Origin of the sequence: Flavobacterium ponti, from assembly GCF_042652765.1 — a bacterium.
Classification (GTDB): Bacteria; Bacteroidota; Bacteroidia; order Flavobacteriales; family Flavobacteriaceae; genus Flavobacterium; species Flavobacterium ponti.
Genome location: NZ_JBHSGW010000001.1, coordinates 173,014 through 288,356, shown reverse-complemented (window position 1 = coordinate 288,356; position 115,343 = coordinate 173,014). Strand labels below are relative to the sequence as shown.

At 28.9% G+C, this 115,343-nt stretch carries 101 protein-coding genes, 1 tRNA gene and 1 pseudogene (2 of these 103 only partly in view); 58 read left to right on the top strand and 45 right to left on the bottom strand.

Translation table 11 applies throughout. The features are described from left to right. From panC to ACFO3U_RS01200, 9 genes are all read left to right on the top strand, one after another. Positions 1 to 228: the 3' end of a pantoate--beta-alanine ligase gene (gene panC, locus ACFO3U_RS01240; RefSeq protein WP_379737646.1), read on the top strand. Its footprint begins 621 nt before the window's first position; only the last 228 of its 849 coding nucleotides appear in the window; the start codon falls outside the window, past its left edge; its stop codon occupies positions 226 to 228. 13 nt (positions 229 to 241) lie between these two features. After that, the gene (panD, locus tag ACFO3U_RS01235) at positions 242 to 592 is read left to right on the top strand and encodes an aspartate 1-decarboxylase (RefSeq protein ID WP_379737645.1); all 351 of its coding nucleotides are present in this window, start codon (positions 242 to 244) and stop codon (positions 590 to 592) included. Positions 593 to 594: 2 nt separating this feature from the next. Then, complete coding sequence (locus tag ACFO3U_RS01230) at positions 595 to 1,557, top strand: lysylphosphatidylglycerol synthase transmembrane domain-containing protein (RefSeq protein ID WP_379737643.1); 963 nt, start codon at positions 595 to 597, stop codon at positions 1,555 to 1,557. Between the two features lie 36 nt (positions 1,558 to 1,593). Next, a complete protein-coding gene (locus ACFO3U_RS01225; protein ID WP_379737641.1) occupies positions 1,594 to 2,745 on the top strand; it encodes an alpha/beta hydrolase in 1,152 nt (383 codons plus the stop codon). Then, positions 2,745 to 4,106, top strand: a complete 1,362-nt coding sequence (gene radA / locus ACFO3U_RS01220) for a DNA repair protein RadA (protein WP_379737639.1) — start codon at positions 2,745 to 2,747, stop codon at positions 4,104 to 4,106. The genes ACFO3U_RS01225 and radA overlap by 1 nt, the downstream gene beginning before the upstream one ends. A gap of 102 nt (positions 4,107 to 4,208) precedes the next feature. Then, complete coding sequence (locus ACFO3U_RS01215) at positions 4,209 to 4,790, top strand: hypothetical protein (protein ID WP_379737637.1); 582 nt, start codon at positions 4,209 to 4,211, stop codon at positions 4,788 to 4,790. A 4-nt stretch (positions 4,791 to 4,794) separates the two neighbouring features. Further along, entirely contained in the window at positions 4,795 to 5,325 is a 531-nt protein-coding gene (locus tag ACFO3U_RS01210; RefSeq protein WP_379737635.1) for a hypothetical protein, read from the top strand. An 11-nt stretch (positions 5,326 to 5,336) separates the two neighbouring features. Beyond that, positions 5,337 to 6,950: a DUF4139 domain-containing protein gene (locus ACFO3U_RS01205; RefSeq protein WP_379737633.1), complete on the top strand. Its 1,614-nt coding sequence runs from the start codon at positions 5,337 to 5,339 to the stop codon at positions 6,948 to 6,950. Between the two features lie 92 nt (positions 6,951 to 7,042). Further along, complete coding sequence (locus tag ACFO3U_RS01200) at positions 7,043 to 8,416, top strand: PQQ-dependent sugar dehydrogenase (protein ID WP_379737631.1); 1,374 nt, start codon at positions 7,043 to 7,045, stop codon at positions 8,414 to 8,416. Between the two features lie 29 nt (positions 8,417 to 8,445). On the opposite strand, the gene ACFO3U_RS01195 is transcribed toward ACFO3U_RS01200, so the two are convergent. The 4 genes from ACFO3U_RS01195 to ACFO3U_RS01180 form a co-directional block, all read right to left on the bottom strand. Next, the gene (locus tag ACFO3U_RS01195) at positions 8,446 to 9,486 is read right to left on the bottom strand and encodes an aldo/keto reductase (RefSeq protein ID WP_379737629.1); all 1,041 of its coding nucleotides are present in this window, start codon (positions 9,484 to 9,486) and stop codon (positions 8,446 to 8,448) included. A gap of 90 nt (positions 9,487 to 9,576) precedes the next feature. Continuing rightward, a complete protein-coding gene (locus tag ACFO3U_RS01190) occupies positions 9,577 to 10,074 on the bottom strand; it encodes a MepB family protein (protein WP_379737627.1) in 498 nt (165 codons plus the stop codon). After that, a complete protein-coding gene (locus ACFO3U_RS01185; RefSeq protein WP_379737625.1) occupies positions 10,067 to 11,035 on the bottom strand; it encodes an OmpA family protein in 969 nt (322 codons plus the stop codon). Before ACFO3U_RS01185 ends, ACFO3U_RS01190 begins: the two co-directional genes overlap by 8 nt. Positions 11,036 to 11,071: 36 nt before the next feature. Continuing rightward, the gene (locus ACFO3U_RS01180) at positions 11,072 to 11,833 is read right to left on the bottom strand and encodes an exodeoxyribonuclease III (RefSeq protein WP_379737624.1); all 762 of its coding nucleotides are present in this window, start codon (positions 11,831 to 11,833) and stop codon (positions 11,072 to 11,074) included. Between the two features lie 188 nt (positions 11,834 to 12,021). Here ACFO3U_RS01180 and ACFO3U_RS01175 point away from each other — a divergent pair, with 188 nt between their 5' ends. Genes ACFO3U_RS01175 through ACFO3U_RS01165 form a run of 3 tightly spaced genes read left to right on the top strand, consistent with a single transcriptional unit; the run spans position 12,022 to position 14,840 of the window. Next, entirely contained in the window at positions 12,022 to 13,827 is a 1,806-nt protein-coding gene (locus ACFO3U_RS01175) for a GNAT family N-acyltransferase (protein WP_379737622.1), read from the top strand. 5 nt (positions 13,828 to 13,832) lie between these two features. Next, positions 13,833 to 14,165 (top strand): hypothetical protein, encoded by a 333-nt coding sequence (locus ACFO3U_RS01170; RefSeq protein WP_379737620.1) that lies wholly within the window; start codon positions 13,833 to 13,835, stop codon positions 14,163 to 14,165. A 51-nt stretch (positions 14,166 to 14,216) separates the two neighbouring features. Continuing rightward, on the top strand, positions 14,217 to 14,840 hold the full coding sequence (locus tag ACFO3U_RS01165) for a serpin family protein (RefSeq protein WP_379737618.1): 624 nt from the start codon (positions 14,217 to 14,219) through the stop codon (positions 14,838 to 14,840). Between the two features lies 1 nt (position 14,841). Here the strand turns inward: ACFO3U_RS01165 and ACFO3U_RS01160 are convergent, their stop codons facing one another. From ACFO3U_RS01160 to ACFO3U_RS01150, 3 genes and pseudogenes are all read right to left on the bottom strand, one after another. Further along, the gene (locus ACFO3U_RS01160) at positions 14,842 to 15,153 is read right to left on the bottom strand and encodes a DUF2752 domain-containing protein (RefSeq protein WP_379737616.1); all 312 of its coding nucleotides are present in this window, start codon (positions 15,151 to 15,153) and stop codon (positions 14,842 to 14,844) included. A 131-nt stretch (positions 15,154 to 15,284) separates the two neighbouring features. After that, positions 15,285 to 15,653 carry a DUF4234 domain-containing protein gene (locus ACFO3U_RS01155; protein ID WP_379737614.1) on the bottom strand — a complete coding sequence of 123 codons (369 nt, stop codon included), beginning with the start codon at positions 15,651 to 15,653 and terminating at the stop codon, positions 15,285 to 15,287. A gap of 444 nt (positions 15,654 to 16,097) precedes the next feature. Then, positions 16,098 to 17,045 (bottom strand): annotated as a pseudogene (locus ACFO3U_RS01150) (2-hydroxyacid dehydrogenase); the annotation flags it as partial. Positions 17,046 to 17,121: 76 nt separating this feature from the next. Between ACFO3U_RS01150 and ACFO3U_RS01145 the strand changes: the two are divergent. Then, positions 17,122 to 17,796 carry a hypothetical protein gene (locus tag ACFO3U_RS01145; RefSeq protein ID WP_379737612.1) on the top strand — a complete coding sequence of 225 codons (675 nt, stop codon included), beginning with the start codon at positions 17,122 to 17,124 and terminating at the stop codon, positions 17,794 to 17,796. Here the strand turns inward: ACFO3U_RS01145 and mgtE are convergent. The 5 genes from mgtE to serS all read right to left on the bottom strand — a co-directional run bounded on the left by mgtE (position 17,793) and on the right by serS (position 23,427). Next, positions 17,793 to 19,145, bottom strand: a complete 1,353-nt coding sequence (gene mgtE, locus ACFO3U_RS01140; RefSeq protein WP_379737610.1) for a magnesium transporter — start codon at positions 19,143 to 19,145, stop codon at positions 17,793 to 17,795. The two genes, ACFO3U_RS01145 and mgtE, sit on opposite strands and share 4 nt — an antisense overlap. Continuing rightward, positions 19,135 to 19,911, bottom strand: coding sequence for a 16S rRNA (adenine(1518)-N(6)/adenine(1519)-N(6))-dimethyltransferase RsmA (gene rsmA, locus ACFO3U_RS01135; RefSeq protein ID WP_379737609.1), 777 nt, complete (start codon positions 19,909 to 19,911; stop codon positions 19,135 to 19,137). Before rsmA ends, mgtE begins: the two co-directional genes overlap by 11 nt. Before the next feature lie 39 nt (positions 19,912 to 19,950). Continuing rightward, entirely contained in the window at positions 19,951 to 20,274 is a 324-nt protein-coding gene (locus ACFO3U_RS01130; RefSeq protein ID WP_338375931.1) for a DUF4286 family protein, read from the bottom strand. Positions 20,275 to 20,295: 21 nt separating this feature from the next. Next, entirely contained in the window at positions 20,296 to 22,071 is a 1,776-nt protein-coding gene (locus ACFO3U_RS01125; protein WP_379737608.1) for a tetratricopeptide repeat protein, read from the bottom strand. Between the two features lie 84 nt (positions 22,072 to 22,155). Then, on the bottom strand, positions 22,156 to 23,427 hold the full coding sequence (gene serS / locus ACFO3U_RS01120) for a serine--tRNA ligase (protein WP_379737607.1): 1,272 nt from the start codon (positions 23,425 to 23,427) through the stop codon (positions 22,156 to 22,158). Positions 23,428 to 23,584: 157 nt separating this feature from the next. On the opposite strand from serS, the gene ACFO3U_RS01115 reads away from it, so the two are divergent. The 7 genes from ACFO3U_RS01115 to ACFO3U_RS01085 all read left to right on the top strand — a co-directional run bounded on the left by ACFO3U_RS01115 (position 23,585) and on the right by ACFO3U_RS01085 (position 33,177). Further along, on the top strand, positions 23,585 to 25,525 hold the full coding sequence (locus ACFO3U_RS01115; protein WP_379737606.1) for a M1 family metallopeptidase: 1,941 nt from the start codon (positions 23,585 to 23,587) through the stop codon (positions 25,523 to 25,525). 73 nt (positions 25,526 to 25,598) lie between these two features. Continuing rightward, a complete protein-coding gene (rseP, locus tag ACFO3U_RS01110; protein ID WP_379737604.1) occupies positions 25,599 to 26,924 on the top strand; it encodes an RIP metalloprotease RseP in 1,326 nt (441 codons plus the stop codon). Between the two features lie 109 nt (positions 26,925 to 27,033). Beyond that, positions 27,034 to 27,107, top strand: a tRNA-Asn gene (locus ACFO3U_RS01105). A 211-nt stretch (positions 27,108 to 27,318) separates the two neighbouring features. Further along, entirely contained in the window at positions 27,319 to 28,533 is a 1,215-nt protein-coding gene (locus tag ACFO3U_RS01100; RefSeq protein ID WP_379737603.1) for a tyrosine-type recombinase/integrase, read from the top strand. A 63-nt stretch (positions 28,534 to 28,596) separates the two neighbouring features. Continuing rightward, positions 28,597 to 31,131, top strand: coding sequence for a DEAD/DEAH box helicase family protein (locus ACFO3U_RS01095; RefSeq protein WP_379737601.1), 2,535 nt, complete (start codon positions 28,597 to 28,599; stop codon positions 31,129 to 31,131). A gap of 161 nt (positions 31,132 to 31,292) precedes the next feature. Further along, positions 31,293 to 32,159, top strand: coding sequence for an AAA family ATPase (locus tag ACFO3U_RS01090; RefSeq protein ID WP_379737599.1), 867 nt, complete (start codon positions 31,293 to 31,295; stop codon positions 32,157 to 32,159). Further along, positions 32,140 to 33,177, top strand: a complete 1,038-nt coding sequence (locus ACFO3U_RS01085; protein ID WP_379737598.1) for a DUF3871 family protein — start codon at positions 32,140 to 32,142, stop codon at positions 33,175 to 33,177. Before ACFO3U_RS01090 ends, ACFO3U_RS01085 begins: the two co-directional genes overlap by 20 nt. 79 nt (positions 33,178 to 33,256) lie before the next feature. Here ACFO3U_RS01085 and ACFO3U_RS01080 read toward each other — a convergent pair whose 3' ends face one another. From ACFO3U_RS01080 to ACFO3U_RS01065, 4 genes are read right to left on the bottom strand one after another with little or no spacing between them, the layout of a single operon-like run. Beyond that, on the bottom strand, positions 33,257 to 33,700 hold the full coding sequence (locus ACFO3U_RS01080; RefSeq protein WP_379737596.1) for a hypothetical protein: 444 nt from the start codon (positions 33,698 to 33,700) through the stop codon (positions 33,257 to 33,259). Between the two features lie 7 nt (positions 33,701 to 33,707). After that, positions 33,708 to 34,910, bottom strand: coding sequence for a 5'-methylthioadenosine/S-adenosylhomocysteine nucleosidase family protein (locus ACFO3U_RS01075; RefSeq protein WP_379737594.1), 1,203 nt, complete (start codon positions 34,908 to 34,910; stop codon positions 33,708 to 33,710). After that, complete coding sequence (locus ACFO3U_RS01070) at positions 34,907 to 39,700, bottom strand: phosphoribosyltransferase (protein ID WP_379737593.1); 4,794 nt, start codon at positions 39,698 to 39,700, stop codon at positions 34,907 to 34,909. Before ACFO3U_RS01070 ends, ACFO3U_RS01075 begins: the two co-directional genes overlap by 4 nt. Positions 39,701 to 39,725: 25 nt before the next feature. Further along, a complete protein-coding gene (locus ACFO3U_RS01065; RefSeq protein ID WP_379737590.1) occupies positions 39,726 to 40,952 on the bottom strand; it encodes an ImmA/IrrE family metallo-endopeptidase in 1,227 nt (408 codons plus the stop codon). A gap of 207 nt (positions 40,953 to 41,159) precedes the next feature. Between ACFO3U_RS01065 and ACFO3U_RS01060 the strand changes: the two genes are divergently transcribed. Both ACFO3U_RS01060 and ACFO3U_RS01055 read left to right on the top strand, forming a co-directional pair. Then, a complete protein-coding gene (locus tag ACFO3U_RS01060; RefSeq protein ID WP_379737588.1) occupies positions 41,160 to 41,666 on the top strand; it encodes a hypothetical protein in 507 nt (168 codons plus the stop codon). Between the two features lie 232 nt (positions 41,667 to 41,898). After that, complete coding sequence (locus ACFO3U_RS01055; protein ID WP_379737586.1) at positions 41,899 to 42,258, top strand: JAB domain-containing protein; 360 nt, start codon at positions 41,899 to 41,901, stop codon at positions 42,256 to 42,258. Between the two features lie 111 nt (positions 42,259 to 42,369). Here ACFO3U_RS01055 and ACFO3U_RS01050 read toward each other — a convergent pair whose 3' ends face one another. Then, complete coding sequence (locus ACFO3U_RS01050) at positions 42,370 to 42,594, bottom strand: helix-turn-helix domain-containing protein (RefSeq protein WP_379737585.1); 225 nt, start codon at positions 42,592 to 42,594, stop codon at positions 42,370 to 42,372. Between the two features lie 96 nt (positions 42,595 to 42,690). On the opposite strand from ACFO3U_RS01050, the gene ACFO3U_RS01045 reads away from it, so the two are divergent. Next, positions 42,691 to 43,104: a hypothetical protein gene (locus tag ACFO3U_RS01045; protein WP_379737583.1), complete on the top strand. Its 414-nt coding sequence runs from the start codon at positions 42,691 to 42,693 to the stop codon at positions 43,102 to 43,104. A gap of 766 nt (positions 43,105 to 43,870) precedes the next feature. Here ACFO3U_RS01045 and ACFO3U_RS01040 read toward each other — a convergent pair. After that, complete coding sequence (locus ACFO3U_RS01040) at positions 43,871 to 44,938, bottom strand: HNH endonuclease domain-containing protein (RefSeq protein WP_379737581.1); 1,068 nt, start codon at positions 44,936 to 44,938, stop codon at positions 43,871 to 43,873. 539 nt (positions 44,939 to 45,477) lie between these two features. Between ACFO3U_RS01040 and ACFO3U_RS01035 the strand changes: the two genes are divergently transcribed. Then, a complete protein-coding gene (locus ACFO3U_RS01035; protein WP_379737579.1) occupies positions 45,478 to 46,668 on the top strand; it encodes a cytochrome-c peroxidase in 1,191 nt (396 codons plus the stop codon). A gap of 189 nt (positions 46,669 to 46,857) precedes the next feature. Further along, entirely contained in the window at positions 46,858 to 50,931 is a 4,074-nt protein-coding gene (locus ACFO3U_RS01030) for a T9SS type B sorting domain-containing protein (protein ID WP_379737577.1), read from the top strand. Here ACFO3U_RS01030 and ACFO3U_RS01025 read toward each other — a convergent pair. The 4 genes from ACFO3U_RS01025 to ACFO3U_RS01010 form a co-directional block, all read right to left on the bottom strand. Continuing rightward, positions 50,918 to 51,532, bottom strand: a complete 615-nt coding sequence (locus tag ACFO3U_RS01025; RefSeq protein ID WP_379737575.1) for a 2OG-Fe(II) oxygenase — start codon at positions 51,530 to 51,532, stop codon at positions 50,918 to 50,920. The two genes, ACFO3U_RS01030 and ACFO3U_RS01025, sit on opposite strands and share 14 nt — an antisense overlap. A 148-nt stretch (positions 51,533 to 51,680) precedes the next feature. Then, the gene (locus tag ACFO3U_RS01020) at positions 51,681 to 53,408 is read right to left on the bottom strand and encodes a T9SS type A sorting domain-containing protein (RefSeq protein WP_379737573.1); all 1,728 of its coding nucleotides are present in this window, start codon (positions 53,406 to 53,408) and stop codon (positions 51,681 to 51,683) included. 20 nt (positions 53,409 to 53,428) lie between these two features. Then, positions 53,429 to 54,127, bottom strand: a complete 699-nt coding sequence (locus ACFO3U_RS01015) for a response regulator transcription factor (protein ID WP_379737571.1) — start codon at positions 54,125 to 54,127, stop codon at positions 53,429 to 53,431. 5 nt (positions 54,128 to 54,132) lie between these two features. Continuing rightward, positions 54,133 to 55,503, bottom strand: coding sequence for a sensor histidine kinase (locus tag ACFO3U_RS01010; protein ID WP_379737569.1), 1,371 nt, complete (start codon positions 55,501 to 55,503; stop codon positions 54,133 to 54,135). Positions 55,504 to 55,811: 308 nt separating this feature from the next. On the opposite strand from ACFO3U_RS01010, the gene ACFO3U_RS01005 reads away from it, so the two are divergent. Next, positions 55,812 to 57,146: an ammonium transporter gene (locus ACFO3U_RS01005; protein WP_379737567.1), complete on the top strand. Its 1,335-nt coding sequence runs from the start codon at positions 55,812 to 55,814 to the stop codon at positions 57,144 to 57,146. A 55-nt stretch (positions 57,147 to 57,201) separates the two neighbouring features. Further along, positions 57,202 to 57,711: a nuclear transport factor 2 family protein gene (locus tag ACFO3U_RS01000; protein WP_379737565.1), complete on the top strand. Its 510-nt coding sequence runs from the start codon at positions 57,202 to 57,204 to the stop codon at positions 57,709 to 57,711. Between the two features lie 2 nt (positions 57,712 to 57,713). Here ACFO3U_RS01000 and ACFO3U_RS00995 read toward each other — a convergent pair whose 3' ends face one another. After that, complete coding sequence (locus ACFO3U_RS00995; protein ID WP_379737562.1) at positions 57,714 to 58,670, bottom strand: NAD-dependent epimerase/dehydratase family protein; 957 nt, start codon at positions 58,668 to 58,670, stop codon at positions 57,714 to 57,716. A gap of 249 nt (positions 58,671 to 58,919) precedes the next feature. On the opposite strand from ACFO3U_RS00995, the gene ACFO3U_RS00990 reads away from it, so the two are divergent. Both ACFO3U_RS00990 and mfd read left to right on the top strand, forming a co-directional pair. Then, on the top strand, positions 58,920 to 59,582 hold the full coding sequence (locus ACFO3U_RS00990; protein WP_379737560.1) for a hypothetical protein: 663 nt from the start codon (positions 58,920 to 58,922) through the stop codon (positions 59,580 to 59,582). Between the two features lie 45 nt (positions 59,583 to 59,627). Beyond that, the gene (mfd, locus tag ACFO3U_RS00985; RefSeq protein WP_379738151.1) at positions 59,628 to 62,945 is read left to right on the top strand and encodes a transcription-repair coupling factor; all 3,318 of its coding nucleotides are present in this window, start codon (positions 59,628 to 59,630) and stop codon (positions 62,943 to 62,945) included. Here mfd and ACFO3U_RS00980 read toward each other — a convergent pair. The 4 genes from ACFO3U_RS00980 to ACFO3U_RS00965 form a co-directional block, all read right to left on the bottom strand. Further along, positions 62,942 to 65,035: a M48 family metallopeptidase gene (locus tag ACFO3U_RS00980; protein WP_379737558.1), complete on the bottom strand. Its 2,094-nt coding sequence runs from the start codon at positions 65,033 to 65,035 to the stop codon at positions 62,942 to 62,944. The genes mfd and ACFO3U_RS00980 overlap by 4 nt on opposite strands. A 29-nt stretch (positions 65,036 to 65,064) precedes the next feature. Continuing rightward, positions 65,065 to 65,724: an aspartate kinase gene (locus tag ACFO3U_RS00975; RefSeq protein WP_379737556.1), complete on the bottom strand. Its 660-nt coding sequence runs from the start codon at positions 65,722 to 65,724 to the stop codon at positions 65,065 to 65,067. Positions 65,725 to 65,786: 62 nt separating this feature from the next. Next, positions 65,787 to 66,146 carry a YraN family protein gene (locus tag ACFO3U_RS00970; protein ID WP_379737554.1) on the bottom strand — a complete coding sequence of 120 codons (360 nt, stop codon included), beginning with the start codon at positions 66,144 to 66,146 and terminating at the stop codon, positions 65,787 to 65,789. Between the two features lie 166 nt (positions 66,147 to 66,312). Next, on the bottom strand, positions 66,313 to 67,212 hold the full coding sequence (locus ACFO3U_RS00965; RefSeq protein ID WP_379737552.1) for a S66 peptidase family protein: 900 nt from the start codon (positions 67,210 to 67,212) through the stop codon (positions 66,313 to 66,315). A gap of 187 nt (positions 67,213 to 67,399) precedes the next feature. On the opposite strand from ACFO3U_RS00965, the gene ACFO3U_RS00960 reads away from it, so the two are divergent. The 3 genes from ACFO3U_RS00960 (at position 67,400) to ACFO3U_RS00950 (ending at position 70,986) form a co-directional block, all read left to right on the top strand. Then, entirely contained in the window at positions 67,400 to 68,026 is a 627-nt protein-coding gene (locus tag ACFO3U_RS00960) for a metallophosphoesterase family protein (RefSeq protein WP_379737550.1), read from the top strand. A gap of 146 nt (positions 68,027 to 68,172) precedes the next feature. Then, entirely contained in the window at positions 68,173 to 70,227 is a 2,055-nt protein-coding gene (gene metG, locus ACFO3U_RS00955; RefSeq protein WP_379737548.1) for a methionine--tRNA ligase, read from the top strand. 66 nt (positions 70,228 to 70,293) lie between these two features. Beyond that, positions 70,294 to 70,986 carry an HAD family hydrolase gene (locus ACFO3U_RS00950; RefSeq protein ID WP_379737546.1) on the top strand — a complete coding sequence of 231 codons (693 nt, stop codon included), beginning with the start codon at positions 70,294 to 70,296 and terminating at the stop codon, positions 70,984 to 70,986. On the opposite strand, the gene ACFO3U_RS00945 is transcribed toward ACFO3U_RS00950, so the two are convergent. Both ACFO3U_RS00945 and ACFO3U_RS00940 read right to left on the bottom strand, forming a co-directional pair. Then, entirely contained in the window at positions 70,972 to 71,412 is a 441-nt protein-coding gene (locus tag ACFO3U_RS00945) for an HRDC domain-containing protein (RefSeq protein WP_379737544.1), read from the bottom strand. The two genes, ACFO3U_RS00950 and ACFO3U_RS00945, sit on opposite strands and share 15 nt — an antisense overlap. 74 nt (positions 71,413 to 71,486) lie before the next feature. After that, entirely contained in the window at positions 71,487 to 71,819 is a 333-nt protein-coding gene (locus ACFO3U_RS00940) for a single-stranded DNA-binding protein (protein WP_379737542.1), read from the bottom strand. 223 nt (positions 71,820 to 72,042) lie between these two features. Between ACFO3U_RS00940 and ACFO3U_RS00935 the strand changes: the two genes are divergently transcribed. Genes ACFO3U_RS00935 through ACFO3U_RS00915 form a run of 5 tightly spaced genes read left to right on the top strand, consistent with a single transcriptional unit; the run spans position 72,043 to position 76,708 of the window. After that, positions 72,043 to 73,569: a carbon-nitrogen hydrolase family protein gene (locus tag ACFO3U_RS00935; RefSeq protein WP_379737541.1), complete on the top strand. Its 1,527-nt coding sequence runs from the start codon at positions 72,043 to 72,045 to the stop codon at positions 73,567 to 73,569. Between the two features lie 41 nt (positions 73,570 to 73,610). Continuing rightward, positions 73,611 to 74,087 carry a DUF6265 family protein gene (locus ACFO3U_RS00930; protein ID WP_379737539.1) on the top strand — a complete coding sequence of 159 codons (477 nt, stop codon included), beginning with the start codon at positions 73,611 to 73,613 and terminating at the stop codon, positions 74,085 to 74,087. A gap of 3 nt (positions 74,088 to 74,090) precedes the next feature. Next, positions 74,091 to 74,441: a hypothetical protein gene (locus ACFO3U_RS00925; protein WP_379737537.1), complete on the top strand. Its 351-nt coding sequence runs from the start codon at positions 74,091 to 74,093 to the stop codon at positions 74,439 to 74,441. 13 nt (positions 74,442 to 74,454) lie between these two features. After that, the gene (locus ACFO3U_RS00920) at positions 74,455 to 75,894 is read left to right on the top strand and encodes a hypothetical protein (RefSeq protein WP_379737536.1); all 1,440 of its coding nucleotides are present in this window, start codon (positions 74,455 to 74,457) and stop codon (positions 75,892 to 75,894) included. Further along, positions 75,884 to 76,708 carry an NAD(P)-binding domain-containing protein gene (locus ACFO3U_RS00915; RefSeq protein ID WP_379737535.1) on the top strand — a complete coding sequence of 275 codons (825 nt, stop codon included), beginning with the start codon at positions 75,884 to 75,886 and terminating at the stop codon, positions 76,706 to 76,708. Before ACFO3U_RS00920 ends, ACFO3U_RS00915 begins: the two co-directional genes overlap by 11 nt. Before the next feature lie 48 nt (positions 76,709 to 76,756). Here the strand turns inward: ACFO3U_RS00915 and ACFO3U_RS00910 are convergent, their stop codons facing one another. From ACFO3U_RS00910 to ACFO3U_RS00900, 3 genes are read right to left on the bottom strand one after another with little or no spacing between them, the layout of a single operon-like run. After that, complete coding sequence (locus tag ACFO3U_RS00910) at positions 76,757 to 78,835, bottom strand: M13 family metallopeptidase (RefSeq protein WP_379737533.1); 2,079 nt, start codon at positions 78,833 to 78,835, stop codon at positions 76,757 to 76,759. Between the two features lie 3 nt (positions 78,836 to 78,838). Further along, the gene (locus ACFO3U_RS00905) at positions 78,839 to 81,664 is read right to left on the bottom strand and encodes a M4 family metallopeptidase (protein WP_379737532.1); all 2,826 of its coding nucleotides are present in this window, start codon (positions 81,662 to 81,664) and stop codon (positions 78,839 to 78,841) included. A 25-nt stretch (positions 81,665 to 81,689) separates the two neighbouring features. After that, positions 81,690 to 85,085, bottom strand: coding sequence for a T9SS type A sorting domain-containing protein (locus ACFO3U_RS00900; protein ID WP_379737530.1), 3,396 nt, complete (start codon positions 85,083 to 85,085; stop codon positions 81,690 to 81,692). 120 nt (positions 85,086 to 85,205) lie between these two features. Between ACFO3U_RS00900 and ACFO3U_RS00895 the strand changes: the two genes are divergently transcribed. The 4 genes from ACFO3U_RS00895 (at position 85,206) to ACFO3U_RS00880 (ending at position 88,457) form a co-directional block, all read left to right on the top strand. Next, positions 85,206 to 85,901: an SCO family protein gene (locus ACFO3U_RS00895; protein WP_379737528.1), complete on the top strand. Its 696-nt coding sequence runs from the start codon at positions 85,206 to 85,208 to the stop codon at positions 85,899 to 85,901. Between the two features lie 85 nt (positions 85,902 to 85,986). Further along, entirely contained in the window at positions 85,987 to 86,220 is a 234-nt protein-coding gene (locus ACFO3U_RS00890; protein WP_379737526.1) for a FeoA family protein, read from the top strand. A gap of 3 nt (positions 86,221 to 86,223) precedes the next feature. Next, positions 86,224 to 88,335 (top strand): ferrous iron transport protein B, encoded by a 2,112-nt coding sequence (feoB, locus tag ACFO3U_RS00885; protein WP_379737524.1) that lies wholly within the window; start codon positions 86,224 to 86,226, stop codon positions 88,333 to 88,335. Further along, positions 88,335 to 88,457, top strand: coding sequence for a FeoB-associated Cys-rich membrane protein (locus ACFO3U_RS00880; protein WP_379737522.1), 123 nt, complete (start codon positions 88,335 to 88,337; stop codon positions 88,455 to 88,457). The genes feoB and ACFO3U_RS00880 overlap by 1 nt, the downstream gene beginning before the upstream one ends. Before the next feature lie 4 nt (positions 88,458 to 88,461). Here ACFO3U_RS00880 and ACFO3U_RS00875 read toward each other — a convergent pair whose 3' ends face one another. Genes ACFO3U_RS00875 through ACFO3U_RS00860 form a run of 4 tightly spaced genes read right to left on the bottom strand, consistent with a single transcriptional unit; the run spans position 88,462 to position 91,027 of the window. Continuing rightward, positions 88,462 to 89,070: a porin family protein gene (locus ACFO3U_RS00875; protein WP_379737520.1), complete on the bottom strand. Its 609-nt coding sequence runs from the start codon at positions 89,068 to 89,070 to the stop codon at positions 88,462 to 88,464. Between the two features lie 33 nt (positions 89,071 to 89,103). Further along, positions 89,104 to 89,520: a hypothetical protein gene (locus ACFO3U_RS00870; RefSeq protein ID WP_379737518.1), complete on the bottom strand. Its 417-nt coding sequence runs from the start codon at positions 89,518 to 89,520 to the stop codon at positions 89,104 to 89,106. Between the two features lie 38 nt (positions 89,521 to 89,558). Beyond that, a complete protein-coding gene (locus ACFO3U_RS00865; RefSeq protein WP_379737516.1) occupies positions 89,559 to 90,377 on the bottom strand; it encodes a ZIP family metal transporter in 819 nt (272 codons plus the stop codon). Positions 90,378 to 90,379: 2 nt separating this feature from the next. Next, positions 90,380 to 91,027: a metal-dependent transcriptional regulator gene (locus tag ACFO3U_RS00860; protein WP_379737514.1), complete on the bottom strand. Its 648-nt coding sequence runs from the start codon at positions 91,025 to 91,027 to the stop codon at positions 90,380 to 90,382. Between the two features lie 82 nt (positions 91,028 to 91,109). On the opposite strand from ACFO3U_RS00860, the gene ACFO3U_RS00855 reads away from it, so the two are divergent. From ACFO3U_RS00855 to ACFO3U_RS00825, 7 genes are all read left to right on the top strand, one after another. Beyond that, the gene (locus tag ACFO3U_RS00855) at positions 91,110 to 93,362 is read left to right on the top strand and encodes a TonB-dependent receptor (protein ID WP_379737512.1); all 2,253 of its coding nucleotides are present in this window, start codon (positions 91,110 to 91,112) and stop codon (positions 93,360 to 93,362) included. 35 nt (positions 93,363 to 93,397) lie between these two features. Further along, complete coding sequence (locus ACFO3U_RS00850; RefSeq protein WP_379737510.1) at positions 93,398 to 94,537, top strand: lycopene cyclase family protein; 1,140 nt, start codon at positions 93,398 to 93,400, stop codon at positions 94,535 to 94,537. A gap of 102 nt (positions 94,538 to 94,639) precedes the next feature. Then, complete coding sequence (locus ACFO3U_RS00845; protein ID WP_338376004.1) at positions 94,640 to 95,050, top strand: BrxA/BrxB family bacilliredoxin; 411 nt, start codon at positions 94,640 to 94,642, stop codon at positions 95,048 to 95,050. 107 nt (positions 95,051 to 95,157) lie between these two features. Then, positions 95,158 to 95,604, top strand: coding sequence for a hypothetical protein (locus ACFO3U_RS00840; protein WP_379737508.1), 447 nt, complete (start codon positions 95,158 to 95,160; stop codon positions 95,602 to 95,604). Positions 95,605 to 95,702: 98 nt separating this feature from the next. Further along, positions 95,703 to 96,437, top strand: coding sequence for a lysophospholipid acyltransferase family protein (locus ACFO3U_RS00835; protein ID WP_379737506.1), 735 nt, complete (start codon positions 95,703 to 95,705; stop codon positions 96,435 to 96,437). Between the two features lie 4 nt (positions 96,438 to 96,441). Next, complete coding sequence (locus ACFO3U_RS00830; protein WP_379737504.1) at positions 96,442 to 97,431, top strand: acyl-ACP desaturase; 990 nt, start codon at positions 96,442 to 96,444, stop codon at positions 97,429 to 97,431. 69 nt (positions 97,432 to 97,500) lie between these two features. Continuing rightward, positions 97,501 to 98,145, top strand: coding sequence for an HD domain-containing protein (locus ACFO3U_RS00825; protein WP_379737502.1), 645 nt, complete (start codon positions 97,501 to 97,503; stop codon positions 98,143 to 98,145). A gap of 39 nt (positions 98,146 to 98,184) precedes the next feature. Here the strand turns inward: ACFO3U_RS00825 and ACFO3U_RS00820 are convergent, their stop codons facing one another. The 9 genes from ACFO3U_RS00820 to ACFO3U_RS00780 form a co-directional block, all read right to left on the bottom strand. Continuing rightward, positions 98,185 to 99,303, bottom strand: coding sequence for an ATP-binding protein (locus ACFO3U_RS00820; protein ID WP_379737500.1), 1,119 nt, complete (start codon positions 99,301 to 99,303; stop codon positions 98,185 to 98,187). A 157-nt stretch (positions 99,304 to 99,460) separates the two neighbouring features. Beyond that, positions 99,461 to 100,243 carry an enoyl-CoA hydratase/isomerase family protein gene (locus ACFO3U_RS00815; RefSeq protein WP_379738149.1) on the bottom strand — a complete coding sequence of 261 codons (783 nt, stop codon included), beginning with the start codon at positions 100,241 to 100,243 and terminating at the stop codon, positions 99,461 to 99,463. Positions 100,244 to 100,295: 52 nt separating this feature from the next. Continuing rightward, positions 100,296 to 101,708 carry a sensor histidine kinase gene (locus ACFO3U_RS00810; protein WP_379738147.1) on the bottom strand — a complete coding sequence of 471 codons (1,413 nt, stop codon included), beginning with the start codon at positions 101,706 to 101,708 and terminating at the stop codon, positions 100,296 to 100,298. A 75-nt stretch (positions 101,709 to 101,783) separates the two neighbouring features. Continuing rightward, on the bottom strand, positions 101,784 to 102,326 hold the full coding sequence (locus tag ACFO3U_RS00805; protein ID WP_379737498.1) for a CopD family protein: 543 nt from the start codon (positions 102,324 to 102,326) through the stop codon (positions 101,784 to 101,786). After that, positions 102,316 to 103,668 (bottom strand): MATE family efflux transporter, encoded by a 1,353-nt coding sequence (locus ACFO3U_RS00800; protein ID WP_379737496.1) that lies wholly within the window; start codon positions 103,666 to 103,668, stop codon positions 102,316 to 102,318. Before ACFO3U_RS00800 ends, ACFO3U_RS00805 begins: the two co-directional genes overlap by 11 nt. Then, positions 103,668 to 104,705, bottom strand: coding sequence for a ferrochelatase (hemH, locus tag ACFO3U_RS00795; protein WP_379737494.1), 1,038 nt, complete (start codon positions 104,703 to 104,705; stop codon positions 103,668 to 103,670). The genes ACFO3U_RS00800 and hemH overlap by 1 nt, the downstream gene beginning before the upstream one ends. Positions 104,706 to 104,749: 44 nt before the next feature. After that, a complete protein-coding gene (locus ACFO3U_RS00790) occupies positions 104,750 to 105,616 on the bottom strand; it encodes an AraC family transcriptional regulator (protein WP_379737492.1) in 867 nt (288 codons plus the stop codon). Between the two features lie 130 nt (positions 105,617 to 105,746). Further along, positions 105,747 to 106,289, bottom strand: coding sequence for a YceI family protein (locus ACFO3U_RS00785; RefSeq protein WP_379737491.1), 543 nt, complete (start codon positions 106,287 to 106,289; stop codon positions 105,747 to 105,749). A gap of 18 nt (positions 106,290 to 106,307) precedes the next feature. Beyond that, positions 106,308 to 106,673 (bottom strand): hypothetical protein, encoded by a 366-nt coding sequence (locus ACFO3U_RS00780; protein ID WP_379737489.1) that lies wholly within the window; start codon positions 106,671 to 106,673, stop codon positions 106,308 to 106,310. Positions 106,674 to 106,847: 174 nt separating this feature from the next. Here ACFO3U_RS00780 and ACFO3U_RS00775 point away from each other — a divergent pair, with 174 nt between their 5' ends. From ACFO3U_RS00775 to hemE, 10 genes are all read left to right on the top strand, one after another. Further along, the gene (locus ACFO3U_RS00775) at positions 106,848 to 107,237 is read left to right on the top strand and encodes an OB-fold protein (protein WP_379737488.1); all 390 of its coding nucleotides are present in this window, start codon (positions 106,848 to 106,850) and stop codon (positions 107,235 to 107,237) included. A 25-nt stretch (positions 107,238 to 107,262) separates the two neighbouring features. Next, positions 107,263 to 108,102 (top strand): DUF5777 family beta-barrel protein, encoded by an 840-nt coding sequence (locus tag ACFO3U_RS00770; protein ID WP_379737487.1) that lies wholly within the window; start codon positions 107,263 to 107,265, stop codon positions 108,100 to 108,102. Between the two features lie 107 nt (positions 108,103 to 108,209). After that, positions 108,210 to 108,644 carry a hypothetical protein gene (locus tag ACFO3U_RS00765; RefSeq protein WP_379737485.1) on the top strand — a complete coding sequence of 145 codons (435 nt, stop codon included), beginning with the start codon at positions 108,210 to 108,212 and terminating at the stop codon, positions 108,642 to 108,644. 17 nt (positions 108,645 to 108,661) lie between these two features. Continuing rightward, a complete protein-coding gene (locus ACFO3U_RS00760) occupies positions 108,662 to 109,267 on the top strand; it encodes a hypothetical protein (RefSeq protein ID WP_379737483.1) in 606 nt (201 codons plus the stop codon). 359 nt (positions 109,268 to 109,626) lie between these two features. Continuing rightward, positions 109,627 to 110,889: a glutamyl-tRNA reductase gene (hemA, locus tag ACFO3U_RS00755; protein ID WP_379737481.1), complete on the top strand. Its 1,263-nt coding sequence runs from the start codon at positions 109,627 to 109,629 to the stop codon at positions 110,887 to 110,889. A gap of 34 nt (positions 110,890 to 110,923) precedes the next feature. Next, the gene (gene hemC, locus ACFO3U_RS00750; protein WP_379737479.1) at positions 110,924 to 111,847 is read left to right on the top strand and encodes a hydroxymethylbilane synthase; all 924 of its coding nucleotides are present in this window, start codon (positions 110,924 to 110,926) and stop codon (positions 111,845 to 111,847) included. 11 nt (positions 111,848 to 111,858) lie between these two features. After that, positions 111,859 to 113,601: a TrkH family potassium uptake protein gene (locus ACFO3U_RS00745; protein ID WP_379737478.1), complete on the top strand. Its 1,743-nt coding sequence runs from the start codon at positions 111,859 to 111,861 to the stop codon at positions 113,599 to 113,601. Positions 113,602 to 113,612: 11 nt separating this feature from the next. Further along, on the top strand, positions 113,613 to 114,320 hold the full coding sequence (locus ACFO3U_RS00740; protein ID WP_379737476.1) for a potassium channel family protein: 708 nt from the start codon (positions 113,613 to 113,615) through the stop codon (positions 114,318 to 114,320). A gap of 3 nt (positions 114,321 to 114,323) precedes the next feature. Further along, positions 114,324 to 114,980: a uroporphyrinogen-III synthase gene (locus tag ACFO3U_RS00735; protein ID WP_379737474.1), complete on the top strand. Its 657-nt coding sequence runs from the start codon at positions 114,324 to 114,326 to the stop codon at positions 114,978 to 114,980. A 43-nt stretch (positions 114,981 to 115,023) separates the two neighbouring features. Next, positions 115,024 to 115,343, top strand: the start of a protein-coding gene (gene hemE, locus ACFO3U_RS00730) for a uroporphyrinogen decarboxylase (RefSeq protein ID WP_379737472.1). 706 nt of this gene lie beyond the right edge of the window; only the first 320 of its 1,026 coding nucleotides appear in the window; it begins with the start codon at positions 115,024 to 115,026; its stop codon lies beyond the right edge, outside the window.

Here is a 115,343-nt window from a genome sequence, read left to right as displayed (position 1 = left end):
TTAGTAACTGCCAAAGAAAAGTTTGGCACAAAAAGTGCTAAAGAAGTAACTAAATGGATAGAAAACTCATTTAAAAAAAATAAAAATATAACCTTGGAATATTTTGAAATCGCTGAAGAAACTACTTTAAAAACATGTAATAGAAAATCTAAAAACAAAAAATATAGAGCTTTCATTGCGGTTTTTATAGATAATATCAGATTAATAGATAATATTTCACTTAATTAATTATTTTTGCACCATGCAAATTCACGTAGTAAAATCTAAGATTCACAGAGTAACTGTAACTGGAGCCGATTTAAATTATATTGGAAGTATAACCATTGATGAAGATTTAATGGAAGCAGCTAATTTAATTGAAGGTGAAAAAGTTCAAATTGTAAACATCAATAATGGTGAGCGTTTTGAAACTTACACCATCAAAGGAAATCGTAAATCAGGAGAGATTACTTTAAATGGCCCAGCGGCAAGAAGGGTTCAAAAAGGTGATGTCATCATCATCATTGCATATGGAATTTTAGGTATTGAAGAAGCTAAAGTTTTTAAACCCGCACTTGTTTTCCCAAATGAGGAAAACAACTTACTAACCTAATTTTGGCCTCTCCATTTAAAAAAATTGCTAGTTTAACAATTCCTCTACTCATAGGAATTGGGCTAATTTATTACCAATATACAAGTTTAACACCAGAGCAATTAGAAAACATAAAGCTGTATTTTAAAAATGCAGACTACAGTTATGTTTTTTTATCGCTTTGTATAGCAATTGTTGGTTATTGGGCAAGAGCTTATAGATGGAAATATAGTTTAAATCACCTAGGTTACAATACAAAGGTCTACAATAACTTTTTTGCTGTTGGTGTGGCTTATCTAGTTAATTTAACAATTCCACGTTCAGGAGAAGTTACAAGAGCCGTTTTATTAAAAAAATACGAAAAAGTCCCTTTTGCTAAAGGATTTGGAACAATCGTAGCAGAAAGAGTTGTTGATTTAATCATATTTCTACTTTTTGTTTTCATTGCATTTGTTTTTCAATTTGATACAATTAGTGATTTTATTTTTAGAAACATTTCTCCTTCAAAATTAATTTTTATTGGTATAATCGCTTTTGTAATGGGTATTGTTTTTCTATTCATTTGGTTTCGTTCAAATTGGAAAATTGTCAATACTTTAAAAGAAAAATTTGCTGGGTTAATTGAAGGAATGACAAGTATTTTAATAATGAAAAACCGTTGGAAATACCTGTTTTTTTCATTTTTTATTTGGTTCTCTTATTTAATGATGTTTTATGTTTGTATTTTCGCTATCCAAGAAACTTCGGATATATCTTTCAGCATTGTTATAATGGGATTCATTTTTGGAAGTGTTGCTATTGGATTTACAAATGGTGGCATTGGAGCTTTTCCAATTTCAATTCAAACTGTTTTATTGCTTTATGGCATTAACAAAGGTGCTGGAGCTGCATTAGGATGGATTATTTGGACTTCTCAAACTCTACTTACCATTATATTGGGTCTTATCTCATATTTATTATTGCATTTTTTCAATAAGGACAAATAATTGGTTAAATTGCCATTCTTTTATAAGAAACATACTATGACAAAAAAATACTTTTTATTACTTTTTTTATTCTCTTTAAGTTCAATAGCTCAAAAGAAAACTGAAACATTAGATTCAAACAAATTAGGAAAATCAAGACAAATTTCCATTATTCTTCCTCCTTCATATGAGTTTGAATCTGACAAAAAATATCCTGTAATTTATCTTTTAGATGGTGAATATTTATTAGATCCTTTCAATGGTTCATTACAATATGGTTATTATTTTGATGATTTACCCGAAGTTATCTTAGTCGGAATTCATCAAGGCAAAAACAACGACAGAATGATTGATTCAAAAGGAGACGAAGATGGTTTACCAACTGAAAAAAGTGGTGCCTTTTATGAATTTATTGCTTCTGAAGTTATTCCTTATATCAACGACAACTATAGAACTGTTTCTTTTAAAGCAATTGCTGGTCATGATGTTACTGCTGGATTTTTAAACTTTTTCCTTTATAAAGACAATCCAATATTTGATGCTTATATTTCATTTTGTCCTGATTTAGCTTATGACATGGAAAACAGAATTGAAGATCGAATGAAAATGATGCCTAAACCAATCAGTTATTTTCAAGTTTCTTCTCCAACTGATGAAAAATCAATTTATGAAAAAGTGAAGTTACTAGATGAAAACCTTAAAACTGTTTTAAATAAAAATGTTTCTTATAAATATTTACAATTAGATGGTTTTTCTCACTATTCAATGGTTCCTGTTGCTGTTCCACAAGCTTTATATCATGTTTTTAAAGGATATCAGCCTATCAACAAACAAGAATACAAAGAGCTGCAAGACTCTTCAACAGGTGGGTTCTTAGATTTTCTTACTGAAAAATATAAAAAAATCAATGCACTTTATGGTGTTGATATGAAAATAAGATTAATTGATTTTATGGCTATTCAAAATCTTATTATGAAGAATGGAACAACTGACGAATTAAGAAATTTAGAAAAATTAGCAAGCAAAGAATACCCTAAAACAATGTTACCCTTTTTTATTGAAGCCTCATATCATGAAAAAGAAGGTGATTTTGACAAAGCAATAAAAGCTGTTGAAAAAGGATATGTTTCCAAAGATATTGGCATGTTTACCAAAGGATTTATGCTTGAAAAACTAGAAGATTTAAAAAGAAAAAGAGCAGGTCAATAATGAGTAAAGTAAAAACATCTTTTTTTTGTCAAAATTGTGGCACTCCTTTCTCTAAATGGCAAGGACAATGTCACAATTGTAAACAATGGAATACGATTGTAGAAGAAATCATTCAAAAAGAAGAAAAAAAAACTTGGAAAAGCGATTCTGGTTCAACTTCAAAAGCATCAAAACCTTTATTAATTAAAGAAATTGATTCGGCTCAAGAAATTCGATTAAATACAACAGACAACGAATTAAACAGAGTTCTTGGTGGTGGAATTGTTCCTGGTTCTTTGATCTTATTAGGTGGTGAACCTGGAATAGGAAAAAGTACGCTTTTACTTCAAATATCACTAAAGTTACCTTATAAAACGCTTTATGTTTCTGGTGAAGAAAGCCAAAAACAAATTAAAATGCGTGCCGAAAGAATTACACCAAATAGCGACAACTGCTATATTCTTACGGAAACTAAAACCCAAAACATTTTCAGACAAATTCAAGATATTGAACCTGAAATTGTGATTATAGATTCAATACAGACTTTATATACAGATTATATCGAATCTTCTGCTGGAAGTATTTCTCAAATTCGTGAATGTACCGCTGAGTTGATTAAATATGCCAAAGAATCGAATGTACCTGTTATTTTAATTGGACACATCACAAAAGATGGAACCATTGCTGGACCAAAAATATTAGAACATATGGTTGATACTGTACTTCAATTTGAAGGTGACAGAAATCATGTGTATAGAATTCTTCGTTCTTTAAAAAATCGTTTTGGTTCTACAGCCGAATTAGGAATTTATGAAATGCTAGGAAGTGGTTTACGCGAAGTGGATAACCCATCAGAAATATTAATTTCACACAAAGACGAACAACTTTCTGGAACTGCTATTGCTTGTACTTTAGAAGGAATGCGACCACTAATGATTGAAATTCAATCGTTGGTAAGTTCAGCAGTTTATGGAACACCTCAACGAAGCACAACTGGTTATAATGCCAAACGTTTAAACATGATTTTGGCTGTTTTAGAAAAGCGTGCTGGTTTCCGTTTAGGCACAAAAGATGTCTTTTTAAATATAACTGGTGGAATTAATGTAGATGACACAGCTATTGATTTAGCTGTTGTAGCTGCTATTTTATCTTCCAACGAAGACATTGCCATTGAAGAAGGATTTTGTTTTGCAGGTGAAGTGGGTTTATCTGGAGAAATTCGTCCAGTAAATAGAATTGACCAACGCATTCAAGAAGCTGAAAAATTAGGTTTCACAACCATTTTAGTTTCCAAACACAATAAAATTGCCTTAAAAAACACTAAAATCAAAGTGGTTTTAGTAGCCAAAATTGAAGATGTAGTTGGGGTTTTGTTTGGGTAAATTTTGCCAAAAAAACTTCAAAAATTAGACATAAAGAAAAAAATTTAATTGGCTTTCCAACCTTTTCATATAAATAGTGCTCTATACTAGAAAGAGCCTTTTATGAAACCAATTACTTTTTCATTTTTACTATTTTTTTCTTTAGGTTACTCTCGAATTCATCAACCCAAAGGTGAAAAAGATGCTTTTTATGTTTACAATAAGAAAAAAGATACTTTATTTTTTCCAAAAATAGATAGAGAAGGTTTTGGTTCTCTTTTTTTTAACGTTGAAGATTCAATTCAAATTGACAATAAAGAGAATAAAGAAATCATCCTAACTATTAATTTAGATTATGTGGTTAGTAATCATGGTGGTACTTTTGATATTTTAAAAAGAAAAAAATATCTTAAATATGAAATTTGGAATCTAGATACCAAAAAAAAAGTATTTGAATTCTATAAAACTTATGAGCACAATTACAATGAATTTGATGCATATAAAAAACCTGAAAAATCAAGAGGTTCACAAAACTTCTCTTGTGATTTTAAATTTCAGGGAGCAGAAATTATAATTTCAAATGCTAAATATTCAAGTGAAGGAGATTTGGTAAACAACTATTCTTTAAACGAAATAATAACTTCAGAAGGTTGCTATAAATACATTGACAATAAATACCAGAGATTGCCTAACTTTAAATTTTAAATTCATGCAAAAAATACTCAATGCAATGCTGTTTCTTATTGCGTTTATATCTCATTCGCAAAATCAAAGTGAAGAGAAATTCTTATTTGAACATAAACTGACAAAAGAAACTCAAAAGGATTCTTTAAAAAAACATTTTGAAATTATTAAAGAAATTTCGACAACTTCAAATATTGATTCCATTTCTGTGGATTCAAAATGGGAACTTTTGTATTTGCATGAAACGGGTTGGGTCGAAAGGCTACCAAATCTTTCAACAAACATTAATGAATTATATATTGGTAAAAAAAACAATAGTGTTTCATATGATGAGTTACTTTATATTTTTAAAATTTCAAATCAAAAAGAACTCGTTTTAGACCAATTTCCTTCTCAACTTGAAGTTGAACCTAGAGGTGCTTCAATGAATGGAAAATGGGCCATAATATTTTTAAAAAACAATTACATAACCCTACAATTTATTCATAGTTATCCAAATGGAAATCAAACCAGTTGGTTTAGAAAAACGAATTACTATCTAAAGAAAATAAATTAAATCAATACAAAATGAAAAAAATACTCTTAATTCTAACGCTTTTTACTTCAGTAATTGCATTGGCTCAAAAACCAATCTTTACATCAGCAAAAGTAAATGCAGCAACCGTTTATACCAATGGTGCTGAACTTTCGCAATCGACTTCATTAACTCTTCCAAAAGGAACCAGTGAAATTGTGATCAAAAATGTAGCGGATTATTTGAATGAAAATACGGTTCAAATTGGAGCTCCAAGTTCGCTGACTGTACTTTCGGTTCAGTTTACTCAAAATTATATTTCTGAATATGAAATTGACGAAAGCAATCCAACTATCAAAAAAGTAAGAGATAGTATTACTTTGGTAAAAAAAGAAATTGAAAAAGTTCAGATTGAAAAAATTTCTCATTCAAAAACTATAGAATTATTGGACAAAAACCAACAAGTTGCTGGACAAAATTCAGGTTTAAGTGTTACAGAATTGATGAAATTAGTCGATTATTACAAAGCAAAACGAACTGAATTGAATAACGCAATAACAGTTTTTCAAGAAAAAGAAAATAAGTTGAATGAGAAATTGGCTAAACTCAATTCAAAATTGGAAATCAATACCAAAAATGAAGAAAAAACTTCAAGAGGAAAATTAATTCTTCAAGTAATGAATGAAGTGGCTGGAAATGTGAATTTAGACATCAAGTATATGACCAACATCGCTTCTTGGCAACCATTTTATGATTTACGTGCTGAAAACATCAAAGAACCTATCAACATGATGTACAAAGCAAAAGTAATTCAAAACACAGGAATTGACTGGAAAAAAGTAAAACTGACTTTATCAAGTGGAAATCCAAATCAGAATAATGAAGCGCCAATTTTACAAGCCTGGTTTTTGAGATATGGAAATCCAATGGTTGCTTATGGTTATTCAAATCAAAATGCAACAATGAATAGAATACAAGGAAAAGTTTCTGGATTAAAAGTTCAAGCTGATGAAATGGAAGACTCAACCATTTCAAATTACACAACTGTAAATGAAAACCAACTAAACGTATCTTTTGACATAGACATTCCTTATGATATTTTATCGAATGGAAAAGCACATAGTGTTGCTCTGAAAGAAATAAAACTACCAGCTTCTTATAGATATTACGCTGTTCCAAGAGTAGAAAAAGAAGCTTTCTTATTGGCTCAAATTAATGATTATTCTAAATTCAATTTATTGCCTGGAGAAGCCAATATCATTTTTGAAGGCATGTATGTTGGAAAAACATTTATTAATCCAAATCAAACAGCAGATACGTTGAGTTTGTCTATGGGAAGAGACAAAAAGATTTCGATCAAACGTGAAAAAGTGACGGATAAATCGGGCACAAAATTCTTATCATCCTATAAAGAACAAACGTTTACTTATGATATTACGGTTAGAAATAACAAAAAAGAAGCTATAGAAATGCTTTTAAAAGATCAATATCCTATTAGTACTGATAAAGAAATTACCATAGAAGTTTTGGAAAAAGATAAAGCAAAAGTCAATGAAGAAACTGGTGTAATGACTTGGGAACTTAAACTCGCACCAAATGAAACCAAGAAAATCAGGATCAGTTACAAAGTTAGATATCCTAAAGATAAAATTATAGATAACTTATAATTTTTAAACTAAAAATTTTAAACGACTGAAAATTAGAACATTCAGTCGTTTTTTTATAGTTTTTTCTTTATATTTACAAGAAAAGAGAAACTATGAAAAATTTATTATTATTAATTGTAGCTTTTGCTTCTTCTGTTGTCTTTTCTCAAACCATAGCTATTCAATCTTTTGCAACAGGTTTTTCTGGAGCTGTTGAGATTACTCATGCTGGTGATAGCAGACTTTTTGTTGTGCAACAAGGTGGTTTAATTCGTGTTTTAAATGCAAATGGAACAATAAATTCAACTCCTTTTCTAAATCTAACAAGTTTAGTTGCTTCTGGTGGTGAAAGAGGATTATTAGGTTTAGCTTTTCACCCTGATTATACAACCAATGGTTATTTTTTTGTGAATTATACTAATACCTCAGGAAATACTGTAATTGCCCGATATTCTGTAAACTCATCAAATCCTGATATTGCAAATACTTCAGGTACAATATTAATGACTATATCACAACCTTATTCTAATCATAATGGAGGAAGTTTAAGATTTGGTTCAGATGGTTATTTATACATAGGAATGGGTGATGGTGGAAGTGGTGGTGATCCTGAAAACAGAGCACAAAATATTAATACCAATTTAGGTAAAATGCTTCGAGTTGATGTAAATACAACCATTGCTCCATTTTATACTTCTCCAGCTTCAAATCCTTATGTTGGGATTGCTGGTAATGATGAAATTTGGGCTATTGGACTAAGAAATCCATGGAAATTTTCGTTCAACAGATTAAACGGTGATTTATGGATTGCAGATGTAGGTCAAAATAATATTGAAGAAATTAATAAAGTATCAAATCCTTTAACAGCTGGGTTAAATTTTGGTTGGAGATGTTATGAAGGAAATGTTGCCTATAATACTTCTGGTTGTGCTCCTATTGGGACTATGACAATGCCACTTACACAATACACACATTCACAAGGATGTTCTATAACTGGTGGTTATGAGTATACTGGAACAGCCTATCCAAATTTTTTAAATAAATATTTCTTTGCTGATTATTGCGAAAACCGAATTGGTTATACAAATACTACAACTGGAGCAATAACTTACACACCTTACTTTTCTGGAAACAATAACTTCACTTCATTCGGAGAAGATATGAATGGTGAATTGTATATAACCAATTCAAATACCATTTTCAAAATAATTGACACCTCAACTGCTTCAACTACTAGTTTTGAAAAGGCTGGTTTTAGTTTGTATCCAAATCCAGTGAAAAATAGTTTTACACTTTTAAGTTCTACTAGCAGAATTGCTAAACAAATTCAGATTTTTGATGTTTCTGGAAAATTGCTTATTTCTAAAGAAGTTTCTCAAAGTGCTTCTAATACAATTGATGTAAGTTCACTTTCCAATGGAATTTATATTGTTAATGTATCGACAACTGATGGAAATGATTTTACTTCTAAATTAGTGAAGGAATAGAAAACTGCTAAAAAAACTGAACATTAATCTTAAGGAGCAGGATTTGGAATCAATTCCTGAATCTTTTCAATTTCAGATAAAACATCTTTAGATAAAACAATATCAAAAGCATCAATATTAGCTTTTAATTGTTCTAATGAAGTTGCTCCGATAATTGTTGATGTAACCAATTGTTGCTGATTTACATAAGCCAAAGCCATTTCGCTTGAAGTCATTTTATTAGCTTCAGCTAAATCTTTGTATAATTTTGTGGCTTTAAAGCAATTTCCATTGGTATATCTTGTAAACTGTGGAAAAACTTTCATTCTCGATTTTTCTGGATAACCTTCTAAATATTTTCCAGTTAAAAATCCAAAAGCTAAAGGTGAGTAAGCTAATAATCCCACATTTTCTCGCATACAAATTTCTGAAAGTCCCACTTCATACAATCGATTTAATAAAGAATATGGGTTTTGAATGGTTGCAATTTTTGGTAAATTGTGTTTTTCACTTTCCATCAAATAACGCATCACACCATAAGGATTTTCATTTGAAACTCCAATGTGTTTTATCTTTCCATCTTTAATCAAACCATCAAAAACATGAAGAATATCTAAAATAGAATATTGCCAATTTTCATCAATTTTTTGAATACCTCGTTGTCCAAACATATTCATAACACGTTCAGGCCAATGCATTTGATACAAATCTATATAATCCGTTTGTAGATTTTTTAAACTTAATTCAACAGCATCAATAATATTCTTTTTAGAAAAATCTAACGGTTGACGAATATATTCCATGCCCCGATTTGGTCCAGCTATTTTGGTCGCTATAACCAATTTTTCTCTTTCTGCTTGACCAATTTTATTGATCCATGTTCCAATATATCTTTCTGTACTTCCAAAAATTTGAGCATTTCCACCAATTGGATACATTTCGGCTGTATCTATAAAATTGATGCCTCTTTCAACAGCATAATCTAATTGTGAATGAGCTTCTGCTTCAGTATTTTGATTACCAAAAGTCATTGTGCCCAGACAAATTTTACTGATTTTTATATTCGTATTTGGAAGTGTAGTGTATTTCATTTTAATAAGTTTCAAAGTTGCTAAGATACAAAGTAACTAAGTTTTATAAAAAGAAAACCTACTTGTATTGCTACAAACAGGTTTTCTTATTTAATTTGAATATAATTTTTTTACAAAATTGAAATCTAAGTTGTCATTCATTTCAAAAAAATAATTCAATTGCCATTTTTGAGTTGAGATAGCTTGTTTGCTCATTGTTTTGTCCCAAATTGGATAAACTCTAAAACCTCTTTTGCCCTCTTTTTTTGAAGTTGAAATAATTCCCTTTTCAATCAAAACTGACTTTGGAAATATAAATTGTCCAACTTTATGCTCTGTTTGAACATTGATAACATAATAATCGAATGTATCCGTTTCAGAAAAAGATTCGGTTATTCCTTCTTTATTTCTTTTCCAGAAAGTTACAAATTGTCCAACTTTTTTTGGTGTGATTTTAGCACTTCTAAAAATAATATTTTTATCATTTAACTTAAAAGCACAGCCATCATATTCTTTACATTCTTTGTCTAAAAGAAGTTCAGAAACCTCAAAATCACATTTGTCAAAAATTGATGTTTTTATTTTTTCTATAACTGAACTTTTAATCATTCAAATCCTCTAACATCTTAGAAATCTCATCTAATTTTGGTGTTAATATAATTTCAATTCTTCTGTTTTTTGCTTTTCCTTCTGCAGTATCATTTGAAGCCATTGGAGCAAATTCTCCACGACCAGCTGCTGTTAAATTCTTTTTGTCGATTGTTTTATTTTCTGCTAAAATATTTACGATTGCTGTGGCTCTTTTTGTAGATAAATCCCAGTTGTTTTCCACAGAACCAATACTTCCAGAGAATTTATCATTATCTGTATGTCCTTCAATTAAAACAGAAATTTCAGGATTTTCACTTAGTACTTTTCCTAAAGCTACAACAGCTTTTTTACCTTCAGCTCCAACTGTCCAACTTCCTGATTCGAATAACAATTTGTTTTCCATAGAAACATATACTTTTCCGTTTCTTTGTTCCACTGTCAATCCTTTTCCTTCAAAAGCATTCAAAGCTTTAGACAAATTGTCTTTTAGTTTTTTCATTCCAGCATCTTTAGCTGCAATCATTTCTTCTAATTCGTTTAAACGTTTTGAACTGGCTTCTAAATCAGATTTTAATTTATTCAATCTGTCTTGCTCAGCATTTAAAACTTTTTGTTTGGCATCTAATTCTGCTAATAGTTCTCTATTTTTATTGATATTGGCTGCTAAAGCTTGGTTACTATCTTTTTCTAAAGCATCATAAGAAGCTTTTAAATTGTCATAGTTTTTCTTTGTAGCTGCATAATCTGTAGCTAATTTATCTCTTTCGTTTTTTGTTTTGTCTAACTGAGATTGCAAATCTTTAACCTGAATGTCGAGAGCATTTTTGTCTTTTGTTAAGGCTGTATTTTCATCATATAAATTATTGCGTTCTTTTTTCAAATCGGCAAATTTGTTTTCTAAATCATTGTAGATTTTTTTAGAAACACAAGAAGTTGTTAAACTAACAACTACTAAACTTAGGGCAAGTTTTTTTATCATTTTTGTTATTTATTTTAAAATTTGAACTTGAAAAATTTAATCTATTTCTACTAGAACGGGACAATGATCAGAATGTTTTGCTTCTGGTAAAATTAAAGCTCTTGTCAATCTATTTTGCATGGATTCATTTACCAAACAATAATCAATTCTCCAACCTTTGTTGTTACCTCTTGCTCCTGCTCTGTAACTCCACCAAGAATAATTATGAGGTTCTTTGTTAAAATGTCGGAATGAGTCAATAAATCCTGATTTCATGAATTTGTCTAACCAAGCTCTTTCTTCTGGCAAAAATCCTGAAACAGTTTTATTTCTAATAGGGTCATGAATATCAATAGCTTCATGGCAAATATTATAATCTCCACAAATAACTAAATATGGAAAAGTAACTTTTAATTGGTCAATATAATTTTGAAAATCATCCATAAACATAAATTTATGATCTAATCTATCAATATTTGTTCCTGAAGGTAAATACAAACTCATGACAGAAACATCATCAAAATCAGCACGAAGAATTCTTCCTTCAAAATCCATATGTTCTATTCCTGAACCATATTCAACATGTTTGGGTTTTGTTTTGCTTAAAATGGCTACACCACTATATCCTTTCTTCTGAGCTGAAAAATAATATTGATAAGGATAACCTGCTTTAGTTATTTCTTCTGTTGGAATTTGATCTTCGTTGGCTTTAATTTCTTGCAGACATATCACATCTGGATTTGCTTGTTGCAACCAGTCTATAAATCCTTTATTAATAGCTGCTCTAATGCCGTTTACATTATAAGAGATTATTTTCATGCTTTTATTTTATTTCTTTCAAAAGTAGTAAAAAGCTAATGGAATAGTAAACTCCTTTATATATTTATTAACATCGTTATTAGCAATTTTGAAGCGTTTCTTATTTGTTGATATCTACTTTTTTTAAAGGTTTTGATTTAATTTGTTTTGTTTATCTTTGTTTCTTGCACAAAAAACAAACAAAATAAATGGGATTAGTTTCTGCCAAAGAAGTAGCGAAAGCTATTAACTTAGACAAATATGGTTTTGTTGGGACTTTTTTAGGATGGTTGCTAATGAAGTTAACCAAAATATCTACTCTCAATAAAATATATAGTCGAAACAAACATCTAAGTGGAATTAATTTCCTAGATGGTTTATTAGATGATTTGGAAATTAAATTTGAAATCCCTGAAGAAGATTTAAAACGTATTCCAAAAGACGGCTCTTATATTACTATATCTAATCATCCTTTAGGTGGAATTGATGGTATTTTGTTGTTGAAACTTATGTTAGAAAGAGAGCCTGATTTTAAAATCGTAGCCAACTTTTTATTACATAGAATTGAACCAATGAAACCCTACATTATGCCAGTTAATCCTTTTGAAAATCATAAGGATGTTAAATCTAGTGTAGTTGGTTTAAAAGAAACTTTACGTCATTTAAGTGAAGGGAAGCCATTAGGGATTTTTCCTGCTGGAGAAGTTTCTACATATAGAGATGGCACTTTGATTGTTGATAAACCATGGGAGGAAGGTGCTTTAAAATTGATTAAAAAAGCAAAAGTACCTGTTGTTCCTATTTATTTTCATGCTAAAAACAGTACATTTTTTTATATACTATCAAAACTTAGCGGAACATTTAGAACAGCCAAATTACCTAGTGAAGTATTAACGCAAAAAAACAGGATAATTAAAGTTCGTATTGGGAAACCTATTTCGGTTAATGAACAAAACGAATTTGAAACTACTCAATCTTTTGGAGAATTTCTAAGAAGAAAAACTTATATGCTTTCTAATTCATTTGAAAAAGAAAGTTCGTTTTTAAAAGCTCCTAATTTAAATCTTTCAACACCAAAACCTCCAAAACAAATTGTTTTACCTGCTAATCATGAGCAAATTCTAGAAGAAATAGCTTATTGTCAGGAAAATGATTGCCGTTTGTTACAAAGTAAAAATTATGAAGTGTTTTTTATCACTGCTGATAAGATTCCAAATATTTTACATGAACTAGGTCGTCTCCGTGAAATTACATTTAGAGAAGTTGGAGAAGGTACAAATGAATCAATTGACTTAGATAGATATGATAAATACTATCATCATATGTTTTTGTGGGACAGTGAAACTCAATTAATTGCAGGAGCTTATCGAATGGGATTAGGTTCTCATATTTATCCAAAATATGGGATTGATGGTTTTTATTTGCAAGAATTATTTCGATTTGAACCTGAATTATTTGACATGATGCATAGTTCTATCGAAATGGGTAGAGCTTTCATTACAAAAGAATACCAACTAAAACCAATGCCTTTATTCTTGTTATGGAAAGGAATTGTTCACACAACGCTTCGTTATCCAGAACATAAATATTTAATTGGTGGTGTAAGTATTAGCAATCAATTTACTGATTTTTCTAAATCGTTAATGATTGAATTTATGAAATCACATTATTATGATCCTTATGTAGCGCAATATATTCATCCTAAAAAAGAATATAAAGTTAAACTTAAAGATGCTGATAAAGATTTTGTTTTTAATGAAACCGAATCTGATTTGAATAAATTTGATAAAATAATTGATGAAGTTGAACCAGGAAATCTTCGTTTGCCTGTTTTAATTAAGAAATATATCAAACAAAATGCTCGTGTAGTAGCTTTTAATGTAGATCCATTATTCAACAATGCTGTTGATGGTTTAATGTATATCCGAATTGCTGATTTACCTGAAAGCACTGTAAAACCAGTTATGGAAGAATTTCAAGCTGAATTAGAGAAAAAGGAGAAGAATTTTAAGTGATTGATATGAATGGTAAAATTATAATTATAACCTTGTTATTTTACTTTTCTATACTTTCTTGTAAAAAAGAAGGAAGGATTTTTGATGAAGTTAAAGACTTATCCGAATTTCCAAAAACTGAATTTTTACCAACTTTAGAAAATCATCTCTCAAATAATAAAAACGCGGTTTATTGTGCAACTCTTACTTTTGCTTGGAATGAAATTTTACAAGAAACGGGAAAACCCACGAAAATTAATAAAAACTATAGTGATTTAATACTCTTAAATAATTCAAAAACTTACATTGATGTTTTAAATAGAGATGAATATGAATCTTCTATCGAAATTGAAGACTAAACAATAAAAGCAAATGTGTTTTTTAAAAAGTCATTACCGTTTGAATTTAAATTGAATAGTTATGAAAAAAAATTAACATTTGATAAAACACCTGTTAAGTCGTTTGGTTTAAGTGGTTATGATGAATTTGAAATGATAAATTCTGTAAAAATTATTTATTATAAAAATGATGAAAATTTCATAATAAAATTACTCCCAAAAGATGAAAATCATGAAATAATTTTGTTTAAAAAAGAAGAAAAATTCGCTTCTTTTTTTGAAATGATTCAAGAGATTGATAATTTAACCGATTTAGCTAACATTCAAAAGCAGAACGTTAAACTTTATTGGAAATTTCAATTCAGAGAAGAAGATAAGTTAATCATTCCTAAAATCAATTTTAATATTAAAACTAATTTTCCAAAATTAGAAGGAAACATCTATAATGGATTTGATAGTCAATATACAATTGAATCAATCATACAAAGAACTGCTTTTATATTAGATGAAAGCGGAGCTGAAATTGAAAGTGAAGTAGAAGTTGCAGTTGAAGCTGCTGAAGAAATCATAGAAGAAAAACCTAAACCAAAACAATTAATTTTTGATAAGCCTTTTTTAATTTTGTTAAAAAGAAAGGATTCAAAAAACCCATATTTTGGACTATGGACTGTAAATTCTGAATTAATGATTAAATAATTTAAGACCAAATAGATTGCTCAACAATAGAATCCCAACTGTTTTCTTTTATAAAAAACACTAATCTAATCGTATGATAAACTATTAAAAAAGCACCCAAAGCATAAGCAAATTTTCTGTTTAAAAACCATTCTCTAAAATAAGTTTGTTTTGTTCTTATTTCTATTGAAAAAAGTACAATTATAAAAAGTGCAAAGAAAACTACTATTGGTCCAAGTAAATGATAGCTCAAGCTTGTTAAAATATCTCCTTCATACAAATAAACTATTGATTTTGTAATTCCACAAGAAGGACAAGGAAAACCAGTAAGCATTTTAAGTGGACAAAGCGATTGTTCCTTATCAAGTGAATGATTATGGTTTTGAAGTCCTAAAAAAAAAGGAATTATCAGTACTATAAGAGCACCAATAATTCCATAAATTCTATTTCTAATAAAGTTTTTGATTAGTATAATTTATTGATTTCTGATTGAACAATCATTGCAGTTATCATTGGAAAAAAGAATCCTAAAACTAACAATAATACCGAATCATCTTTTTGAGGTTGATTGGTTAGTTCATAAATTTTTGGCAAACCATCTCTTCCTACTAACCAATAAAAAAAGAAACTTAAACCACAAAAACTGGTTAAAATTGCTACAACAGGTGAAATTACTTCACGTTCATTTGCTGCATTAATAACTTCTGAAATTTTTAGATTCCAATAAATTAAATATAAACCACAAGTGAAAAATCCTAAAAGCAGAACTACTATTGGATCCACTTTAAAATAAGGAATATTGGGTTTGTTGTTAAAAGAGTTGATTACTTCCATTTCGGTTGATTTTTAGTGATTGATGATTAGTTTTTATAGAAAAGCTGAATCAATTGGCTCCCAAAGTTCAATTTTATTGTTTTCTGGGTCAATTATCCAAGCAAACTTTCCATACTCATAAGTCTGCATTTCATCTATAATTGTTACACCTTCTTGTGCTAATTTTTTTAAAAGGTTTTCTAAATCATTAACTCTAAAGTTCTGCATGAATTGTTTTTGTGAGGGTTCAAAGTAATTGGTATTGTTTTTAAATGGACTCCATTGTGTGGAACATTTATTGCCTTTTTCATCATTCCACCAAAAAGTACAACCATAATCATCCGTATTTAAACCCAAATGATTTTTGTACCAATCCTTTAATTCTTTAGGATTTTTAGTTTTAAAAAAGAAACCACCAATTCCGGTAACTCTTTTTTCTTCTACTTTAGAAATCTCTTCCTTAAAGTAAATTGCCTTGATTTTATCCACGATAGTTTGAGCTAATTTTTCGTGACTTTCAAAAGTCCAACCAGCAATATGTGGTGTTAACAAAACATTTTCCGCTTCACGCAAATAGTCAAAACTTTCATTTTTACTTTCCTCATCAAACAAATTTTCAAAGGACAATTTTTCGTATTCCAAAACATCTAAACCAGCTCCAAGAACTTTTTTAGATTTTAAAGCTTCCACTAAATCAGAAGTTACCACACTTTTTCCGCGAGCTGTATTGATTAACCAGAATGATTTTTGAAAAGAATTAATAAATTCGGCATTTACCATTTTATCTGTTTCTGGTGTCCAAGGAATGTGTAAACTTAATACATCTGCTTTTTCTTGCAGTTCTTGTAAACTGACTTGTTTTGCATTTGCATCTGCTACATTTTCTTGAATATCGTAGAATAAAACTTCTACATCAAAACCTTTTAATTTCTTAGCAAAAGCTTTTCCCATGTTCCCATATCCAATAATACCAACGGTTTTTCCATCTAATTCATGACCTCGATTAGCTTCTCTATTCCATTGTCCATTTTTGACTTCAGCATTGGCTTTATTTAAGTTATTGAAAAGAGAAAGTAACATACCCAAAGCATGTTCTCCTACAGCATTTCTATTTCCTTCAGGAGCAGCAATTAAATGAATGTTTTTAGAAGTTGCATACTCACAATCGATGCTTTCTAAACCAGCTCCAACTCTAGCAATAAATTGGAGATTCGTAGCTTTATCTAAAAAAGTCTTATCAATATTAAAACGACTTCGAATTACAATTCCGTGATAATTTTGAATTTTAGTTTCGATTTCTTCTTTTGTTGAAGTAAAATCAGTTTCGTTTTGAAAACCTAATTCTTCTAGTTGATTCCACAATAAAGGATTATTTGAATCAATGTGAAGGATTTTTATATTGTTTGGTGACATAGATATGTTTTAAAAGATAAAGATAATTTTTTTCTAAAACTTTTATAGAAATATTATTTTTCTTTACTTTTAAAAAATGAAAAAACTATTCTTACTACTGCTTTTAAGTCAAGCATTTTATGCTCAAAAAACATACAAATTTGATTATAAATTAGAATATAAACATAAAATTGATTCAACCAAGTTGCTTTCAAATCCAACTTATTTTGTTAATTCTATAGCAAATAACTACTATATTCTTATTTATAAAAAAGACAGCTTGAACATTGGTTTTCATTTTGGAGATATGAATGGAAATGAGCAGCCTAGAGTTATTTCTGAGATAAATGAAAGTGAATTTATTAAAACAAAATCCATTTCTGTTACATGTGAAGCTCTTTTAAAATCTGGAGAATATCCTTTTAAGGATAAAGTAGAAGACTATTATTTTGAAAACTTAAAAGACACAATTATTGATGGTATTTCTCATTATCATTATGTCATTAAATCTAATAAAAGTTTAAAATATCAAAAAAGGGAAAAAATTCATCAGTTTCATTATATAGTAGATAAAAACAGTAGTTCTTTTTTACCTTTTTTTGATTTTCAAACTGTATATGAAGAATGGAAAACAGATATGAAAATTATTCCTAATGGGATTATTAAAATAAAATTTTATACTAATTGGGAAAATGAAGTTACTGATAAATGGGTTTTGGAAAAAATCACACCAATTGAAAAAGAAATTGTGATTCCTGAAAATTGTGATTAAAACCCCAGAATAGCTTTAGCAATTGAGAAGAAGATAATAATTCCCATTATATCATTACTGGTTGTGATAAACGGACCAGTTGCTAATGCTGGATCAACTCCATATTTATCTAAAATAATTGGAATAAAAGTACCAATTAATGAAGCCATAATAATAACAGAAAGTAAGGCTAAAGAAACTGTAATTCCAGTTTTCACATCAATATTAAGTAGAAAATAACTACCTGCTATTAATAAGATTGCCAAAATAAGACCGTTCAATAAACTTAATGATAATTCTTTTAACAATCGATTAAAAAGAGAACCTGACAAAGCATTATTTGCCAAACCTTGCACAATAATTGCTGAAGATTGAACACCGACATTTCCTGCCATTGCTGCAATTAGTGGTGTGAAAAAGAATAATTCTGGATGAATTTCCATTGCTGGTTCATATAATCCTAAAACATGTACAGAAATAAATCCTCCAAAAAGCGCTAAAACCAACCAAGGCAATCGTGCTTTAGTCAATTCTAAAATACTATCATCTGCTTCAACATCTTGCGAAATACCAGCTGCTAATTGGTAATCTTTGTCTGCTTCTTCTTTGATTACATCGATAATATCATCAATAGTAATTCGTCCAACCAATCTACCCAATTCATCTACAACAGGAATGGCTTCCAAGTCATATTTTTGCATAATTCTGGCAACCTCAACATTTTCTGTGTCTACTTTTACATAGTCTACTTTTGGAATATAAACTTCACTAATTGGAGTTTTTGTAGAAGTAGTTAATAAATCTTTTAAGGACAATCTTCCTTTTAATCGGTTTTCATCATCAACTACATAAATAGAATGAACACGAGTTACGTTTTCCGCTTGAGCTCGCATTTCTTTTACACAAGTTAGCACGTTCCAATTTTCATTGACTTTTACTAACTCTTTTGCCATCAAACCACCAGCAGAATCTTCGTCATAACGCAATAAATCAACAATGTCTTTGGCATGTTCAACATCTTCTAATTCCGAAATTACTTGTTCTTTCTTTTCTTGAGAAAGCTCGGCAATAATATCGGCAGCATCATCCGTACTTAATTCATCTAATTCTTCTGCAATTTCTTTTGGAGAAAGGTTTCGAAGAATTTTTTCACGAACATCCTCATCTAATTCCAAAAGAATTTCTGCCGTTTTTTCAGAATCTAATGCGTTGAAAATATAACTAGCTTCATGACTATCAAGCTCGTCCATAATTTCGGCAATATCAGCAAAGTGAATATCAAGAAGCAAATCATGTAATTCTTTTTCTTTATTTTCACTAATAAGTTGCTCTATTTGAGCAATAAATTCTTTGCTGATTTTAAACTCCATCGGCTGCTATTTTTTGAGTAATGTATATAAATTGATCAACCGTAAGTTGTTCCGGTCGAAGGTCAAAGATAACATCTTCTTTTAAACTATCCGAAAAAGCATAGGATTTTAAACTATTTCTTAATGTTTTACGTCTTTGATTAAAAGCCGTTTTTACTACTTGAAAAAATAATTTTTCATCACATGGTAAGGTATAATTTTCTTTTCGCGTTAAACGCAAAACTCCTGAATCTACTTTTGGTGGTGGATTAAAAACATCTGGTGGAACTGTAAATAAATATTCTGCTTCATAGAAAGCTTGTGTTAAAACAGAAAGAATTCCGTAAACTTTACTTCCTTTTTTCTCGCAAATTCGTTGAGCTACTTCCTTTTGAAACATTCCGGCAAATTCTGGTACTTGATTTCGCATTTCCAAAGCTTTGAAAACAATTTGCGAAGATATATTGTAAGGAAAATTTCCTATGATAGCAAATTGCTCTCCTTTAAAAACTTCATTTAAATCATACTTCAAAAAGTCTTTAGAAATAATATTATTGGCTAAATTAAGATAATGAGTTTGCAGATATTCTACTGATTCTGTATCGATTTCTATAACGAAAGTTTCGGTAGGTTTTTCTAATAAATATTTGGTTAAAACACCCATTCCTGGTCCAACTTCAATTGTTTTGGAATAGCCAGAATACGTCATAGCATCAGCAATTTTTTGTGCGATGGATTCATCTGTTAAGAAGTGCTGACCTAAGTGTTTTTTTGCTTTTACTGACATTTGTGGAATTTAGAAGTTAGAATTCAGAAGTTAGAAATTTTAATTTTCGCTATGAAAATGTTCACTCAAAACTTCAAGTTCAGTTCTGAAAGCTAGCATTTTATCACCAAAAAGTTCTAAACCTTCTTGTCTTAATCTTGGTGCATGATTTTGATAATAATCGTTTAGTTTTTCTTTTGAATCTGAAAAAAACTGAACAGAATAAGTGACTCCTTCATCTTCTTGAACTAGTACTTTTACGAATCTTGCATTGTTAAATAAACCTGTTGCTAAAACATCTGAAATGTGCTTGTTTTGCATCCATTGTAACCATTTGTTATGCACAGAATGGTCTATATTTATTGTTACATTATAAATTATCATTTTGGAATTTGGTATTTAAATTTATATAGAATCTCCTCGAAGTAAACGGAATTGTTTTCTAGCTTCCGTAAAATGAATACTATCAGCATGTTCAAAAATCATTTTTTCGTAGAGTGGTTTTGCTTTGTCATTTTCATTTAAATATTTACGATAAATTTCTGCAGAATAAAATAGTGCTTCATCTACATAAATTCCATCTAAATGTGTATCTAAAATAGTTTTGTAATAGGCTAAAGCATTGGCATAATCTTTTTTCTTTTCGTAAATCTGTGCAATTTTAAAAAGAGTTACTTCTTCAATTGCATCACCTTTGTATTTTTCAAGAATGTCTTTAAATCCTTGTAAGGCTTGCTCATTTTTATTTTGATAAGTTAATAAATCTGCTTTTGAAAAAGCTTTTAATGCAACTCTTGTGCTGTCTTCCGCTGAATTATCACTAATTAATAAAAACATTTCAATAGCATCATTAGCAATTAATAAACTTGAAGATTGTTTTAGCACTTTTACTTGTTGCAAAGCCCAATCAAAATCTTGTTTGTAATAACTTGTAGTTGCCATTTTCATACTTGCTTCATGTGACTTTTCATCGTTTTTCAATGTCTCGGAAATCTGAGCATAATACAAAATAGCTTGATTGAATTTTTCGTCCAACACTAAAATATCTGCTAGTTCCATTTTAACTTCGCTTTCTTGTCTTGGTGTTAATCGTAAAGTTAAGGCATTTTCTAAAGTTGCTTTTGCTTTTGAGAATTGCTTCAAATAAAACGCATCAAAATTTGCAGATAATAGCTGTAAATCTAATGTGTAAGGAGAAATTCCATATTGTTTTACTAAATCTTCAATGGTTTGTTGAATGGCTGGATATTCTTTTTCAGAAGCTTCTTCAATCTGCATTGAAATTAAAAAATCATGTGCTTGAATTTGTAATCCGTAATCTTGCGTGTTTTCTAAAATGAATTGGAAAATTTCTTTTGCCGTTTCATTTTCTTTTTCTTCCATGGCAAATTTGGCTAGATTCACAATGTTGTAAAACCCTTCAGGATTACGTTTATAGATTGCTTTTTCTTGAGCAAATGCTTTTCCATACTCTTTTTGTTGCACAAAATACCAACTCAAAAACTCATTCCAATAAATATCTTGATCTTTTTGAACTCTAATTAAAAGTGCTTTTTTTATGTAATTGGTAAAATTTCCTTCGGTATCTTCACTAATAAATCGAGTCAATTGATTTTGAACAAGTGCTGTGTTGTTTTGATTACTAAATGAGTAGTCTAATAATTTGTTCACCATTATTTCTAAATTTCCCATTTGTCCATTTAATAAGGCAATTTGGTAATCAAAATTTAGATTTGGATTTCCCGTTTTTCCCACTTCATAAGCTTTGACAGCCCATTCTAAAAGTGTTTTTTGTTCAAAAGCAGCTGCAACAGAATAAGCATAATTAGATTGTAAAACTACTTGTTCAATTGCTAAATTGTAGTTTTCACTAGCTTTTGTTTCATTCTTTTGTAATTGAAAATTATACCCTAACTCTACATAAAGATTAGGCATTTTAGAAGTTTTCAATTTATTCGAAATAGCATTTTCAGCTTTATCGTATTGTTTTAATTGCTGATAACATGCAACCATTTTTTGAAAATAGGCATAATTTCCAGGTTGTTTAACAACTAATTCTTCCAACAATGAAATGGCTTTATCAAATTCACCTCTATCAAAATAGTTAAAGGCCAATTGCTCAGATTGAGCATTAACCAAACCTGATAATAAGAAGCAAAAAAGAATAAAAAGTTTTTTCATACAAGTAGTTAGAAACAAATAATGTACTAAAGTAACATTTTTTATGCCAATTTAGTACATTGTTTTTATAAAGATTAACGTTTATTAGTCAATGATATCAAATCCTGTGTATCTTCTTAATACTTCTGGAATTACGATTCCTTCTTGTGTTTGATAGTTTTCTAAAATTCCGGCTAACACTCTTGGTAAGGCTAATGAACTTCCGTTTAAGGTGTGAGCTAATTGGTTTTTTCCATCTTTATCTTTGAATCTTAGTTTTAAACGATTGGCTTGAAACGTTTCAAAATTAGAAACAGAACTAATTTCTAACCAACGTTCTTGAGCAGTTGAATACACTTCAAAATCATACGTTAAAGCAGAAGTGAATCCCATATCACCACCACATAAACGCAAAATTCTGAATGGTAATTTTAACTCTTTTAAAATCTCTTTTACATGTTCAACCATTCCTTCTAAAGCTGCGTAAGAATTATCTGGATGTTCAATTCTTACAATTTCAACTTTATCAAATTGATGCAAACGATTTAAACCACGAACATGTGCTCCCCAAGAACCAGCTTCTCTTCTAAAACAAGGAGTATAACCTGTTGCAAGAACTGGCAATTCATTTTCTTGAAGAATTACATCTCTAAACATATTTGTTACAGGAACTTCAGCTGTTGGAATTAAGTATAAATTATCTTTTGCATCGTGGTACATTTGACCATCCTTATCAGGCAATTGACCTGTTCCATAAGCTGATGCTTCATTTACTAAATGAGGTACTTGATATTCTTGGTAACCAGCATCAATATTTTTATCTAAGAAATATGAAATTAAAGCACGTTGTAATTTAGCTCCTTTTCCTTTATAAACTGGAAAGCCTGGTGCTGTAATTTTAGTTCCTAATTCAAAATCTACGATATCGTATTTTTTTATTAATTCCCAATGAGGTAAAGCTCCTTCATGTAATTTTGGAAAATCACCTTCTTGAAAAATATTTTCATTATCATCTGCTGTTTTCCCGTTTGGAACTATATCAGCGGGAAGATTTGGTAATTTGTATAATTCTTGTTCTAGTTGAGCGGTAAATTCATTCAACTTTTCAGTTAATTCTCTAGTTTGCTCTTTGAATTCTGTGGTTTTACTTTTTAGCAATTCAGCTTTAGCTTTTTCACCATTACGCATTAATTCACCAATGTCTTTGGATACTTTATTGGATTCTGCAAGTATTGTATCAAGAGCAACTTGAGTTGATCTTCTGTTTTCATCTAAGTTAATTACATCTTCAACAATAGATTTTGCATCCATGTTTCTTTTGGCTAAACGAGCAATAACTTCTTCCTTGTTTTCTCTAATAAATTGTATTTGTAACATAGTTAAATATTTAAGTGTGCAAATGTATAAAATAGAATGTTTAGATGCTAAAAATAGGATAAAACAGTTGTTAAATTTCTTTTCATTTGTTAATAATGTGTTGAGCAAAAAAAAAATTTAGAAAAAAATCTTTACTTTTGGAAAAAAAATGAAAAAAATGAAAAAAATATTACTTGCTATACTTCTGGTTATTAGCTCGATATCTTTAGCACAAACTGTTAATTCTGAATTTGAAAAAATGGTTGAAGCCGAAATGAAATCAGCAGCTAAAATGCAAAATCTAACTGTAAATCCAAATACTCAAAATTATGATATTACTTATCATGAGTTACGTTTTACTGTTGACCCAGCAGTTTCTAACATTAGCGGAATTGTAACTACTACTTTTACTGCATTAGCAAATATGCCAACCATAACATTTGACATGAGCGATTCAATGACCGTTACTTCAGTTACTCGAAATAATCAACCTTTGACTTTTACTCAAAATACAAATAAGGAGTTAGTAATTAACTTTCCAACTGCAATTACTACTGGAACTAGTGCAACTGTTGTAATTACTTATGCAGGTCCACCAGACCCAAGTGGTTTTGGTTCATTTGTTAACACACAACATAATGGAACACCTGTAATGTGGACGTTATCTGAACCTTTTGGAGCTAGAGATTGGTGGCCTTGTAAACAAGATTTGAACGATAAAGTTAATACAATAGATGTTTATATTACTGCACCTTCTCAATATACAAGTGTAGCTAACGGATTAGAAGTTAGTCAAACAACAAATGGAGTTAGTAAAACAACTCATTTTCATCATGGATATCCTATTCCTGCTTATTTAATTGCTATTGCTGTTACTAATTATCAAACGCATACTCAACAAGCTGGGTTAGGAACAACAAGTAGTCCTTTTTTTCCAATTATAAATTACATGTATCCAGAAACAGCTACTGCAAATATTAACAGTGTAGCTATTACTCCAACAATTATGAATTTCTATGAGGCTACTTTTACACCTTATCCTTTTAGAAACGAAAAATATGGACATTGCCAATTTGGTTGGGGTGGTGGAATGGAACACACAACTGTTTCTTTTATGACAGCAAATAGTAGTGGAGCGTATAGTAGAAGTTTAATTGCCCACGAATTAGGACATCAATGGTTTGGAGACAAAGTAACTTGTGGTTCATGGAGAGATATTTGGTTAAATGAAGGGTTTGCTACATATTTAGCTTCTTTAGTCATTGAAAATTTAGACGGAAATACTGCTTTTGTAGCTGATAAAAACAATATGATTAATAGCATTACTTCTCAACCTGGTGGAGCTGTATATTTAACAGCTACTGAGGCTGAAAATGTAAACAGGATATTTAATAGTAGATTATCGTATAACAAAGGAGCCATGGTTTTAGAAATGTTGCGTTGGAAAATGGGAGATACTATGTTTTTTCAAGCGTTACAAAATTACTTGAATGATACAAATTTAGCTTATGCCTATGCTTTGACTCCTAATTTACAAGCTCACTTAGAAGCTGTATACGGAAGTTCGTTAACCGAATTTTTTGGAGATTGGATTTACAATCAAGGTTACCCAACTTATTCAATTTCAGCAACACAAATAAATCCAAGTCAAATTCAAATCACTGTTAATCAAACGCAATCTCACCCTAGTGTCACTTATTTTGAAATGCCAATTGAAGTTCGTTTAACAGGTGCTGGAAGTCAAGTATTTGATGCACGATTAGAAAACACAACAAATGGGCAACAATTTATCGTAAATGTACCTTTTACTGCAACAGGTATTGAATTTGATCCAAACAAACATCTTATATCTAAGAACAATACAACAGCTTTACCTAATTCATCTTTTGAATTACAAGAAAATATTGTTCTCGCTCCCAACCCAGCTTCATCTTTTGTAGAATTAATCGTTCCAGAAAGAATTGTTGTTGAAAAAGTAGAATTATATAATACTTTAGGACAATTAATTTCGCAAAAAACAACCTCTCAATTTTCGATTGAAGATTTGTCAACAGGACTGTTTGTAGTTAGAATTTATACTAATGAAGGAATAGTAGTTAAAAATCTATTAAAAAAATAAACCCTTTTAAAAAATAATTGTCAAAAGTAAGGTTAAAACCTTACTTTTGTCGCTTATAAAATAAAGCACAACAATGATTCAAGTAGCACAAATTCTATTTATATTATCCGTATTAGTCATTTTACATGAGTTTGGTCATTATATAGCAGCCAAAATTTTTAAAGTAAGAGTAGAAAAATTCTATCTTTTTATGGATGCAGGATTTTCTTTAGTTAAGAAAAAAATTGGAGAAACAGAATGGGGAATTGGATGGTTACCTATTGGTGGTTATGTAAAACTTTCAGGTATGATTGATGAAAGTATGGATACAGAACAAATGAATAGCGAACCACAAGAATGGGAATTCAGAGCAAAACCAGCTTGGCAACGTTTAATTATTATGCTAGGAGGAATTATTGTAAACATTCTTTTAGCTTGGATGATTTATTTAATTATGTTTTCAACAGTTGGACAAAAATATGTTTCGACAGAATTAATTCAAGAAAACGGTTTAGCTTTTGGTGATGTAGGAAAAAGTGTTGGTTTTGAAAATGGTGATAAAATTATTGCTGTTGACGGAAAATTACAACCAAAATTCAATTGGATGGTTATTGATGTTTTATTAAGTGATAAAATTGAAATAGATCGTAAAGGAAAAAAAATAGAGCTAGATTTAACTGAAGAACAAAAAGGAGAAATCATTAGTAAAGAAGGAAAAGGATTTGCTTTTGCTATGCCAAAATTGGCTAAGATTGATTCAATAGTACCTAAATCAAATGCTGCTTCCGCTGGTTTTAAAAAGGGAGATATAATCAAAAGTGTTAACGGAAAAAACTATGACAACTACTTCAGTTTTAAAGAAGTTTTAGATCAAGAAAAAAAGGATACAATTACTCTTGATATTTTAAGAGACGGAAAAACTTTAGCTGTAAAAACTATTGCTAATGAAAAAAATGAAATTGGAATCATATATCAACCAGCTGATACGACCGATTATATGGTTAACAACAAATTAAGTATTGGTGAAGCTATTCCTGCTGCTGCAAAAGAAGCTTGGCAATTACTAGTTTACAACGTAAAACAATTTAAATTGATTTTAAGCCCAAAAACGGAAGCTTACAAACAAGTTAAAAGTCCTGTTGGAATTGCAAGAATTTTACCTGATGAATGGAACTGGGAGTTCATATGGAATTTTACAGCATTATTTTCAATTGGTTTAGCATTTATAAATTTATTGCCAATTCCTGGATTAGATGGTGGACATGCTTTATTTACGATAGTAGAAATGATTACAGGAAAAACTTTAAGTGTAAAAGCTGCAGAAAGAGTTCAAACCTTTGGAATGATTATCTTATTGACTTTGATGGCTTTAACTTTTGGTAAAGATATATACCAATTAATCGTCGATAAATTATTTTAATTTTTTTTATAAAAAAGTTTGGAAGTAACAAAATGTGTGTTATATTTGCACTCGCAAAAAAGGATAAAACCTTTCTAAAATAGACGTTCATAAATTAAGATATATAGTTTCCTCCTTAGCTCAGTTGGTTAGAGCATCTGACTGTTAATCAGAGGGTCCTTGGTTCGAGCCCAAGAGGGGGAGCTTTAAAAGCCTAGCAGAAATGTTAGGCTTTTTTTATGCTCTAGTTTTTCCTAGTCTTTTCAAGGTATTACTTAAAATACCTTATTCAATTCAAAAACCTATTCTTCCAAATTTTACACAAAAAAAGGCATACTATTGGGTGTGCAATTTTTAGAAAAGGTGTGCATACTCAAAAAACACACTAAGTTTTAATTTTTTTATCTAAATCAATATGAATCCTATTAAAATTAGCATAACATTTCTACTTTCAAAAAGTAGAGTTAACCAGTCAGGTAGGTGTCCTATAAGATGTAGAATAACCTATAAGAAAAAAAGACATGAATTTTCAACAGGATTTTTTATTAATCCTAATCACTGGAGCAGTAAGCAACAAATTGCTAAACCTCCAAATGAAGAAAATACTTTTACAAATAATGAATTAAGCCTGATTAAAAATAAAATTAATCAGGCTTTTTTATTACTCCAAATCCAAGGAAGTGATTTTAATACTGATGATATTTATAATCAGTATAAAGGCAAACCTAATAAAGAAAGCATTGGAATAGTATCACACTATGATGATTATTTGAATAGATATAATAAACTTATAGGAATTGAAATAAAGCAAATTACTTGGAATAAATTTAACTACATCTTAAATGACTTAAAAAAATTTATTAAACACAAGTACAATCTTAACGATGTTTTATTAAAAGATTTAGATTATTCATTTATAATAGAATTCGAGTACTATTTAAAGACTGAAAAGTCACAAAAGCAAGTTACTATAAACAAAGCTCTACAAAGGTTTAAAAAAGTGGTTAAAATGGCTGTCACAAATAATTTAATAAGTGATTTTCCTTTCTCAGAACATAAACCTAAAAGAGTTATCAAAAGTGTGGTTTTTTTAACAGCAGAGGAATTATCATTAATTGAAAATCATGTGTTTTCACAAAAGAGACTGGAGACTATCAGAGATATGTTTATATTTTGTTGCTATACAGGCTTACCTTATAATGAAATGTCTAAACTTGAAAACAAACATTTAGAAAATGGATTTGATGGGCTTAAATGGATTAAGATGACTAGAGATAAAACAAGTAAAGAAATTTCTATACCACTACTCCCAACAGCAACATGTATATTAAATAAATACCAAAGCCATTCACCTAGGACAAATAGATTATTGCCTATTGTTTCTAACCAAAAGTTTAATTCATATTTAAAAGAAATAGCTCTTATTGTTGGTATTGATAAAAACCTAACTCATCATACAGCAAGAAAAACTTTTGCATCTACTGTTCTTCTCTATAATGATGTTCCAATGGAGATAGTATCAGAACTACTTGGTCATTCTAATATGATTATAACACAAGAAAGCTATGGTAAGGTAATTCAAAGTAAAATTAGCGAACACATTAAAACTTTAGCAAAAAAACTAAAGTGACGATACTAGTTATTTAACTGTGTTGTTATATTTTTACAACACAGTTAATTTAACCAAAATAAAATGGATTTACCAAATGCAGAATTTATAGAGTTTCCAATAGAGTTTAAGGAAATTAACCCTGAAGATTTCCCAAATTTTATTATTGAAAATGACAATAATAAAATAATCATTGAACCTGATAGTAATGGTTATATAAATGAAGCCTTAAAATCTTGTATTGATTATGATAAAAAAAATACTGTTATTATTAATGCAGCTGTAGGTCAAGGTAAAACCTTTTCAATAATTGAAATCATAAAAGATTACTATGATAATGAAAATAATTATTTAATAGTAGTAGCTGTTCCATATGTAAGCTTAGTACAACAATATTTAGATGATATAATTTCTAAAGGAATTCCAGAGGAGCAAATATATAGATATGAATATATTGGAAGACAAACCCATATTGATGCTTGGAATTCAAAAATACAAATTATTACAGCAAATGGTTTATTAGGAAATCCCGGTGAAGATAAATTTATAAATGAAATAAATAAAAGAAATTATCTAGATTATCTAACTAAAAAATGTAGTGAAGATAATAGAAAAGTAATTTTTATATATGATGAAATCCATGATACAATTCAAAACTTTAAAGAAAAATATATATTTAATTTATGGAAATGGAAAAATGTAATTCATAAGAATCTTATCATAAGTGCTACTTTTAATGAAGCATCAAAAATTGTAATTGAATATTTAGCTGAATTAACTGATAATACTATTCAAATTATCGAATCTAAAAGAACTAAATTCCCTGAAAAACAAAGTGATTTATACTTACATTTTAATCCAGCAAAAACATATAAACATGACAATAATTCCATTTGTAATCTAGTTGAAAGTCTAATCCTAAAAAACAAAGCTATAGATATTTTATCATTTTCAAGAATACTTGGGAATGACATATGCACAAAAACTGACTCTGGAATTGGAAAATTATTAATTGAGAAATATGGTGAAGTTCAAAACTGTGTTTCAGAACTTGACAACAATCAAAATTCAGGCACAAAAAACCCTACAAATAGATTTGATAAAGACAAATGTAATGTTGGCACTAATTTTAAAACTGGCATTAGTATAAGCAAAGAGAATCATGCATTTATAGTCATTATGCCTCCAATTGGAAGAAAGGGAAAATTTAAAAATAGCTCAGGAATTTTTACTGATGGTGTTAATTCTATTATTCAGGCTTTGGCAAGACAAAGAAATACTTTTCAAGAAAATCTAGGAGAAATTCACATTGTGTTACCTCCACCAATAGGCTTTAATTATGATTCAATCAATCATTTTAATGAAATTCAGAAAGAAAAATTTATTATGTATTATGAAGAAGTTTGTAATAAAAAAAGCGAACAAAAGTCAGATTATATATCTATAAATTCTCAAAAAGATTTAATAAATGAATTCTACAATAATACTTTAAAAGAAAATATAATAAATGAAATTGAAAAAGTAAGAAGCACATCCAGAGAAAATAAAATTAGATTAGATTTTGAAGAGTTAAAAATGTTTAAACTAAACACAGGAGAAAAGTATCTATATTCAACTTATCAATTTTTTGGTAAAGATTTATCATCTTATGTCACATATTGTGCTTTTACTAATCAGTTTATCAACTGTAATTTAAAAGAAATTAAAACAAAACCAATTCTTTATTTTAAAGAAACTAAAATCCAATGGAGATTAGAAAAATTCTTTAATGAAGAATATTGTGACCTTAGTGATATAGATTTTTTTAATTCTTTCAATCAAGTAATTAGTGATAATTACTTTTACCATCAACTTAAGAATGAAATTTTTTCAAATTATAATGTGATTTATATTGATAGTAGTAACAAAAAAAAATCAATATTTTCGTTCAGTGAAAAGAATTTTGAACAACAATTTTTGGCTTTTATACAAAGAAAGTGTTATCCAAATAACTTAGAATTTATAAAAAGATTTCATGATGAAGGTTATTATTTTGATGATGAATATACTAGAGGTGAATATTTTAGGAATTGTATAAGTCATTCAAATTATTTATTCCCTGAATGCGAAAACTATCAATCAAATTTAAAAGATTTAATAAAAGCATATAGGATTCTTGACAGTTTTAGACAAAAAATAATAGCAAATTCTTTAACTGTAATAAAAAAGGGGGAAGAATGTAAATATGTTTTTTCAACTCCTAAAGAGGAATTTATTTTAGAACATGAAAAATCAGATTTTATTTTTATGTACGAAACATTAATTAATTTAGATTCTTTTATAAACAAAGATGTTTTTGAATTTAAACGGGCTTATTTAAGAACTGATGAATTTTCTAAAATAGTTAAATCATTCTACTCATATCTACTTAATGATTTCTTTATTTTATATGATAGCTACGTCTATGAAGATAGTCTACAAACTAGAGTTAAAATAATTGAAGAAATTGAAATTCCTAATCATAAATCAATTTTAAATTTAATACCAACTGATGAAACTAATTTTCCAGAATCTTATTGGGAAAGTGAAGTTAAAAAAAATGAATTTGAGTCACTAAAAAAAGCAGCTACCAAAATTTAAAAAACCTTACAATTTGGTCATTTTATTATATAGTGTAAAAACCAAATTGTAAGGTTTTTATAATAATTTATGTTTTTTTGACAATTACAATACTTTAGAAGCAACTAACAAATAATAATGTTAGTTGCTTTTTCTTTTATCCATAAATAAAAAATAAAATTATGAAATTAAAACAATCCGAAAGGAAACAAGTAAAGCTACGCTTAGGACTAAGTGGAGCAAGTGGATTTGGAAAAACTAAATCTGCATTATTATTAGCATTTGGAATGACTCAAGACTGGAATAAAATTGCAGTTATAGATACTGAAAATTCATCTGCTTCATTGTATTCAGACATTGGTAACTATAATGTTATTGATTTAGAATCACCTTATACACCTGAAAGATATATTGAAGCTATTGAGTTATGTGAAAAATCAAATATTTCAGTAATTATAATAGATAGTATTTCACATGAATGGAATGGTGCAGGTGGGTGCTTAGAAATACATGAGAAACTAGGTGGAAGATGGCAAGATTGGGCAATTGTTACTCCAAGACATCAAGCATTTATAGACAAAATTTTGAATTCAAGCTGTCACATAATAACTACAGTTAGAAGAAAGATTGACTATAGTATGGAATCTGATATGAATGGAAAGTCTAAAGTAGTTAAACATGGTACTAAAGAAATAACTCGTGAGGGTTTTGAGTATGAGTTAACAGTCAACTTTGAGCTTATTAATGATAAGCACTTAGTAAGAGCTAGTAAAGATAGAACTTCACTATTTGCAAATAAGCCAGAGTTTGTTATTACAAGTGCCACAGGTAAAAGAATTTTAGATTGGTGTAATTTAAAACCCACTTCTATAAAAGAAATGCTTGATAAAATTGAAGGAACATTATCTATATCAGAATTGACAAAATTATACAATGAAAATTCTAATTATCAAGAGACTTTAAAATCTCAATTTATTGAAAAGAAGAAGCATCTAGAAGGATTAACTAATCAACAAAATTTTAGCTCCAATGGAAACAACCATCTTTGAAATTAACCAAGATAAAGGATTACAAATTAAACCTGTAGCCCTTGAGAAAAACACTACAGACATACTGTATGAAAATGTTAATAGTTCTAAGCCACTATTTATTCCTAAACCTTTTATAGAAGCTAATACTAGTGCTATTAACCTAGCACATTTAAAGAATGATTGTGTTATACCAGTATTTTCTAAAGACAATGAGAGAACTATTGCACACCAAGAGTTTATTAATATTACTCAAGATTGTGCAAATAGAGTATTTCCAAATCACATATTTGATGAACCAGAAGTCAGAGTATCACATCAAATTAAAGGTAGAACTCCTGATGCAATACATAAGAATGTAAAGGATTTATTAGACCACGAAAGAACACAATACTTTGAAAGAATGGCATTCATTATAAGAATACCTAGTATTGTTGAAACTATCAATGGTAATGAAATAGCTTTATGTATTGGTGGTGTTAGGAGCTATAATTTAGAGAATCTATATAACAAAAAATCTTTTGAAAAGTTTAAGTTTTTTATAGGCTTTCAGGTAAAGGTATGTTGTAACCTAGCTGTGTCAAGTGATGGATATGTGGAAGAAATGCGAGTTAGTTCATATGAAGAATTACAAAGTAAAATTTTAGAAGTACTGCAAAGTTTTAATGTAGAAAAGCAACTAAAAGAAATGAAGCAACTTTCTGAACATTCTTTAACAGAACATCAATTTGCTACTCTATTAGGAAGAGCTAGATTGTATCAACATTTACCTAAAGCAGATAGATTAAAAATTCCAGCCTTAAGTTTTAATGATGGTCAAATTAGTACAATAGCAAAAGACTATTATGAAGACTCTAGTTTTAGCAGAAATGAACAAGGTGATGTCAACTTATGGAATGTATATAATCTCTTCACTCAGGCTAATAAATCAAGTTATATTGACACTTTTCTTGATAGAAATGTAAATGCATTTGATTTTTCAAATAGCTTGTTAAAAGCACTAAATGGTAGCTCTAACTATCATTGGTTTTTGAGTTGAGAAGTACCCAATCCTTTAATTGGGATTGGGTTTATAATTCCCAAAATTGAGTTTATTTTTATATAAATATAAACTAATTTTATCTTGAAAAATCTACTATCACTTCTTCAAGAGAAATGCTTTTAATTTTTATTTTATTAAAACCTAATTTTCTTACCCATTTTCCTGTAGGTGTTAAAAAAGCACTTTCCTCATCAGATTTAGTTTGTCTATGTTTTTGAAATTCATTTAAATTCGTAGACATTCCATTTTCACAGTGGTTATATTCTTCAGAGACACACCAAACACCTCTTATTGTCTCTATTTGTACAATTTGGCTTAATTCATTATAAATTTTTTCGAATGCATTAAAACCTTTTCCTTTACCCTGAAATTCAGGAAATATATTAACTGTAGCAATTAATATATTTTCATATCCAACATTAGCAGTTATATAACCAATCTCGTTATTACTTTCTAAAATAGTATAGTTTCTTCTAAGAGGATTATTTGTTGTTTTTAAGTCTAGATATTCAATAGCCATATTCAATCTATATTATATCATTCTTTATAATATATTCTAAAACTTTTGCACTTGTCCAAGCAGCAAGTTTTTTTGCACCATCAGTCTTTCTTTGTGTGTTATCCATAACTGATTTTATTATTAAAGGAGTAGTTTGCCCATTATTTACTATTTGACAAGCCCTTGCAATCCCATATCCTTCCATTTCTAGACCAATTGTTTTTCTATCAACAGTTAAAATGTCATCTTTAAAAAAGCCTTTTCTATCAATTACAGACCTAACACATGCAACTGGTTCACAATGTATATTAACTTCTGTATTATTAATTTCATCTTTCTCCTTTATAAAGTCAATTATTTTTTTCTTATCTCTTTCTATTTTTGTTGTATATGAACTTTCAGTTGAAACTGATTCAATCTCTCTTTTAAAATCTTCTTCTGTTAATTTACCTTTATCAATAGTAAAAACCTTTTTGCTTATAATAACATCTCCAATGAGAGTATCTTTTGGTTTACCCCCCATAACCCCTGTCATTATTAAAAACTTTGGATTGTATCTACAAATCAACTCTGTAGCAAGTATTGCGGCATCTACCATTCCAGTATTAATTTGTGAAGCATATATTACTTTTTTATCAGGACTGGATTTAAAAAAACCTAATTCTATAAGATGTTTGTTATTTTCAATTGTTTTTAATGTTTGAATTAAAGGTAAAACTTTTTCCATTTCATCTTGTTCTAAAGCTGTGATAATGACATAGTTCACGTCATCAAAATTATAATCAATTTGATTGTTTTCAAGTTTCAAATGTTCCTTAACTTTTGATATTTTCACTTCTTCAGATTCTATACTTGGTCTAACAGAAAAATACTTTTGAAGTCTTTTTTCTATATAATCTTTGTCAATAGAAGAAAATTCTTTTTCAGAAATTTTTTCATTAATAATTGAAGTTGTTCCATCTGATATGAAGCGAGTGTCTAATAGAGGGTAGTTTTCTCTAATTCCAGATGATATAAATTGTTGTATTCCAGCAATGTTGTCTGAATAAAAGATATGAACCACTAAGTGAATTTGTGCTTCTTTATCCAATAGGTTTAATTCTCTTTCAAAAGAAGACAAGCTGTCAATTCTAATTGTTTTTTTAAAAGAATCTTTTCCTAGATTATTGAGGTTTTTTTCGTAATGTTCTTTTTGATCAAAGACAAATAATATTACTTCTTGTGAGCTCATATTTTAAATTTTAAATTTTGTAAAAATTCTTTTGTTGAAATGTTAACTTTATAATCATATTGAAAATTAAACAGTGGACTTTCAGATAATTGTTTTAAGCAATTTATCCCCTCATTACTTGAAAATTCTTTTACTCTAGTTGTGTAGTTATTAATTATATTGATTTCAATATGATTATTTTCATTAGTAAATTTAATTACTATTTCCTTTTGTTCGTCACTATAGAATTTTAAATTGTCTATGATTTCTTTTAAAACAATTTTATCAATGTATTTTTCAGGGATATTAATTTCAAAGTCTATATCTAAATCATTATTTATAATTATTTTGTTTTTCAACACCTCTAATTGAGTATTTAATTTTTCTATGAATAACTTATATCTAATTTTTGAATTTTTAAATAAATCTCTAAATTCTTCACTTTCACTACCTAATTTGTCATTAATAATTCCTAAATATTGTAATGATTTATTGAAATTGTCAATATCATTTCCTTTTTGTTCTAAATTATATATGAAATCATCTATAAATGAGTAAAGACTTACTAATGAAGTTTCTTTGCCTTCAATTTGATTATAATAAATCATATAAGGGTAAGGTTTGAAAAAATCCTCAAAAGATCTAAAAAACGATATTAAAGGATTCAATAATGTATTTTTCATATTCCACCAACCTTCTCTTACGAGGTTAATTTTTTCTTTATTTAAAGGTTGTTTAACATTACATAAATCACTTAATTCTCTTAAGTTTGTAATTGTAATAGAGAAATTAACTCCATATGCACCACGTTCATCATGTAGTTTTGGTTGGTCATTTTCCCAATAAATTGATTTGATTTTTTGAATTTGAGATTTAAAATCATCTCCTGAAGGTAATGTTGAAATGTAAGAATAAAATCTTTTGACTTCCATCAAAGATTTGTTGTCTAAGCTTTTCTCTTCTATAATTTTATAGAAAAAATCCATTAAAATACTTATGGATTTTTTATTAGGAATTTCTGAAGAGTTAATCGGAAAGAGTCTTAAAAACTTATAAAAAAGATAATTAATTGGATTAATTTTTTTAAACGTATCTTTTGAAAAATTTAATAAATCTTCAAATGTTTTTGAATTAATTTTTTGAATTAATTTTTCGTCTTTATAAACTATGAAAAATAAATGTATGATATCTTTTTTGTTTTCTGACCAATCATAGTATAAATCTTTCTGAATGTTAATTTTTCTACCTTTATTTCTTGGATTTCCAAATATTATTGAGTCGACAAACTCTTCAACTTTTTCTTTAATATCAGGAAGTATATTTGAAATTTTGTCATACAAATATGGTTCATAAAGTAAGGACATACTAAGTAGTTCAATGTCTTTTGTTCTGTCAATTGATTTAATATTTGATTCGTATTTTGCAATAAATTCATTAAACCATTTAAAACTTTCTTTATAAAATCTATATCCAATAATTTTTCCTATTTCATTTCTAACAATTATTAAGTCTTTTTTAGGAACTGTATTTAATTCTTTATTCTTAGGGAAATATTTGTAGTCATTAATAATTGAATTTTTCGGAGAAATTTCTTCTAAAATTCTCGTAGCAATATTTTTTATACTCAAAGGAGTATTTTGAATTTTTAACAAATCTTTTAACCAAGCAATTTCATTTGAATATGGAGAGTTATTTAAATAAAAAGTAGAAATATGCCAATGTGATGCAAAGTATATTTTTACCTCTACTTTTCCATAATTTACTGAGTCTCTTTCATTATACTTAAGATAATCAATCTTTGAAAAAAACTCTCTTTTGTGGTCATTTACTCTTCCTACAATGCATAATAAGTCTATCTTTTTGGGCTGAAATATGGTCAATTCATTTATCATTTGAAGAAGAGAATCTCCAGTACAAGAACCATCATCAAAAATTAACACATTGTTATTTTTAACAACATTTGAATAAAAATCAGTTGTATGAGGAAATTTCCAACCTTCATCAGTATTAAATCTTTCTAACTCAAATATGTCTATAGATTGGTTATTTAAAATTCTACTGGTGAATTTATCAAAATTTAAAGATTTAATATCAGAATTTTTAGGATAAAATATTTTTAATTTGTCATTAATTTCAATCTTTTCTTTCAATGACTTATTAAAAATAACATCTAACAAAGATTTGCTTTTAGAATCAATTTTTTCATTTTCATTTTTTAAAATATTCTTTAAATTGAAAAAGAAAGGATGTATTAGATTGTTGAAAATTTTGAAATTAATACTAATATCTTCATTGTCTATGTAATCTATGAACTCTGAGTTTTCTAACAATATAGTTTCTTTCAATGTTAGATTTTCAGAAAAAGTAATAGGAATGTTTGTAAATGGGTTTATTCTGATTACATTCTTAAATGAATCTTTATTGTCAATTTGATGCCTTCTCTTTTTTTCAATTGGAAACTTAAATAGATGAACTAATCGGTCTTTGAAATTATCAATAAATTTTTCTGTACTTTCAAAATTTTTATCTAGAGTATTGGCAATGACAGCAACATTAATGAGCTTTGAATTTGCGTTTTTAATAATGTTTTCAATTCTTATTGTTAAGTTTCCTGTAGAAATTGCATCACAGACTAATATGTAATCTGAATCTTTTTTAATTTCATTTGATTTGATATCTCTTTCAAATGAAATATAACTATCATAAAATAAACATAGGTCTTCTTTTATATATCCCTGTTTTATTAAAGATCTTAGTATTTTATGGCTACTTGATGTAATTGCTATATAGTTTATTGTTTCTATGTTTTCAATCGTAATTGCTTCTATTTTTTGATAAAGGAGTTTTGTTATTTCATTACAATCAGTATAGTTATTTAAAACATCTATTAATTGTAGAAATTTGTTTTGATAATAGTTTCCATTGCATAAATATAATCCATCTTCTTTTATACAGTCATTTTCAATTATTATGTCTTCAATTAGAATGTCATCTATTTTTTCGAACTTTGAATAATAATTTAAAAATGTTTCAATTTTCGGGATATTTGAATCAATATTTCCATGTTTATCTTGAAAGTGTAAATTTCCAAAAATATTATCAACATCGTTAAAGTCGGTTTTAGGAAGTAAAACTCCTTCCAATAAAAATTCATTTAATCTTAATTTATCTTCTTCATCAAAAATCCCAACCCATTCAATATTAACATTGTTATTTTTTTTATCTAAATAGATAAATGGTATAGGATGTATTTTGAAATCTTTTATTACTTTGTTTAATCCTATAATTTCATCATTTATTGTTTTAATTAAATCTTTATTTGGTGGATGAAGCACAACAATACTATTGTGAATATTTACATTGTAATCTGTTAGTAAAAAAAAGATTGATTTTTTTATAATTCTCTCATCTTTACAACCAAGAAAACTTATGTAATTTAAAGTGTTATGCCCTGTCTTTTTTGATAATTTAGAATTTAGTTGTTTAATTAAATTATTGTATAAGTTGGTTTGTTCTGGGTCAATTTTTTTAAAAATTGTGTAAATGTTTATGTTGTTGATTTCTTCAACTGCATCTGTTTTAAATTCAAATTTAGGTTTGATTGCTGATCTGTCAAATGACGTGTCATCAACTAAAGATGGTAGATAAATAGATATAAAAGTGCCTGGAAAAAAATTAGTTTCATTACCAAATTCATTGTATGCCTCTTCAAAATCTTGGTTTTTACTAAAATCATAAAATATTTTACCATAATTACTCCTAACTACTATCAGCCCTTTATATCTACTTACAATTGTTAATAAATCAAATAGCCCTCTAGGAATAAACATATTGACTTTATCATCTATATTAAGAATTGGATTTCTTGATGAATTATGCTTAAAAGCATATTTTAAAATTTCATTATCCTTTATGCCATGAAATAAGTTATCAGAATTAATATTATTTGATATAATATATTGGTCTCTAAGGGTATTTGGAATTCCATCTCCAAAATCTAAAAAAGAGAATTGAATAAAAGAATCATTTTTGAATTCACTTTTTGATTTGAAAAAATTGATTGTCTCTGGAATTTCTTCTTCTTTAAAATTTAATTCTAGTATTGATTGATTATTTACTTTCTGTTTTTGCTGAAGTGCCAAACTCATAAAAGCCCAATCCTTATCAATGTTAAATAATGTTTTGCTTGAATGATCTAAAAAATTCTCATATAACTCTTTTGTAATAATTGCACTTAAAGTGTTATTCAAGAATGGGTGTTTACAATTGTTTTCTAATAATTTCTCTTCAATAACACTATTTAGTTGATATATTGGATTTATTTCAAGTTCAAGTAATTCATCATCTTTGTAATTATTTATTTTGCTTAGTGTTATTAAGGGTGTAATACCAAATCTATTGTACAGCTCTTTACTTTTTTCATTATACTTTCCTTTAGAAGATAATTCTTTTTTATATTGATTTATTATTGTGTGATTTAAATCAAAATATGTTGAATAATCTTGTTCATTAATAACTGAATAAATTTCCCAAATTTCCCATAATTGAATAATTTGAAGTTTGGTTCTATCATTAATTTCATTTGAAGAAACACCCTCTTTTTTAAAAATTACTCTAAATTGAATTTTTTTATTGTAGAAATATTTTAAAAAAGCAGAAAACAATAGTAGATTTTGATTTGAAATCCATTCAGTCTCAGTCAAGTCAAATAAATAGTTGTCGTCTGGAGTTCTTTTAAGATTTTTGTATATTGAATTAACAAATTCATCTATATGTTTTTCAGTGAATTTTTTTTCTATTTTTATGAGCATAATTCTTACTTTATCATATTTATTTTTACCAATTATCTTTTGCTCTCCAAATTGATAATGTCCTTAAAAGTTCTTTCTCACCTTCAGTGCTTGCATTGTAAACTGGTTTTTCAATCAACTTTAAATCATTTAATCTGTATTCAACACTTAATTTCGAAACATTAAAATGACTAGATAATCTTTTTATTAATTCTCTATAGTCAGATTTGTTACATTCTTGATTATCTAAAAAAATCTTTCCTGCTTTACTAATTCCCAAATCTTTTTGATTCAAAATCAAAATTGCTCTAAAACTAAGTTCAGGCATTAATAAGCTAGATGCAAAACAATTTGCTTGCCATTCAATCCAGTTTTTAGGATTTCTTAAAACATAACTTTGCTCAAAAAAATTAAAGCTTGTATCTTTAAAATTATTGTAAACAACTTTATTGACTTTTAAATTTTTATGCAAAATGAAATGACCTATCTCATGAGCCAAAATAAATGGTTCTCGTGGGGTATCTTTTACCTTAAAGTTTATTATTATTTCATTTTTTTCAGAATCAAAGTAGCCTAAAATTTTATTACTTAATTCATCGTGTAAATCAGAATATTTAAAGGTTAGATTATATTTACTTCCAAGAAAATCAAGTATCTGATTTAAAGGAGTTAAAAGCGCATAATTCAAAATATTAGGATTAAATTCTTTAATAAGATTTGAAGCTATTGTATCTATTTGTTTGGAAGATAATTTATTTAATCCTTCGATTTTTGTAGGCAATAATGCCTTTTGTATTGCTGCTAAAATAGTTTTGTCAAAATCATTTTGCTTATTCTCTTGTTTTTCATTTTTATAATGAACAATATTATAGTTTTCATTATCAACTTCAATTAGCATCATACCATGTGAAATTATTTCTTCTATTGCTCCACTTTGCAGCTTGTTATTAGTAATAAAAACTCCTTTTATTGTATAATCATGAACCTCACTAATATATTTCGCGAAAAGTGCTACATCATCTACAGGAATTGATGAAGAGTAATTTTTACATTCAATCAAATAAAGTAATGTTGGCTTATCAGCATTAGGTGGTGTTACTTCTATTGATAAATCAAATACTATTTCTTTTTTTCTTCTAGATGAATAATATCCCTTTTTTCTAAATACTTTACAATATTCAGGTATTAAGCCTAATTCTTTATTATTTAGAGCATTCTCTATGATGTAATATGACTTTTTTTCAAAATCATCTCCAATTTTTACAGTATTCATCCAAAAATAATTTTATAATAAATAATTAAGAGGTTTTGTTTAAAAGATAAAATTAGACAATTTATACCACTTATAGCTAATATTTTTTTTGTAAAAAATTTCACAAATAATAATATTATTCTGATGCAAAGGTCCTCCTAACATCCCCCCGTATCACGCAAAAAATACTAAACACCCCCACTTATTGGGAGCAAGAAAGATTTTCTTGTGCCTTATATTAATCATGTAAAATTTAAGCAACCTAAAGTTCAAGGTGATAGTTGTAACTTTTTGTTAAGTGATGTGTTTAAAGTTTGGCAATGTTCAACTCAAAAAATTAAATCAATGGTAAGAATTATTGACTACAAACAAAGACAAGTAGAGGATGGTAGAGCATTCTTTGTACTAGAAATTTCAGGAGGAATAGAAATGGTAAAAAGCCAAGCCTCAAATCAGTTTTATGCTACATCTAAAAAAGCATTTATTTCATCAACATTTGATGAGCAAACTTGTAAAGCTCTTATTGGTACAGAAATGCCAGGTAATGTTGTTAGATTAGATTGTGAACCTTATGAGTATGTTGTAAAAGAGACAGGAGAGGTTATTATATTAAGCCATAAATATGTTTATGAACCTAATGAAGCTTCTAGAGAAGAAAAAGCTATTCAAAAGCTTCTTGCTGATGAGAATATCTTCTCTAAGAATGGACATGCAAAAGAAGAATTTGTAATGTAATTTAATAGTGACAAAGTGACAAAGTTTAACTTAAAGCAACCTAGGTAAATCAGTTTAGTAAATATTAGTCTTGAATGAATTAAATATTTATATGGACTTATTATACACTGGTTATACTTTATGAAAACTATATCACTTTGTTACTTCTTTTAATCTTATGGAAGTAGCAGAAATTAAAGTTTCCTATTCAAATACTAACCCAGATAAAATTAAAGTCACTAATAGCCAAATTATGTATTCAGTGATTATAAAAAAATGGGATTTAGATATTATTGAGTATCAGGAAGAAGTAAAAGTAATATTACTCAATAGAGCTAATATTGTCTTAGGTATTTATGAAATGTCAAAAGGTGGTATTTCAGGAACAGTTGTAGATATTAGAATTATCCTAGGTGTAGCTTTAAAATGCAATGCATCTAGTATTGTATTAGTGCATAATCATCCAAGTGGCAAGTTAGTTCCTAGTGAAGCTGATAAAGCTATAACAAAAAAATTAAAAGATGCTTCTAATTTACTAGACATTGGATTACTAGACCACATTATTATATCTAGGTTAAACTACTTTAGCTTTTCAGATGAAGGAATATTATAAATGTATTATTTTTGTTGTTGTACCTGAATGCTTATAGTATGCATTTTAGTAGATTTTAAATTTAAAATAGGATTATGAGATATATTATTATAGCTAAATTTTGATTTTTGGTCAATCATTTTTAACTAAATCTTCTAATGAACATTCTAATGCATTAGCAATCCTATATAAAGTATATATTGTTGGGTTTGTTCTACCTGACTCAATCCTAGAAATATTTGTTGTGTCTATATTTCCTTCAATTTTACCAACTAAATCTACTTGAGACAATCCTTTTAGTTGCCTTAAGTTTTGAACATTCTTACCTACATTTTTTAATAATTCTGACTTATCCATACTTGACATATTTGGCAAGTCAAGAAAAGATTTATATGTTTGTAAGTTAATGCCATATATGACAAGTTGCTGTTACTAACAATTAAAATTTATAATATGAGAAAAATTGATTTTTTAAAGAATTCAGTATTTATAAGGAGGATTAACACAGACATTGATACAGAATTAAAAAATTCATTATTGAATAATTTATTTAGTAAAGTAATAGAAAACAATAATCCTGATTTTAAATTTGAAATTTTGTCATTTTATATAGATAAAGAAAAAGGAGTAAATAAGTATGGCAGGATAATTTCTGATAATCCAATACAAAAAGCATATGATTTTAGAGGTATATATGACGGCAAGCTAAATATTAACAGAAATGGAGAAATTCAATTTGAAAACAATTATTACAGTTATGAAAGTTTAAACTTTACTTCTGACCATTTTTTAGATTTGAGATTAATTAGGAGAAATAAAAGTAACAATGAGGTTATTAAACTTCTTTACAATATGTTAATAATATGACCTTAAACATTATTTCAGAACTTGAGGAATTAAAAAAACCTTTAGAGTTAAATCATGTACATTCGTTGCTAATGAAATATGAAAATGAATTTCTCAATTCAATTAATAGTTCTAGTTGTAGAAAATGGGATAAGTTGATTAATAGAAATGAAAAGCCTTTTCCTTGTGTTTGCTCTACTAGAGATAATGATTGTGTATTTATTGAGTTATACCATGAGCTAAGTAAGATAACAAAACAAGAGTATAGTAGTAATACTGAATTTATAGAGACTAATTTACTAGAGCTAGTTTTAATTACTCAAAATGAACCATACAAAAGAATTAAATTCTTAATTAAAATAGACTAAAGGAGAATTAAATTCTCATCAATTAATTTAAAAAATATAAAACTATGAAAATACTAGGTTGGATATTACTAATTTTTGGAATATTCATTTTTATAGGCAGATTGCTTTACATAAGCAAAGGAGGAAATAATGCAAATGTATTTAATATTATTCTGTCATTAGGTATTATAACTTTAGGCTATTATTTAAAAAACAAGAATAAAAAGAAGGAATAGGTATTTAAATAGTTTAACATTAAACTTTAAAATATTACAGGTAAAATACAATACACTATAACAGCATAGACAAACATTTTAAATAATAAGAATTATAGTAATATTTAATAATAGTTCTAAATTTATTAACCTAGGTTAATGAGTTTAGCCAAAGCTTAAATAAAATTTTTTATCTAAAATTTAAAAACAATTAGATTTTCAAAATCATTCCATATACAAAAAACCATTATTATGAGCTATTGTTATCAATGGTTCTATATTTTCTCTAAATCGTAGATATTGAAATCCATTACTTTTATTATGGACTGGAAAGATTGTTAAATAGTCTTCTAAAAATTTATTTTTGGGGTTTTGATTTAAAACAATTTCATAAGCTTGCTTTTGTAATTCAAAAAAATTATCAAAGTGTTTATCTAATAATGGTAATTTGTCACTTTTATGAGAGTTAAACTTCTTCTCAATTGGTAGCAAGTTCCAAATTAAATCATGAGAAACAAAAGCATGTGGAATAAAATGGTCCAATGCATAATTTTTTTCATTAAAAACTAATTTTGTACCCGTAAAAATACAATTTATTGAACCTAATTCTTTAAAAACTAGTTTCCAAAATTCATTAGTTTGCTTAGTTAAACTATTTCTAGTTGCAAGTCTTATAATCTTATTTGGTATATCAGGTACATTTGGGTTTCGAGTTTGAAGAAACAATGATAAATTCCAATAACAATAATCTTTTAATACTTTTGAATTGGATTTCAGATAAGTTAGCCAAATTGGATTTACCGCAATATAATCTTTGTGTAAAGCATATAATACATCATTACTGAATGATTGTGATTCTTTATAAATTCTACTCTTTTGTTGACTGTTAGTTTCAAAATCTCTTTTAGGATACCATGGTGATAAAAACCAATGTGGTACATTTTTATCAAAATGGAGTAATTCCTTTATTGTTATTTTATTTTTAGAGTTTTCTATATGGTTTTGTAGATTTAATTTCTTCTCGTTTTTTTGTAAATTTTCTTCTTCTAAAATATTTTTTACTGCTATTTGTAATTTATCTTGAGGACCAAAAGAAACTTGGAAATAATTTATAGTATACCAAGTATTAACAATCATTCTTGTAAATATTTTCTTTTTAGGAATTTCTACATGCCCTTCTTCAATTAATTCTATAAGAGAAATCAACCAATAAAATTTATATGATGCAGAAGTACTTCCAAAAACAGAAGCCAACTTATTTATTGGTAAATTTTTTGATATTGGTAAATTCATATGTATATTTAAAAGTGAAATGTATAAATATATTAAAAAAAGGCATACAATTCGAGTACAGGTAATATTAAAAAAAGTATGAATGTAGATATAATAAGGATTCACAAATTTATAGTAGAGCCCAAGAGGGGGAGCTTTAAAAGCCTAGCAGCAATGTTAGGCTTTTTTTGTGTCTAATGGTTACTGGGGTTTTGAGGTTTTGTAAAAAACTCCTTCTAATGAAAGCAAAGAATAAATGCTATTTGTAATGAATGGGTTATAATATTAATTGTTTATCATCATGAAGTACAGATTTTCTTCACTTTAATTGAGAAAAAAACAAGCTTTTAACTAGTCTAAAAAATAATATAAATAAATATTGATAACGAGGTAAGCGTTAATACCTATAACAATTCTATGTTTTTTAAACATGAGTAATTCTTTAAATTTATATCTATTTAACTTACTTTAAATACAATAAAGAGCAAATGTTTTAAAAAGAGTATTAAACCTTTTTTAAGTTTTAAAGTCTTATCAATTAATTACTAAAGACTAACCTTATGAAAAAACTTCATTTTATAATGAGCATGTGTTGTGTTATTACACTTTTTTCATGCAATGAAGATGATAATTACGAAACAATTTCAACAGATACTTATCCCAATGTAACAAATACTTTTGGAACAAATCTTGATTTGAATAATTTATACAATTATGCTAATCAGAATATTCCATCCTATATTACCAAAGACAATTCGACTGAGAATACTATAAATGATAAGATTGCTACACTAGGTAGAGTATTATTTTACGATAAAAACTTATCTAGTAACAACACCATTGCTTGTGCTTCTTGCCATAAACAAGAATTTGCTTTTAGCGATACATCAGTGTCAAGTGTAGGAGTAAATGGCTCTACGGGCAGGCATTCGATGCGTTTAATAAATACAAGATTTGCTACAGAAACTCGATTTTTTTGGGATGAAAGAGCTTTAAATTTAGAACAACAAACTACTATGCCTATCAAAGATCATGGAGAAATGGGTTATAGTGGCCTAAATGGTGATTTATCTTTTGATGATTTATTAATAAAATTAGGAGCAATTAATTATTACAAAGAGTTATTTAAATTTTCATATGGGACAGAAGAAATATCAGAAGTAAAAATTCAAAAAGCACTTGCCCAATTTATTAGAAGCATTCAATCCTTTGATTCAAAATATGATACTGGAAGAGCAAATGCTCCAAACGATGGTGCTCCATTTAATAATTTTACAGCACAAGAAAATCAGGGCAAAAATTTATTTTTAGCTCCTCCTGTATTTAATTCTGCAGGTTCTAGAACTGGTGGTGGTCTAGGTTGTGCTGGTTGTCATAGAGCTCCTGAATTTGACATAGATCCTGCTAGTAAAAATAATGGTATTATAGGAACTATTGCTCAAACAGGTATTGATGTTACAAATACAAAAGCTCCTTCTTTGAGAAATTTAATGCGTATGGATGGAGTATTAAATGGGCCTATGATGCATACTGGAGGTATCACAACTTTACAAGCAGCAGTAGGACACTACGGAACAATTAATATTGCTCCTGGAAATAACAACTTAGATCCAAGACTAACTCCAAATGGCATTGGACAACAACTAAATTTAACTCAAGCAGAAGTAAATGCTGTTATTGCTTTTTTAAAAACTTTATCTGGGACAGATGTATATACCAATATGAAATGGTCTAATCCATTCCCTAATTAATATTTAATGAAGATTTTAAGATAGTTAAAATCACATCCGCGTTTAATAAAATTAACTGTTTATTTATAAAACACAATTGGTTCCATAATTTAGTATAATGTTAGGTTTTTTTTATTTTTAACTATGTTAATTTATTTTGTATATATTTGTCTTTTAATTTGTTAATCATTTTCATAAAGCCCCCAAACTATGAAAAAATTAATCTTTGTATTATGCTTATGGTCGCTCATAAGTCATAGTCAAACAATTTCTGTTGACAGCAATACCTACTCCGCTACAGATTTAGCCAATCTTTTAGTAACCAATTCTTGTATTTCACCCACTAACGTTTCTTACTCTTCAGGTCAATCTGTAGCTTATTTTAATAAGAATGGCTCTACATTTCCTATTAATCAAGGAATAATCATCCGAAATGGAATTGCTCAACATTCGCAAGGTATTTATACGGGAAATGATTTAAGCAGTCAAATCAATTCAAATAGTGACCCTGATTTACAAAATATATCCAATAGTTCTGGTCAAACTTCAACTTTGACTGATGTTGCTTACTTACAATTTGATTTTATTCCTATTTCAAACAACTTTAATTTTAGATTCTTATTTGCCTCCAATGAATATGGTGAGTTTCAATGTGGTTTTAGTGATGTATTTGCTTTTCTTTTAACCGATTTAACTACAGGTGTAACCACTAATATTGCTGTTATTCCAGGAACAAACACACCTATTTCAGTAAAAGATATTAGAAATAGTATTTATAACTCTTCCTGTGGTTCAGTAAACCCTAGTTTATTTAATATTTATAATGTAAATAACCCAGCTACTTCAAGTTTAAACATGAGAGGGTTTACAAAAATTCTCAATGCTTCTGCTGTAACAATACCTAACAATCCTTATAGAATAAAACTTGTAATTGGTGATTATAATGACGCTGATTATGATTCTGCAGTTTTTATTTCTGCAGGAAGTTTTAACAGTACTGTCAACTTAGGACCTGATGCTAGTCTTTGTTCTGGAAACAATACAACCATAACAACTAATCTAGATGTATCTGAATTTTCACACTCTTGGACATTAAATGGAAACATACTTGCTGGTGAAACAAGTAACACCTTGTCAATTACTCAACCTGGAACTTATACAGTAACTGTTGTTAAAGATGGTACTACTTGTCAAATGACTGATACCATTGTTTTTAGTGACCTCCAAGTAACAAACCCAGTTGATTTATACCTATGCAATGATAACTCAGGTTCTTATACATATGACTTGACTGAAAATAATGCTGCTGCTTTAGGTATTAACCCTAACCAATACCAAGTATTGTACTATAACTCTCTTGCAAATGTTAATGCTAACAATCCTATTCCATCTTCTGATTTAAGTTCTTACATTAGTAGTGGAAATGAAACTATTTATATAAAACTCTTAAACATTAGTTCTAACACAATTTGTAATGCACAATATACTTTTGACTTGATAGTAACTCCTACTATTTTAGCTAATCAACCAAGTAATATCAATTTATGCAATACATCTCCTACTCTAACAGTTAATTTAACCAGTCAAAATATTCAAATATTGAACGGTCAAAATCCAAACGATTTAAACATTACTTTTTATAATTCTGAAGCTGATGCAAATAACAACACTAGTAATATAAATAGTTCTACTACAATTACAGCAGCTACTTCTCCTAAAACAATTTGGGTTAGAGTCGAAAGTAATACAAATCCTAATTGTTATGATGTCACAAGCTTTGAAATTGTCGTAAATCCATTGCCAGCTGTCGATTCTTTAGCTGATGTTATTGCTTGTGAAAATTTCACACTTCCAACATTAATAAACGGAACATATTATGATGGTCCAAATGGAACTGGAAATCAAATAAATCCAAATGATATAATTGATGAAACAGGTACTTATTACATTTTTAGTGGTCCAGATGCTAATGGTTGTACCAATCAGACAAGTTTTCTTGCCACTTTTATGGACGAATACGATATTGGTCTTGAACATTGTGGTGAATTTATAGTTCCTACTCCAGTAGCTGGTGAATTTTACACTGAAGCTGGAGGACCAAATGGATCTGGAACTCTTATACCTTCAGGAACAATAATTACAACGGATCAAACTATATATTTTTATGTTGAAATAGACGGTGTTTTTTGTAGAGATGATGCATTTCCTTTAACCATTCATCCTTTACCAATTGTAGACACCTTAAACGATGTAATTACATGTGGAGCTTACATACTACAACCCATAACAAACGGAAATTATTACACTGCAACAAATGGTGGAGGAACAGCTTTATTTGCTGGTGATGTTATAAGTTCAACTGCTACTATTTTTATTTTTGCTGATGATGGTGTTTGTACTAATCAAAGTAGTTTTTATGTAGCTATTTTAAATCAACCTAATCCTGTGGTTTCTTGCGGAGATTATATTTTACCCGTTTTGGATGCTGGAAATTATTATACCCAAATTGGAGGTCAAGGAACCATTATTCCTAATGGTACAACAATATCAAGCTCACAAACAATATATGTTTATGCTAGTACAACAACAACTCCAAACTGTACATCAACTTTTACATTACCAATTACAATTAAACCTAAGCCAATGGTTGACAACCTTAATGATGTAATTCGTTGTGCAAATAATCCTTATGAACTGCCTACATTAACTGGTGGAAATTATTATACTGCAACAAATGGTGGAGGAACTATGTTGAATGCAGGGGATATTATTTCTACAAACCAAACTATTTATATTTATGACATACTAAATGGGTGTTCAAATGAAACTTCTTTTACTGTTGAAATAATTCCTTTGCCTCCAGTAGAAAATTTTACTGATATTTTTGTTTGTGACCCATTTATTTTACCAAATTTAACAAATGGAACCTATCACACAGAACCTGCTGGAAACGGTAATATAATCCCAAGTGGAACATCTATTGAAACAAGTCAAGTCATTTATATTTTTAATGATGCTTTAGATGCAAATGGATGTTATGCTGAAACTGTTTTTGAAGTTAACATTCTAGGTATTGATGTTGGAAGTTTTTCAGACATTGCAGCATGTGATAGTTATACATTACCTACTTTATCTGTTGGAAATTATTTTTGGCAAACTGGAGGAATTGACCCTTTAGCTGCATCAGATTTTACGTTTAATGTTCCTGGTATTTATACTGTTTTTGTCTATGCTCAAAATGGTGGAAGAACTTTTTGTAGTGATGAAGAATCATTTACTATAACTATTTCACAAACTCCTATTTTACCTAATTTTTCAAATGTTGTAAAATGTGGAGCATATACTTTACCTGCTTTAGATAATTCTGTTTATGATGTAAATTATTATTTAAGTCCAAATGGAATTGATGTCATAAATCCAACAGATTATACTTTTGACACTGCTGGAACTTATACTATTTACGTTTATGCTACAGCTTTTAATAATGTAAATTGCTCAGATGAAAAATCTTTTACTTTAACAATTTATCCATTGTTAGATTTAAATATTGAAGATGCTTATATGTGTGTTGACCCAATTACAAATGATATAATTCAGCCTGCATTTATCGATACAAATCTTAATCCTCTGATGTTTACAGTAAATTGGTATTTTAATAACAATTTAGTTCATACGGGACCATTTTACAACGCTACTGAAATTGGAACTTATACAATTGAAACTATTAAACTTACTCCAGATGTTGGCTCAAATTGTAATTATAATTCTACAACTGTTGAAGTACTTCAATCAAGTTACGCAATAGCAGAAGCAGTTATGTCTTCCGATTTTGATGATGTTGCCTCTATAACTATAAATATTTTGAATGGATATGGTTTGTATGAATATCAATTAGATAATTCTGGAAATTTTCAAGAAAATAATGTGTTTAACAATGTTTCTTCTGGTGAACATATTATTAATGTTAGAGATGTCTTAGGAAATTGCAATGATATAACTGTGACTGCAACCGTTTTAAAATTTCCAAAATTCTTTACACCAAATGGAGATGGTTATAATGACACATGGAATATTTGGGATTTAAGAAATAATCCAAACGCTGTTGTTTCAATTTTTGATCGTTATGGTAAATTTATCAAGCAATTTAAAACATCTAGTTTTGGATGGGACGGAAAATTAGATGGCTATGATTTACCATCAACTGATTATTGGTTTGTTGTAAATTATTTCAATCAAAATAATGAAGCAAGAGAGTTTAGAGCTCATTTTGCTATGAAACGATAACCTCAATAAGGTCTTTACGAAGCCAACCTGTGATACTCAATCGCATTTGGTTGGTTTCTAAAACTTCATGTTCCATTTCATTACTTTTAAAGAAAACAGTCTTTCTATTCGTTGGACTTATGGTTTGAGAATTATCACCATCATATATCTTTAATTCTCCACCATCACCTTCTTTCCAATCTACATTTAAATATGTAATCATTGAAAATTGCCTATTGCTAGTGTCTTGAAATTGGTCCAAATGTCTTTTATAAAAAGTACCTGGTTTATATAATGCATAATGAAATTCATAACTTTTTATTCCTGTAAAACATTCTTTATTCAGGTAAGCAATAAAATCTTCAATAAGTGCAAAGAATTCTAATTCATATGGATTATTATTTTCTTTATCCAACCAATAAATAACATCACTTCGAATTTCTTTGTTTTTAGCAAAAGTACCAAAATGACCAATTCCTGCCGATTTCAATTCTTCTTCTTTGTAAAGGTTTAGCAAACTATCTCTAAGATTATTTGCCAATGATTCACTTAAAAAATCTTTTGAAATTCCAACTTTATTATCAATATAACTTGAAATCAATTCTTCAAAACTAGCTTCCATTGTATAGGTTATCTGAAAGGACAAATAACGTGCGAAAGTACATTATTTTTCAATTGAAAATCATACTCTTAAAAAAATAAATATTTAAATGAAAAAGGAAGTGTTTCCACTTCCTTTTCCCCCTATAACAATTCATAAAAAAACAGAATTATTCTTTTATAATTTTTTTAGTCTGATTGATATTGTTTCCCGATAATTGCAAAGAGTAAATACCGTTGGAAATCGTAGACAAATCAATTGTTTCACCATTTAAAGAACCTTGTTTTACTATTTGACCAAGTGTATTGTATATCTTATATGAAGTAAAACTTTCATTATTACTAATGTTTACTATGTCTTTTACTGGATTTGGATAAATACCTACTGCATTTTGATGAAATGAATTAGTTGGTAATGCAATATTTGCCCATTCAAAACGAGAAACAAAAACGTCATAAGTATTTGTTGCTGAATTATTGATTGTATCAATACCAGAATAAGGGTTAAAATCTACAGTTGAGCTAATAAAAGAACCTGAAAACAATAATGAGTTATCTGCATTAAAAACTATTTTCGGGAAAATTTCTCTTCCTGTTCCACCAACAGTTATGTGGTTTACATATTGCATAGATGGAGTAAGCTCTAAAATATAAACATCTAACCCACCGTTTGAAGTTGTATTAACTGTAGTTGTTCCAAAATCAAAATCTGCAGTATCTAAAAAAGTTCCTGTAACAAATAAATTTCCATTTGGTCCTACTATCATTCTATACATTTCTTCATTTTCAGTAGTTGTTGAACCACCAACAACATAACTAGAAACATAATTTCCAGATGAATCAAATTTAGATATATAACCATCTGATGAACCTAAAACAGTATACATATTTGTTCCTGTAGATGGATCCAAATCTTGATTTCCAACTAATGAACCTCCAATATAAACGTCTGTTCCAGTTGTTTCAACAAATGTAGGATTGTCAAATCCGCTGCCTCCAAAAACTTTACCCCAAACATAATTTCCTGTTGCGTCTAATTTTACTAAAAAATTATCAAAGCTTCCGTTTGAAGTTGAAGAATTTGCTGTAACTGTTGTTGATGGGTCTAAATCAACAATTCCTTGATAACGACCTGCTATTAATAAATTATCTGCTGTGTCAATATCTATTGATTCAATCACCACAGCACTTGAAGAGTTAAAAGTTTTTACCCAAACATAATCTCCATTACTATCTAATTTTAAAACAAAACCATCTTGATTATTACCTCCTCCTGTAGCTAATATAGTTTGCTGACCTGCTCCTGGATCAAAATCTGCATAATTAAAACCTCCTACTACATAAATATTGTTTGAAGAATCTACTGTGATATCTTTAGAATCTTCATTAGCTGCACCACCAGCTGGATTACTTACTTGTTTTGCCCAAATAAAGTCTCCGTTACTATCTAATTTTACAATAAAACAATCTCTACTTAATATAGGTGCCAATTGAGATAAAGGATAAACATTTGGTCCTGGATCTGCATCAAAAGAATTTGAGCCTGCTCCTTGAAAATATCCTGTTATAAGAATATTATCTGCATTATCAACTGTTACTGCAAGAGCAACATCATCTGCAGCACCACCAAAACTTTTAACCCATAAAGGATTTCCATTAGCATCATGTTTTGCTAAATATCCGTCTGCATTTCCTCCTTTATATGTAACCGTTGTTGTTCCTACAGTCAATGTTCCTGAATAAAAACCAACACTATATACATTTCCTTGACTGTCTTTTGCCACATCATAATTGGTTTCTATGTTTGTGTTACCAAATGTATTTGTTCCAAAATATTGTTGGGCAAAACTCAATAATGAAATTGAAAATAATAGCACTGATAAAATAATCTTTTTCATGATTTTAATAGTTGATTTAATTAATTGTTAATGATAAACTCAAGACCAATGCCTCTTGTGCTTTTAATTGTTATATTTTCGTCTTCTTTGAAATGTTTTCTGATTCTGCTTATAAACACATCCATACTTCTCCCTGAGAAAAAATCATTATTATTCCAAAATTTTAATAATATCTCATCTCGTTGAATTAAATTGTTTCTAGATTCATATAGAAAATAAATCAATCTGGCTTCTTTTTCTGTTAATTTAAAAGTTAAATCATTAATTCTCAATTCTAATTTTTGTATATCGAATATATATTTTCCTATAGCTATACTTTCAAGTTTAAAAAAGTCATCTGCAATTGCATTTTTCTTTTCTGTTCTCCTTATTATATTTTGCAACCTTAATATCAATTCTTCAACCTCAAAAGGTTTTACTATGTAATCGTCAGCTCCTAACTTTAATCCTTTTATTCTATCATCTTTAGCTTTTCTGGCTGTTAAAAACAAAAAAGGTAAATCAGGGTTATGTTTTATAATTTTTTCAGCCAATGAAAAACCATCCAGCTTTGGCATCATCACATCAAAAATTCCAATATCAAAAGAATCATTTTTAGATAATTCAAAGGCTTCCTCACCGTCTTTCCCCCAAACAACTTCATATTTATTCAATTCTAAATATTGTTTCAATGCTGCACCAAAATCAAAATCATCTTCCGCTAATAATATTCTTTTCATTTTTACTATTTTGGAATAATTATACTAAATGTTGAACCTTCTTTTTCTTTACTTTCTACTTCAATAGCTCCTTTGTGAGCTTTTACAATTTGCGAACTATAATACAATCCTAAACCTAGACCTTTGTAATTGTGAGTATCTTTTTCACTTACTCTAAAAAACTTTTCAAAGATTATTTTTTGGTTCTTTTTTGAAATTCCAATACCATTATCAGTTACTGAAATGATGTGTTGTTTTGTTTTTTCATTATATTTATAAGTCACATTAATTATTGTTCCTTCATATTTTACAGCATTTGATAATAAATTTAAAATTGCTGTTCCTAAATAAAATTTATCTGCTATTATTTTTTGTTCTAAATTTTCAAAATCACTAGTGATAACAATTTCTTTTTTTAATGTAATTTTATAATCACTGATAATTTTTTCTAAAAAAGGAGCTATTTTAAACTCTTTTAATGACAAATCAATTTCATCATAACCAATACTATTATTAACAACTTGATCAATTAAATTTTGTAAACGTTTATTTTGCCTATCAATTACTTGGATTGTTTCTTTAGCTATTTCTGTTTGTCCTTCTGCATATTTATTTGTTAGTGTTTTTGTTGTAATTGCTAAAGTTGACAAAGGTGTTTTTAACTCATGTGTTATATTATTGATAAAATCTGTTTTAATTTCGGCTAATCTTTTTTGTTTAATTAAGTTGTTTATAGAATATGACAACAACCCAATTACAAAAACAAATAAAAGAATAGAAATTATTAATAATGAGGTCAGCTCTTTGACAACAAAACTTTCCCAATCAACAAGGTTCATATAAACTTGAGTTTTAAAGTGTAAATCTTTAAAGCTCTTTGAATTTTCTAATTCTTTTTGCCAAGTACCTTTATTAATTAAAATTGCATCTTCATTAGAAAAATTATTACCTAAAATAAAAATAGCACTATCTTTTTCTGAATCTAAAAACACATCATTTACTGCTGATAAACTATCTAAAAGAATAATATCTGTTACAGAAATTTTAATTTTTACTTTAAATTCAATATCATTTTCTTTTATTCCCTCTTCATATACTTTTAAAAACGCTTTATTTACTTCATTTGTTTTTGATTCAAGGTTTTTAATAACTTCAGGTTTAGTGATTTTTGAATCTTCATAAAGTCCTAGCTGTTCTAAAAAGTCATTCCTATAAATCCAAAATAAAGAATCAACTTCTTGAGTGCTATATACTTTTGCAATTGAATTTCTCGCATCCATTGCAAATGTCTTTTTCTTTAATTCATAAGTATTATAAATCAAATAAGCTTGAATCGCTGAAATAGCAATTAAAGTAATTATAGAGCCTAAAATTAAAAACCTCGACTTCAATGACATAATGTAAAATTATTATAAAGTATTAATTGTCAAGTAAAATACTAATTCATTAACCTATTATTAACTCACAAGGTCTTTTAAAAAAGGTATTTATTTTTGACTATTATAAATATAACAAATAAAAGTTGAATCAAAATAGACATAGTTTTTTTAAAAAAAGTCTTTTTAAATTATCAAAAAAACAAAAACTAACACAATTAATAACAATTTACTAAAAAAATAAGTTTAACGCTATTTTTACTAGGGTTTAATTCTATTTTTTTAAAGCATTATGTATTTTTACCCTAAAAAATTAAAGGGTATAAATTATGAAAATAGAAAAAAGATGGATTGTTTCATTCTGTATTATATCGTTATTAGCCATAACAAGTTTATTTTGGACACCTTCAAATAATCTTAAAAATGAATTTTTATTAGAATCTGAGATAAATGTTGCTGATGTAGCATGGTTATTGACTTCTTCTTCTTTTGTTTTGTTAATGACACCGGGACTTTCTTTCTTTTATGGAGGAATGGTTGGAAGAAAAAATGTTATTTCTACGATGCTTCAAAGTTTTATATGCTTAGGTGTTATTTCTTTGGTTTGGGTTGTTGTTGGATTTAGTTTGGCTTTTGGATCTTCAATAGGATTTACTATCGATGGAATACACTACGGAATTATCGGAAACCCTTTTGATTTTACTTTTTTTAATAATGTTGGCGTTTTGCCTCATAAAGAGCTTGCCTCGACTTTACCATTCATCCTTTTTGCTCTATTTCAAATGAAATTTGCCGTGATAACTCCTGCAATTATTACGGGTTCTTTTGCTGAAAGAGTTCGATTTATTTCTTATTTATTGTTTATTTGTTTGTTTACTTTATTTATTTACACTCCTTTGTGCCACATGGTTTGGCATCCAAACGGTTTATTGGGTGCTTACTTTGGCATAAAAGATTTTGCAGGTGGAACAGTTGTTCACATGAGTGCTGGTTTTGCTGCTTTAGCTGGAGTTTTAACATTAGGTAAACGAAAAAATAGTGAACATATTCCAACAAACATACCTTTTGTTTTACTAGGAACAGGAATGCTTTGGTTTGGATGGTTTGGATTTAATGCTGGCTCTTCTTTAGCTGCAAATGGAACTGCTGCAATGGCTTTTGCTACAACAACAATTGCTTCTGCTTCTGCTATGATAACTTGGATTTTCTTTGACAGAATTAATGGTAGAAAAGTTTCTGCCCTAGGAGCTTGTATTGGTGCTGTTGTAGGTTTAGTTGCCATAACTCCTGCTGCTGGTTTTATAACAATTCCAGAAAGTATCTTTTTTGGATTTATTACTGCAATTGTATCCAACAAAATGTTGTATTGGAAAAAACTTAAAGCTATTGATGATACTTTAGATGTTTTTGCATGTCATGGAATTGGTGGAATTATGGGAATGATTTTAACGGCTATTTTCGCTCAAGGTGAAAATGCAAGTCTTTTACATGGTGGGTGGACCATTTTTGGACATCATATGATAGCTTTAGTATTGGTTTCATCATTTACTTTTTTTGGTTCTTTATTGTTATTCAAAATAACCAATAGCATAATTCCTTTAAGAGTTTCCGATAATTCTGAAAGAGTTGGATTAGATTTATCACAACATGATGAGAAATTTTAAAAAATTACTTTAAGTTTCAAAAAAATTGTACTTTTAGATAAATTAAAACTTTAAAATGAAAAAATATTTTCTATTCTTATCCTTGATATTGCTATGTGTTTCTTGCATTGAACCAAAAGAAAAAATCACTGAAAACTCAAAAGAAAAAATAAATACTTTTCTTGACAAATGGCATAAAGATGCTGCAGAAACTAGCTTTCAATCTTACTTTGATGCAATAGCTGATGATGGAATTTTCATTGGAACTGATGCCACAGAAAATTGGAACAAAAAAGAATTTATGGCTTTTTCAAAACCATATTTTGACAAAGGAAAAGCATGGAATTTTACTGCTCTTGAAAGAAATATCTATTTTTCGGAAGATGGAAAAACATCTTGGTTTGATGAATTATTAAACACTCAAATGAAACTTTGTAGAGGTTCTGGTGTTTTGGTTAAAGAAAATAATCAATGGAAAATCAAACATTATGTGCTTTCCATGACAATTCCTAATGAAACTACTAATGAAGTAATCTCAATAAAATCAGCCATTGAGGATAAAATAATAAACGAAAAAAAGAAATAAAACTAGTCGTTGTATTTGTGTTCTTTCAAGTTTTTGAACATTTCTGTAGTCATGTTTTCTAAATTGAAATCGTTTTGCCAATTCCAATCTTCACGAGCTGAAGAATCATCAACACTTGCTGGCCAACTATCCGCAATTTTTTGTCTGAAGTCAGGTTCATAACTCATTTTAAAATCAGGATAATGTTTTTTAATTTCTGTAGCAACTTCTTCTGGAGTAAAACTCATTGCACTTAAATTATAAGAGGAACGAATTTTAATTTGCTCTTCTGGAGCTTGCATAATTTGAACTGTAGCTTTGATGGCATCATCCATATACATCATTGGCAAAGCTGATTTTTCAGATAAAAAACTGGTATATTTTCCTTCAGTAATAGCTTTATGATAAATTTCAACCGCATAATCTGTTGTTCCTCCACCTGGTTCAGAAACCCAACTAATTAAACCTGGGTAACGAATACTTCTAACATCAACACCATACTGATGACTGTAATATTCGCACCATCTTTCACCTGCTTGTTTACTAATTCCATAAACTGTTGAAGGTTCCATAACCGTATATTGAGGTGTATTTTGACTTGGTGTTGTTGGCCCAAAGACAGCAATACTTGAAGGCCAAAATATTTTTTTAATTTTTCCAGCCTTAGCAATGTTCAAAACATGGAAAAGAGAATTCATATTTAAATCCCAAGCAAAAGCTGGGTTTTTTTCAGCGGTTGCTGAAAGTAAAGCAGCCATTAAATAAACATCTGTTATTTCATATTGCTCCACCAAATGCTCAATTTGATTATAATCTAAAGCATTTACAACTTCAAAAATTCCATCATTGACAACATCAATATTTAATTTTCTAATGTCAGAGGCTACTACATTTTCAATTCCATAGATCTCACGCAATTTTTTGGTAAGTTCTGTTCCTATTTGCCCACAAGCACCAATAATTAAAATTTTTGTCTTCATATTGTCATTAAATTAACGGGTACAAATATATTATTTTCAATTGTTGATTTTTGATTTTTTAAGCTAATTTTTTACTAAAAACTCAAAAACTTACCACAATCAAAGGTTTTGATTCAAGATGTCATAATTAGCAATCTATAATTAACTGATTTAAAAACAATTACTTTTTTTACTAAATTGTGTTAACTTATGCTAATTACTATACTTTCTTTTTTAAACATTTGTACATTTGTATTCTAATTGATATTTATGTACAAATCGATTTTTATTTTTATAATTTCACTGTTGTTTATTTCTTGTAATGATGAAACTACTCAAGAAGACAACGAAAAAATTATAGCCAAAAACAAACAAACTTTTAATTTGTTAAGTTCAATTTGGGACTTAAAAGTTCCTACACTTTCACCAACTGCAGAAAATGAAGTAAGCAATTGGAACGAATGGCAACAATTTGTTATTGAAATTAATCAGAAGCCAAAAAGTAATTTAACGGCTTTTCAATTAAAAACAAAGAATATTTCTTCAAAAATTGATTCACTTCAATTAAATATTCCAAGTCAATTTAATATTCCTCAAGTAAAAAGCAGAATTGCAGCTTTGGACACCAAAATAAAAATGTTAGACTCCTTTATTCATTTAACTGATGTTCCACAAAATAAAATTAAAGAACTTATTCCAGAAATCAATGAGGAAATGAAATCTTTAGTTGGCCAATGGGAAGAAATAATCATCAAGAAAAGAATTCCAAAAGAAGTTGGAGAAGAATATATGATTCAGGCATTAGATACAACTAGAAATGCAAGTCCTGAGTTGATGATGGAAAAAATACGCAAACAAGATTCAATAGACAATCAACAATTTAAAGACGAAAACAAGAGTCCTCAAAGAAAAAAACTTCTTAAAACTGAATAATTTTTGAAACCTGATATAGCCAATTCTTATAAAAAATCTGCAAAAATTGCTGTTTTTGCTGAAACTTTAGCACAACAAAATCAAAAAATTCATGCCAAAGGTTTATTAGGTTCTTCCATTTCGTTTGTTATTCAAGCGTTGTTTGAAAAATCAGATTTACCTTTTCTTTTGCTTTTTAATGACAAAGAAGAAGCTGCCTATTTTTTGAATGATTTGGAATTGCTTATTAATACAAATGATGTTTTATTTTATCCAGGATCGTATAGAAGACCTTATCAAATTGATGAAACGGATAATGCGAATGTTTTGCTTCGCGCAGAAGTTTTAAACCGAATCAATTCCAGAAAAAAACCTGCTATCATTGTTTCGTATCCTGAAGCTTTATTTGAAAAAGTAGTCACCCGAAAAGAATTAGAAAAAAATACTTTAAAAGTTCATGTAAACGATAAGCTTTCAATCGATTTTATTAACGAAACTTTATTTGAATACAATTTTAAAAGAGTAGATTTTGTAACTGAACCAGGAGAATTTTCGGTTCGTGGTGGAATTATCGATGTGTTTTCGTTTTCGAATGATCATCCTTATAGAATTGAGTTTTTTGGAAATGAAGTCGATAGCATCAGAAGTTTTGATGTGGAAACCCAACTTTCCGTTGAAAAACTGAAGAAAATTTCTGTAATTCCAAATGTTGAAAATAAGTTTTTAGATGAAAATCGTGAAACATTTCTAAATTACATTAATGAAAAAACAGTCATTTTTACTCAAAATTCAGAATTCATTTGCAACCAATTAGACAAATTATTTGACAAAGCAGTAGAAGCTTTTGGTAAACTTTCCAAAGATATCAAACACGCTCAACCTGAAGAGTTATTTGTCAATCAAGAACAGTTTTTAAAACAAGCTCTTAACTTTAATATTGTTGAATTAAACAATACAGCTTTATTCAAAACAACGAAAGTATTTGAATTTCATATTCAACCTCAACCCTCATTTAACAAGCAGTTTGACTTGTTATTGAATGACATTAATGAACATCATTTTAATGGGTTTACCAATTACATTTGTTGTTCAAACAGTAATCAAATTACACGTTTTCAAGATATTTTTGAGGATTTAACTGATGAAAATTCCAATGGTGAAATTCCAAATTCCAAATTCCAAGGTTTGGTGTTGCCCATTTATCAAGGATTTATTGATGAAGAATTGCAACTGACTTGTTACACGGATCATCAAATTTTTGAACGTTATCACAAATTCAACATCAAGAGTAATTATTCGAAAAAGCAAACCATTACGCTCAAAGAATTGACTTCATTACAAGTTGGAGATTATGTAACACACATCGATCACGGAATTGGAAAATTTGGTGGTTTACAAAAAATTCAGGTTGAAGGCAAAACACAAGAAGCTATTAAAATTGCTTATGCAGACAATGATATTGTTTATGTAAGTATTCATTCTTTGCATAAAATTTCAAAATTTAATGGTAAAGAAGGAATTCCTCCCAAAATATATAAACTTGGAAGCAATGCTTGGAAAGCTTTGAAGCAAAAAACAAAAGCTCGTGTAAAACATATTGCTTTCAATTTAATTCAATTGTATGCTAAAAGAAGACTAGAAAAAGGATTTCAATATGCTCCTGACAGTTATTTGCAAAAAGAATTAGAAAGTTCTTTTATTTACGAAGACACACCAGACCAAGTTACTGCAACAGCTGATGTAAAAGCTGATATGGAAAACGAAAGACCTATGGATCGTTTGGTTTGTGGTGATGTAGGTTTTGGAAAAACTGAAGTTGCTATTCGTGCAGCATTTAAAGCTGTTGACAATGGAAAACAAGTGGCAGTTTTAGTTCCAACAACTATTTTGGCTTACCAACATTATCGCACTTTTTCAGAACGTTTGAAAGAAATGCCTGTTACAGTAAGTTATTTAAATCGATTTAGAACTGCCAAACAAAAAACAGAAACCTTAAAAGATTTGGCTGATGGAAAAGTAGATATTATCATTGGAACCCATCAATTAGTCAATAAAAATGTAGTTTTTAAAGATTTAGGTTTATTGATTGTCGATGAAGAACAAAAATTTGGAGTAAACGTTAAAGATAAATTGAAAACGATTGCTTCTAATGTTGATACGTTGACATTAACAGCAACTCCAATTCCGAGAACTTTACAATTTTCTTTGATGGCTGCGAGAGATTTGTCTGTAATTACAACTCCACCTCCAAATCGTTATCCTATTGAAACTAATGTAATTCGTTTTAGTGAAGAGTTGATTCGTGATGCAATTTCGTATGAAATCCAAAGAAATGGTCAAGTTTTCTTCATCAATAATCGAATTGAAAACATCAAAGAAGTAGCTGGAATGATTCAGCGATTAGTTCCCGATGCACGAGTTGGAATTGGTCACGGACAAATGGATGGCAAAAAACTAGAAGAATTGATGCTAGCTTTCATGGAAGGAGAATTTGATGTTTTAGTGGCCACAACCATTATTGAAAGTGGTTTAGATGTTCCAAATGCAAATACAATTTTCATCAATAATGCTAATAATTTTGGATTATCGGATTTGCATCAAATGCGTGGACGAGTGGGTCGTAGTAATAAAAAAGCGTTTTGTTATTTCATAACGCCACCTTATTCGATGATGACAAGTGAAGCTCAAAAACGTATCAATGCTTTAGAACAATTTAGTGAATTAGGAAGTGGTTTTAATATTGCGATGAAGGATTTGGAAATTCGTGGTGCTGGAGATTTACTAGGAGGAGAACAAAGTGGTTTTATCAATGATATTGGTTTTGATACTTATCAAAAAATCATGAATGAAGCTATTGATGAATTGAAAGAAAACGAATTCAAAGATTTATACGAAGCTGATAATGATATTGAAACCAAAGAATTTGTCAAAGATATTTTGATTGATGCTGATTTTGAATTGTTGTTTCCAGATGATTATATCAATAGTGTTTCGGAACGATTGGCTTTGTATAACGAATTGGGCACTTTAAAAACCGAAGAACAGTTACAAGCTTTTGAACAAAAACTAATTGATCGATTTGGAGCTTTACCAAAACAAGCCACTGCACTATTAAATAGTGTTCGAATAAAATGGATTGCAACAAGAATTGGACTCGAAAAACTAATCATGAAACAAGGCAAAATGATTGGATATTTCATCAGTGACCAACAATCTAATTTCTATCAATCAAACCGATTTATAAAAGTGATGCAATTTGTGCAACAAAATGGAAACATCTGTAAGTTGAAAGAAAAAGAGACCAAAAATGGATTGCGATTACTACTCACTTTTGATAATGTGAAGAGTGTTAGTAAGGCTTTGGAGTTGATGCAACGGTTTTAATTAATCAATTCTTGATGGATTTTTAAAATTTCTTCAAGATTTTTATTTTCAACTCGATTACAATTTGCAATAGCAGTATCTATTTCGAATATTATTTTTTCAAATTTACCATTTTCAAATATTCTACCTAATTGATTTTCTATTTGACCTTTCTCTGCAATTGCTTCTTTTAATTCAACAATTGACTCAATATTAGGTAATGGTACAAAATTAAGACTATCTAAGCTATTGATTTTTTCATTAATAAATCTAACATAACTCTTTATTTCATTAGATAAATTATCTACCATCTCTTGTGAAACTTCTCCTAATCTTTGCAAGTCATTTATTTCTGAAATAATCTTATTCTTTGTATTAATTATTGTTTGATATAACTCAATTATTCTCCATTGTTGATTATATAACTTTAACAATTCTGTATTTTTTCCATTTTTTTTAGATAAATAATAAAAAAGTTTTAAGTATTTTTCGTCCCAATCTTTAAATCCATTGTTGAATAAAAATTCACGATCTGCTAATAGTATATCAAAAACTGTTTGTAAATTCTTTTTATTATAAGCAACATTTTTGTAATCAATGGTTTTATTTTTAGAAACTCCTGAAGCCATTTCTTGAACTTTAATCATTAAAGTTTCTATTTCTTTGACAGGTTTCATCAGCTCTTTTATTTCTAATAGAAGAGTTTCATATCTCTTTTTTGGAAACTCAATTTCAGAATCTAATTCTAAAAAGAATTCCTTTTTAGGCATATTTACAAATCTGTTTTCAAACGTGTTTTCAAGTTCTTCAAACAACTTATTATTTTTATTTTCCGCTTCAATAAATTTTTCAAAAGTTAAAAAATCTGTTGGATTTTCTGGTGCTTTTCCTAAATACAACTTATAAATTAGTTGTGTCATTTCTTCTTGTAAATCTTCAGAATTATTAAAAAGTATCCAAGGAGAACGTTTATCTATGACACAAGAAATAAAAGGGTTTTTTGCACTTTTTTCTCTCAAATCATTTGGCGGATGACTTGCATACATACTTACTTTAGAATTCTCTGATTGACTAAAGAAATTTCTATTTCCCAATGCATCAAGAGGTAATTGATTAAATTTAGTATCAATTTCTACTTTTGTTTTCTCTAATAAAGCATTTTTGTGTGCATATAAATTTTTTGAAAAAATACTTTTTTTAGAAGCATGATAGGCATTATTAACTATAGTTGACCATTTTTCAAAACCAAATTCAAGTTTCCATAAACCAGATACTATAGCTTCACTTCCTACAGTTTTTACTGCAACTTTATCTGCATTGAATTCCATTTCTCTTGATAAAGCAGAATGCATTATATTTAAAAAAATATAAAAAAGTCGCAATACTTGTCTAATTAACCAAATTATAGGTGTTATAATCCAAGCAGCAAATGAGAGTCTAATATCTGAATTTCTCCACTTATCCAACATTTCATCATAACTATCTCTTGTAAAAATCATGTCGTGAATTATTGTGTTTGCACTATGAATATAACTACCAATTTTCATGCTTTTTTGAGCAAAATGACCAAATTCATGTGCCATAACTGCTTTAAACTCGCTAAGGTTTAAAGTACTCACAAGACCTAATCCAATTGTCAAATCTTTTCTTGTTGGCAAAAACAAACTCATCCAAACATTTGTATAAGCTACATAAGCATTTACATCAGGATCTACATAAATTGATTTTGGTTTTGGAGCTCCAGTTTCTTTACAAATTGTATCTATAAATAAAAATAATTCAGGATATTTTGATTTAGATAACTTTATCCTGTTTTCTGGTTTTGGGTTTTTTAATTTTAGTATAAATTTTAAAGTAAAAAGCAACAACATTACAGAACCTGCAATAGCACCTAATTTTCCTAATATTGTAAACTTATTATAATTTTCAATTTCATATATAAAAGCAAAATAAACCAAATATCCTAATCCTATAATTAGTAACACATACAATAAAAAAAACATTAGGATTGAAAAAACAGCTAATGAAGACTGTAGTATATATGAATTGGAAAGTTTGGTAAGACTTTTAGGTACTTCGTTTGGAGTTGGAACTAAAATAGCTGCATTCATAAAATCAAATTGATGCTTTTTATTATTTTTTAAACATTCTTCAAATCCTTAATCACTCTAAAAGCAATATCAACTTGCTGTTCACTTACTAAAAATGTAAACTCATTTGACGTAGAAATTACTTCATAAAGTACAATTCCTTCCCAAGCTAAACGTTGAAAAATATAGTAATAAACACCTGGAACATTTACATTTTCATGTGGTAATTTTATGGTAATTGAAGATAGATCATTTATTTTTTGAATTTGCTTTTCTGCTTTAAAAAGCTCTTCCATCACAGAATCCATAGTATCACTTAATACAATATTAATTTCATTGACACCTCTAGAAGAAGTATAAAAAACATCTTTACGTAGATTAATTGTTGAAATTAATTCTGCTTGCTTGCTTAATAATGTATCTGAAAGCATATAAGTGTAATCGTTCAAAGAAGATCGAACTGTAATTTCACCTATATTTCTAATTACTTTAGAAATTCTATGATTAATCTTAAAATCTAACTCTTCTGTAAGCCTTTTTAAAGACATTACTACAGCTCCTTGCTTAATGTCTTTACCTAATTGCTTTTCAACTTCAGGCATCATGATTCTTGCCAAAGATGTAAGATTAATTATTCCTTCAGACAAGGATCCTAATAAAAATGGTTTAGTTTTTAAATAGTGTTCTACAAAAGACGATACTGTTTTCATTTTTTTATTTTTTTGCAAAAATATATAAAAAAACAAATTGTTATAATTATAACAAAAGAAATTTAGAAATAATAAAAAGCTTCTTCGATATGTTCAATAGTAAAGCTTTCTTTGTTTTTATGAATTGCTATAATATCAAAACGAACATTGACATCTAAGTCATTTCTGTTAATATATTCATTTACTGCTTTTACTAATAATTGAATTTTTTTTGGTTTTACAAAGTCTTGAGGCAATCCAAACTCCAAACTTGAACGTGTTTTAACTTCCACTATAGCTAAGGTAGTGTTTTTTTTTGCAATAATATCAATTTCTGCTTTTTGAAAACGCCAATTCCTATCCAAAATTTCATAACCATTTTTCTGTAAGAAATCGACAGCTAAATCTTCACCTAATTGTCCTAAATCATTATGTTCTGCCATTTATAATCGTTTTACAGTTTACAGTTTACAGTTTACAGTTTACAGTTTACAGTTTACAGTTTACAGTTTACAGTTTACAGTTTACAGTAATTGGTTTTCTTTTTAAACATTTGTTACAAAACATTTTATAAATTTCTATAATTTCTTAAATCTGTGTTCCAAAAAATTATTCTTTGAACTTTAAAAAGACTTCTTTTTCATTTACTTCAAAATCAACCTGTTTTCCCAATTGAAGAGCTCGATTATCCTTAACATGACCCGCTGGAAAATCAAAACAAACTGGAATATTATACTCTTTTGCTATTGCAGTAATAATTTGAACTGCATTTTGTCCAAAAGGAATTTCATTGTCATGCATATCGGTCATTCCACCAACGATTAATCCTTTTAAGTTTTCAAAATAACCGTTTCGTTTAACATTTTGCATCATTCTATCAATATGATAAAGGTACTCGTCCAAATCTTCAATAAATAAAATTTTGTTTTTAGTGTCTAATGATGATTTTGAACCTAATAAACTATACAAAATCGATAAATTTCCACCAACCAATTCACCTGAAGCTTTTCCTTGAATGTCATAAGGTTTTGAAGGAATTATGTATTCCATTTTTTCTCCAAACAATGCTTTTCGCAAAGTTTCTTTCACTTCATCAGAAGCTTTTGGAACAGTAAAAGGCATAATACAATGCATTGAAGCTACTCGTTCAGCATTAGCTTGAGAATGCAAAACGGTAACATCACTAAAACCCATAATCCATTTCGGATTTTTATTAAACTTGGTAAAATCTAATAAATCAACCATTCTAACAGTTCCATAACCACCACGAGCACACCAAATTGCTTTGATATTTTCATCGTCCATCATATTTTGAAAATCAGCCGCTCTTTCTAAATCCGTTCCACCTAATTGACAACTATCTAAACCAATTGTTGTTCCCAATTTTGTTTTTAAACCCCAAGATTCTAATAATTCTTTAGCAGGAATAGCATCTTCTGGAAAAAATTTTCTGGCTGTACAAACAATAGCAACGGTGTCGCCTTTTTTTAAATAAGGTGGAATTTTCATTTTTTGTGAATGAGAAATATTAAAAAACAATATAATTATTAAAATAAATCGATACATAAATCAGATTATTTCTTTCAAAAATACATAAAATAGAATTAAATTTTATGCTTCTTTTCAAAACTATTCTTATATTACAATAATTGATGTTTTAATATAATTAAACTCGTAAATTTTATAGAAAAATTACATGAAAGTAACAGCAATTTCAGATACTCACGGAAAACACAAACAATTAAAGTTGACTGGTGGTGATCTTTTAATTCATTCAGGTGACATTAGCTCTTTTGGAAATAAGGAGGAAATTAGTTGTTTTTTAGAATGGTTTTCCAAACAAAAATATATCTATAAAATTTTTATTGCAGGTAATCATGATTTTTCTTTTGAAAATCAATTTCAAAATATCATTATTCCAGAAAATGTGACTTACCTTAATGACAGTGGAATTGAAATTGAAGGCTTACAAATTTGGGGTTCACCTATAACTCCTACTTTCTGTAATTTAGCTTTTAACAGAGACAGAGGTAAAGAAATTGAATTTCATTGGAATAAAATCCCAGCAAACACTGATATTTTAATAACTCATGGACCTCCCTATGGAATTTTAGATGAAACGGAAACTCATTTTAATACGGGTTGCAAAAATTTATTAGAAAAAATATGTACGATAAATTTAAAATATCACATTTTTGGACATATACATGAAGCTTTTGGAGTTACTAAAATAAAAGATACAATTTACATCAACGCAGCTTCAGTAAATTTAGAATACAAAATTAGAAATCTTCCTTATCACGATTTTGAAATCAATATTTAATTTAAAAATCTCCACATAAATAGGTATTCATAAAACTGTAACAATCTTATTTGATAAAAAATAATTGGATTTATTGCAATAATTCTAACTAAAATGCATCAATTCGGTTGTAAACAATTATTTTTGTACTCAAATTTAGAATTATAATGATACCAAATCCAAAAAGATATACAATCACAGCTGCTTTACCGTATACTAATGGTCCAATTCACATTGGTCATTTAGCTGGAGTTTATGTGCCAAGTGATATTTATTCAAGATATTTACGTTTACAAGGAAAAGATGTTGCTTTTATTTGTGGAAGTGATGAACACGGTGTTGCGATTTCAATGAAAGCAAAAAAAGATGGCATTACACCTCAACAAGTAATTGATAAATATGACGGAATTATTCGTCAGTCTTTTATAGATTTTGGAATTTCATTTGATAATTACTCTAGAACATCATCAGAAATACATCATAAAACAGCTCAAGAATTCTTTAAAAAATTATACGATAAAGGTGATTTTATTGAAGAAGTAACAGAACAATTATATGATGCTAAAGCAGATCAGTTTTTAGCCGATAGATTTGTAACAGGAACTTGTCCAAAATGTGATAATCCTGAAGCTTACGGTGACCAATGTGAACGCTGTGGTTCTACTTTAAATGCAACAGATTTAATTAATCCAAAATCAACAATTACAGGTGAAACTCCTATTTTAAAAGAAACTAAACATTGGTTTTTACCTTTAGATAGATACCAAGATTTTCTTGAAAAATGGATTCTTCAAGACCATAAAAACGATTGGAAAACGAATGTTTTAGGACAAGTCAAATCGTGGTTAGATGATGGTTTAAAACCAAGAGCCGTAACCAGAGATTTAGATTGGGGAATTGATGTTCCTGTGGAAGGTGCAGAAGGCAAAAAATTATACGTTTGGTTTGATGCTCCTATTGGGTACATTTCGTCAACCAAAGAATGGGCTGAAAAAGAAGGAAAAGATTGGGAACCTTATTGGAAAAATGCAGATACAAAATTAGTGCATTTCATCGGGAAAGATAATATTGTATTTCATTGTATTATTTTCCCAGCCATGTTGAAAGCTGAGGGAAGTTATATTTTGCCTGATAATGTTCCAGCTAATGAATTTTTAAATTTAGAAGGAAATAAATTATCGACTTCTAAAAATTGGGCTGTTTGGTTGCACGAATACTTACAAGATTTCCCAAACCAACAAGATGTTTTGCGCTATGCTTTAACCTCAAATGCTCCTGAAACCAAAGACAACGACTTTACTTGGAAAGACTTTCAAGCAAGAAATAATAATGAATTAGTAGCTGTTTTTGGAAACTTCATCAATCGTGTTGTGGTTTTAACCAACAAATATTATGATGGAATTGTACCAAGTCCAACTGAATTTACAGAAGTTGATGAAGCAACTTTAATAGAATTAAAAGCTTATCCAGAAGTCATTTCGAGTTCTATTGAGCGTTATCGTTTTAGAGAAGCTTTAGGAGAAATGATGAATGTAGCTCGTTTAGGAAATAAATATCTAGCCGACGAAGAACCATGGAAAATGGTGAAAGAAAATCCAGAAAGAGTACAAACACAAATGTATGTGGCTTTGCAAATTGCTGCTGCTCTAAGTGTCTTGGCTGAACCTTTCTTGCCATTTACAGCAACTAAATTAGAAAACATGTTGCAGTGCAAATTGAATTGGAATGATGTTTCAACGAATTCTGATTTATTACCAGCAGGAAGCGAAATAAGTCAAGCCGAATTACTTTTCTCAAAAATTGAAGACGAAGAAGTTCAAAAACAAGTTGATAAATTACTAGCGACTAAAAAAGCAAACGAAATGGAAAATGCTAAAGCAGAACCACAAAAAGAAGTGGCAACTTTTGATGATTTCACAAAATTAGACATCCGAGTTGGAACCATTTTAGAAGCTGAAAAAATGCCAAAAGCCAACAAACTCTTAGTTTTAAAAGTAGATACCGGAATTGACATAAGAACCATAGTTTCTGGAATTGCTGAACATTTTTCTCCAGAAGAAGTTGTTGGAAAACGAGTAACTGTTTTAGTGAATTTAGCACCAAGAGCTCTTCGTGGTGTTGAAAGTGCTGGCATGATTTTAATGACCAACAACGCAGAAGGTAAATTAGTTTTCGTAAATCCTGATGCTGATGGTGTTATGAATGGTGCTTTGATTTCTTAAAAAAACAACCGCAGATTCGCAGATTATTATATCAAAATCTGCGAATCTGCGGTAAAATAAATTCTTATGAACCCAAAAATAATAGCCTTCGACGCAGACGATACTCTTTGGCACAACGAACCTTATTTCGATGAAGCTCAAGAACGATTTTGTCAATTGTTTCAAGATTATGCTTCTAGTCAAGAGATTTTGGGTTTGATATTGAATCATCAAGTTAAGAATTTACCTTTGTATGGTTTTGGTATTAAAGCGTTTACCCTTTCAATGATTGAATCTGCCTTGGAATTAACCAATCACCAAATTTCTGGAAAAGGCATCGAAAAAATTATTACCATTGGTAAAGATTTATTGCAAAAGCCTGTTGAATTACTTCCAAATGTAGAAGATGTTTTAAAAGAACTTCAAGGAAAATATAAATTGGTAGTTGCCACAAAAGGTGATTTAAAAGACCAACATAGAAAATTGCACGATTCCGGAATTGGGCATTATTTTCATCATATTGAAGTTTTGAGTGACAAAACCGAATTAGATTACCAAAAAATGTTTGGTCGTTTAGAATGCAAAGCCGAAGATATTTTAATGATTGGAAATTCCCTAAAATCAGATGTTTTGCCCATCTTAAATTTAGGTGGTTTTGGAATACATATTCCGTATCACACCACTTGGGAATACGAAAAAATTGATTTCGAAATTGAACATAAAAACTTTTTAGCACTTTCAAATGTAAAAGAAGTTTTGACTATTTTAGAAAGCATTTAAAATAGCTAAAATATCTTCACCGTATTTTTCTGCTTTAGTGACTCCAAAACCTTTTACAAAAGATAATTCTTTATTACTTTCTGGTTTCTTTTTAGCAATATTTAACAAATGAGAATTGTGGCAAATCATAAATGGAGCCCAATCTAATTTTATCGCTAAATCATTTCTCCACTGTTTTAAAGCGGTGAATATTTGCTTTTCATCATGAGACAAATCTTCATATGAAAGTTTGTTTTCATTTGGCTTTTCTACATTTTTTTTGGTGTCATAAAAAACAACCGCTGACCAATAATCTGTAGTTCCTGTTGTGACAAAATTAGTTGAAGTTAATTTGACTTCTACAGAATCTAAAAATTCATTCATTCGGTTTTGATCAACTATGCAAAACTCTTTACTTAATCTAATATTGAAAACTCTAATATTCATACTCTTAAATTTTAAAGGTTAAAAAAAGAATTGCACGAACTTCAATTAAGAAATCCGTGCAATTTTTACTAAAATTACTTTCCTAATAAAAGTAACTCACTAATTACAACTTCTGTGATGTAGCGTTTTACACCATCCTTGTCATCATAACTTCTGTGAGTTAACTTTCCTTCGATAGCAATTTCTTTTCCTTTGATAACGTAGCTTTCTATTAAATCAGCTGTTTTTCCCCAAGCTGTTAAACGATGCCATTCTGTTTGCTCTACTTTTTCACCTTTTGCATTGGTGTAGCTTTCGTTTGTTGCTAGCGTAATGTTTGCTAATTTTTTTCCTCCTTCAAAAGTTTTGATTTCTGGTTCTTGTCCTACGTGACCGATTAACTGTACTTTGTTTCTTAATGCATTCATGGCTTGTAAAAATTTAAATGGTTTATATACTTATTTTCGTGTCTAATAAAACTTGAAATTGAATTTTGAACTTGCAATTGTCAGTGTTTCATTTCGACAGTGCAAAGATTAGATGACTTTCAAAATTTATTCGGTATTTATCTGTTTACTTTCGGCTGTAAATATTTGTAAACGTTTGTAAACGGATAATATTTTAACTATATTTGTTGAAAATCAATAGAATATGCCAAGTACAATACAATCTGTAGAATTAAGAAATTTACAAATACAGGATTATAAAGAATTAAAAAAATCAATGATTGAATCTTATCCTGAAATGGAAGATTCTTTTTGGGAAGAGGATCAGATTGAAAATTTATTACAAAAATTTCCTGAAGGACAACTAGTAATTGTGGTTGATGGAGTTGTGGTAGGTTCTGCCTTATCTATTTTAGTTACAGAAGACTTTGCTTTTAAAACAAGAACTTATAAAGGTATTACTGGCAATTATACCTTTTCAACTCATAATGATGATGGTGAAGTTATTTATGGAATTGATGTTTTTATAAATCCAAAATATCGTGGACTTCGATTGGGAAGAAGATTGTATGATGCAAGAAAAGAATTATGTGATCAATTAAATTTAAAATCCATCATATTTGCAGGAAGAATTCCCAATTACGGAAAATTTAAAGATGAAATAACTCCAAAAGTTTATATCGATAAAGTCAAGAAAAAAGAAATTTATGACCCTGTTTTATCCTTTCAATTAAGTAATGACTTTCATGAAGTTCGTGTCTTAAAAAATTATTTGGAAGGTGATAAAGAGTCTCAAGAATATGCTGTTTTATTAGAGTGGAATAACGTTTATTATGATGACAGTCCAAAATTAATTAATACCACAAAAAGTGTAGTTCGATTGGGTTTAATTCAATGGCAAATGCGTTCATTGGGTAATCTTGAGGCTTTATTTGAACAAGCCGAATTTTTCATTGATGCTGTTTCAGGTTATGGAAGTGATTTTGCATTATTTCCAGAGTTATTTACGGCTCCATTAATGGCAGATTACAATCATTTATCGGAAGCAGAAGCTATCAAAGAATTAGCTCGACACACAGAAGCTGTTAAATTAAAATTTCAAGAATTTGCTATTTCTTACAATATAAACATCATCACTGGAAGTATGCCTTTCATCGAAAATGGTCATGTTTACAATGTTGGCTTCCTTTGTAAACGTGATGGTACAAACGAAATGTATCGTAAAATACACATTACACCCAACGAAATTTTCCATTGGGGAATTACAGGTGGTGATGTAATTCAGACTTTTGATACTGATTGTGGTAAAATTGGAATTGTAATTTGCTATGATGTGGAGTTCCCAGAATTATCGCGTTTAATGGCTGATGAAGGAATGAATATTTTATTCGTTCCTTTTTTGACAGATACGCAAAATGGTTATACACGTGTAAAACATTGTGCACAAGCCAGAGCGATTGAAAACGAATGTTATGTTGCAATTGCTGGTTGTGTTGGAAATTTACCAAAAGTAAACAACATGGACATTCAGTATGCACAAGCAGCTGTTTTTACACCTTCTGATTTTGCTTTTCCTAGTAACGGAATCAAAGCGGAAGCAACTCCAAACACCGAAATGACTTTAATTGTTGATGTAGATATGAATTTACTAAAAGAATTGCACCAGCATGGAAGTGTAAGAACCATGAAAGATAGAAGAAAAGATTTATACCAACTTAAGAAACTGAAATAATCCAATCCTTATATTTTGAAAATTGCTTAAAATCAAAAATCATGAAAAAACTACTCCTATTTTTATTATTTACAACTTTAGGTTTTGCCCAAAACACATTGCACTATAACGATGAAAAAGGTTCTGAAAAAGCAACTTTACAAGATATAAAATGGTTAGAAGGTAACTGGGTCGGTGAAGCTTTTGGTGGAACTTATGAAGAAAATTGGAGTGCTCCTTTTGGTGGTTCTATGATGTTTAACTTCAAATTAGTAGTTAAAGGAAAAGTAGTATTTTATGAATTAGGTCATATTGTAGAAAAAGACGGAACACTTCTATATCAAATAAAACATTTTGGACCAGATTTAAAAGGTTGGGAAGAAAAAGATCAATCGGAAGATTTTAGATTCATCAAAAAAGAAGGCAATCGAATGTATTTTGACAATTTCACTTTTGAATATATTTCAGAAAACGAACTGAAACTTTACGCTTATTTTGAAGATTCTAAAAAAGAAGTGATTTTTAATTTTAAGAAGTAAATTATGAGTAAAAACTGTTTAGAATGTGGTGATAAAATCATCGGTAGAGAAGACAAAAAGTTTTGTTCTGATGGCTGTCGCAATGCTTATAACAACAAAATGAACAAAGATCAAAATAATTTGATGCGCAACGTGAACAACAAACTACGTAAAAATTACAGAATTCTTTGTGACTTAAATCCAGATGGAAAAGGAAAAACTACCAAAACTAAATTGTTAAGTAAAGGATTTGATATGGAGTTTTTTACTAGTATTCTACAAACAAAAACTGGAAACACTTATTACTTTTTGTATGATCAAGGGTATCGATTGTTAGAAGATGAGTTTATAATGTTGGTTAAGAAAGAAATCTAGATTTAGAAAATAGATGCAAGAAGAAAGAAGAAAGATTTCTTTTAGAGATAAATTTATAATATCAAAATTTAGATTTTGGATTGGTTTACTCGTTTCCCTTTTACTGAGTTTTTCAATTTATATATTCTCTGTTTCTTTAAGAGATTATTTACGATTACTGACTTTTACGCAAAACTATAATTACTTAGAATTTACAGCTAACCAGCTTTTATTTTACAATCTTTTTTATGCTTTTTTAGCTTTAATAATTGGTCAAACTTTCTTTTTTAAAATAGTTTTTGATACAAACAAAAAAATATTAGAGAAAAAAATTCAATTTAAGAGAAAGAAAATTGTTCATGATCAAAACATGCTACTTTGGATTTTTCTATATTGGTTTTTTAAACTTTCTATTATGTACGGAATGTTTAACATGAATAGTTTTGGTCTAGAAATTAATCATAGTTTTTCAATCTATGAATTCATTAATTTTTATAAAGAATATAACTACTTATTTATTCTAATAATTCTTGTTTTATTTCTTCAATCTTGGCAAAGTATGCGTTATTTTTCAAGAAATTATTTCAAAAATATTTTTATTGCTTTTGTATTTATAAGTGTTTTAGCTTTTTCATTTTCTCAAATAAATATTATTCCATTTGAGGCTAAGTTTTCTGAAATAAAAAAGAATAACGTTTATATAAAATACAATATTGAATTATCAAAGTCAAACATGTATGAAAACTTATATCATAATTCAATTACAAAACAATTATACATAACAAAAGAATCTGAAATTTATGATTTAAAAAATAAAGTTTCAGGAATTAAAAACATAATTTTATGTCCAGAAGATAGAGGATATTATAAAATTCATTACAAAGAATATTTACAACTAAATATAGATGAAAAAACACCTATTGAATTTCTATATAAGATTAAAAAAAAGATTTATACTTTCACAGATTACGAAATAACCTATTCATGTTATCCCGAAAAATTAGAGTTTTCAAAATCTTATTATCAAGATAATTGTGTTGGAATATATGAAGGAAGTAGTTACTTGATAAAAAATGATTCTATTCTTGATAATTATTTAAAATATAAAAATAGGATTAATTTAAAACAAAATGATAAAAATGAAATTTTAATTGAAAACAAAGTTTTTAAAAGAAGTATTTTAGTTGAATATATTAAAGAAAAAATTTTAGAAAATGAAAATTATATTATCACAATTGATTTGAAAAAAAAGGCTCTATTTAAAGACTATATTCAATTACTTTCAATAGCAAGAGAAGGTTATTTTAGAGCTTGTGAAATAAAAGCAAAAAGAGAAGAACTAGACGATTATTATTTATATTCTAACATAGAGTCAATAATAGGTTTTCATGTAATTGATGTAAACGCTCCTAGTTATGATCACATGACTAATATTTTGGAAATGCATGAAGCACTTAATGAGAATGAAAAATAAAATATCCATATTAGGAATAGGTTGGTTAGGATTTCCATTAGCGAAAAAGTTAATTGAAATTGGTTATGATGTAAAAGGTTCTACAACTTCTGAAAGTAAATTAGAACATTTGAAAAATAACAATATTCATCCTTATCAAATTAAACTTTCTGAAAATGAAATTGTTGGAAATATCGAAGAATTTTTAAATGATTCTGAATTTCTAATTATTGATATTCCACCTAAATTACGAAGTTATCCTAAAGAAAATTTTGTAGAAAAAATAAAACTGTTGGTTGCTGAAGTTGAAAAATCAAAAATCAAGAATGTTGTTTTTGTGAGTTCAACAAGTGTTTATGCTGATGCATTTCCTATAGCTTCAATTGACGAAAATTCGATTCCAAATCCAGATTCTGAAAGTGTTAAACAGTTGCTTCAATCGGAAGAATTATTGCTTTCAAATTCTAATTTTCAAACTACAATTTTACGTTTTGGTGGTTTGATTGGTGAAGATAGACATCCTATAAAATTCTTAGCAGGAAAATCGAATGTTGATAATCCTGATGCTCCTATCAATTTAATTCATCAAGAAGATTGTATTGCTATCATTATTGAGTTGCTGAAACAAGTTCAGCATGACAGTGTTGTCGTTAATAACATTTTTAATGCAGTTGCACCTCAACATCCTACAAGAAGAGTATATTACACTCAAAAAGCGATTGAACAGAATTTACCACTTCCAGAATTTAATGATTCAAAAAAATCTATTGGAAAACTAATTAGTAGTAAAAAAGTAGAAGAAGTTTTGAACTACAATTTTAAAAAAGAAGTATAAAAAAATCCCGTTACATTTTGAACGGGATTTTCTGTTTTTATAATTTGATTACCAAATTTTCACTCTATTTTCTGGAGCGATGTACATTCCATCTCCTTCTTTAATGTCAAATGAATTATAGAAAGCATCTACATTTTGTAATGGCACATATGCTCTATACATTCCTGGTGAATGAGGATCTGTTTTTACTTGGTTTTTAATCGCTTCATCACGCATTTTACTTCTCCAAATTGTTGACCAAGAAATAAAGAAACGTTGCTCTGGAGTAAATCCGTCAATCAAACCTGGGTTTCCATTTTCTTTCAAATAGATTTGTAAACCGTCATAAGCTGCATTTACACCACCTAAATCTCCAATGTTTTCTCCTAAAGTAAATTTACCATCTACATATATTCCTGGTAAAGGTTGCAAGTTTGAATATTGATCAGCTAAAGCTCCTCCTAATCCTGTAAATTGAGCTAAATCTTCATCGCTCCACCAGTTTACTAAATTTCCATCCGAATTATATCTTGAACCAGAATCGTCAAATCCATGAGAAATTTCGTGTCCAATTACAGCTCCAATTCCTCCATAATTAACGGCTTCATCAGCTCTATAATCATAAAAAGGTGGTTGTAAAATAGCTGCTGGAAACACTATTTCGTTATTTGAAGGATTGAAATAAGCATTCACGGTTTGTGGACTCATTCCCCATTCTGTTTTATCAACGGGTTTGTTTAGTTTTTTGATGTTTTCATCGTTTCTCCATTTAGAAGCATTTTTCATGTTACTAAAATACGTTCCTCCTTTTTCTGGACTATCAATTTGTAAAGCAGAATAATCTTTCCATTTATCAGGATAACCAATTTTAACCGTCAATTTGTTTAATTTTTCTTTCGCTTTTTCTTTGGTTGGTTTAGTCATCCAAGGCAATCTATCAATTCTATTTTCATAAGCTTTCATTACATTTGCAATCATAGCTTCTGCCTTAGCTTTTGCTTCTGCTGGAAATTTTTTCTCTACATATAATTTTCCTAAAGCTTCTCCTAAAGTTCCATTTACTGTTGCTAAAGCTCTTTCTTCTGCTGGTCTTTGTTTAACAGCACCTGTTAATGTTTTTCCATAAAAATCCCAATTAGCATCTCCAATTTCAGTTGATAAAGCACCAGAAGATTGACGTAATAAAGTCCATTTCATGTATTCTTTCCAATCATTTACCTTGTTTTCATTAAAAACTGTTTGAAGTGTTTCAAGATATTTTGGTTGAGAAACTACAACTGAATCTAATTTTCCTATTCCAATTTCTTTGAAATATGAATCCCAATTTACTGTTGGTACAATTTTTTGCAATTCAGCAACCGTCATTGGATTATAAGTTTTTCTTCTGTCTCTTCTTTCCACTCTATCTAAAGTTGCAGTAGACATCTTAGTTTCCAATTCTAAAATTGCTTTTGCACTAGATTTGGCTTTTGTCTCATCTTCACCAATAAATTGTAACATTCTTGCTACATGCTCTTCATATTTAGCTCTTTTTTCCACATTATCAGGAGCATCAGAAACATAATAATCTCTATCTGGTAATCCAAGACTTCCTGTTCCTACATACAACACATTTCTTTTACTGTCTTTTGCATCTGTTCCTACATAAGTGCCAAAAAATCCAACACCATTTCCATCTTTTTCCATTTCAGTTATTAGTGAAGCTACATCTTTTGCAGATTTAACAGCTTCAATTTTTGCTAAATATGGTTTCAATGGTTCTATTCCTTGCTTATCTCTTGTAACTGTATCTAAAATAGATTTGTACAAATTGATTGCTTTAGCTTGATCAGAGTTTGGATCAATTGTTTTGTCGTTTATCGCTTCTTTTAAGATTGCCATAACGTCTTCATCCGTGTTTTTACGAAGTTCATCAAAACTTCCCCAACGAGTTCTGTCAGATGGAATTTCTGTATTGTCAATCCATTTTCCATTAACGAATCTAAAAAAATCATCGGATGGTTTAACGGTTTTATCCATTAAAGATGTGTTAATTCCAATAGGATTTTCTTCTTTTTTCACTGAAGTTTCTTTAGACGTTTTACACGAATAAAATGCTGCTGTTAAAAAAAGGAAGCTGATACTTCCTTTTAAAATTTTATTATTCATAGTTTATTGTTTGATAATTCTTTTGACTACTTGTTGGTCATCTTCAACAATTTTTACAAAGTAAACTCCTTGAGAAGCTGATGATAAATCAATAATTGTTTCGAAGTTTGAAGGTATAATTTCTTTTTTAGATAAAATAATTTTACCTGTTAAATCGTATACTTCAATTAAATCTGGATTTACTTTTCCTAAACTAATGTTATAAATTCCATTAGATGGATTTGGATATACTGATACATCGTTTAATTCAAAATTCTCATTTGCTAAAACACCATTAATTACAAAATCATCAATATTTACTCCTTGTTGTACTACTGCTTCATCAGAGTGGAAAACTATTCTAAAAATCACATTTGGTTCTCCAACTAAGGAAGTCAACGGGTAAGAATATGTTTTTAATGTAGTATCTGTTCCTGTCCATTGAGCTCCTACACAATTATTGCAATCATCTCCTGATGTTTGTGGGGTTCTGTCACTGTTGTACCAATTAGTATCCATTTGCCCAAGAACAGACCAGTTTTGACCCATATCGGTTGTATATTGAACATAAACAATATCCCAATCTTGTTCCAAATCAAATTTCATTGCAAAACTAATTTGAGGATTAGAAACATTGGTTAAATTGTAACATTGAGAAACAATATATGATTTCTTCTGATTTACATAATTACCTGTTAAATTTGTAGTATAAACAGTATTACCTGCTGAGGACATAGGTCCAAAAGTTCTCACACCTCTTACCCAAATTGAAGTTGATTCATTTTGATTGTAAGTAATTAAAGCATCTGATGGATTGGTAAAAGGGTTTACTGTACCTACTAAACCTGTATCATTAACTAATAATAAAACTGATTTTGTGTTATTTTCTGGTCTGCCATCATTTACTATTGTTGAAGTAACATCTAACACATGTGAACCTCTAGATAACCCTGAAATTGATAAAGCAAGAGTTGTTTCATTACAAGGTGCTAAATTTCCGTTCCAAGTTTGATTTATAGCCGTTCCTCCATCAATTGTATAAGAAATTGAAATACTTGTTATGTTGTTTAACCCTTGATTTTTTAAACTTAGAATTGGACTTAGACCATCTCCACAAGAAATTGTACTCACATTAGTAATAGTTTGCAAAGCAACGTCATCAGAAACTGTTGCATATTGTTCTCCTACATTAACAGCATACCAAGCATTTGTAACTGCTATAACTTCAGGACTATTAGCACAATAAATTGAACTTGCTGCTTCAATTGTTGCTACTCGTGCATCTGCATATGTAGCGTTTGGAGTTAGATAATCTCTTTCTGCAATATATGCTATTTCTGAAGCTTTATTCATTCCAATTCCAGCAACATTATAGGTATCAGGAGTAGGTGCATTATTTGTTCCTGACTCTCCAACAGTTAATATATAAAACCAATGATTTAATACTCCTGAATTTGTGTGAACACCTCCATTATCTGCAGTTCCACTATACCAAAACGTTCCTAAATAAGTATCTGGATCATTTTTTGAATTTGGATTACTCATTGACCTAAAAGCATTTCCTAAGTCTTCACCTATTAACCAAACTGCATTTGGAATAGTTGCTGTTAAACCTCCAGTTCTTCCATAATGTTCAATACAAGCACCCCAAATATCTGAAAACCCTTCGTTCATAGCACCCGATTGATTTTGATAAACCAAACCTGCCGTGTATGTACAAATTGCATGTCCAATTTCGTGTCCACAAACATCAATAGAGGTTAAAATATCTCCTGAACCACTTCCGTCTCCGTATGTCATTGCTACACCGTTCCAAAAAGCATTATTAAAATTAACATCATAATGAACATAGCTTTTAATTATTGCTCCGTTATTGTCATAACTGTTTCTATTGTAAACATTATTCCAAAAATCATATGTTTTTTCAGCTCCCCAATGGGCATCTAAAGCTCCATTATCTTTATTAGCATTGTTGTATTCAGCTGCAGTCCAATTGTTATCATTATCCATAAAGTCAACGTCTTGATATCCTCCCTTTTGGCAGTTATATGTTTTAATACCGTTTCCTCTAGTTGCATCTTGTAATACATAATTTGAGCCTAATAAAGTAGTTTCTATTTCTCTACTTCCACTATATCTGGTAGCTGCAGTACCTTGAGCTAAATTTGTTACTTTGTTTTTTTTAGAAAAAGGTTTGTTTAATTTTTTAGTTGCATTTATAGTATTTGCATGTTTAATTATTGAATTTGAAAATAAAATTTCTCCTGTATGAGCATCTACATAAACTTCTTGTCTAGTAACTGGAATAATAGAATAAATGTCATATTTATAGGCTAAATGAATTTCATTATTTACAACATTAGGAAATATAACTAATTCTCCTTCAGGCTTTTTATACTCCATTAAGTTTGCTTGTTCAGCATCTTCCCACATGTATTTAGTTGCATTAATATTTTGTAAAGCATTACTAAATCCTTGTTGAGAAGATATTGTTGGAGTTATGTTTAATTGGTTTGCATTATAAAGTTCTCCATTTACAAAATATACACCCTCATTATTAATATGTGTAATAACAGTTCCAAACTCTACTTTAATATTTTTATAAAATTGTTGAAATTTTTCGTGTTTCAATCCTCTTTCATCACTGTTTGAGTATAATTTAGTATAAGAATAGTTTTCATTTAAATTATATTCTTTTGAAAACAGTTTTATTGCTGCTTCTTGATTAGTATTGATAGTATTAATTTTCAATGTTTTTTGATGTGGTTTAGCTTCTTGGGAATTGTCTTTTTGTCCAAAAAAAACTATTGAAGTTAATAACATCAATAAACTTAGTAATTTAGTTTTCATCTTTATTTTTACTTTAGGTTGGGCCTTATTGTTTAATTATTCTTTTTACTACATTTTGATTATTATCATTTATCTTTATAAAATAGATACCTTGAGAAGCACTTGTTAAGTCTAAAGTTGTTTCATAATTTGAAATAGAAATATCTTTGATAGACAAAATTACTTTTCCAGTTAAATCATAAACTTCAATAGAGGATGGTTCAATATCTCCCAATGAAATATTGAAAAGTCCTGTTGATGGGTTTGGATAAACAGAGACATTATTAAGTTCAAAATTAGTATTAGATAAAACTCCCGTAATCACAAAATCATCAATATTTACACCTAATTGATTAACTGCTTCGTCACTGTGAAAAACAATTCTAAAAATTACATTTTGTTGAGAACTTAATGCATTTAAAGGATAAAAATAAGTATTTAAATTAGTATTATTCCCTGTCCATTGACCACCAGGACAATTTTGACAATCATTTGCAGATCCTGATGTTGCATTTGTTCTATTACTATTATACCAATTAGGTCCTTGTTCTCCTAAAAGTGTCCAATTTTGCCCAAAATTAGTAGAATATTCAACATACAAAATATCCCAATTTTCTTCTAAATGATGTTTCATTGTAAATTGAATTTGTGGGTTTGTTATATTAGATAGATTGTAACATTGCGATACTAAGTAAGATTTTACACCGTCAGGGTAATTACCTGTTAAATTTGTAGTGTAAACAGTATTTCCTCCCGATGACATTAAGCCTAAACCTCTAACACCTCTAACCCATTGTGAACCTGTAGAACCCTCATTGTAAGAAATTAATTCATCTGAAACGTTGGTAAACGTATTGGTTTGTCCTATTACACCATCATCATTTATGTAAAATGTTATAACACTAGAGTTGTTGTCTGCATAAGCATCATTTGGTGTTGTCGAATTTACATTTAAAGTGTGAGCTCCTCGAGTTAATGTTTGAGAAGGAAACGAAACTATTGCCGTTTGACCAGCAAGTATATTACCGTTCCAAGTAAACGAACCAGGAGTTCCATCAATATCAAAATTTACATTAACCTCAGTAACTGTGTTCATTCCATTATTTTCAACCTGAATTTCTGGAGCTATAGTGTTTCCACAGTTAATATTTATTGAAGGGTTTTGAATTGAAACTAATTTAACATCTACAGCTGGTACTTGAACAGGAATATCTGTTTGCCAAATTCCTCTTCCATAAGTTGCAGCAATCAATTTATTATCTTCAAGATTAATTTCTAAATCTGTAACTGAAACGTTTGGTAAGTTAATATCAAAAGGCTCCCACGCAGTCATAGTATCATCAAAATAATAAACTCCTAAACTTGTTCCTAAATAAAGTGGATTATCCGTATTTCTTCCTTGGTGTACTATAGTATTCTTGCCTATATTAGGTAATCCAGCTGAAAAACTTGTAAAAGTATTTCCTCCGTTTACTGATTTTAAAACCAATCCTGAAGTTCCTGAAGTTACTATGTAAACTATATTACTATTTGATGAATGTACATCAATTGCTCGTATTGTTCCTGAAGCTGTATAAACTTGACTAAAATTTATTCCTTTATTCGTACTTTTATATAATGAAGAACCGTTTGAAACATACATAATATTGTCGTCAGAAGGATCAATCGCTACTAATTCAAGATTTCCTGAACCAACGCTATTTGTGTTTTGCAAAACCCATGAAGCACCATTCAACTTATATAACCCATTAAATCCTGAAAACACCTCACCAATTGAATTAATCATTAGAGGTGTTACCCAATTTCCATTAATACCAGAAGGTGCATTTACATTTGAAGTTAATGAATTACCAGCATTATTACTAATGTACATATTACCTCCGTTTTGGATAAAACCATAATATAAATTTTGATTAACTGGACTTATTGCTGCATCCATTCCATCTGCTCCATAGTAATTTTTCCACGCTCCTGAACTAAAAGCATGACCTCCGTTGTCCTGTAATCCTCCAACCAAGTTTGCCGAAGTTTGTTTAGCAACTGCTACCTTGTAGAACTGACTAATTTGTGCTCCTGAAGTTATATCTGAGAAAGCAATTCCTCCATTATTTGAAACATAAACACCTCCATCACTACCACAATATAGTTTTCCTGAATGAAACCCTAAATAATGTATATCTGCGTGAGTGTATGATGCCTCTGTAGGTGAGCTCCAATTATTTAATTTGGTAAAATTAGCTCCACCGTTTGTTGATTTCCAAACATTTAAACAACCTGTATAAATTTCATTTTCATTAGTATTTGAGACTGCTAACGCTAAGTCATAATAAGACTGTCCAGAACCATCAAAGATATCAGTTGTTCCTGAAGTTTTTGTCCAATTTGTACCTCCATTTGTAGATCTATAAATTCCTTGAAAATCTCCATTGCTTAAAGTACTTAAAATATAAATATAGTCAGACTGAGCAGCTGTAACATCTAATAAAAGTCTTCCTGAAGAAAAAGGCAAACCGGTTGTAATAACTGTGAAATTAGCCCCTGTAGTTGTAGACTTATAAAATCTATTATTTGAAACTGCATAAACTGTTGATGGATCATTTGGTTTTAAACGAATTGAACCTTGAGAAAAATCTCCTGTTTGAACAACTGACCAGCTTACACCTGCATTAGTTGTTCTATATAAACCAACACTTGTTCCACACCATAAAATTTGATTATTAGTAGGATGAATTAAAATATCTCCTGCTAATGTAGACGTGTTTGTAAAAGTTAATCCTGTTGTATTCCATGTTAAACCTCCATCAATTGATTTCATAACACCAATAGAGTAAGTATCAGAAGAGTCTTTATCTCCTGTAGCTATATAGATAGTATTAGAATTTGAATAATCAACAGCAATTCCAGAAACACCTATCTGAGGTAAATTATCTGATAATGCTAACCAAGTTGCTCCTGAATCTATTGATTTCCAGACACCTCCAGCTGGTGTACCAATGTAAACTGTATTTGAGTTTGAAGGATCTACATGTACAATGTTAACTCTTCCCTGACCTGATGACCATGAACCTGTGTTTAAATGTGAAAATGGTCCAACAGGTTGCCAATTACTTACCGGCAATGAAAGTCCATTTTTATTTGTATTTCCTGAACTTTTCTTTTGATTAAATGCAGACCACATTTCTGCTGGAGTAATTTTATTTCCATTTTCATCAACTTTGTTTTGCCAATGATATTCCCAACGCATAAAAGGCTTATAACCTGAACCTTTTTTGTTTTTATCATGTGTTAACCAATATGCATTAAAAGATTCTTTTAATTGTTCAATCGTAAGTTCACCCTGTCTAGCTTGTTCCTTATTCAAAAGCCAAGGAGCAGAAGGATTGTATTGTGAATATCCTATTAAAGAAATTAACACAGTTAATAATGTAATGGTTTTTTTCATCGTAAAGTTTTGAATAATTGACAAATATATACAAACATATTATAAAAAACTTATTTTTAACATCTGTTTGTTAGATAGATAACATAGTTAATATAAGGTTTTGTACTTTTGCAAAAAAAAATGCTTTCCACAATTAAAAAATACAAAACATTCATCTTTATCTTTTTGAGTCTCTCAATTTTAATTTTTGTTGGAATTTACAATCTTTTACAGCCACAAAAAACACTTCCAATATTTACTCCTAAAGATGTTAATCCTCAATTAGTTGACACAACGATTCAGCACATAGGTTATAATCATAAAATTGCTGATTTTAAGTTTACAAACCAAAACGGAAAAACAATCACTCAAAAAGATTATAAAAACAAAATATATGTAGCCGACTTTTTCTTTACTACTTGTCCAACAATATGCCCAATTATGACAGATAACATGGTTTGGTTACAAGATAAAATCAAAGATATACCTGATGTTATGATACTTTCACACAGTGTAACTCCTGATATTGATAGCGTTCCTGTTTTAAAAAAATATGCTCTTGAAAAAGGAGTTTTGGACAACAAATGGAATTTAGTTACCGGAAATAAAAAAGACATTTATTACATCGCAAGAAAATCTTATTTAGCTGTTGAAACAGGAAAACCTGATGAATTATATGATATGGTTCACACCGAAAATTTTGTACTTATTGATAAAAAAGGTAGAATTAGAGGTTTTTATGACGGAACCAACCTTGATCAACCAACAGAAGATGGCACCAAAAATGTAACCCAACTTTTTGAAGATATAAAATGGCTTGCTGAAAAAGAGAAATAATACCTCCAAAGTTAAAATATGATAAATATCAGTATTAATCGGTAATAAATTTTTACTTTTGTATTTTAATTCAATCTAAATAAGCGTGGAAATCAATTTAACTCAACTTAAAAAAGGAGAGAGAGCTACCATAATCGATGTAAACATTGACGTAATTCCGTTAAAATTACTCGAAATGGGTTGTTTACCTGGAAATAGTATTGAATTGATTCAAATTGCACCTCTTGGTGATCCATTGTACTACACCATTAATGATTCACATGTAGCAATTCGCTTAGAAACTGCTCAAGAAATTAGCATCTTAAAAGAGCAAAACTAAAATATGGCTCAAAAAAATATCAAAGTTGCTTTAATCGGAAATCCTAATGTTGGGAAAACTTCTGTTTTCAATCAACTTACTGGTTTGAATCAGCAAGTGGGAAATTATCCTGGAATAACTGTTGAAAAAAAACAAGGTATTGCCAAATTATCTAATGATGTTAAAGCTAAAATTATAGATTTACCTGGAACCTATAGTTTAAATGCAAGTTCAATTGATGAAAATGTTGTTATTGAACTATTGTTAAACAAAAAAGATCCAGATTTTCCAGATGTAGCTGTTGTGGTTTCTGATGTGGAAAACCTAAAACGAAATTTACTACTTTTTACCCAAATTAAAGATTTAGAAATTCCAACAATTTTGGTCATCAACATGAGTGACCGAATGAAATTGAAAGGTATTGAGCTTGATATTCCATTTTTAGAACAAGAATTAAAAACCAAAATTGCTTTAGTTAGTTCAAGAAAAAAATTGGGAATTGTAGAATTAAAAAATTTGATTCTAAATTATGAAGAAATCTCAGTTGAACCTTGTTTAAATGCATCTTCAATAGATCCTGAATATTTTGATAAATTAAGAAAAGCTTTTCCAAACCAATTGATTTATAAACTTTGGTTGGTTATTACTCAAGATGTTAATTTCTTGAATTTAGAACGTAATGAAATTAAAAGTTCGTTCACTAAATCACATTCTGATTTAAAACGTTTGCAGCAAAAAGAAACTATTAAAAGGTATCAATTTATAAACGATACCTTGAAAATTGGCCAAAAAATTGACAAATCTAAAGCAACTGATATTCAAGCCAAATTGGACAGAGTTCTTACACATAAAGTTTTTGGTTACGTAATTTTCTTCTTTATATTATTTGCTATTTTCCAATCTATTTTTGAATGGTCAACAATTCCAATGGACTTTATAGATGAATCATTTGCTAATTTATCTAGTTATGCAAGTACACATCTTCCTAACGGAAAATTTACTGATTTAATTAGCGAAGGAATTATTCCTGGAATTGGTGGAATTGTAATTTTTATTCCTCAAATAGCCTTTTTGTTTCTCTTTATTTCCATTTTAGAAGAAAGTGGTTATATGAGTAGAGTGGTGTTTTTGATGGATAAAATCATGAGAAGATATGGTCTTTCGGGAAAAAGTATTGTGCCTTTAATTTCTGGAACTGCTTGTGCAATTCCTGCCATAATGAGTGCCAGAAATATCGAAAACTGGAAAGAACGTTTAATCACCATTTTGGTTACACCATTCACCACTTGTTCTGCAAGATTACCTGTTTATGCTATTATAATATCCTTAATAATTCCTGAAGAAAGACTTTTTGGATTCTTGAGTTTACAAGGTTTAACACTAATGTTGTTGTATCTAATTGGCTTTTTTATGGCTATATTTTCTTCATGGTTATTGGATAAATTTCTAAAATTAAGTTGCAAAACCTATTTCGTAGTTGAAATGCCAAGCTATAAAATTCCGATGTTTAAAAATGTTGGAATAAATGTCTTAGAAAAAACAAAAGCTTTCGTTTTTGGAGCAGGAAAAATTATTTTGGCTCTATCAGTTATTCTTTGGTTTTTAGGTTCGCATGGTCCAACAAAAGAGTTTGACAATGCTGAAGAAATAGTTTCTAAGGAATTAATAGCTTCTAATACAACATTGAATCCTTCAGAAATTGAAACCAAAGTCAATACTTATAAATTAGAAAACTCTTATATTGGTATTGTGGGAAAAGCTATTGAACCAGCCATTAAACCTTTAGGTTATGATTGGAAAATTGGAATTGCTGTTGTGAGTTCATTTGCTGCAAGAGAAGTTTTTGTAGGAACCTTAGCGACAATTTATAGTGTTGGTGGAAACGATGATGATATGGAAAAAACCATTAAAAATAGAATGCAAGCCGAAATAAATCCGGTAACAGGTGAAAAGGTTTTTAATTTTGCTACTGGAATTTCGTTATTGTTGTTTTATGCTTTTGCAATGCAATGTATTAGTACGTTAGCTATTGTGAAGAAAGAAACCAATTCATGGAAATGGCCTATAATCCAACTTGCATTTATGAGTGGATTTGCGTATATTGTGTCTTTAATTGCTTATCAATTCTTAAAATAATGCAAGAAATTTTAGTTTACATCGCTCTTTTTATAGCCGTTGGGTTTTTACTTAAAAAATTCTTCTGGAAAAAATCTGCCAAGAAATCAAAATCTTGTGGTGATGATTGTGCTTGTCATTAAAATTTTAATTTGAATTTATTAATTGCTCTAAATCTAAATTTAAAGAAATGTTGGCACCAAAAAACTGACTTTTTCTATCATTATCAAATTTAATAAAGGGAGCAATATCATATTCAATTTTTGTTTGCAAATCAATAAACTTAAAAATTCTATATCCAAAACCTAGTTGCCCTCCATATATAAAAGTTTCAAAATCATCTTTTACATCTTCATTTTCAAGTGTTATTTTTGTTAAAAAAGAAATTTTTGGGCCTAATAGCATATAAAAACCTTTTCTATATTCTTGTCCAAAATCATATTTCAAATTTGGATTTATTTCTACAAATGAAAAATTAAATTTGTCTTGTGGAAATGTAAAAGAAGATGATTCGTAATATGCTTCTTTTTTGTTGAAAATTAATTCTGTTTTTAAACCTAAATTATCTGTAAATTGATATTCTAAATAGGCTCCAAAATTAACTGTTTTGTTTTTATCAGTTACAAAATGATATCTTCCATTATTATTCCCTATTTCATAAAGAGCATAACCAATTACTGGTCCATAAGAAATATTTTGAGCTTTAATTAAATTTGATGCTAAAAAAACAAGAGTGATAAAAATCGCTTTTTTCATTTTATAAATTTATATTAAATACAAATGTAAATTTTATTTATAACATTCCAACTCAACTTTCAAAACATAATCCTTCAATTCAATATTTTGACCTTCTTTTTTTACAGGTTGAACCAAAATATCTTTTACTTTTTTATCTATTAAAATGTATTTTGCAAAAAAATCTTTGTTTTGTTCTACTGTTTTATAGTTGATGGAAAGTGTTTCCGTTTTTTCAAATTTCTGATTTTTATAAATTTCAAGTTCCAACTGAACTTCTCCAGCCCAAATACATTCTACTCCTTCAGGACAACGGGAATCTGAAAGGATTTTGGTAATTTTCATTTCATAATCATTCCCAACTTTAGTTAGAGAAGTTGAATTAATTACGATTTCGTTTTCATTTATAACTTGTTTTGAAGCACAACTTATAAAAATAAATAGAGCTATAATTGGTGTGAAATACTTCATTTGAGTAAAAATTTATTTCTCAAAGTTACACAAAGTTTTTATCCTAAAGCCACATCCAAAGTCATCATCACAATAAATCCACCGATAAATCCTAAAGTGGCAATATCTGTGTTTTTCTCTAATTGTGTTTCTGGGATTACTTCTTCCACCACTACATAAATCATTGCACCAGCAGCAAAAGCTAAAGCATAAGGTAATACTGGTGTAAAAAAAGTCACAGCAACTGCTCCTAAAACTCCAGCAATAGGCTCAACAATAGCAGAGGCTTGTCCATACATAAAACTTTTTCTTCTACTCATTCCCATTCTTCGCAAAGGCATTGAAACCGCAATTCCTTCTGGAAAATTTTGGATTCCAATTCCTATGGCTAATGTAACCGCTCCAGCAATAGATGCTTCAGGAATTCCTGCTGCAACTCCACCAAATAAAACTCCAACTGCTAATCCTTCTGGAATGTTGTGTAAAGTAATAGCTAAGGTTAATAAAGTAGTTCGTTGCCAAGGTGATTTTATACCTTCTGTTTCTTTAAAATTAATGTGTAAATGAGGTAAAGTTTTGTCTAACATAAAAATAAATAAAGCTCCTAAAGCAAATCCAAGAGCTGCCGGAATTACTTTTATAAATCCTTCTCCTTCACTCATTTCAATGGAAGGTGCTAACAAACTCCAAAAACTTGCAGCAACCATCACTCCACCAGTAAAACCCAACATTCCATCAAAAAATGTTCGGTTCATTCCTTTAAAAAAGAATACAAATGAGGCTCCTAAAGCCGTTACAAACCAAGTAAACATGGTTGCATAAAAAGCAGCCAAAATTGGGTCAATGCTTTCTAAATAAGTTAATACATCTTGAAACATAATTATTGAACGTATAAGTTAGTAGCTATTTTATCTGAAATCGTAATTTTTTTTCCGTTAATTTCAACTTGTAAAATGTCGTCAAAAGTATCTTTTTCTAGAATTTTAAAAGTCGAACCTAATGCAATTTGTTGTTTGTCTAAATACTGTAAAAATTCTGCCGAAGAATCTTTAACTCCAACACATTTATAAGAAACATCGATTTTAGCATCTGATAAAAGTTGTTTTTGCACCTTTTTAATTTCACCATTTGCATTTGGAATTGGATCTCCGTGAGGATCAAAATCAGGAAAATTTAAAAATGCATCTAATTTATTAATTAATTTTTCCGATTGAATGTGTTCTAATTCTTCAGCAATTTCATGCACTTCATCCCAAGTGAAATTTAATTTTTCCACCAAAAAAACTTCCCACAAACGATGCTTTCTTACAATCATTTTTGCAGTTAAAGTTCCTTTTTCAGTTAAAGAAGCACCTTGGTATTTTTTATATTTTACTAAATCTTTTTCGGATAATTTTTTCAACATATCTGTTACTGAAGAAGCTTTTGTTTCAAGCATTCCTGCAATTGCATTCGTGTTTACACCTTTTGGAGAAACCACTGATAAATGATAAATTACCTTTAAATAATTTTCTTCTGAAGTAGTCATTAACTATTGTTTTAAGCAAATATATAAATTTTTATTTTGATTCGAGTAATTATGTTTTTAGTTTTGTCTAAAAATTAATTTAATGTTCAATAAAAAATATTTTATATTACTCTTATTTACGATATTCTCTTTTTCCCAAAATTCAATAACAGGGAAAGTTATATCAAATAATGAAAGTTTAGCTTTTGCAACAGTTTATTTAATTGAATTAAGCAAAGGAGTTACAACACAAGAAAATGGTCAATACAACTTTGAGAATATTCCTAACGGAAAATATACACTTCAATTTTCTTTTACAGGACTAAAAACTGTAAAAAAAACAATCACCATTTTCAATCAAAATGAATTAATCGTAAACTGTGAGTTAGATGAAATTGATACTTTAGACGAAGTCGTGCTCACCGGAACATTAAAAGCCGTCTCTCGATTAGAATCACCTGTTCCAGTTGAAGTATATTCAGCAGTGTTCTTAAAGAAAAATCCAACTTCAAACCTGTTCGAAGCACTTCAAAATGTGAATGGTGTTCGTCCTCAATTAAATTGTAACATTTGCAATACTGGAGACATTCATATTAATGGTTTAGAAGGACCTTATACAATGGTGACTATTGATGGAATGCCAATTGTTAGTGGTTTATCTACTGTTTATGGTTTGTCTGGAATTCCAAATTCATTAATCGATAGAATTGAAATTGTAAAAGGTCCAGCATCATCTTTATATGGAAGTGAAGCTGTTGGTGGTTTAATAAATATTATTACCAAACGTCCAGAAACAGCTCCAATGTTTTTTGCTGATGTTTTTAGTACTTCTTGGCTAGAAAACAACATAGATATTGGTGCAAAATATAGAATTGTTAAAAATATAAATTCCCTTTTAGGAATAAATTATTTCAATTACAACAACCTTATTGACAACAACCATGATAATTTCACTGATGTAACACTTCAAGATAGAATTTCAGTTTTTAACAAATTTAGTATTGATAGAAAAAATGGAAAAGAATTGAGTTTTGCTGGAAGATTTTTTTATGAAGATCGTTGGGGTGGAGAATTGCAATGGAATAAAAATTTTAGAGGTGGTGATGAAATTTATGGTGAAAGTATTTACACTACAAGATATGAGGCTTTAGGAAAATACCAATTACCCGTTTCAGAAAATATGTTTGCTTCTTTTTCTTATACAAATCATGATCAAAAATCTGTTTATGGAAATGTTTTGTTTTTAGCTCAACAAGAAATTGCATTTGGACAATTAACTTGGGACAAAACTATTGGAAAGCATGATTTTTTATTGGGAACAGCTTTTAGGTATCAATATTATAATGACAACACAACTGCAACCATAGAACCCGAAAAGACGAAAATTAGTAGCCTTTTCATTCAAGATGAAATTAAGTTTACGGAAGCACAAAGTGTTTTATTAGGTTCAAGATTAGATTATAATTCCATTCATGGTTTAATTTACACGCCAAGAATTGCCTATAAATGGAAACCTACTAAAAATGATATTTTCAGAATAAATGCAGGAACTGGTTTTAGAGTGGTTAATTTATTTACTGAAGAACATGCTGCTTTGACTGGTTCTAGAGATGTAATTATTACAGAAAATTTAAATCCTGAAACTTCCTATAATGTTAATTTGAATTATTTAAAAAAATTTCAGTTTGATAATGGAACACATACTGTTTTAGAATTCTCAAGTTGGTATACTCATTTTGAAAATCAAATTCTTCCTGATTATGACACAAACCCTAACCAAATTATTTATACTAATTTAAATGGCTATTCTAAGACTTATGGTTTAACAGGAAATGTTGAATTCATTTTCCCCTTTGGATTAAAATCAATGGTTGGTTTTACTGTTTTAGATTCAAAAATAAAAAGAGACGGAATTTTATCAACTCCAATTCTAACAGAAAAATATAGTGCAACTTGGGGTATTTCATACGATATTCCAAAATGGTTTTTATCTATTGATTACACAGGGAATTTATATGGTCCAATGCGATTGCCTTTATTAGGAAATTTAGATCCAAGAAGGGAATATTCACCTATTTGGAGTATTCAAAACATACAATTTACTTATAAAAAACTCAATCAATTTGAATTTTATGGAGGCATAAAAAACCTTTTAAATTGGACACCAAATAAGAATAATCCATTCATTATTGCTAGAGCAAATGACCCATTTGACAAGGAAGTTGTTTTTGATACAAATGGAAATGCAACTGCAACACCAAACAATCCTTACGCTTTAACATTTGATCCAAGTTATGTTTATGGCCCAAATCAAGGAATAAGAGGTTTCTTTGGAGTTAGATTTAGATTAGATTGATATTTATCACTGTCAAAATTCTCTATCTTTGAAAAATGAAACACTTCAATTATATTTTTACAGGAACTGGATTAGCAGCTTTAATGACTGTCTATGAAATGATTTTGTCAAAAAAAACAGAAGACAAAACAATTCTTCTAATTGATAGTGATGCAAAAAAAACTAATGATAGAACTTGGTGTTTTTGGGATGATTCAAACCATTTTGAAGAAATAATTTATAAAGAATGGAAAAATACTCTTTTTGCTAATGAAAATTACAGGAAACAATTAAACATTGAACCGTATCACTATAAAATGATTCAAGGTACAGATTTTTATAAGTTCATTTTTAATGAAATTTCAAAACATGAAAACATTCATTTTTTACAAGAAAAAGTAATTGATTTTTCAGAATTAGGCAATCATTGTTTGGTCAAAACAGAAGAAAATAATTTTACTTGTAACAAGGTTTTTAATTCTATTTTTAATCCAAATTTAGTTACTTCTCAAAAAAAATATCCGTTATTACAACAGCATTTTATAGGTTGGTTTATAAAAAGTAAAGAGTCTGTTTTTGATGAAAATGCAGCCACTTTTATGGATTTTTCAGTAAAACAAAAAGGGAATACACGTTTTATGTATGTTTTACCAACTTCAAAAAATGAAGCACTATTAGAATATACACTCTTTTCAAAAGATTTACTTTCTAAAAAAGAATACGAAAACGAAATTGAATTATACATCAAAAATTTAGGCATAACTGAATATGAAATTGTAGAAAAAGAACAAGGCAATATTCCCATGACATGTTATCCTTTTTGGAAAAACAATACAAAAAACATCATAAATATTGGTTCTGCTGGTGGTTGGACAAAAGCAAGTACAGGTTTCACTTTTAAAAATGTGACTAAAAAATCAAAAGAGTTGGTTTCATTTTTAGAAACAAATTCTGACTTTACTAAATTTCATAAAAAAGATAAATTTTGGTTTTATGATTTACTCTTTATTGATGTTTTATACAAAGACAATTCAATAGGTTCAAAAGTGTTTTCAGGTTTATTTCAAGATGAAAATTCGGGTTTGATATTAAAATTTTTAGACGAAGAAACTACGTTATTTGAAGATTTAAAAGTCATTTTAAAATGTCCAAAAATTCCTTTTGTAAAAGCTTTATTATGCAGAATATTTAGATAGTATTTCATCTATTAAACCATAACAAATCTTTATGATTTCAAAAGAGTAGACTACAAAAAATCTTTGTAACTTTGCAACTCGTTAACTTTTAACAAAATTATTATGTATCCAGAAGAAATGGTTAAACCAATGCGTGCTGAATTAAATGACGCTGGTTTTCAAGATTTATATAGTGCTGACGAAGTAAAGAATGCAATTCAATCAGAAGGAACAACTTTAGTGGTTGTAAATTCGGTTTGTGGTTGTGCTGCAAGAAATGCTCGTCCTGGTGCTAAAATGAGTTTAGCAGGTGCTAAAAAACCTTCAAAATTAGTTACTGTTTTTGCAGGTGTTGACAAAGAAGCAGTTGATGCAGCTAGAGAACAAATGTTCCCTTTTCCTCCATCATCTCCAAGTATGGCTTTGTTCAAAAACGGTGAATTAGTTCATATGTTAGAACGTCATCACATTGAAGGTCGTCCAGCAGAATTAATTGCTGAAAACTTACAAGATGCTTACAACGAATATTGCTAATTAATATTTTTTAAAAAAATCAATCCCTTTCTAAACAATTAGTTAGGGATTTTTTTATTTTTACGCAACCCTTTTTAAAAACATTCATCTTATATATAAAACCAAACATGATGAAGACTTCTTTTTTATTCCTGATTTTGTTTTTTACATTGAGTTGTTCCAATGATGATGATGCAACGGTTGCTCCTCAAACTATAATTCCAACTCAAATTATAAAAGGTCATTTGAATTACAACAATACTTACGGAAACGAAAATATTGTAATTTCCAACACTGCTGATTGGCAAACTTTAATGACTAATTTTTCAACAATTGGTGTTATAAACAACACTCCTTTTGCTGAAACTAATATCGATTTTCAAAACTATATGATTCTTTTTGTCATTGAAGTCAAAAATAGCACTACTACAATTGATATTACTAATATTCAAGAAAATTCAAATAATATTACCGTTGATGTTGAAAATCTACAAGTTGGCTTAACTACTGATGTTGCTCATCCGTTTCATATTGTAAAAATTCCGAAAACAACAAAACCAATAGTTTTTCAATAATTATCTAAAAGCAAAACACTATGCAAGCATACTAAATCCCTATGTTTAGTGGTGTTTTTTTATGATAATAATAGTACATTTGTGCAAAATATTTTTTGATGGAAAAGTTAATTTCATATCCACTTTCTATTTTATATTATGCACTATTCTTATTTTGGTTAGTGCTTTTTCATCCAATTCAATGGATTTGTTACAATTTATTTGGCTACAATGCACACAGAATAAGTGTTTTTGTATTAAATTGGTTTTTGGTTAGAAATACACATATTTTAGGCACGACCTATTCATTCAAAGGAAGAGAAAAACTACCTAAAAACGTTCCTTTAATTATTGTTGCCAATCATCAAAGTCTATATGATATTCCAGCTATAATTTGGTTTATGAGAGCTTGGCATCCTAAATTTATTAGCAAAAAAGAATTAGGAAAAGGTATTCCAAGTGTATCGTATAATTTGAGAAAAGGTGGCTCGGCATTAATTGATAGAAAAGACCCAAAACAAGCCTTAGGTGAAATTAAAAAATGTGGTGAATTCATCAATAAAAATAATTATTCAGTAACGATTTTTCCAGAAGGAACAAGAAGCAAAACAGGAGTTCCTAAACCTTTTTCTGTCAATGGGTTAAAAATGCTATACAAATTTGCTCCAGATGCTTACTTTGTGCCAATTACCATTAATAATTCATGGAAAATGACTAAATTTGGACAATTCCCTCTAGGTTTAGGAAATAAAATAAATTTTCAAATTCATGAACCTTTAAAAATATCAGACTTTTCATTTGAAGAAATCTTTGAAAAAACAGAAAAAACAATAGTTGACGCTATTAAAATATAAATTTATGTCTATAAAAAATGTTAGATTAGAAGTGATGCAATTTTTGGAAAAAAGAATTGACAGCTTTGTTGAAGACTACTTAATTCCAGTTGAAACAATTTGGCAACCAACTGATTTATTGCCTGATTCTCAAAACGAAAATTTCTATGAAGAAGTTAGAGAGTTAAGAGAAATAGCTAAAGATTTACCTTATGATTTTTGGGTTACTTTAGTAGGTGATACAATTACCGAAGAAGCTTTACCAACTTACGAATCTTGGTTGATGGAAGTAGAAGGTGTTGATAATGAAGGAAGAAATGGATGGAGTCAATGGGTTAGACAATGGACCTCTGAAGAGAATCGTCATGGTGATGTTTTGAATAAATATCTTTATTTATCTGGAAGAGTAAACATGAGAGAAATTGAAATGACAACTCAACATTTAATTGCTGATGGTTTTGACATTGGAACAGGAACAGATCCTTACAAAAACTTCGTTTACACAAGTTTTCAAGAATTAGCTACTTATGTTTCTCACAATCGTGTAGCTCAAATGGCCAAAAAATATGGTGATAACAAACTTGCAAAAATGTGTCGTTTAATTGCTGGTGACGAAATGCGTCATCATCATGCGTATAGTGAATTTGTGAATCAGATTTTTAAAGTTGACCCAAGTGAAATGATGTTGGCTTTTCAACATATGATGAAACATAAAATAACAATGCCTGCTGGTTTTTTAAGAGAAAGTGGTGAAAAAATAAGTTCAGCTTTTGAAAATTTCTCTGATTCAGCACAACGAATTGGTGTTTATACTTCTGCAGATTATGTGGATATTATGCAGAAATTAATTGATAAATGGGAAATTGATAAAATTTCAAATCTTACTGACGAAGCAGAAAAAGCTAGAGATTTCCTTATGAAATTGCCTGCTCGTATGACAAGAATTTCAGAAAGACTTGTGATTCCTCAAGAAAGTCATGTTTTCAAATGGGTTCAACCTGCTTTGATTAAGTAAAACAATAAAATTTGAATTTTTATAATTCCAAATTCTAAAAGAGTTTGGATTTTTTTTTAAATTAATTATATGTCATTAATAGATAATACAATTCTATTTGTTAAAAAACAACTTCAAAATGCTGAAGGTGGACACGATTGGTTTCACATTGAGAGAGTTTATAAAAATGCCCTTTTGATTGCCCAAAATGAAGAGTGTAACCTAGAAATTGTAAAACTTGGAGCCCTTTTACACGATATCGCAGACAGTAAATTTCATAATGGTGATGAGACCGTTGGTCCAAAAATAGCCAGAGAATTTCTTGAAAAAGAAAAAGTGAAGGAAGAAACTATTTATCATTTGCTTAACATCATTGAAAATATTTCTTTTAAAGGTGGAAATTTTGAAAGAAAATTTAATTCTAAAGAATTAGATATTGTTCAAGATGCTGATAGACTTGATGCTTTAGGTGCAATTGGAATTGCAAGAACATTCAATTACGGTGGATTTAAGAACCGAGCTATTTATAATCCAAATATTGCTCCAAACCTCAAGATGAGCAAAGAAGAATATAAAAATAGTGAAGCTCCAACTATTAATCATTTCTACGAAAAATTGTTGCTTTTAAAAGACAAAATGAACACAGAATCTGGTAAAAAATTAGCCCAAGAAAGACATGTTTTTATGGAAAAATTCTTGTCACAATTTTATGCAGAATGGGATGGGTCTTTGTAGTAAGTAGTTTGCAGTTCAATGATTTTTTTACTGAAACTTTTATAAAATGAACTCCCAAAAATTATTATTATGAATGACCTTTGTGGTTTTAGGTTCATAATTTTTTGTAAATGATTTTGTGAATTTTACCTTTACATTTGGATTATATTTTATTTCATAAGCGTCTATTTCTTGATTTTTTATTTCCAAATAATCAATTTCAGCTTGTTGTGTATTTCTCCAAAAAAAAGTATCCGAAAAATTATTTTCATAACTCAATTTCTTTCTCCTTTCGCTAATAATAAAATTTTCCCATAAAGCTCCAACATCATCACGCAATTCGATTGGTTTGAAATTTTTAATTATTCTGTTTCTAAGCCCTACATCATAAAAATACACTTTTCGTCCCTTCTTCAGTTCATTATCTTGATTTTTACTAAACGCATTTAAACTAAAAACGATAAAGTTTTTTTCTAAAATATCGATATACTTTTCAACAGTTAAACGATTAATTCCTAAATCATTGCCTAATGAAGTGGTGTTTATTTCGCTTCCTATTCTAAAAGCTAACATTTGAACCAATTTATGTAAAGTAGCTGATTTTTTTATTCCTTCTATATTTAAAATATCTTTATATAAAAACCCATCTACCAAGTCATTTAATATTTTTTCTTCATTTCCTATATTAGTTACAACTTCTGGATAGTATCCATAAACTAATCGATGTGGTAAAAGTCTGTTTTCTTCCACAAAATTAGTATGCGTAACCATTTCTGAAAAACTTAAAGGAAATAATTGTATTTCTTCCTTTCTGCCAACCATACTTTCTTTGGTTTTATCGGCTAACTCAAAAGCACTACTCCCAGAAGCAATGATTTGAATCTCGGGAAAATTATCAACCATACGCTTAATGAGTAATCCAATATTATGAATCATTTGAGCTTCATCTATAACCAAAATTTTATTTAAGCCAACTATTGCATTTAATCTATCCGAAGTAATATTTTCTAAAAGTAATTGCGTATCGGGTTCATCACCATTTAACCACAAAAAAGAATGATTTTTTATGGTATTTTTCATTATGGATGTCTTCCCAACTTGTCTTGCACCAAATATAAGTATTGCTTTTCCCTTAAAAAGCAATGAATCTAAATAATTCTGTTGGACTCTACTTATCATTTTAATATAAATTTAAAAGACAAATATAGCAATAAATATAATAAAATATTATTTAAATAATTAAAAAATATAATAATATGATATTTAAATATCAAAAAAATATAATAATATGATATTTAATAAAAGTTTAATCTAGAAGAAAAATACATGAACTAGATTATTTACCAGGAAAAACAGCTTTTCTCTTTTCTAAAAAAGCAGTAGTCCCTTCTTTAAAATCTTCGGTTCCAAAGCAAGCACCAAAATTTTTGATTTCTGTTTCATAACCGTTAACACCATCTTCGTAATTAGCATTTACTGCTTCTATAGCTTTTGCAATGGCAACAGATGAATTTTTGGTAATTTTTGTGGCAATTCCTTTTGTGAATTCTAACAGTTCTGCTTGAGGTACAACATGATTTACTAAACCGTAATTTTTTGCGGTTTCTGCATCAATCATAGCGGCTGACATAATCATTTCCATAGCTCTTCCTTTTCCAACTAGTTGAGGTAGTCTTTGAGTTCCACCATAACCTGGAATTACACCTAAAGTTACTTCTGGTAATCCCATTTTTGCATTGTCTGAAGCTACTCTAAAATGACAAGCCATTGCCAATTCTAAGCCACCACCAAGAGCAAATCCATTTACAGCTGCAATTACTGGAGTTGAAAGATTTTGAACATAATCAAACAAAATTTCTTGCCCTTTAGCTGCCAATAAACCTCCATTTTCAACAGAGAAATTAGCAAATTCCGAAATATCGGCTCCAGCTACAAATGCTTTTTCTCCACTTCCTGTAACAATAATTACTTTTACAGATTTATCTTCATTTAAAGACTTAAAACCTTCATGCAATTCTTGAATAGTAGCTTTGTTTAAGGCATTTAATTTTTCAGGTCTATTGATGGTTACAATAGCAATGTTTTCTTGTTTTTCTATTAAAATGTTTTCCATTTTTATTAATTTTTAAACCGTTGACTAAGGCCGAACGATAATTGAGTTTATATATGATTTAATCTGTTATTGGAAATGAAACAAAAAATGTTGTTCCTCTATTTTCTTCACTTTCAAAAGTAATAGTTCCATTATAATTTTCAATGATATTTTTAATAATTGCTAAACCTAATCCCATTCCACTTGATTTTGTAGTGAATTTTGGTTCAAAAATTCTAGCCTTATTTTCTTCCGAAATTCCTTTTCCGTTGTCTTTTACCGTAATTTTTACATCTTCATTTTCTCTGAAAACATTAACTTGTACTTGTTTGTTTTCTTGTTCCTCTGGAATAGATTGAATGGCATTTTTAACCAAATTAGTTATTACTCTAATCAATTGTGTACGATCTAAACGAGCAATAATTTCAGCTTCAATACTTGAAAATTGAATAAAATCTTCATTAAAAATTTCCAATGACAATTCTACTATTTTAACCACATTTAAGGTTTCATTTTGTTGCGCTGGCATAGATGCAAAATTAGAAAATGCATTAGCCACAGAACTCATCGTATCAATTTGTTGAATCAAAGTTTTAGAATAATCATCTAATTTTTTCTTTACATCAGGATCATTTTCGTTAAAACGCATTTGAAAACTTTGAACCGTCAATCGCATTGGAGTTAAAGGGTTTTTAATTTCATGAGCCACTTGTTTAGCCATTTCCCTCCAAGCTTGTTCTCTTTCGCTATGAGCCAATTTGGAAGCACTTTCTTCTAGCTTATCAACCATGCTATTGTAAGCTTGAACCAATAAATTAATTTCTTTGCTACCTTCTTCTAAAACTATACGCTCATTTAATTGATTTAATTCTGTTTCTTTAATTTTATCACTAATCACTTTTAATGATTTTGTAATATAACTTGAGAGGAAATAAGAAAGTGCAATTGCAATTAAAAACATAAAAGCATACACTTGTCCAAATCGAATTAAAAAATTTTGTAATTCATTGTCATAAAAATCAGTATCTTCCTCATAAGGTAAATTTAAAATAGCCAATGGTTTAAACTTATTGTCTTTGATATAACTATAAGAATATCGCATCTTTAAACTATCAATAGTTTTAAATTCTACATACCTTTTTTCTACTGTAGATTCTAGTATTTTAAGAGTAGATGAATTGATATTTGGTGATTCTTTGTCTTGTTTAAAAACTGCTCTAGATGAGAGTAGCAAATCACCTTTTAAATCATATAGATTCAATTCCATACTATGAACATCTGATATTTCATAGATTTTTTCTTTGAAAATTAATGGAATATTTTGAGTTGATAAAGGATAAGTTGTGTTTTGAAGCACATAGTTTATATGCTCAACAATGGCATTTTCTTTTCGTTCTAACCTGTCTTGGTGATATTCTCTAGCTTCTTTTTTGAATTGGTAAATAGAAACTGCAGCAATCAATATAGATGCAATCATTGTTAAAAATATCATGGAAAGAAATATTCTTAATCGCAACGAAAGGTGTTTTATATTGAAAATTCTATCCATAATTTATTGATAACTACATTAGCTTTTATTTTTTTCTCGAATTCTTTTGTAGAATCGAAACCCTAACATAATTAAAATTGAAAATACAAAAATTCCGATAACCCCAAAAATCCAATTGATAGCACTTTTTAAAATCACTAAAAAAACAACGGCAAATAAGATTATTGTTGCTCCTTCATTCCAAATTCTAAAAAAGTTAGAAGTGTGTTTGACTTCGTTTTTTTGCAATTGTTTGAATATTTGATGGCATTTTGCATGATAAATATATAGCAGCAAAACAAATGCCAACTTTACGTGCATCCAAGATTGAGATAACCAACTTGGATTTAAATAGAGCAAATAAAAAGCAAATAGACTCGCTAAAACAGCACTTGGCCAAGTAATAATATACCAAAGTCTATATTGCATTAATTGATATTGTTTGATTAAAATATCTTGCTCTGGTTGTGGCTTTTGTTTGGCTTCTGCATGATAAACAAATAAACGAACAATATAAAAAAGTCCAGCAAACCAAGTGATTACAAATATTAAATGCAATGCTTTTATGTAATTATATTCCATCTTGTGCGTGTGTTAATTTGCGATTCATCTCTCTTTTTAAAAAGAAGGCTGTAACAATTGTAGATAAAATATCAGCTATTGGAAATGAAATCCATACTCCAAAAATACCATAATAATTTGGTAAAACTAAAATTAATGGAATCAAGAAAAATCCTTGTTTGGTTAATGTTAGTAAAAGTGCTGGAATAGCTTTTCCTGCTGCTTGAAAATAAGCTGCTCCTATTAATTGAATGGCAATAATTGGTGAAGCTGCAAAAACTATTCGTAAGGCATTTGGTGTTTCTTTAATAATATCTGCATCATTAGAAAAAACTGCTACAATTGGTTCAGCTAAAACTAAAATAACTAAAAAAATTATGGTTGCTAAAACTCCAGCCCATTTTATAGATGTTGAAATACTTTCACTAACTCTTACATATTTTTTTGCTCCATAATTGTATCCTGCAACTGGCAAAAAACCTTGTGTTACTCCTAAAATTGGAAACAACGCAAACATTAACATTCGACTTATAATGCCGTAAACAGCTACCGAATGTTCTCCACCATAAACAAAAAGCGTATGATTTAAAATGATAGATAAAATAGCCACAACACCTTGTCGAGCAAAAGTTACAAACCCTAAAGATGTAATTTCTGAAATGATTTTAAAGTCTAACAAGTAGTGTTTTAGGTGTAAACGCAATTCACTTTTAAAAATAAAGAACCATAATATAAAAGCAAAACACATAAAATAAGAAATTGAAGTTGCCAATGCAGCTCCAAACATTCCCCAATTTAAAAGTTTTATAAAAACAATATCTAAAATTATGTTACTAAAAGCTGGAATTATCATGGCAATCATAGCAAATTTAGGTTTCCCTTCTGCTCTGATAACTGTGTTTCCCATCATACATAAAGCCAAAAAAGGAACACCATACAAAACAGGAATAAAAAACTCTTTTGCAGGTTCCATGATTGCACCATTAGCTCCAAAAAGTAATAGCACTTCATCCGAATAAAATAACCCTCCAAAAACAGAAATTAAAGCCAAACCAAGGGTCATCAAAATTTGATTTCCAAAGGTATGTAATGCTTTTTCACGATTATTGGCTCCTAATGCTCTAGAAATAATGGAACTTCCTCCAATTCCTAAAGCCATTCCTAAAGATGAAATTAAAAATGTTATTGGTAAAACAACCGAAACTGCTGCTATAGCCAAGGAACCAATCCATTGTCCAACAAAAATGGTGTCAATTAAGATATTGACAGACATAAATAATATGCCTATCGAAGCAGGAACTGATTGTTTAATCAATAAATCTTTTATACTTAATGTACCTAATTCGGTGGAAGAAACTGCCATTATACGGTTTGTTCTTGATTTTGAAAAGCCCATTGATCAACCCAACGGCTTAATGTTTTTGCCCAATCATCATCATCATTTAAACATGGAATCGCTAAAAATTCTTCTCCACCATGTTCCTTAAATTGATGATTGGCTTCCATTGCAATTTCCTCTAAAGTTTCTAAACAATCGGAAACAAAAGCTGGAGTTACAACGGCTAATTTCTTAATCCCTTTTTCTGGCATTTTATTAATTTCAACATCCGTATAAGGTGTTAACCATTTATCACCTGCTAAACGCGATTGAAAAGTTTGGCTGTATTTTCCTTCTTCAATTCCTAAAAATTCTACTACTTGTTTTGTCGTTTCATAACATTGATGACGATAGCAAAATTCATGTGCAGGTGAAGGTGTGTTGCAACAACTACCATCTATTTTACAATGACTTTTTGTGATGTCAGTTTTACGAATATGACGCTCAGGAATTCCATGATATGAAAATAATAAATGATCATATTCAAATCCTTCTAAATGTCTTTTGATTGAATTTGATAAATCTCTGATGTAGTCTTTTTGATTGTAAAAAGCTGGAATTATCGTGAAACTCATATGAGGAAATTTTTCCTTGCGTAATTTTTCAGCTAATACTAAAATAGTTTCTGTTGAAGCCATTGCATGTTGTGGATACAGAGGAAATAACAAAACTTCAGTAATTCCTTGATCACTTAATTTTTGTAAACCATTTTCTATACTTGGATTACCATATCTCATAGCTAATTCAACTGGTACACTAACTTGCTTTTGAATTTTTTCTTGTAACCTTTTAGATAATACAATTAGAGGAGAGCCTTCATCCCACCAAATTTTTGCGTAAGCTGCTGCTGATTTTTTGGGTCTTGTTTGTAAAATAATTCCTCTAACTAGCAAAGCTCTCAATAAAAATGGAACATCTATTACATATTTATCCATTAAAAATTCATCTAAATAAGGCTTAACGTCTTTTGGTGTTGGACTTTCTGGTGAACCTAAGTTTACTAATAATACTCCTTTTTTCATATACATTTTCCGAGAAAACGGAAATTTTTTAAATTAAACTATTTTTATACATTCAAATTCAAATTCATTAAATATTTTTTTGGTGTGGTGCCAAATTTCTTCTTAAAAGCAGCAATAAAATGACTAGAAGTGCTGTAACCAATTTTCAATCCAACTTCATTAACATTATAAGAACCACTATCTAACAAATGACGTGCATATTCCATTTTATAATCAAACAAAAAGCTATAAACACTATCTCCATAAATTTGTTTGAAACCAACTTTCAACTTTTTAATATTCAACCCAACTTGGTCTGCTAATTCTTGTAAACCTGGTGGTTCAGCCATATTAGCTATTACAATTTCTTTGGCTTTTTTGATTTTAAGAACGTTTTCTTCATCTATTAAAAACGGACAGTGTTCTGCATTTGGATCTTCATTTCTGTTAAAATACAAGCTCAATAACTCATACCCTTTCCCTTTTAAATACAGATTTTTAATAGATGTATTTTGGTTATAATGAAAAATTTGATTTAACACAATTGCCATTGACGGACTTATGTCTTCTTCACCATAATATTTTTTATCTAAATTTTCTTCACTCAAAAAAGGAATATATTCTGCTTCATTAGAAAATAAAGTATGGAATTTTTTTATAGAAATAAGTGCGGAAATAATCCAAGATTTTGGTGCAACTTCTAAATGTAAAGGCAATTCTTTTTGAGGATTGTATAATAAAAGTGACTTCTCTTCTTTCAAATCTAAAGCATAACTTCCATTATTAAAAATAAATTTTCCTTTCCCCTTCACATTAAAATGAAATTGAATCAATCCTGTTTTAACCTGTTTTTCAAAACGTTGTACCTCATCAGTGTCATTTTGAAAACGCAATAAAATAAAATCGGGTTCAATTTTTATTTCTTCTTCCATCTTAAATAAGCTTTATTCATGTTGATGTAATTATTTTTTTTAAACAACCACATATTACAAAATTAAATTATTTTGATGGTTTATTCTTTGTTTTCTTTTAAATTTATAGTTTGTTTAAAGTTTTGATACATTATTTCAAATTAGCAGAAATACTAATGTTAATTTTATTTGACACTTTGTTTTTTACTACTGAAGGAATTGAAATATCAAAATCACTTGCATTAACTGATAAATTAGATTGCAAACTAATTCCACTAGATGACTTACTCATTTTGGCATTAGTTTTTATTGCAACTGTTTTGCCATGAAGCTCAAGTTTACCATTAATCACAAAATCTTTGGAAGTATCTGTCAAAGCATTAACGTCAAATCCTTCAATTTTACCTCTAAAAATAGCTTTTGGATATTTGTCACTTTCAATATAATTTTCATTAAAATGTTCTTCCATTAAAGCAACTTTAAATCTAAAACCTTTCATGAGTGCTAAACTTGCAATTTCACCTGTTTTGGTATTTAAAACAAAGGTGACATTACTGTTTGTAGCTTTTACTTCTTCAAAGGAAGGAACTGATGCTTCAAAAGTAACCACTGCAGATTTACTGATCATTTTTTCCTGAGACATGCATATACTAACGTTCAAAACATAAAATAGTGCTATTATTATTTTTTTCATGATTTTTATATTTAATTTTTATTCTAACAAACCGTCTTGTTCCCAATTAATCACTAAATCAATTGTAGATTGTGGTAATTTTGGACCACCTTGAGGCATTAACAAGCTATTACCATTATCTAATGAAATTCTGTTGATTAATCCTCTATTTTGAACAGCATTTCTTACTTGTTCATAAGTCACCAAAGACATTGGTGCTCCATTAATAGGTACTTGAGCATGACAAGAAATACAATTATTATCTATAATAGACTTAATATTTTTTGAATAAGTTATCTCTTCTAAAATAGGTGTACTATCTATTAAAGTTTCTGGATTATCATTTGAACAAGCAAATAATAGTCCTGTAAATAAAAAAAGTGCAATGCGTTTTTTTGAATTCATCTTATTGGTTTTGAATTTATATTGATTCGCTTTTTAAATAAAATTCTACAAGTCGTAAATCATAAAATTAAGTAAAATCATATACGTTAAAATCTTAACTATAGTTTTTTTAAATGTAAAACCAACTTTGTCCTTTTAACGTAGATAGAATTGAACCTTTTAAAAAGAGCAATCATGAACAAAAAAATACTTTTCGGCTTTTTGATTTTTTCAGCTATTGCAATTTCAGTTTATTTATATGCCTATAAAGATCATAGAGATATTGCTAATGAAAAATCAGCTCATACAATTAAAGTGTCTGAGTTGCAAAATGAGTTTGCCATCAACGACAGTTTAGCTTTAAAAAAATATCAGGACAAAACTATTGAAGTTAATGGGCAAATTACAAGTATCGATACTGATAATAATGCTATTGTTCTTGATGAAAAAATATTTGCAAGCTTTAATGACAGTTTAGCTAAAGAAATTGTTTTAGGCAAAAAACTAAAAATTAAAGGACGCTTTCTTGGCTATGATGAATTATTAGAAGAGTTTAAAATGGACCAATGCTTTCTTACACAATAAATAACCCTTCAGCTAAAATTATATCATGAAAAAAATTACACTATTTTTATTTTTACTTCCTTTATTCACTTTTTCACAAGAAGATTTATTAGAAGGTTTAGATAGCATTTCTGTTAATCAAAAAGTATCTTCAACATTTAAAGCTCTAAAAATTGTTAACCTAGAATCAACGAAACTAGCAGCCAAAGGTGATTTATATTTTATTGTAGCCCATAGATTTGGTTCTATAAAAGATGATTTTGAAGGTTTTTATGGTTTAGATAATGCCAATACCCAATTAAAATTTGTTTATGGTTTAACCGATTGGCTTACAATTAGTGGTGCAAGAAGTGAGTTAGCCTATGATTTTTCCACAAAATATACACTTATCAACCAAGTTAATGAAGGTTTTCCAGTAACTTTTACTGGATTTACAAGTTTAGCAATTAATAATACCTTAAAAGAAAGTCTTTACCCAAAATTAAAATTTGACAATCGATTAAGTTATGTAGCCCAATTATTAGTTTCTAGAAAATTTTCTGAAAAACTTTCACTGGAAGTTGCTCCAACATTTTTACATGAAAATTTTGTGGATAATCCCCTGCAAAACAATACACAGTATTTAATTGGAGCTGGAGGTCGTTACAAGCTTTCAAAACGATGGTCTCTAAATATTGATTATGCCGCTCACTTAAATAGGGCATCAAACTCTATCTACAAGAACCCTTTATCAATTGGCTTTGATTTAGAAACAGGTGGACATGTTTTTCAAATGCACTTTACTAGTTCGCAAGGAATTCATGAAGCAGGATATCTTGCTCAAACAACAGGAGATTGGACAAAAGCAGATGTCTATTTTGGTTTTAATTTACTACGCGTTTTTTAAATATTTAAGCACTAAAGTATTTAAAATGATTCTAAATTGATGTTTTTATTACAAAATTTAAAACCGTCTAAAAAACTAATCCGTAAATGATACTAAAACACAATCTTATGAAATTAAATAAAACAGTTAAAAAAGGGCTTTTAATAATAGTGGGAATATTTGTATTATTCATTGCTATTTTACTTTTTCATATTATAACCGCTAAACCAGCAGTATATGAAAATGCTAATTTACAAGTTAGTCGAATTGATTTTAAATCAACTATTGATTCTATTCAGGCCAAACAAATTTGTGCTGATTTAAGAACAATAAAAGGTATAACAACCGACTCCATAATTGTAAAAAGAAATGTTGTAGTATACTTTCACAACAACTCAATTACAAATTCCGAAAAAGTTTTCAACGAATTAATGGAAAAAAGACCTTATGAAGCAGAGCGATATATCTTACCAGCTAATTTAGCTAATAAAGAAGTATGTCCTGTAGACCAAAATAGTTTTAGTTATAAAATGTCTAAATCTATAAATCAATTTTTTAATTAACCTTAAATTTTATTAGTATGAGAAATTTTTCAAAAATTACACTCGGTGTAATTCTTATTGCATCAGCTACATTCATGTCTTGTAGCAAAGATGATGATCCAGATCCAGTAGTAATTGTTGATCCACCTGTTGAAGCTTCAATTTATGATCGTTTAGGAGGAACAACTTTAGTTGCTGACCCAGACAATGCTGGTCAAATGATTGAACAAGGACGTTTGTCTTTCCGTAAAGTTGTTAACTCAACAGTAGGTCTTATTGTTGCAGACGTTCAAGACAATGCTTCTGGGAATCTTGGAGCACATTTTGCACCAGTTTTAGCAGAAGTAGGAAATGGGAACACAACTAACCTAGCAATATTAGTGGATAATTTAACAGATTTCTTTTCATTTAACACAGGTGGAACAAATCCAGTTAATACATATTCAGGTTTAGATATGGTTTCTGCTCACGATCCAGCTGTGAATGCTCGTATGGGTGTAAAATCAACAGATAATGACTACACAAAATTTGTTGGTTATGTTGGTGCTGCAGCTAACGCAAATGGTGTTGCTTCTAATACAGAACTTTATTCAGATATCGTTGATGTTTTAGAATCATTGAGATCTCCAATTGTCCAAAATTAACATTTTTTGGAAAGCACAAAACGCTGTCTCAAAGACAGCGTTTTTGTTTTAAAATAAGCATGTACTTAAATATCAATCATTTAATACATTATAAAAAAGAATAAAATTATTTTCTCTTCAATAGAACTCTTAGCGATATTTTTTCGTATATAAATAAAAGAAAAACAAATGTGTTTATTTAGAATTGTTCTATATAATGAAGTTAAAAACTCCTTATTTTATAATGATTCATGCGTAATTTTTTTTTAATAACTTTTTTTTTCAAAATAATCTCTAAGCGATACAAAAAGTCCTTCAAGCGTTACTTTTATATATGGTATATAGATAATTTTGTTGAATCTTTAAGAATAAGGATAAATATGGAAAATTTTAGAATGGCAAAACATACTTCTTTTTATGCATTGGGTATTAGTTATAAAAAAGCTGATGCAATTATGAGAGGAAAATTTAGTTTAAACTCACAAGCAAAATCTACTTTATTAATTCAAGCTGAAGCTGAAGGGATTGAGTCGTTAATAGTTACTTCAACATGTAATAGAACTGAAATATATGGTTTTGCAAATCATCCGTATGAACTTATTAAATTACTTTGCGAAAACAGTAAAGGAACAGTAGAAGAGTTTCAAGATATAGCTTATATATACAAAAATCAAGAAGCAGTAAATCACATGTTTAGAGTTGGAACTGGTTTAGACAGTCAAATTCTTGGTGACTTTGAAATAATTAGTCAATTAAAAACTGCTTTTGTTGAAAGCAAATCTAATGGACTAGTTAATAGTTTTCTTGAAAGATTAATAAATTCAGTAATACAAGCTAGTAAGAAAATCAAAACAGAAACTGATATCTCAACTGGAGCAACTTCAGTATCGTTTGCTTCCGTTCAATATATTATTAAAAATGTAACAGATATTTCTTCCAAAAACATTTTATTATTTGGAACCGGTAAAATTGGTAGAAATACTTGCGAAAATTTAGTTAAACATACTAAGCATGAGCATATCACTTTAATTAACAGAACAAAAGACAAAGCCGAAAAATTAGGGGAAAAATTAAATTTGATTGTTAAAGACTATTCAGATTTAGAAGTTGAATTACAAAAAGCTGATATTGTTGTTGTAGCTACTGGAGCTCAAAATCCTACGATTGACAAAACTCTTTTAAATTTAAAAAAACCACTTTTAATTTTAGATTTATCTATTCCAAAGAATGTAAATGAAAATGTACAAGAAATCGAAGGAGTTACTTTAATTCATCTAGATCATCTATCTCAAATTACAGATGAAACTTTAGAAAAAAGAAAACAACATATACCTCATGCTGAAGCTATTATTGATGAAATAAAAGGAGAATTTTTATCTTGGACGAAAAACAGAAAATTTGCCCCAACTATTATAGCATTAAAAGAAAAATTGAATTCTATTAAAGAAGGTGAATTGAATTTTCAACGAAAAAAATTACCTAACTTTGACGAAGAACAAGCAGAATTAATAAGCAATAGAATTATCCAAAAGATAACAAATCATTTTGTAAACCATTTAAAAGATGGAGATTCTTCAATGGATGAAGGTATTGAATGGATAGAAAAAGTATTTAAGTTAGAACAAGAAAAAATATTTTTTTAAATCTTCTTACCTATAATTTAGAAAAAACAACTAAGTGATTGAAAAAAAAATACGCATTGGAACACGTGACAGCGAATTAGCTCTTTGGCAAGCTCACACAGTTCAAAACAAACTTCATGAATTAGGTTACAAAACTGAAATCATCGCAGTAAAATCTACAGGTGATATTATACTTGATAAACCTTTATACGAATTAGGAATTACAGGAATTTTTACCAAAACCTTAGACATTGCCATGCTAAAAGGTGACGTTGATATTGCTGTGCATTCCATGAAAGATGTGCCAACAACTTTACCCATTGGAATTGTTCAAGCAGCAGTTTTAGAAAGAGCCAATACATTAGATATTTTAGTACACAAAGGTAATCTTGATTTTTTAAATTCAGAAGGTACAATTGCTTCTGGAAGTTTAAGAAGAAAAGCGCAATGGTTGCATAAATATCCAACACATCAAGTAGAAGATTTACGTGGAAATGTAAATACTCGAATGCAAAAGTTAAAAGACAATAACTGGAACGGAGCTATATTTGCAGCAGCTGGTTTAGAAAGAATTAATTTAAAACCAGATACTTTTCTAAATTTAGATTGGATGATTCCAGCTCCTGCTCAAGGAGCAATGGTTGTTGTAGCAATGGAAAATGATGAATTTACAAAAGAAGCTTTAGCAAAATTAAACCATAAAGAGTCTGAAATTTGCACTTTTATAGAAAGACAATTTCTTCGCACTCTAGAAGGTGGTTGTACTGCTCCAATTGGTGCTTTGGCAGTTAAAAAGGGTAAACAAATTGAATTTCAAGGTGTTTTATTTTCTTTAGATGGAAAAGAAAAGTATTCCATTGAAAAAAGTTGTAATTTTGATTCTTATTTGAATTTTGGTCAGGAATGTGCCAAAGAAATTTTAGAAAACGGAGGAAAATCTTTAATGGACAAACTTCGAGCTGAATTAAAAGTGAAATAACCACTCTTAAAATGGAAAAAGAATCATTACTCAATTACCTATACCGATTTTTTGACATCATTGTTTTGTTGTTTATCGTGTTTGATTTTGGATATGATTTTGAAGAAAATTATAATTCTCCTCATGTAATTGGTTTAATTATTTTATCATTTGCTCTTTTAGGATTTAATCTTTTTAAATTTATCAAATATAAATTTAAGAGTAATAAAAAGGTTGCTTTTGCAAACATTATACTTTTATCATCCATACTTTTTGCTTCTTTATTAACTGCACTAGTGCATTTAGATTATAGCATTCCTTATATGTTGCAAAAAGTAAAACCAATTTTAGAAGGTGGATTAATTTTCTACTTTTTAATACGACTTTTGGTGTTAGTTAGACATATTTATGATATCTATTTTAATCCAGCAATTGTTTTTGTTGGAAGTTTTATGATTCTTGGTTTAACTGGTGCCTTTTTACTAATGCTACCAAGTGCTACAACTAACGGAATTTCATTTACCAATGCTATTTTTACGGCTACAAGTGCTGTTTGTGTTACTGGTTTAGCCGTTGTTGATACTGCAAAAGATTTTACCATAATTGGGCAATCTATTATTTTAGTTTTAATTCAATTGGGTGGAATTGGTATTTTAACATTTACTTCTTTCTTTGCTTTCTTTTTTAGAGGAAGTTCATCGTTCAAAGAAGGTCTTAATACAAAAGATTTTATTGCTACAGAAGGTCTAAAAGATGTTTTTAGAGCTGCTTTAAATGTTGTGATTTTCACACTTTCTGTTGAGTTTATTGGTGCAATATTTATTTATTTTTCAATTTTAGATAATGATGCAGTAACTAGTAAATTCTTCTTTTCTATTTTTCATTCCATTTCTGCATTTTGTAATGCTGGTTTCTCCATCTTCTCAGCTGGATTATTTGATGATAGCATTCGATTTGATTATTTCTTTCAATGGATTATTATGATATTGATTATTTTTGGAGGATTAGGTCATAATATTATATTTAACTTCTATCAATATCTTAAAACGTTTGTTTTAGAGTTATTTGATAAAAACAGAATTCATAAACAAGTTAGAGTAATTACATTAAATACTAGACTTGTTCTTTATACTACTTTAGTATTGCTGATTGTTGGTTTTGTGTTTTTATATATTTCAGAATACAACAACACTTTGCTTATGCATGAAACCTCTTTTGGAAAAATAACTAATGCTGCTTTTAATGCAGTAACTCCAAGAACCGCTGGTTTTAATACTGTAGATTTTACAAAATTTACTGTACCATCATTATTGTTCATAATTTTTTTAATGTGGATTGGAGCTTCACCTGCTTCAACTGGTGGTGGAATAAAAACGAGTACCTTTGCATTAGCAACTTTAAATATATTTGCCGTAGCGATGGGAAAAACTAGAATTCAAATTTTAGGAAGAAGAATTACAAGTGAATCTACTTCTAGAGCTTTTGCTATTTTATGTATTTCCTTAATTGTTATTGGAATTGCAATTATGGCATTGTTGATATTTGAACCCAAAGATACTCCAGTTTTAACTGTTGTTTTTGAATGTTTTTCAGCATACAGTACGGTAGGGTTAAGTTTAAATTTTACACCTACTTTAACAGAGCCAAGTAAATATGTAATCATTGCAACTATGTTTATTGGTAGAATTGGAATGCTCAATTTAATGGTTGGAATACTTCGTCAATTGAATCATCAATTTTATGAGTATCCAAAAGAAAATATTTTGATAAATTAATACTATACAAAATGAAAGTAATCGTTTTTGGATTAGGAAATTTCGGAATGTCATTGTCGTTATCACTAACAGAAACAGGCAACGAAGTAATTGGAATCGATAAACAAATGGACAAAGTAAATCTGGTTAAAGACAAGATTTCACATGTAATTTGTATGGATTCTACGAATGAATTGGCTTATGATGCTGTTCCATTAAAAGATGCAGACAAAGTTGTTGTAGCCATTGGAGAAAATGAAGGTGCTGCTATTATTACAACAGCCATTATTAAAAAATTATCGGATGTAAAAATCATTTCTCGTGCTTTATCTCCTATTCACGATACGGTTTTGGAAGCTATGGGAATTCACAGTATTATTCATCCTGAACAAGATTCTGCAGATAGATTAACTAAGCAAATCAATTTCAAAACTACTTTAGAAAACTATCAATTAGATAATAATTACACCATTTCGGAAGTAAAATCTCGACCAGAATTTCATGGAAAAACATTGGCTGAATTAAATGACATAGACAAATATCATTTGACATTAATCACCATTATTAGAAAAAGAGAAAAAAAGAATTTAATAGGTAAAAAAACTATTGTAAAAGAAACTATTGGTCGTCCAACTCCAGAAACTGTTTTGCAAGAATGTGATATTTTGGTCGTTTATGGAAACAATAAAGACATTTCATACTATTGTGAAGACCAAGAAGAAAGCGAAATAAAATTATAGATTTTGAAAACTATTCTTTCAACAAAAAAATTAGAAAAAGCAACAAAAAAAAGACTTTCTGATGCTGGTTTTAATGTAATAGAAAAGCCGTTTATCAAAACAAATAGTATTGATTTTCAAGTAAAAACTATAAACGAATTTGTAATTTTTACTAGTAAAAACTCAGTTAAGAGTGTTTTAAAACATAAAGTAGAAAGTCAAGTTAAAGAGAAAAAAATATTCTGTGTAGGTCAAAAAACCAAAAAATTTCTTGAAAAAAATCATTTTAAAGTTCAAGAAACCGCTGATTATGCTAGTGATTTGGGTTCAATAATTGTAGAAAAATATAAAAATAATTCGTTTACTTTTTTTTCAGGAAATATCAGAAGAAACACTTTACCTGATTTATTAAATGAAAACAATATAAAATGGAATGAAGTTGTGGTTTATGAAACAACTTTAAATCCAAAAAAAGTAACTTCAAAAATTGATGGAATATTATTTTTTAGTCCATCAGCCGTTGATAGTTATTTGACAAAAAATAAACTAGAAAATCAAACTTGTTTTTGCATTGGAACCACAACCGCAAAAGCCTTAGAACATAAAACAGAAAATATAAAAATTGCATCACAACCAACTGTTGAAAATGTAATTGAAGAAGTACTAAAATATTATAAATAAACTTAGCAACTACGTTACTTAGTTCCTTTGAAACTTAAAAAAAATGATTAAAAACGATTTATTTTTAAAAGCATTAAACAACGAAACTGTTGAAAGACCACCAGTTTGGATGATGCGTCAAGCTGGAAGATATTTACCAGAATTTATGGCCATCAAAGAAAAATATGATTTTTTCACCAGATGTAAAACTCCAGAATTAGCCTCTGAAATTACGGTTCAACCCATTAGAATTATCAACCCTGATGCTGCTATTTTGTTTTCAGACATTTTAGTAATTCCTCAAGCCATGGGTATTGATGTGGAACTAGAAGACGGAATTGGACCAGTTTTACCCAATCCAATTCGCAAAGCTTCGGATGTAGA

Coding starts and splice junctions, on each gene's coding strand:
- ACFO3U_RS00840 (WP_379737508.1), top strand. CDS start 95,158: ATGATGAAGACTTCTTTTTTATTCCTGATTTTGTTTTTTACATTGAGT.
- ACFO3U_RS00765 (WP_379737485.1), top strand. CDS start 108,210: ATGAAATTAAATAAAACAGTTAAAAAAGGGCTTTTAATAATAGTGGGA.
- ACFO3U_RS01125 (WP_379737608.1), bottom strand. CDS start 22,071: ATGAAAAAACTTTTTATTCTTTTTTGCTTCTTATTATCAGGTTTGGTT.
- ACFO3U_RS00940 (WP_379737542.1), bottom strand. CDS start 71,819: ATGAATGCATTAAGAAACAAAGTACAGTTAATCGGTCACGTAGGACAA.
- metG (WP_379737548.1), top strand. CDS start 68,173: ATGATACCAAATCCAAAAAGATATACAATCACAGCTGCTTTACCGTAT.
- ACFO3U_RS01200 (WP_379737631.1), top strand. CDS start 7,043: ATGAAAAATTTATTATTATTAATTGTAGCTTTTGCTTCTTCTGTTGTC.
- ACFO3U_RS01215 (WP_379737637.1), top strand. CDS start 4,209: ATGAAACCAATTACTTTTTCATTTTTACTATTTTTTTCTTTAGGTTAC.
- ACFO3U_RS00960 (WP_379737550.1), top strand. CDS start 67,400: ATGAAAGTAACAGCAATTTCAGATACTCACGGAAAACACAAACAATTA.
- ACFO3U_RS01195 (WP_379737629.1), bottom strand. CDS start 9,486: ATGAAATACACTACACTTCCAAATACGAATATAAAAATCAGTAAAATT.
- ACFO3U_RS01000 (WP_379737565.1), top strand. CDS start 57,202: ATGAAAAAATATTTTCTATTCTTATCCTTGATATTGCTATGTGTTTCT.
- ACFO3U_RS01065 (WP_379737590.1), bottom strand. CDS start 40,952: ATGAATACTGTAAAAATTGGAGATGATTTTGAAAAAAAGTCATATTAC.
- ACFO3U_RS00830 (WP_379737504.1), top strand. CDS start 96,442: ATGTCTATAAAAAATGTTAGATTAGAAGTGATGCAATTTTTGGAAAAA.
- ACFO3U_RS00790 (WP_379737492.1), bottom strand. CDS start 105,616: ATGGAAGAAGAAATAAAAATTGAACCCGATTTTATTTTATTGCGTTTT.
- ACFO3U_RS00845 (WP_338376004.1), top strand. CDS start 94,640: ATGTATCCAGAAGAAATGGTTAAACCAATGCGTGCTGAATTAAATGAC.
- ACFO3U_RS00935 (WP_379737541.1), top strand. CDS start 72,043: ATGCCAAGTACAATACAATCTGTAGAATTAAGAAATTTACAAATACAG.
- rsmA (WP_379737609.1), bottom strand. CDS start 19,911: ATGTCAGTAAAAGCAAAAAAACACTTAGGTCAGCACTTCTTAACAGAT.
- ACFO3U_RS01040 (WP_379737581.1), bottom strand. CDS start 44,938: ATGAATTTACCAATATCAAAAAATTTACCAATAAATAAGTTGGCTTCT.
- ACFO3U_RS01095 (WP_379737601.1), top strand. CDS start 28,597: ATGGATTTACCAAATGCAGAATTTATAGAGTTTCCAATAGAGTTTAAG.
- ACFO3U_RS00745 (WP_379737478.1), top strand. CDS start 111,859: ATGGAAAAAGAATCATTACTCAATTACCTATACCGATTTTTTGACATC.
- ACFO3U_RS00810 (WP_379738147.1), bottom strand. CDS start 101,708: ATGATATTTTTAACAATGATTGCATCTATATTGATTGCTGCAGTTTCT.
- ACFO3U_RS00875 (WP_379737520.1), bottom strand. CDS start 89,070: ATGAAAAAAGCGATTTTTATCACTCTTGTTTTTTTAGCATCAAATTTA.
- ACFO3U_RS01160 (WP_379737616.1), bottom strand. CDS start 15,153: ATGCTTACTGGTTTTCCTTGTCCTTCTTGTGGAATTACAAAATCAATA.
- serS (WP_379737607.1), bottom strand. CDS start 23,427: ATGTTACAAATACAATTTATTAGAGAAAACAAGGAAGAAGTTATTGCT.
- ACFO3U_RS00895 (WP_379737528.1), top strand. CDS start 85,206: ATGCTTTCCACAATTAAAAAATACAAAACATTCATCTTTATCTTTTTG.
- ACFO3U_RS00905 (WP_379737532.1), bottom strand. CDS start 81,664: ATGAAAACTAAATTACTAAGTTTATTGATGTTATTAACTTCAATAGTT.
- ACFO3U_RS01155 (WP_379737614.1), bottom strand. CDS start 15,653: ATGGAAGTAATCAACTCTTTTAACAACAAACCCAATATTCCTTATTTT.
- ACFO3U_RS01010 (WP_379737569.1), bottom strand. CDS start 55,503: ATGTCATTGAAGTCGAGGTTTTTAATTTTAGGCTCTATAATTACTTTA.
- hemH (WP_379737494.1), bottom strand. CDS start 104,705: ATGAAAAAAGGAGTATTATTAGTAAACTTAGGTTCACCAGAAAGTCCA.
- ACFO3U_RS00910 (WP_379737533.1), bottom strand. CDS start 78,835: ATGAATAATAAAATTTTAAAAGGAAGTATCAGCTTCCTTTTTTTAACA.
- ACFO3U_RS00920 (WP_379737536.1), top strand. CDS start 74,455: ATGCAAGAAGAAAGAAGAAAGATTTCTTTTAGAGATAAATTTATAATA.
- rseP (WP_379737604.1), top strand. CDS start 25,599: ATGATTCAAGTAGCACAAATTCTATTTATATTATCCGTATTAGTCATT.
- mgtE (WP_379737610.1), bottom strand. CDS start 19,145: ATGGAGTTTAAAATCAGCAAAGAATTTATTGCTCAAATAGAGCAACTT.
- ACFO3U_RS01035 (WP_379737579.1), top strand. CDS start 45,478: ATGAAAAAACTTCATTTTATAATGAGCATGTGTTGTGTTATTACACTT.
- ACFO3U_RS01050 (WP_379737585.1), bottom strand. CDS start 42,594: ATGGATAAGTCAGAATTATTAAAAAATGTAGGTAAGAATGTTCAAAAC.
- ACFO3U_RS01180 (WP_379737624.1), bottom strand. CDS start 11,833: ATGAAAATAATCTCTTATAATGTAAACGGCATTAGAGCAGCTATTAAT.
- ACFO3U_RS00770 (WP_379737487.1), top strand. CDS start 107,263: ATGAAAAAAATTACACTATTTTTATTTTTACTTCCTTTATTCACTTTT.
- ACFO3U_RS00965 (WP_379737552.1), bottom strand. CDS start 67,212: ATGAAAATTCCACCTTATTTAAAAAAAGGCGACACCGTTGCTATTGTT.
- ACFO3U_RS01055 (WP_379737586.1), top strand. CDS start 41,899: ATGTATTCAGTGATTATAAAAAAATGGGATTTAGATATTATTGAGTAT.
- ACFO3U_RS01115 (WP_379737606.1), top strand. CDS start 23,585: ATGAAAAAAATATTACTTGCTATACTTCTGGTTATTAGCTCGATATCT.
- radA (WP_379737639.1), top strand. CDS start 2,745: ATGAGTAAAGTAAAAACATCTTTTTTTTGTCAAAATTGTGGCACTCCT.
- ACFO3U_RS00900 (WP_379737530.1), bottom strand. CDS start 85,085: ATGAAAAAAACCATTACATTATTAACTGTGTTAATTTCTTTAATAGGA.
- ACFO3U_RS00740 (WP_379737476.1), top strand. CDS start 113,613: ATGAAAGTAATCGTTTTTGGATTAGGAAATTTCGGAATGTCATTGTCG.
- ACFO3U_RS00950 (WP_379737546.1), top strand. CDS start 70,294: ATGAACCCAAAAATAATAGCCTTCGACGCAGACGATACTCTTTGGCAC.
- ACFO3U_RS00775 (WP_379737488.1), top strand. CDS start 106,848: ATGAACAAAAAAATACTTTTCGGCTTTTTGATTTTTTCAGCTATTGCA.
- ACFO3U_RS01020 (WP_379737573.1), bottom strand. CDS start 53,408: ATGAAAAAGATTATTTTATCAGTGCTATTATTTTCAATTTCATTATTG.
- ACFO3U_RS01170 (WP_379737620.1), top strand. CDS start 13,833: ATGAATGGTAAAATTATAATTATAACCTTGTTATTTTACTTTTCTATA.
- ACFO3U_RS01005 (WP_379737567.1), top strand. CDS start 55,812: ATGAAAATAGAAAAAAGATGGATTGTTTCATTCTGTATTATATCGTTA.
- ACFO3U_RS00860 (WP_379737514.1), bottom strand. CDS start 91,027: ATGACTACTTCAGAAGAAAATTATTTAAAGGTAATTTATCATTTATCA.
- ACFO3U_RS00970 (WP_379737554.1), bottom strand. CDS start 66,146: ATGGCAGAACATAATGATTTAGGACAATTAGGTGAAGATTTAGCTGTC.
- ACFO3U_RS01015 (WP_379737571.1), bottom strand. CDS start 54,127: ATGAAAAGAATATTATTAGCGGAAGATGATTTTGATTTTGGTGCAGCA.
- ACFO3U_RS00835 (WP_379737506.1), top strand. CDS start 95,703: ATGGAAAAGTTAATTTCATATCCACTTTCTATTTTATATTATGCACTA.
- ACFO3U_RS00995 (WP_379737562.1), bottom strand. CDS start 58,670: ATGAAGACAAAAATTTTAATTATTGGTGCTTGTGGGCAAATAGGAACA.
- ACFO3U_RS01205 (WP_379737633.1), top strand. CDS start 5,337: ATGAAAAAAATACTCTTAATTCTAACGCTTTTTACTTCAGTAATTGCA.
- ACFO3U_RS00945 (WP_379737544.1), bottom strand. CDS start 71,412: ATGAATATTAGAGTTTTCAATATTAGATTAAGTAAAGAGTTTTGCATA.
- ACFO3U_RS01100 (WP_379737603.1), top strand. CDS start 27,319: ATGAATCCTATTAAAATTAGCATAACATTTCTACTTTCAAAAAGTAGA.
- ACFO3U_RS01130 (WP_338375931.1), bottom strand. CDS start 20,274: ATGATAATTTATAATGTAACAATAAATATAGACCATTCTGTGCATAAC.
- ACFO3U_RS00990 (WP_379737560.1), top strand. CDS start 58,920: ATGTACAAATCGATTTTTATTTTTATAATTTCACTGTTGTTTATTTCT.
- ACFO3U_RS01210 (WP_379737635.1), top strand. CDS start 4,795: ATGCAAAAAATACTCAATGCAATGCTGTTTCTTATTGCGTTTATATCT.
- ACFO3U_RS00980 (WP_379737558.1), bottom strand. CDS start 65,035: ATGAATGCAGCTATTTTAGTTCCAACTCCAAACGAAGTACCTAAAAGT.
- ACFO3U_RS01175 (WP_379737622.1), top strand. CDS start 12,022: ATGGGATTAGTTTCTGCCAAAGAAGTAGCGAAAGCTATTAACTTAGAC.
- ACFO3U_RS00800 (WP_379737496.1), bottom strand. CDS start 103,668: ATGGCAGTTTCTTCCACCGAATTAGGTACATTAAGTATAAAAGATTTA.
- ACFO3U_RS01190 (WP_379737627.1), bottom strand. CDS start 10,074: ATGATTAAAAGTTCAGTTATAGAAAAAATAAAAACATCAATTTTTGAC.
- ACFO3U_RS01225 (WP_379737641.1), top strand. CDS start 1,594: ATGACAAAAAAATACTTTTTATTACTTTTTTTATTCTCTTTAAGTTCA.
- ACFO3U_RS01080 (WP_379737596.1), bottom strand. CDS start 33,700: ATGGCTATTGAATATCTAGACTTAAAAACAACAAATAATCCTCTTAGA.
- ACFO3U_RS01030 (WP_379737577.1), top strand. CDS start 46,858: ATGAAAAAATTAATCTTTGTATTATGCTTATGGTCGCTCATAAGTCAT.
- ACFO3U_RS00870 (WP_379737518.1), bottom strand. CDS start 89,520: ATGAAGTATTTCACACCAATTATAGCTCTATTTATTTTTATAAGTTGT.
- ACFO3U_RS00855 (WP_379737512.1), top strand. CDS start 91,110: ATGTTCAATAAAAAATATTTTATATTACTCTTATTTACGATATTCTCT.
- ACFO3U_RS01070 (WP_379737593.1), bottom strand. CDS start 39,700: ATGCTCATAAAAATAGAAAAAAAATTCACTGAAAAACATATAGATGAA.
- ACFO3U_RS00760 (WP_379737483.1), top strand. CDS start 108,662: ATGAGAAATTTTTCAAAAATTACACTCGGTGTAATTCTTATTGCATCA.
- panD (WP_379737645.1), top strand. CDS start 242: ATGCAAATTCACGTAGTAAAATCTAAGATTCACAGAGTAACTGTAACT.
- ACFO3U_RS01185 (WP_379737625.1), bottom strand. CDS start 11,035: ATGATAAAAAAACTTGCCCTAAGTTTAGTAGTTGTTAGTTTAACAACT.
- ACFO3U_RS01090 (WP_379737599.1), top strand. CDS start 31,293: ATGAAATTAAAACAATCCGAAAGGAAACAAGTAAAGCTACGCTTAGGA.
- ACFO3U_RS00975 (WP_379737556.1), bottom strand. CDS start 65,724: ATGAAAACAGTATCGTCTTTTGTAGAACACTATTTAAAAACTAAACCA.
- feoB (WP_379737524.1), top strand. CDS start 86,224: ATGGCTCAAAAAAATATCAAAGTTGCTTTAATCGGAAATCCTAATGTT.
- ACFO3U_RS01085 (WP_379737598.1), top strand. CDS start 32,140: ATGGAAACAACCATCTTTGAAATTAACCAAGATAAAGGATTACAAATT.
- ACFO3U_RS00825 (WP_379737502.1), top strand. CDS start 97,501: ATGTCATTAATAGATAATACAATTCTATTTGTTAAAAAACAACTTCAA.
- ACFO3U_RS00925 (WP_379737537.1), top strand. CDS start 74,091: ATGAGTAAAAACTGTTTAGAATGTGGTGATAAAATCATCGGTAGAGAA.
- ACFO3U_RS00820 (WP_379737500.1), bottom strand. CDS start 99,303: ATGATAAGTAGAGTCCAACAGAATTATTTAGATTCATTGCTTTTTAAG.
- ACFO3U_RS00805 (WP_379737498.1), bottom strand. CDS start 102,326: ATGGAATATAATTACATAAAAGCATTGCATTTAATATTTGTAATCACT.
- ACFO3U_RS01145 (WP_379737612.1), top strand. CDS start 17,122: ATGAAAAAACTATTCTTACTACTGCTTTTAAGTCAAGCATTTTATGCT.
- ACFO3U_RS01045 (WP_379737583.1), top strand. CDS start 42,691: ATGAGAAAAATTGATTTTTTAAAGAATTCAGTATTTATAAGGAGGATT.
- ACFO3U_RS01025 (WP_379737575.1), bottom strand. CDS start 51,532: ATGGAAGCTAGTTTTGAAGAATTGATTTCAAGTTATATTGATAATAAA.
- ACFO3U_RS00785 (WP_379737491.1), bottom strand. CDS start 106,289: ATGAAAAAAATAATAATAGCACTATTTTATGTTTTGAACGTTAGTATA.
- ACFO3U_RS00880 (WP_379737522.1), top strand. CDS start 88,335: ATGCAAGAAATTTTAGTTTACATCGCTCTTTTTATAGCCGTTGGGTTT.
- ACFO3U_RS00930 (WP_379737539.1), top strand. CDS start 73,611: ATGAAAAAACTACTCCTATTTTTATTATTTACAACTTTAGGTTTTGCC.
- ACFO3U_RS00780 (WP_379737489.1), bottom strand. CDS start 106,673: ATGAATTCAAAAAAACGCATTGCACTTTTTTTATTTACAGGACTATTA.
- hemA (WP_379737481.1), top strand. CDS start 109,627: ATGGAAAATTTTAGAATGGCAAAACATACTTCTTTTTATGCATTGGGT.
- ACFO3U_RS01075 (WP_379737594.1), bottom strand. CDS start 34,910: ATGAGCTCACAAGAAGTAATATTATTTGTCTTTGATCAAAAAGAACAT.
- ACFO3U_RS00915 (WP_379737535.1), top strand. CDS start 75,884: ATGAAAAATAAAATATCCATATTAGGAATAGGTTGGTTAGGATTTCCA.
- ACFO3U_RS00850 (WP_379737510.1), top strand. CDS start 93,398: ATGAAACACTTCAATTATATTTTTACAGGAACTGGATTAGCAGCTTTA.
- ACFO3U_RS00865 (WP_379737516.1), bottom strand. CDS start 90,377: ATGTTTCAAGATGTATTAACTTATTTAGAAAGCATTGACCCAATTTTG.